The following is an 83,200-nucleotide window of genomic DNA, read 5'->3' on the forward strand; positions in this document are numbered from 1 at the left end:
AGGAATCCGTCCCCCACCCCGTAAATGAGGCGGGTTGGACAGGGTTGTGCTTCATGCACTGGCTTTTAACACACTGTTGAGTTCTCAAGAAACGGGCGCGTACTCCGTTGTCCGTGGGCCCGCGTTCGCGGTGTCCCGGACTTCGGGGCGTTCCATTCCGTGTCACCATCTTATCAGATTTGCCGGGTTTGTGTCAACTTGCCGGTTTTCCGACCATCGACTCGAACCCGCCGAATCCGCTAGGATTGCGACCACCCTGTCTCCAGGGCAACCCCTCTAACTTACTCCAACATCCGGTCGATGTCCAATCGGATCCCGGCGTGACGCATGCGCCCCGACGAGGGAGATGATCAGAAGGGTGGTCCCGAGGCTTTGGCGATCTCCGCCGACCCCCTCGGGCCTGTGAACTCTATGTACGCCGCCGGGTCCCGTCAAATCGAAGCGCGTGCCCCGTGGAGACGTGTTTCCCGCTCGCTGGGTAGAGATCAGACATGACGGACCAGAGAGTGTTGCCCAGGACGCTCGTCATGCTTCTCTGCGCCGCGAGTGCGGTGATCGTCCTGGGGGGGATCAGGGCGGTCGGCTCGATCGTTGGGCCGGCGCTGCTGGCATTGATCCTGATCCTGGCGGTCTCCCCGGTCAGAACCTGGCTCCACCGGCACGGCGCTCCCGGGTGGGTACTGGTGGCCATCCCCCTGGCGATCGTGCTGCTGGTGCTCCTGGGCATGGTGGCGACCCTGACGCTCGCCATCGCACAACTGGCCGCTCTCATCCCCACCTATGACAAGCAGTTCCAGCAGCTCGTTCTGCAGGCACAGGAACTGGCGGCGAGGATCGGCATCGGCACGCAGCAGATAAACGAGGCGATCAACTCCTTCTATCCCGGCAAGGTCTTCACGATCGCACAGGAATTCCTCGGCGGGCTGGTGGGCGCGTTCTCCGGCATCGTTCTCGTCGTCGTCCTGCTCCTGGCCATGTGCCTGGACGCGCAGGCCTTCTCCCGGATTCTCGCCCTGGGGGCGGCGCGCAGGCCCCTGCTCATCGGCGCGCTCCACGACTTCGCCCACCGGACCCGTCGTTATCTTGTGGTGTCGACAGGGTTCGGGTTGGTCTGCTCCGCGTTGGACGTGGCCGCGCTCTGGTTTCTCGGCGTGCCGCTCCCCCTCCTCTGGGGCGTGCTGGCACTGATCACCAACTACATCCCCAACATCGGCTTCGTCCTGGGCCTGATACCGCCAGCCCTGCTCGGTCTCCTGTCGGGCGGCTTCAAAACCATGGTCTTCGTGATCGTCGCCTACGTGTTGATCAATTTCGTGGTGCAGTCGCTGATCCAGCCCAAGTACCTCGGTGACGCCGTCGGGCTGTCCACGACCCTGACCTTCATCTCGCTCATCCTGTGGACGTTCCTGCTCGGCCCGCTGGGCGCGCTGCTGGCCATCCCGCTCAGCCTGCTGACCCGCACGTTGCTGATCGACAGCGATCCGGACGGCGAGTGGGCCGCCGCCCTCGTCTCGGGGAATGTGCCAGGCGAGGAGCGACCGGCGGCGGAGGGCTCGGAGAAGAACGGAGGAGGAGGCAAGCCGCCCGTAACCTGAGACCATGTATCGCGAGTGGGCTCCGGACTCCCTCGTCGCCGGGCGGGTGGCCTGCGTGTGGAGCAACGAGGCGACCACCGTCACGACCATGGGCACGCCCCAGCTGGTCGTGCCCGACGGCTGTGTGGACCTGGTCTGGGGGCCGGGAGGAGCGCAGGTCGCGGGTCCCGACACCGGCCCGAAAACCGTGTGGATGTCGCCGGGCGACCGCTACGTCGGGATCAGGTTCAGTCCCGGCGCGGCGGGCGGGGTGTTCGGCGTGCCGCTCGACAGCCTGCGCGACCTGCGGGTGCCGCTGTCCGAGCTGGAATCGCTCAGGGAGCTGTCCGAGCTGACCCCTCTCACGGGAGTCACCGACGCCGTACAACGGGTTCTGGCCCTACGAATGCGCACGACGCCCGGGCCCGATCCCGCCGCGTCGGCGATCGCCGAGGCACTGCTGGCGGGGCGGAGCGTCAGGGAGGTGGCCTGGGATCTGGGGCTCGGCGAGCGGCAGCTCCTGCGCCGGTGCCTGCGAGCCTTCGGGTACGGCCCGAAGACGTTGCAGCGGGTGGTCAGGTTCCAGCGGGCGCTGCGGCTGGCCAGGCGCGGCATCGCGGCGGCCGAGGTCGCCGCGGCCAGCGGATACGCCGACCAGGCTCACATGGCGAACGAGGTACGGCGGCTGGCGGGAGTCCCCCTGGGCCGGCTGATCGGACGGTCCGCCGACGGGTACTGACGGGCGCTAGGGAAGCAGCCGGGCACGGCCGAAGTCGACGAACCTGGCACGCAGTGCCGAGCACGCCTCCTCGGTCAGCGGAACGTAGGCGAGGTCGCGTCCCGGCCGCCACCACACCGGGTCGGCGCACTCCCACAGTTGGCGCCGCAGAGCGCTCTTGTCCACCTTGTTGGTGGCGGTGAGCGGCATCTCCGGTGTCAGCCGTACGAAGCGGGGGGCCCATTTGGTGCCGAGGTCGGGCTGGGCGTTGAGGAACGCGGCGAATCCGGCGGGTTCGAAGTCGTCGTCGAGTTCCAGCGCGGCCATGACCTGGTCGCCGGTGCGCGGGTCGGGCACCGCGTAGACGGCGCACATGACCGTGCCCGGGTAGCGGGCGAGGATGCGTTCGACGGGGGCGGCGGCGAAGTTCTCGCTGTCCACCCGGAGCCGGTCGGCGTCCCTGCCCGCGAAGTAGAAGTATCCGGCGCTGTCGCGGTAGGCGAGGTCGCCGCTCCAGTACCAGCCGTCGCGGAGCCGCTGGGCGTCCGCCTCGGCGTTGTTGTAGTAGCCCTCGAAGGAGGCGTCGCGCCGGACGATCTCGCCGATCGCCTCGTGTCCGTTGACCAGCCCGCCGCTGTCGTCGAAGCGGGCCCGCGGACACTCACGGCCGGTGGCGGGGTCGTGGACGGCGACATCCATCCCCCGCTGCGGCAGGCCGAGCGCGTCGGCCGGGGTTCCGGCAACCTTGCTGATCGCGATCGCCCCCTCGGAGGAGCCGTACCCCTCGATGATCCGGGCGCCGAACCGCCGGGCGAACTCGGTCAGGTCGCGGGAGGATGCCTCGGTCCCGAAGGCGGCCCGCAGCGGGTTGCGGGAGTCGTCGTCGCGTTCGGGAGTGGCCAGGATGTACGCGAGGGCGCGGCCGACGTAGTTGAAGTAGGTGACGCCGTACCTGCGGATGTCGGTGAGGAACTCCGAGGCGCTGAAGCGGCGGCGCATCGCCACCGTCGCGCCCACGCCGGTGGCCATCGCCAGGTTGGCCATGACCGCGTTGCCGTGGAAGAGCGGCATCGCGAGGTAGGTCACCGACTCCCGGTCGATCCCGAACTGGCCTCCCCTGTCCACTATGGCCGCCAGTCGCCCCTGGCCGCAGATCACCGCCTTCGGTGAGCCGGTCGATCCCGAGGTGAAGAGCAGCAGCAACGCCTCCTCGGGCCGCGGCGGCTTCTCGGCGTCGAGTGCCGCCCTCGCCTCGGTGCCGGTGCGGCGGGCCAGCAGCGCGCGGTAGCCGTCGGTGTCGGCGAGCAGGACCCGGCCGGGTGGCAGCCCGAGGTCGAGACCGTCGAGCAGGGCGGAGCGCGGGGTGTCGGTGACGACGAGGCGGCAGTCGGTGTGCCGGATGTCCGCGGCGAGTTCCGCACCGCGCCGGGTGGGGTTGATGCCGACCAGGGTCGCGCCCGAGAGGGCCGCGGCGAAGATCCAGAAGACGTACTCGGGAACGTTCTCCAGCAGGACGCCGAGGTGGAACGGGCGGCCCGGCTCCCGCATGTCCAGGGCCAGTGCCGCCCGCAGCTCCGCCTCGCGGACGATCCGCGCCCAGCTGTAGCTCTCGTCCTCGAAGCGCAGGCCGGGATGTTCGTCACCGGCCCGCGCCCGGACCAGGTCCGCGAATGTCACCACACCCGGATCTTGAGCAAGTGCTTGGTCAAAGTCAAGTCGCGCCGGGGACTCGGACGATCTCCGGCGCCACCGCTCCGCCGCCCACCCGGCTCCGGCCGCCGGCCGAGGCGATCGGGAGCACCAGGACCTCCTCCGTGATGGGCCGAAAGCAGGTGGCGACGCCCGTCACGGCGGTGACAGGTCAGGTGGAGGCCGGGACGGACCGCAGGGGCGGCGGTTCCTCGGGAGCGTCAGACGCTTTGAAGACGCGGCGCGCCCATGGCATCGCGAGCACCAGGATCGGCAGGAGCACGATGGAGCCCTGGGACCAGAAGACATGGAGACTCCGCCAGGTGGCGGAGTCGAACTGGGTCATGTAGAGGTAGCCGTACGCGGCCCAGAAGGACACGCCGATGATGGCCGGCCAGGCGAAACGGGCCGGACGGGCGACCAGGAACGGCATGAACCACAGGAGGTACTGCGCGCCGAGCCGGGGAGTGGCGACCATGAAGGCGATCAGCAGCGCCGTGGTGAGATCGATCGGGTCTGCGCGGCGCCACAGGAAGGCGGTCACCAGCAGGGTGACGTAGACCAGACGGGTGCCGAAGGTGGCGATCGCCTGGTTCAGATCGTTGACGCCGTTCATGAGGATGGCGCTGTAACCCCACTGGCCGACGATCGGGCGGACGTCCTGGATCACTCGGATGACCTCGGGGATCTGGCTCAGCGAGGTACCGGCGAAGATCGGCAGGGTGACCAGGAAGAAGACCGGCGCGATGCCGGTGGCCACGAACGCCACGACGCGGGCGCGGACGGTGGGCAGCAGCAGGAGCATGCCGGGGATGAGCCAGATCGGCCAGCTCTTGGCGCAGAGCGCCAGGCCCATCAGCAGCCCCGCGAACAGGGCGCGGCGCAGGGACTGCCGGTCACCGGGGCGAGGGGTGAGCGCTGTGCGCAGAACCGTGCCCGAGGAGCCCGCGGCGTGCCGCACGGCACCGAAGAAGCCTCGGGAGGCGATGTTGTCCCGAACCAGCGCGACCACGTCGGTCGTCATACCTGGCCGGTCGGGGTCGCCGGGCCCCCGGGCGACGACGAAGGCGGCGACGCCGAAGACCAGGGCGACCGGCTCGACCTGGCCGTGCACGGAGGCGACCAGGATGGCCAGCGGGTTGCACGCGTACTGGAAGGCGCGCAACGACGCCTTGGAGCCCCCGGCGAGCTTGCCGACCAGCGGGATCAGCGCGATGTCGGCGACCACGGTGACCAGACGCCCGCCGATCTCCCAGGGGATGCCCAGCCAGAGCAGGAAGCCGTAGACATAGGGGATGGTCGGCAGGAAGTGCCAGCCGCCGTTGCTCCCCAGGACGGGATCCTCACGGTTCAGGACCGCCTCGCCCGCGGGTTTGAAGCTGTTGACGAAGTCGACCGGCTGCCAGGTGTCCATCGCCGAGGTGGTCATGATGAGCACCCTGAAGACGATTCCGACCGCCAGCACGGCCGCCAGTGAGGGCCGCCAGCCCTTCCACTGTGCGACCACGGCGAGCACGACACCTGTGACGAGGACGAACCCCGTGAGAATTGCGTAGTCCATGACGGCCCCTAGCCTGCCGGACCCCGCCGCCGACCGGCCACCCGGTCTCTAAAACGAGACCACTCTGCCAGTCTTCGCCACCCGTGGAATGCGCACGGTCACGATGAGCGACGGCGGCGAACCGCGACGAGGGAACCTCGCCGCCGGAAGTCCGTCTCTCCCGGCGGCGAGGAGTTCTCAGCCCAGCGCGTCGAGATAGGCCCGGTGGCTCCGGGAGAACTCGAAGGCGTTGTACTTGTCCCAGTTGATGGACCAGGTCATCAGGCCGCGGAGGTTCGGGTAGACCCCCCTGGGCCGGTACGGACCGCAGTTGGTCCCCTTCGCCAGGCAGTCAAAGGCCTTCTGGACCTCCGCCACCGTGGTGAAGCCGTTGCCCGCGTACGCGGCGGCGGGCAGGCCGATGGCGACCTGCTCCTGGCGTAGCGCGGGGAAGACGTTGGCCGGGTTGCCGGCGATCGGGAAGCCCGCGAGCAGCATGTCGGTCATGGCGACGTGGAAGTCGTGGGTGCCCATGGTGTGGTACTGGTTGTCCAGCCCGGTGATCGGCCCGGAGTTGTAGTCCTGGACGTGCAGCAGGGTCAGGTCGTCGCGCATCGCGTGGATGACCGGGAGGTAGGAGGCGGCCCGCCGGTCGGCGGAGCCGTTCGGTCCCGGGCCGTAGAACTGGTAGCCCAGCTGGACGAAGAACGTCTCGGGGGCCATGGTCAGTACGAACCGGGCTCCGTACCTGGCCTTGAGGGTCTTCAGCGCGGAGATCAGGTTGACGATGACCGGGGTGGTGGGTGCGGACAGGTTGGTGTCGCCGCTGTCGAGGTAGAGGGAGTGGCCTTCGAAGTCGATGTCCAGCCCGTCCAGGCCGTACTTGTCGATGATGGCGCTCACCGACTGGACGAACTTGTCCCGCGCGGCCGTGGTGCTCAGCTGGACCTGGCCGTTCTGGCCGCCGATCGAGATCAGCACCTTCTTGCCGAGTGCCTGCTTGGCCCGGATTCCGGCGATGAACTCCGCCTCGGACTCGACGTTGGGGCACTCGGCGACCGGGCACTGGGTGAAGCGGATGTCCCCCGAGGTCACCGAGGTGGGCTCGCCGAAGGACAGGTTGATGACGTTCCACTCATTGGGGACGTCGGCCATCCGGATGTAGCCGGAGCCGTTGGCGAAGGAGGCGTGCAGGTAACCGACCAGCACCCGCTTGGGCAGGCCGCCGGGGGGTGGCGTGTTGGTGACGGTCACGGAGACCGCGCCGGACTTCGCCGACTCCCCCGAGGCGTTGGTCGCGCTCACCTGGTAGCCGTGGGTACCCGCCCCGGGAGCCTCGGAGAAGGCGGTCCCGGTGGCGGTGCCGACCTTGGTGCCGTTGCGGTAGACGTTGTAACCGGTCGCCCCCGAAGAGGCACTCCAGCTCAGCGAGACGCTGGCGCCGCTGACGGTGGCGGCCAGCCCCGACGGTACGGGCGGGGGCGGCGGCTGGTCGTTGCCGACCGTCACGGAGACCGCGCCGGACTTCGCCGACTCCCCCGAGGCGTTGGTCGCGCTCACCTGGTAGCCGTGGGTACCCGCCCCGGGAGCCTCGGAGAAGGCGGTCCCGGTGGCGGTGCCGACCTTGGTGCCGTTGCGGTAGACGTTGTAACCGGTCGCCCCCGAAGAGGCACTCCAGCTCAGCGACGCGGTGGTGACGTTGCCGGTGCCGGTGAGCCCGGTGGGCGTGGCGGGGGGCTGCCCCTGGCCCGGCTGACCGTCCAGGACGAAGTCGTCGGCCTGGTAGGTGCCCTGGCCGTACCAGCCGTTGACGTAGATCGTCACCGAGGTGGTGGCGGCGCCGGTGGTGAACGAGGTGGACAGCTGGGCGTAGGACGACGGCGAGGACACCCAGGTGCTGGGGTCGGTCCCGCCGGTGCCGGTCGCGCCGAGGAAGACGTAGCCGCCCCTGACCCAGGCCGACAGGGTGTAGGCCGAGGACGGCCTGACGCTGACCGTCTGCTGGCAGCGGGCGGTGTCGTTGCCGGCCGGCGTGGCCTGCAGCGCCTTCGTGCCGCCGTGCACCGGCGAGGACACCGCCGCGGCCCCCGAGGAGGCCGTGCAGGTCCAGCCGGTCAGCCCGTTCTCGAATCCGGGGTTGGCCGCGATGTTCGCGGCGTGGGCAGGCGGCGCGGCGAGCGTCGTCCCGCCCAGTGCCAGTACGGCGATCGCCGCGAGTTTCCTGAACCTCATCCGGTGAACCCCTTGAAGATGTTGGTGAACTCCCAGGCCGACTGGGAGATGCCGCTGCAGGTCGGCGAGACCTGGCCGCTCGGGCAGCCGCCGTTGTCGCGGGCGCTGGACCAGAAGCCGATGAAGCCGACGTGGTTGGCGTTGGCCCAGGTGAGCAGCTTGCGGGCGTCGGCCTGGGTGGTGGTCGTCCCGGTGTCGTTCTTACCGATCATCGGGGTGAGGCCCAGCAGCTTCTTGAGCTGGGCGTCGGTCTTGGCGGGCCAGACGGTTCTCATCTGGGCGAGGGTCGCCTGCGCGGCGGTGACCATCGCGTCGCCCCAGTTGCCGGTATAGCCGAAGTTCATCAGCATGGGGTTCACGATCACGTTGAGGCCCTTGGCCGCGGCGTCTTGAAGGATCGACAGTGAGAACGGGTCGACGCCGTAGTCCTGGCCCTGGATGCGCAGCGTGTAGCTGATCACGGTGCCGCGTTCGGCCTGGAGCTGCTTGAGCGCGGTGTTGACCTTGGCCGCGTCGATCGAGGCCTCGACGTCGACGTCGAGGTGGTTGGTGCCGACCGTGTCGAGCACCTTCTTGTAGGCGGCGACCAGCGCGGCGGAGGTGCCGCAGACATGCTCCAGGTACGGTCCCATCGCGCCGCCGGTCGCCACGATGACCTGGCCGCCCTGGGCCTGGAGCGCCCTGACGTCGTTGACGATCCGGGAGTCGTTGATCGGGATGGTGCCGCCCCAGGCCGGGTTGCATCCGCTGCTGTCGCCGAGGGCGAAGGCGAGGGTGTAGTTCTTCACCCCGGTCGCCGCCGCCGCGTTCACCAGGGAGGGCGTGGGCATGGTGATGTCGATGTAGGGGGCGTAGCGGATCTCGCCGCCGGCCGGTGGGCCGGTGTCGCGGCTGGTCTGGCCGCTTGCCGAGGAGGTGTAGGCCGAGCAGTTGCCCGCGCCGTCGCAGGCCCGCACGCGGAAGCCGTAGGCGGTGTCGGGGCTCAGCCCGGTCGCGGTGTAGCCGGTGCCGGAACCCGCGTCGACGGGTGCGCCGCCGTCGCGGGAGACCTCGTAGCGGGCCACGGTGCCGGAGTCGTCGGTGGAGGCCGACCAGCCCAGGGTCAGTGAGTTCGCGGTCGGGCCGCCCACGGTGAGGTTCCCCGGCACGGTCGGCGGGGTGGTGTCGTTGGGCGTGCCGGTTCCCGGCGGGCCGTCGAGGACGACGTCGTCGGCCTGGTAGACGCCCTGGCCGTACCAGCCGCTGATGTGGATCGTCACCGAGGTGGTCGAGGCGCCCGTGGTGAAGGTGCGCGTGAGCTGGGTGTATGCCGACGGGGAGGAGGCCCAGGTGCTGGTGTCGGTCGTTCCGGTGCCGCTCACCCCCAGGAAGACGTAGCCGCCGCGCACCCAGGCCGACAGCGAGTAGGACGAGGACGGTTTGACGCTGACGGTCTGCTGGCAGCGTGCCTGATCCGAGCCCTGGGGGGTGGCCTGCAGGGCCTTGGTCCCGCCGTGTACGGGAGAGGAGACGGCCGTCGCGCCCGAGGAGGCCGTGCAGGTCCAGCCGGTCAGCCCGTTCTCGAAGCCCGGGTTCGTGGCGATGTTGGCCGCGTGGGCCGGTGTCGTGGCGAGCATCGTCCCGCCGAGCGCCAGCACGGCGGCCGCGGCGAGTTTCCTGAGGTGCATCCGATTTACCCCGCAAGGATTTCTAGGAGGGTGTCGTGGGGGTACGGCCCGCGCCCCGGACGGGGTGCGGGCCGTACGGATCGCTCGGTTCAGAAGCCGGCGGTGACGCGGGTGAAGTCCCAGTCGCTCTGGGCGATGCCGCTGCAGTTGGAGACCACACCGCCGCCGGGGCAGGGACGGTCGCGGTTGACCGCCCAGTAGGCGAAGCGGGTCAGGCCCTTGGACTTGGCCCAGTCGCGGATCTGGGTCCAGGCCGCCACCGTGGTCAGCTCCTGCTGGTCGGACAGGCCGTTCATGCCGGAGATGCCCATCCGGGCGTACGCCTGCGCGTCGGTCCAGCCGTTGGCCGCCTTCAGCGCGTTCTTCAGGCCCTCGGAGGCGTTGACGGTGTCGGTGTAGATGTTGGAGGCGCCGAAGTCGAACGGCATGATCGTGTAGTTGTCGATCGGCACGGCCAGCGCCTTGGCCTGGTTGATCAGGCGGATGCCGTGGGAGTTCGGGCCGGTGACGGTGGTGCCGAAGGTGACGACGACCTTGACGTTGGGGTTGTTCTGCTTGACGATCTTCAGGCCGTTGAGGATGCGGTCCTGGACCGTGTAGTTCTCGAACTCGTCGGTGTTCTCGATGTCGAAGTCGACGACCGCCGGGCCGACGGCGTTGATGACCTGCTGCACCGCTCCGGCGAAGGCGGCCGGGGTGGAGCAGTTCGGGCCGAGCTTGTTGCCCTGCCAGCCGCCGAAGGAGATCTGGACGCTGCCGCCCGCGGCCTTGATCTGGTTGATCGCGGTCTGGTCGGCGCCGCCGGTCAGCGGCCGGTTACCGTCCCAGGCGGGGGTGCAGCCGCCGCTGGACAGGATGAACGCCATGGTGAAGGACTTCACGCCGGTGGCGCTCATGACCGTCGCGGGGTTCGGCGGGTTGCCCCAGCCCATGTAGAGGTACGGGGCTCCGGGCATCTTGCCGACCGGGTCGGGGTTGGTGCAGCCGGTGGTGGTGGCGCTCACCGCGCCGCTGGCGGCCGACTCGCCCTGGGCGTTGTAGGCCTTGACGGTGTAGGTGTGCGAGGTGCAGGTGCCGAGCGAGCCGATGGTGGCGCTGGTCCCGGTGACCTGGGCGCGCTGGGTGCCGCCCTCGTAGACGCGGTAACCGGTGACGGTGCCGCTGGAGGCGCCCCAGGACAGCGAGATCGAGGAGTTGGTGGTACCGGTGACCGACGGCGTGCCGGGCGTGCCCGGGGTTCCGGGGGTGCTGCCGCCGCCGCAGGCCGCGCCGTTGAGCGTGCAGTTGGACGGGGTGATGCCGCCGGGGCTGCCGTTGAAGCCGAAGCTCGCGGTCGCGCCGGGCGCCAGGGTGCCGTTCCAGCCGACGTTGGTGAAGGTGAAACGCTGCCCGCTCCGGCTCAGCGACGCGTCCCAGAAGGCACCGATGTTGGCACCGGAGGGCAGGTCGAAGGCGACCGACCAGCCGTTGATCGTGGTGGTACCGCCGTTGGTGATCGTGTACTTGCCCTCGAAGCCGGTGCCCCAGTCGGAGACCTTGGTGAAGACGGCGGTGGGGGATGCCGCGAAGGCCGGGGTCGCGACCGTTGACAGGCCGAGTGACATGCCGAGCGCGGCCAGAACCGCGGTCAGCGTTCGTCGAATTCTCATGCTTCTTCCTCGATTGGGGGATGTCGGGGGCTTAGGGCAGGGTCGCGAGGTGCGGCTTGACGGTCCTGGAGAAGTTCCAGCCGTTACTGGCGTCCCAGTTGATGGACCAGGTCATCGCGCCACGGATCCCGGGGTAGGCGCGCGGCGGCACGAAGCCGCCGCAGCCGGTCCTGGTGGCCAGGCAGGTCAGGGCCTGGTTGACCAGTGCGGGGGCGACGATCCCGCCGCCCGCCGCGCCCGGTCCCGCGGGCAGGCCGAGCGCCACCTGGTCGGGGCGGAGGCCGTTCTCCAGCTGGATGCAGGCCAGCGCGGTCATGAAGTTGACGGTGCCCTGCGAGTAGGCGGCCATCTGGTCGCAGCCGAGCATGGAGCCGGAGTTGTAGTACTGGGTGTGGACGACGGTGAGGATGTCCTTGATGTTCAGCGCCAGCTTGAAGTACTCGGCGCCGGTGGACTGCATGTCGATGGTCTGCGGCGCCATCGTGATGATCAGGTTCGCGCCGGCCTTGGCCCGCAGCGCACGGAGCGCCTGGCCCATGTAGGTGGCGTTGAGGCCGTTCTCCAGGTCGATGTCGACGCCGTCGAAGCCGTAGTTCTGCATCAGGGCGTGGACGGTGTCGGCGAACTTGGTCGCGGCGGCGGCGCTCGCCACCTGTACCCGACCGGCCTCGCCGCCGACCGAGAGGATGACCTTCTTGCCGCGGGAGTGGAGGGTCTGCACGTCGGTCTTGAACTGGGCGTCGGTGTAGCCGCCGAGGGAGGCCGACAGGCCCGGGTCCACACCGAAGACGACCTCGCCCGGGGTGGCGGTGGCCTCGCCGAAGGAGACCGCGACCAGGTCGTACTCGTTGGGCACCGCCGACAGCCGCAGCTCGACCGCCGCGTTGTCGAAGTTGTGCCAGTACCCGGTGAGGAAGTGCTTGGGCAGCGGGCCCGTGGTGCAACCGGTGGTGGTGGCGGTGGCCGGGTCGCTCTTCGGCCCCTCACCCGCGGAGTTGTACGCCGCCACCGTGTAGGTGTGCGCCTCGCACACCCCCAACCCCGACACCGTCGCACTCGTCCCGGTCACCGTCGCCCTGACCGACGACCCCTCGTACACCCGGTAACCGGTCACCGAACCCGACGACGCACCCCACGACAACGCCACACTGTTCGCCCCGCCCGTCGCCGACACCGCACCCGGCTTACCGGGGACGCCCGTGGTGCAACCGGTGGTGGTGGCGGTGGCCGGGTCGCTCTTCGGCCCCTCACCCGCGGAGTTGTACGCCGCCACCGTGTAGGTGTGCGCCTCGCACACCCCCAACCCCGACACCGTCGCACTCGTCCCGGTCACCGTCGCCCTGACCGACGACCCCTCGTACACCCGGTAACCGGTCACCGAACCCGACGACGCACCCCACGACAACGCCACACTGTTCGCCCCGCCCGTCGCCGACACCGCACCCGGCTTACCGGGGACGGCGGTACCGGTGTCACCGCCGCAGGCCGCGCCGTTGAGCGTGCAGTTGGACGGGGTGATGCCGCCGGGGCTGCCGTTGAAGCCGAAGCTCGCGGTCGCGCCGGGCGCCAGGGTGCCGTTCCAGCCGACGTTGGTGAAGGTGAAACGCTGCCCGCTCCGGCTCAGCGACGCGTCCCAAAAGGCACCGATGTTGGCACCGGAGGGCAGGTCGAAGGCGACCGACCAGCCGTTGATCGTGGTGGTACCGCCGTTGGTGATCGTGTACTTGCCCTCGAAGCCGGTGCCCCAGTCGGAGACCTTGGTGAAGACGGCGGTGGGGGATGCGGCCTGGGCGGGTAGTGCGACCGTCATCGCCAGGACGAGGGCCGCCAGGGCGACGAGAGAACGAGCGATGGCGCGTAATTTCACGTTTACCTCATGCGTTCTGTGGGGGGTGTGACCGTACGGCCCGCGCCACGCGGGGAGGTGCGCGGGCGCGAACGTGGACGCGAGCCGTACGGCGAGGTGGGCGCGGTCCCGCCGTGGCGAGACCGTTCCGTTGATCAGCGCGGGACGCCGGGGACCGCCGGGCTCATCGAGTCGCGGGCGCCGCCACCGTCGCACGCTCCGGGCGTCGCCGATCGGCGGGTGAGAGTGCGGCGACGGCGGCGCCGGAAGCGGCCGGGACGGGGGCGCCGGGCATGGCCGGGGCGAGGGCGCCGGGCGCGGGCAGGGCGCGGCGAGGGTTTGCAACCGCTGTCAGGACGAGGAGGGGAAAGGTGCGCCGCATGATCGCTCCCATGGACGTGGAACCTGGGGGGTGAGGCGTCCGGACGGTCGGACCTTCGGTTGCGGCGGCTCGCGCCGCCGGGTTTTCGCAGCTCATGATCTGGTCACAGGGGGCGCACGAGCCAAGGGCACCCCCATTCGGCACTTCTTTTAGGAAAGTTTCCTAAGAGTTGTCGTGATCGTAGCCTTGACAGAGTCCTGCCACAAGGCCCAAAAACGTCAATCGCCGCACTGCCGGACAGGAACGTTCCAAAGCCCGGTTCCCCGGCACGGCTTCGGCGTCCGGCACGGCGAACCGCACCGGACGCGCGCCTCACCCGACCCTCAGGTGATGTCGAAACCGCTGAAGAGCAGCAGGGCCAGCCCCAGGGCGACGACCACGTTGATCGCGGTCGCGGCGGCGAAGACCCCCACCGGGCGCCAGCCGGCCTCCCTGAGCGAGGCCACCCGGAACTCCAGGCCGATGCTGACGAAGGCCAGGATCAGGAACCAGACCCGCAGGTCGTTGACCACCCCGATGGTCTCCTTGCCCGCCGCCGCGGTCACCGTGGACAGCCACCAGGTGGCGATCACCGAGGCCGCGACGAAGCCGAGCACGAACTTCGGGAAACGCCGCCAGAACTCTCCCGGCCCCGGGCGCTCCGCGTCGGCACGGCGCTCGATCCGGAAGGCGAAGTAGGCGGTCAGCGCGATGGTCACCACACCGATCAGCGCGTTCTGGGTGACCTTCACGATGCTCGCCACCGCGAGCGCGTCATCTCCGACGATCGCGCCGGCGGCGGTCACCGCGGCGGTGGTGTCGATATTGCCGCCGATCCACGCCCCCGCCACCTCCGGGCTGAGCCCGAAGACCCCGGCCAGCCAGGGCAGGATGAAGATGGACGGCAGGGCGAAGGCGATCACCAGGCTGGCGCTGTAGGCGAGCTGCTCGCGCCTCGCCTGGACGGCGCCCGCCGCCGCGATGGCCGCGCTCACCCCGCAGATCGACACCGCGGCCGACAGCAGCGCGCGGAGCCTGTCGTCCAGGCCGAGCCTGCCGCCGAGCCACCAGGTGAACAGGAAAACCGCGGTGATCAGCACGATCGCCTGGATGATCGCGGGACCGGCGGCCGTGACGATCACCTTGAGGTTGATCGAGGCGCCCAGCAGGACGAGACCGGTCTTGATGAAGAACTCGGTGCGGAAACCTCCGGCGAGGCGGTCGCGCAGCCCGGTCGCGGTCAGGACCGCGTTTCCCGCCAGTCCCAGGATGATCGCGTACACCGGATACTCGACGGCGGCGCCGATGTCCCCGAGCGCGGTGCCCTCAAGCAGGTCCGGCACGTTCTTGTCCAGGTAGCGGGTGGCCGCGGCCAGCAGCAGGACGACCAGGACGCCGAGCAGCGCCCACCCCCCGCCACTCGCGGAGACGGCCGCGCCGATCTCCACCTTCTCTCGCCTCCCGGCGCTCATCAGGGCACCAGCCCGACGGGGATGACGCCGAGGAGCACCAGCGCCAGGAGCACGAGCCCGACGACCATCGCCGCCCAGTCCTCGTTGATCGCCGTCCGGCCGTCGTCCGCGGTTGGGGGATCTGTCTCGCTCATCTCACGACCTCACTCGTTGTTTCGCGGTACACCCCCCGAGTCATTTCATGTTAAGTCAGTAGGAATTAAAGGTAAACTGGGTGACCTCACTCGCCGACCATCGGACCCACCGGTCGGCAGGCACATCTCCGGCGGTACGGTAGCGAGGCATCCCGTACCGCCCCCTGGAGCACCACCATGTTCTTTGGCATCACCGACATCTGGACCTACGTGGTCGGCGCCTTCTTCATCATCCTGCTGCCCGGCCCGAACTCGCTGTACGTGCTGAGCACCGCCGCCCAGCGCGGGGTACGCCAGGGGTATCGAGGGGTCATGGGGGTCTTCCTCGGCGACACCGTCCTGATGGTGCTCGCCGCGGCGGGGGTCGCATCACTGCTGAAGTCGACGCCGATCCTGTTCAACGTCGTCAAGTACGCCGGGGCGGCCTACCTGGCCTGGATCGGGTTCCAGATGCTGCGGGGGGCCTGGCGCTCACGGCGCTCCCCCGAGGCCGCGCGGGCGACGGCCCCCGAACCGGAGCGGACCGCGGAGAGCCCCTTCCGCAAGGCCCTGGTCATCAGCCTGATGAACCCGAAGGCGATCCTGTTCTTCATCTCGTTCTTCATCCAGTTCGTGGACCCCGCCTACGGCACCCCCGCGCTGTCGTTCCTGATCCTGGGCGCGATCTGCCAGGTGTTCAGCGTGCTCTACCTGTCGGCGCTGATCTTCGGCGGCACGTTCCTGGTCGGCCGGTTCCGGGCTCGCCGCGGCATGTCGACGGCGCTGCGGACGGGCGTGGGCGCGCTCTTCATCGGCTTCGGCGTGCGACTGGCTACCGCGACCCTTGGTTGACCTTGATCGCGACGCTGACCAGCGAGAGGAACAACTCGGCGTCGGCCCGTCCCTCGATGGTCATGGCCACCCACCCGGCGTCCGCGCCCGGAGTGACCCGCCGGCAGTCGGTGAGCACCCGGGCCCACCGATCGATCACGTCGGTGGTGAGGAGCAGTTCCGCGGTGTGATCGCCGGACATTCTGACGATCTCCCGGCCGCCGGAGCGAAATCCCAGCCCCCGGCGGGTGCGTTTCAGCGCCAGGTCGGGCCAGCCGATGAGCTGGGCCGCCACATTCGCGACGCCCTCGGTGGAACGGCGGGACGCGCGCGTGCTCAGCACTGCCATGTCTCCCATGGTCGCGGACCGGACCCAATCGGGAAAGCTTCCGTTTCTCAACCGTTACCGGGCACGTGATCGTCTTCATTAATCGTAATAATTCACACTTCCCCCGCACCCGATTGAGATGGTAATAGGCGGTTTTCACGAGAAGGTGGACCTCGGTCAGATACGGTGAGTGGCCGGTGAACAGCCGGAGACGGCGATCTCCGCGATCGCCCTCGACATGGCCGGCATGTGTACGCCGTGCCGGGGTAGGCGCGAACGTCCAAGCGCCCACCATCGCACCAGCCCGTGGAGCGTCATGAGCCATCAGCCCATCGTCCTCCCCCGCCTCGCCGCCCTGGCCAGACAGGCGGCGCCGAGACTGCTTGAGGGCGTCGTCGCCCCCCTTGCCGTCTTCTACGCCGCGCTGGCCGTCCTCGGCCTGCGGGGCGCGCTGGTCGCCGCGGTCACCTGGGTGTACGCGGGGGTGGGGTGGCGGCTGGTCCGGCGGATTCCGGTGCCCGGGACGATGATCCTCGCCGTCATCGCGATCACCGTCCGGGCGCTGCTGGGGTTCTGGACCGGGAGCGCGGTGCTCTACTTCCTCCAGCCCGAGCTGGGGACGATCTGCATCAGCATGGTCTTCCTCGCCTCGGTCCGGTTCAACCGCCCGCTGGTGCAGCGGCTGACCCTCGACTACATCCACCTGCCGTCGGCGGTGCTGAGACACGAACGGGTCCGCCGGTTCTTCGCCCGCATCACCCTGCTGTGGGCCTTCGTGCTGCTGGCCAACTCCGCGGTGAGCATCTGGCTGCTGCTGCACGAGTCGATCGGCACCTACCTGCTGGTCCGTACCTCGACCGTGGCCGTGATCAGTGGCCTGGCCGTGGCCTTCTCGCTGTACGCCTTCCGCCGGGTGCTACGCCGCCTGCACTACGACCCCCTCGCCGCCCCGCCCGCCTGACGGGGCGACCTCCGCGCGATGAACGCGCGAAAAGAGGGCAGGGAGGTTCGCATGGTCATGGATCGGATACCAAAACGTTGGGCCGGGCTTCCGGTGTTCGTCGTCGCGCTCGTGCTGGTGGCGGTGGTGGGGTCACTGGCGGCCGTCAACGCCGGCGGCGAGTACCTGTCACTGGATCGCCCGCCGTGGGCGCCGCCGCAGTGGCTGTTCGGCCCGGCCTGGACGGTGCTGTACATCATGATCGCCCTGTCCGGCTGGCTCGCCTGGTCGGCGCGCGGCCTGACCCCGGCGCTCGGTGTCTACGCGGTCCAGCTGATCCTCAACGCGGCCTGGACACCACTGTTCTTCGGCGCCGGGCAGTACGGCCTGGCGTTCGCGGAGATCGTCGTCCTCTGGCTGGCCATCGTGCTCAACATCGTGCTGTTCTGGCGGATCAGCCGCCCCGCCGCCTGGCTCCTGGTCCCCTACCTGCTCTGGGTGACCTACGCGTCCTCGCTGAATCTCGCCATCTGGCAGCTCAACTGAGCGTTCCCGCTCCGTGCGCGGGCCCCCGCCCCTGTCGCTCCCCGACGAAAGTCGGAGGTGGTCGGGGCCGTTCGGAGGATGTGGCGGGCTGTGCCCGGTTCCCAGGATCGGTGGGACGGATCTCATGGTGATCTCAGGGGCATGACCGGAGACCTCGGGGGTTCTCCCGGATGTCCGGAGATCACCGGGGGGTGCCAGCGTTCCGTACGAGACATCCCCACCCCCTGACTGGAGCCCGGTGTGACACAGGCAATCCTTGACACCCTGCACGACGCGATGGCGTCTCCCTGGATCTATCCGGCGCTGTTCGCGCTGGCGTTACTCGACGGGTTCTTCCCCGTGGTGCCGGCCGAGACGTCCGTCATCACCGCCGGGGTGTTCGCCGCAGCCACCGGCGCGCCCGACCTGCCGCTGATCGTCGCGACGGCCGCGCTGGGCGCGTTCGCGGGTGACCACGTCTCGTACGCCGTCGGGCGCGGCGCCAACAACCGGCTGCGTAACGGCAGGCGCAGCCGCAGGACGTTCGCCTGGGCGGAGCGGGCACTGGCGGAACGGGGCGGGCTGATCCTCGTGGTGGCCCGCTACATCCCGGGCGGCCGTACCGCCTGCACCCTCACCATGGGCGCGGTCGCCTACCCCCGACGCTCGTTCGCCCTCTTCGACGCGGTGGCCGCGCTTTCCTGGGCGCTCTACTCGGGACTGATCGGCTACGTGGGCGGCGCGGCCTTCGAGAACGACCCGGTCAAGGGCCTGCTGCTCGGTCTCGGGATCGCCGTGACGATCACCGCCGCGGTCGAGGTCGTCCGCTACCTGCGCCGGCCTCGGGTCCCGGCGGAGCCGCAGGCGAGCCTGGTCACCTCCGGCGACCGACTCCGGCGACGTTCATGATCGCTTCCAGATCAGGGTGTGCCACCGGCCGTCCTCCTCCGCCGCCAGCACCAGACGGTCGCCGTCGGCGTTCAGCTCGCGGATCTGGACGGTGCCGACGAAGGCCGGGTTGAGCGACAGCTCGACGTCGTGGGCGACGTGCCCGTCGCGGATCTCGTAGCGGCCCGCGTAGGCGAAGAACGAGGTGAACGCCTCGGCCAACGCCTCCGGGGGCGCCTTCCGCGGGCTGACACCGGGTAGCGGGGATCGCCCGGCGCGCGCGATGGTCGCACTCATGTGGCCGTCGGGGGTGTAGCAGAGCAGCCCCACCGCGTCGGCGCCGAAGGGGTGCGAAACCCTTCCTCCGGCACTGACGATCCGCCACTCGACCAGGCGCCAGGCGCCCACGAGATCCATGCCCGCGAAACTATGACAAGAGAAGCCAGCTAGTCAACAGCCCCGATGCGAATCTCGGGGAATTCCCCGAGAAGTCAGGGTTAATCCCGATGGCTCCGGCACCTCCGGCCACGGGACGCTTCCACTGTTCATCGCGAGACCCCCACCGGACGCCTTCCCGAGGCGATCCGGTCATCTCGCCATGGCTTCATCTGGTTGGGAGGAGTGCGCATGACCGTGCTGGCGGCAGGCCTGGCGTTGCTGGGCTCCCTGTTCTTCGCACTCGGCGCCGCGCTGCAGCAGTTCGAGGCGTCGAGCACCTCCCGCGCCGTCCTGAGACACCTTGTCCGCCGCCCCAGGTGGCTGCTCGGTGGCCTGGCCATCGCGGCGGGCACGGCCCTGCACGTCGTCGCGCTGAAGTACGGCCCGCTCACCGTGGTACAGCCGATGGGCGTGGCCAGCCTGCTGTTCGCCCTGCCCTGCGCCGCCGCGCTGCGACGTCGCAGGCCGCGGCCGGGCGAACTGGCCGCCGCCGCGGTGATCTCGATCGGGTTGATCGGCCTGGTGCTGGTCGTGCCCGACCAGGGCGGCGACCCGCACCTCGGCACCGGGGAGGCGGTGGCCCTGCTCGCGGGGGCGGCCGCCGCCTCCCTGGCGCTGTGGACCGCCGCCAGGCAGGCCTCCCCCGCCGCGAGAGCCTGCCTGCTCGCCATGGGCGCGGGCGTGCTGTACGGCGCGACCGCCACGCTCACCCGGGTCCTGGTCGACGGGGGCGGGGAGTTCTGGTTCCTGCTCGCCGTCCCGATGCCCGCTCTGATCGCACTGGCCCTGCTCCAGCGCGCCTACGCCGTCGGCCACTTCGGCGTCGCCTTCGCCGCCCTCCAGGTGTCCGACCCCCTCACCGCCGTCGTCTTCGGCGCCCTCCTGCTCGGTGAACCACTGCCGACCGGCGTGGCGGCGGTGCTCACCGCACTGGCGGCGGCGGCGCTCACCGCCGCCGGAACCGTCTCACTGGCCCGCACCACCCCGATGTCCCCATCGCACGACGTGACAGCGCGACGAACAGCACGATGAACGGAGTCCTGATGGCCATGCCGTCCGCCACCACCCTGCCGATCCCCGCGCGGGTCCCCGCCGCCCTTCCCACCCGGCCTCGCCGGGTGCTGATCGCCACCGACACCTACCCGCCGGACGTGAACGGCGCCGCCTACTTCACGCACCGGCTGGCCCGGGGCCTGGCCGAGCGGGACAACGAGGTCCACGTGGTGTGCGCCTCGGCCTTGGGGCCGGCCGGGACCGAGCGGGTGGAGGGGGTGACCGTGCACCGGCTGCGCTCGGCGCCGGTGCTGGTCCACCCGACCATGCGCGTCTCGGTGCCGACCCGGCTGGACCGGCTCATCGACGAGATCTCCCCCGACGTGGTCCACACCCAGGGGCACTTCGTCGTCGGCCGCGCGGCGATCTCCGCCTCCCGGCGTGCCGGCATCCCCGTCGTGGCGACCAACCACTTCATGCCGGACAACCTCTTCCAGTTCGCGCACATCCCCGAACGGCTCCGCACCAGGGCGGGCGCGCTGGCCTGGAAGGACTTCAACCGGGTCTTCTCCCGGGCGGACCGGGTCACCACACCCACCAGAATCGCGGCGGGACTGCTCACCGCGAAGGGCTTCGGCCCGCCGGTGGAGCCCGTCTCCTGCGGCATCGACCTGGCGAGGTTCCAGCCGCGTGCCGAGCCGAAGGCGTGGGCGCGCGGGGCCTTCGGCCTGCCCGACCGGGACACCATCCTGTTCGTCGGCCGACTGGACGAGGAGAAGCGGCTGGACGAGCTCATCCGTGCCCTGCCGCACGTGCTCAACAACGCCGACGCGCAGATCGCGCTGGTCGGCACCGGCGGGCAACGGGCCGCACTGGCCCGGCTGGCCGACCGGATCGGAGTCGGCGACCGGGTGACCTTCCTCGGTTTCGTGCCGGACGAGGCGCTGCCCCAGGCGTACGCCGCCGCCGACGTCTTCGCCATGCCGGGCGTCGCGGAGTTGCAGAGCATCGCCACGCTGGAGGCCATGGCCACCGGCCTGCCGGTCGTCGCCGCCGACGCGATGGCCCTGCCGCACCTGGTACGGCCCGGCGAGAACGGTGGCCTGTTCTCACCGGGCGATGTCCAGGAACTGGCGCGGCACCTGAGTACCCTGCTCGCCTCACCGGGACTGCGTGCCTCGATGGGCACCGCGAGCCGCGCCATCGCGCTGACCCACGACCACCAGGCCTCCCTGGCCAGGTTCGAGGCGATCTACCGGGAGGTGGCGCGGTGATACCCCGGGGCGGGACGCCGGGCTCCGCGGTGATCTACCAGGACATGGCGCGGTGAACTCCGGGGCGAAACACCGGAGGCGATGCAATGAACCCCGAGACGATTCACCGGGAGGCGGGGCGATGGACTCCACAGCGATTCACCGAAAGGCCGCACGATGAACAAGGACCTGCCGTCCCGGCTGCCGGGTGTGGCCGGGCCGCTGCTCGCCCTGGCCGCGATGGGCTACGCGCACCTGGCCTCGGCGGACGCGGTGAGCCCCTGGAGCGGCCTGGTCAGCGAGTACGCGCTGCGCGTTGACAGTGCCTGGGCGATGACCGGCGGCACGATCGCCCTGGCCATGGGCTGCCTCTGGGTCGCGTACCTGCTGGCCAGGGTGGACCCGGTGCGCGGCGCCGCGGCACGCGCGCTGTTCGTCGCCTCGGCGCTGGGACTCCTGCTCACCGCCACGTTCCCCACCGACGCGGCGCCCGGTGTCACCTCGATCGGCGGGGAGATCCACCGCTGGTCGGCGGCCGTCGTCTTCACCGCACTGCCCTGCGCGGGGTGGATGCTCGGCCGCCGGTCCGGGAGCCGGGCACTGGCGGGGGCCGCTGTCGCCTCCGTGGTGCTGCTGGCCTGGTTCCTGGCCGCCCACCCGGGCTCGCTGGTCTCGGATCTGATCGGCGGCCCCGACCACTACGGCCTGGCGCAGCGTCTGCTGCTGCTCTCCGAGATGACGCTGGTCCTCCTCGCCGCCCTGCGGTCAGGCCACCGGGTCGGCGAAGGCGCGACCGGTCGCCTCGGCCACCGGTGGCCCGGGAGCGACCGGGGTGTGACGGTTCCCATCCAGCCCGGCCCGAACGACGCCCGGCGCCCTCACCAGCCGATAGGTCGCCTCTGACGACGAGGCCGCCCCCTCCGCTCGCTTACCGGCGAGCGAATGAGACGTGTCACACGTACCCGGCAAGGCCTTACCTACGCTAACGTAGGTTACGGTTGCGTAGTCTTTGAGGGAGAGGCCTGATGCGAAAGTTCAGTGAGACCGAGCTGCTGCTCGAACTTGAGCCCGTCGTCGCGGGAGAGCTGGACCGGCACCACAAGATGGCCAAGGAGTGGTTCCCGCACGAGTATGTGCCCTGGTCGGAAGGCCGGAACTACGACGGTCTCTTCGAGGGTGACGCCTGGGACGAGTCCGACACCGAGATCCCCGAAGAGGCCCGGATCTCCCTCATCGTCAACCTGCTGACCGAGGACAACCTCCCCAGCTACCACCACGAGATCGCCACGACCCTGGGCCGCGACGCGGCGTGGGGCACCTGGGTGCACCGCTGGACCGCCGAGGAGGGCCGCCACGGCACCGCCATCCGCGACTACCTGACGGTCACCCGCGCGGTCGACCCGGTCGCGCTGGAGCGCGCCCGGATGGTGCACATGGGCGAGGGCTTCACCAACTCCTACGAGGGCGTGCTCGCCTCGGTCGCCTACGTCTCCTTCCAGGAGCTGGCCACCCGCATCTCGCACCGCAACACCGGCAAGGCCTCCCTGGACCCGAACTGCGAGCGCCTGCTCGCCAGGATCGCCGCCGACGAGAACCTGCACATGCTCTTCTACCGGAACCTGCTCAGCGCGGCCTTCCAGCTCGCCCCCGACCAGACCATGCGCGCGGTGACCGACGTCGTCACCACCTTCCAGATGCCCGGCACCGGCATCGAGGGCTTCACCCGCAAGGCCATGACCATCGCCAACGCCGGGATCTACGACCTGCGCCTGCACATGGACGACGTGCTGCAGCCGGTCCTGCGCCAGTGGGACGTGTTCAACCTGAAGGACCTCGGCCCCGAGGGCGAGAAGGCCCGCGAGGAGCTCTCCGAATTCCTCACCCGCCTGGAGACCACCGCCTCCCGCTTCGTCGAGCGCCGCGAGGCCCGCCGCGCCCGCCAGGCCGCGAACGCCTGAAGCCCCCCGCACCCGAAGGACCGCGGAACGCGGTCCCTCTCCCTTGCCGCGCTCCGCCTCGGAGTGAGGTGAACAGCTCGAACGTGCCGCCCACGGCTGATCGAACGATCATCGCGTGTCCGATCAGCCGCATGATCCGTGTCCGACTGGACGTGTTCTTCCTGGCGTCAGGACAGGAGTGATCACCGTCCGTCCCGAGTTCTCGCAGCAGGCGGAGAGCCGGGTATGTCTCAGGCGGCCGGGGCCAGTTCGCGGGGCCGGGAGTGTTGGACGGCGGGCCTCAGGGTCCGGAGGAAGATCAGAACCAGCACGGCCGCCAGGCCGGTGGTGATCGGCGGGACCAGGAAGGCCAGGGTCTCGCCGAAGCGGTCCACGAGCTGACCGGCCACGGCGGCGCCGGTCGCGATGCCCAGGCCGATCGCGCCGGTGAGCCAGGTGAACGCCTCGGTCCTGACCTCGCTGGGCACCAGGGTCTCGACCAGCGTGTAGCCGGTGATCACCGCGGGGGCGATGACGAACCCGGCCAGGCCCGCCCCGCCGTACAGCATGGGGATGGACGTGGCGAACATCAGGACGGCGGTGGCGGCGGAGAGCAGTCCGACGCCCGCCACGAGACGGATCGGGGCACCCGCCCGCCAGCGGACGACGCCGTAGAGGATGCCGCCGACGAAGCTGGCCCCCGAGAAGGTCGCGTAGATCGACCCCGCCGTCCCTGCCTGGCCGAGTGCGGCGGTGTAGGAGGTGATGCCGACCTGGAGGCTGCCGAAGACGGTGCCGATGGCGACGAAGGCACCCGCGAGCACGGCCACCCCCCGCAGCCGGAACACCCCGCGCTGGGCACGGACCCGGACCGGCATCGGCTCGGGAGCGCCCTTGCCGACCAGGGCGAACAGCAGCGTCCCGATTACGATCATGATCAGTGCCAGCAGAAGCGCCCAGACCGGTGAGAACCCGGTCGAGATGGCCACCAGCAGCACCGGGGCGAGGGTGAAGGTCAGCTCGTCGGTGATGGACTCCAGGGCGAAGGCCACATCGAGCCTGCCCGAGCCGCCGAGCAGGTGCGCCCAGCGGGCCCGGACCATCGAGCCGATCTGCGGCACCGTGGCACCGGCCAGTGCCGCGACGACCACCAGCGCCGGGGCCGGGGCGTGGGCGGAGGCCAGCACGAGCAGCGTGCCCAGCGCGGCGGCGTGCAGACCGACCTGCGGGAACAGCACCTTCGCCTGACCGTGCCTGTCGGCCAGCCGCCCGGACCGCGGACCGGCCAGCGCTGCCGCCACCGCGGCGGCGGCAGCGGCGACACCCGCCACACCGTACGAGCCGGTGGACCACTGCACGAGCAGCAGGACGCCGAGCTGGAGCATCGCGTACGGCAGGCGCGCGGCGAACGCGGGCACGAGAAACCGCCAGGCTCCGGGGGTGCCGAGCACGGCGAGGTACGACTTCAACAGATCTCCGTCCAACATCCAGACGGAGACTCCGCCCGGCTCGGGAGCCCACCGGGGGTGGTGGGCTTCGACCGGGGTGATACCGCTGTCGCGGCCGCCGAGCGGTCATCGCACGCGTTCCTGTGGAACGCGACAACCATCTACCTTATGCCACGAACCGCTGTTGGGCCGAAGCCGGCCGCTCTCCAGCCGAGGTCGCGGGTCAATCTGCCGAACGGCCCAGGGGTCGTCGCCGGGTGGCGCCTATGCCGCCGAGCAGGGTGAGCGCCTGGCGCTGGGACTGCCGGGTTCGGCATGGTAGATGATCAGTTGCTGGCCGGGCGCGTCGCGTACGTCGAAGGCCTGATAGGTAAGGACCAGGGGACCGACGTCCGGGTGCATGAGGTGTTTCGCGTCCCGGGTCTTGCCCCGCACGTCGTGGGCGCTCCACAGGGCCGCGAACTCGCCGCTCCGCTCGGTCAGGGTCCGTACGAGCTCGCGGAGCCGGGGTGCCCGGGGTCGAAGCCGGCCGCCTGCCGCAGGTTGGCCACGGTGGCCTGGGCGGCCCAGTTCCAGCGGGTGTGGAAGTGCCGCCCGGCGGGGTCGAGGAAGGTCATCCGGGCCAGGTTGTCGGCGGGCTCGAAGGGCGAGAACAGGGCCTCGGCCAGCGCGTTGGCGGCGAGGATGTCCAGGGTGCGGTTGACGACGAACGCGGGAGTGTTCGGGTAGCCGTCCATCAGCTGGCGCAGTGCGGGACCGACCGCGTCCTGGACCTGGCCTGGAAGTGAACGGCCGGGCTCCGGCGGACGGCCGACCGGATGGGGTCTCATGTCGGCGGATACCCGGTTCAAGGGCTGAACCACAGGCCCGGACCGGAACTCCCGCACGACGTCCGACCGCCCCGAAATCTCGGCAGATTGAAAGGCAACTCTTCGGCAGATCGAAAGGACGGTGTTCGGCAGACTGAAAGGCCAACCCTCGGCAGATCGAAAGTCGATGTTACTGTTTCCCCATGCGGCAGGGGATCGAGTACACACCCAGACGTGCGACGGAGCTGGTCTGCGACGCGCTCCAGGACATGCGTGTCATCGTGCTCAACGGTGCTCGCCAGGTGGGCAAGAGCACCCTGGCCGAGCACGTCCTCGGCCAGATTCCCAACAGCGTCGCGCGTTTTCTCGACGATCCGGCCATCCGCGCGGCGGCGATCGACGACCCCGTCCGCTTCATCCGTCACGACGGCCTGATGCTCATCGACGAAGTGCAACGCGTTCCGGACCTCTGGCTTGCCATCAAGCACCTGGTCGACCGCGACCCGCGACCCGGCCGGTTCCTGCTCACCGGTTCCGCGCGCCTGCTCGCGTTGCGGAGCATCCCGGACGCGTTGCCAGGACGGTCGGAGACGATCGAACTGTGGCCGCTCTCCCAGGGGGAGATCGACAACGAGCCCGACGGGTTCGTCGACGCGGCGTTCGACCTCGGCTCCGACCTCCGGGCCGAACCGCGTGGGTTCCATCGCAAGGACTACCTGTCGCGGGCGATCAGGGGCGGCTATCCGGAAGCCGTCAGGAGAGAGGCCCCCAACCGTCGCCGCAGGTTCTTCGAGGGCTATCTCTCCGACATGATCAGCAGGGACGTCAAGCAGGTGGCCGACATCGAGCGCACCGGCGACATGCGCAGGCTCGTCGCGCTCCTCGCGGCGCAGAGCGGGGGGCTGCTCAACCTCAGCCGACTCGGGTCCGAGCTGGGCATCTCCACGCCTACCGTCCGCAGCTATGTGAAGATCCTGGAAACCATCTACCTGACCCGCCTCATCCCCGCCTGGTCGGCCAACACGACCACACGTGCCGTCGCCACCCCGAAAGTGATCTTCGTCGACACGGGTCTCGCCGGATACCTGACCACCGGAGCCGTCGGCGATTCTCTCGTCGGGGGATTGCTGGAGAATTTCGTCCTCGGTGAGATCTCCCGGCAGTTGACCTGGTCACAGACGTCCGCACGGCTTTATCACTACCGGGACCGGGATCAGTACGAGGTCGACGGCGTCATCGAGAACAATGCGGGCGAGATCATCGGCATCGAGGTCAAGGCCTCGGAAACCGTACGCTCCGACGACTTCCGAGGCCTGCGCCTCCTGCAGCGCAGGCTCGGATCCCGGCTTCGCGCGGGGTTCGTTCTCTACTGCGGCCAGGATTCCCTGAGCTTCGGTGACGGGCTCTCCTGCCTGCCGATCTCCGCATTGTGGACGACGGGCAGTAAATGATCTTCTTCAGCCGGGCGGGGACAACAGACCCGCACCCCCGAAACATGACGTATCCGGCTCGCGGCGCCGCCGCCTTCGGCGGGGGCGGCGTCGTGCTCGCTCGCTCACCACGTAGATCCCGCGCTCGGATGCTCACAAACAGGTTATTACCGGGCTAATGCCAGGATGAGGTGATGGGCGCGGGGAAGCTACACGGGAGAGAGTCCGAAGAGGACGCGATCGCCGAACTGCTGGCGGGAGCCCGGGCGGGCACCAGTTCGTCGCTGGTGCTGCGCGGCGAGCCGGGCATCGGCAAGACGGCGTTGCTCGACCACGCCGCCGCGACAGCCGGGGACATGCGACTGGTCCGCGGTACGGGGGTCGAGTTCGAGGCGGAGCTGCCGTTCTCGGGGCTGCAGTTGTTGCTGCGCCCGGCGCTCGGATCCCTCGCCGCACTGCCCGGCCCGCAGCGCGAGGCTCTGGAGGCGGCGTTCGGGCTCGGGCCCGCGGCCGGCTCCGAGCCGATGCTGGTGGGGCTGGCGGTGCTCTCCCTGCTGGCGGAGCACGCGGGCGAGGCGGGACTGCTGTGCCTGGTCGACGACGCGCAGTGGCTCGACCGGGCGTCGCGGAACGCGCTTCTGTTCGCCGCCCGGCGCCTGCACGCCGAGGGCGTGGTCATGATCTTCGCCGCCCGGGACGGCGAGGGATCCTTCCCTGCCTCCGGCCTTCCGGAGTCGCGCCTCTCCGGGCTGGCCCCGGAGGCGGCCGCTGCCCTGCTCGACCGGCATCCGCTCGCACCCGCCGTGCGCTACCGCCTGCTCGCCGAGGCCGGCGGCAACCCGTTGGCTCTGCTGGAGTTGCCGGTCGCCCTGGCCGCCGAGGGCGGCAGCGCGTTATCACCGGGGGCGCTCCCCCTCACCGGCCGCCTGCGACTGGCCTTCCACGGTCAGGTCAGCCGGATGCCGGAGGCCTGCCAGAGCCTGCTCCTGGTGGCGGCGGCCGACGAGACCGGAGAACTCGCCGTGATCCTGCGTGCCGCCGCCGCCCTGGGGGCGGCCGTCGAGGACCTGTCCCCCGCCGAGCGGGCCGGCCTGGTGCTCCGCGGTGACGCCGACGACACCGCGATCCGCTTCCGCCATCCTCTGATCCGCGCCGCCGTCTACCAGCGGGCGCCGCTCGGGCAACGCCTCGCCGCCCACCGCGCGCTCGCCGCGGCCCTCGGCTCGCCCGAACACGCCGACCGCCGGGCCTGGCATCTGGCGTCCGCCGCCACCGGAGCCGACGAGGAGGCCGCCGCCGCGCTGGAACGCACCGCCGCCCGTGCCCGCGAACGCGGCGGCCACGAGGCGGCCGCGGCGGCGTACGAACGGGCGGCCCGCCTGAGCGCCGAGCCCGCCGCCAGGGCCCATCGCGAGGCCCTGGCGGCGGAGGCGGCGCTGGAGGCGGGGGATCTGGAGCGTGCCAGAGCCCTCGGGGGCCGCGCGGCCCGGCGGCTGGACGAGGCCCCGACGGTGAATGCGCGGATCGCCCAGGTGCGGGCGCTCGCCGACTTCTGGCAGGGCTCCTACCCCGCCGCCCACCGGTTGCTGCTCGACGGCGCCGGGCTCGTCCGCGACACCGATCCGGGCCAGGCCGCCGGGTTGCTGATCCAGGCCGTGCACACCTCCTGGTACCTGGGGGAGCGGCAGCTCGCGGCGACGCTGGACCGGCTGGCCGCGCTGCCGTTGGACGACGCGGATCCACTCGCGCCGGCGGGGTCCTACCTCGCCCATCTTGACCGGGGCCGTTCCGAGCGGCCGCCACCGCTGGGCGACACCCTCGCGGCGATGCGGCGGCGGGGCCGGGCCCCCGACCAGGCGTTGACGATCCTCTGCGGAGCGGCACTCGCCTTGGGCCAGGACGCCGACGCCTACGAGCTGGCGGTCGCGCTCGCCGCCGAACACCGCGCCCGGGGCGGCGCCGGGCGGCTGCCGACGGTGCTGTTCTTCATGGTCGAGGGCGAGGTCTTCACCGGACGGCATCTGGACGCGCTCGCCACGGCGACCGAGGCGCTGGGGCTCGCCCGCGACACCGGTCAGCGGCAGTGGGTCAGCCAGTTCAGCAGCGTGCTCGCCTACCTTGACGCGGCCAGAGGGGAGGAGGCGGCCTGCCGGCGCAACGTCGAGGAGGGGCTGGCGGGGGTCACCGCCGGAGGCATCTCCCCCGGCGCGCCGTGGGCGCACTGGTCGCTCGGGCTGCTGGACCTCGGCCTCGGCCGCGCCGAGGCCGCGCTCGCCCGCTTCGAGCGCCTGACCCACGAGCCGATGCGCCATCACATCTGCGCCACCCGTTCCACGCCCGACCTGGTGGAGTCGGCCGTACGGGTGGGGGCGCCGGAACGCGCCGCCGAGCCTCTGGCGCGCTTCGAACGGTGGGCCGAGTCGGTCCGGCAGCCGTGGGCCGACGCGCTCGTGCTGCGCTGCCGTGGACTGCTCGCCGCCGACGACCAGGCCGAGGCCTGCTACACGGCGGCCCTCGAACTGCACGACCAGGACGGCCGCGCGCTGGAGTACGCCAGAACCGCGCTGCTCTACGGCGAGTGGCTGCGCAGGGCCCGGCGGAAGGCCGAGGCGCGCGGATCGCTGAACGATGCCCTGGAGGTCTTCGATCGGCTCGGCATGCGGCCGTGGGCCGAGCGCACCCGCGGCGAGCTCGCCGCGACCGGCGCCCAGGACCGGGGCGCCAGGCCCGCCGAAGGCGTGGCCGCCGACCTCACCCCACAGGAACTTCAGATCGCCCGGCTCGCCGCTCAGGGCCTGTCCAACCGCGACATCGCCGCGCGGCTCTTCCTCAGCCACCGGACGGTCGGCTACCACCTCTACAAGGCCTATCCCAAGCTCGGCGTCGCCTCCCGGAGCGAGCTCAAGGATTTCGCCGATCGGCCGGGGCTGTGAGATCCTGCCTCGATGAGTACTCCGGAACAGGTGCTACCTGGGCAGATGCTCACCGTGGACGTCGACGAGGTCCCGCCGATCGAGCTGGGTCCCGGTGTCCACGTACGGGCGCTCCCGGGCCTGCCGGGGATCAGGACATGGGTGATCGACATCGCTCCGGGTATGGGATGGCCGGGTCCGGATGTCCACGAGACCTACGGCGAGGTGTACTTCGTCGTGAGCGGCGAGGTCATCGAGGGAGACCACATCCACGGCCCGGGCACCTACGTCGCCTTCGGCCCGGAGACGAGCCACCGTCCCCGTACGGAGACCGGCGTGCGTGCCTTCGGCTTCAACTACGACGTCACCGCCTGAGTCCCCTCCTGAGCTCGGCGGCCTTCGCGGACGCGTCATGGCCGGGCCCGACGCCTTCGACGATGATCACCTCGCCCTCCAGATGGTCTGCTCGCAGCGGCAGGATCGCCTGGTAGGCGGCCGACTCGTACCAGTCCCGGGCGTTCTGCCCCGACGGGAACTCAAGCATGATGACGCTCCCGGGCCACCGGCCCTCACGGACGTCCACCGCTCCTCCGTGGACGACGAAGCGGCCGGAGAACGGTTCCATCGTCGGCTGGATCCTTTCCATGTACTCCAGCACCTCCGGATGGAGCTCCTCCGGGTCACGAAGATGCGCGATCACATAGGCGGTCATGGTTTCCCCTCTGTTCCGTGGACGACCGGGGCGGACCGGCCCGGCGGCCCGCCCCGAGGTGTTCAGGCTCCGGCCGGCACCTTGTCGAGAAAGCCGAGCACCTGGCTGATCCGCCCGTCGTCACCGATCACCGCGACGTCGAAGCCGATGACGATCGGCTCGGCGCCCTCGTGTCCCAGGTGCCAGGTGAAGCGCGCGATGTCGTGGTGGGCGTCCACGGCGCCGCCGAGGCCGAAGACCAGCCCGCCGAACTGACCCTGGACCGCCGCGATGGTGGCGTCGAGCCCGTCCCGGCCCCGAACGGAGACCAGCGGGTCGGTGTACACCGCGTCCTCGGCGAAGACCTCCGCCAGAACGGCCTGCCGCGCGGCGGCGTCGGTCTCGTTCCACGCGGCGAGGTAGCGCTGGACCAGCTCGTTCATGTCGCTCATGTCTCTCTCCTCAGTGGTCGTGCTCTCTTGTGACCACCAAGTTAGGAGGACGGGAACGACGGGGAATCTGACACGCTTAAGTACTTTCGCGCACGCCTTCAGTAGTCCGTCCCGTGAACGCCGGGAAGCGAACGATCTCCTTCGACCAGGCGAGATGACCGGCACTGCGAGCCATCCGGGAAGGTCGGCCTGATGGCCGGGCTGTCATGGGGTGCGGCCGGAGGCCTGCTTCGCAGGGGAGAGGTCTCCGGGGTCCCACCAGGAGCCGGTGCGGGCGGCCGATCGCAGGGCGGGCCAGGACAGGGCCGCGAGGGCGGCGGCCAGGGCGGCGACGGCCGCCATCGCACCTGACAGGCCGGTGGCCTCGGCCCAGCGCCCGACGTAGCCGGGACCGGCGAGGAAGCCGAGGTAGGCCACGGTGGACACCACGGATGTCGCCCTCCCCCTGGCGGCCTCGCCGACCTGGGCGGCGACGACGCCCATCAGCATGGGGAAGAGCACCGCCGTACCGGCGGCGGCCAGGGCCAGCCCGAGCAGGACCACCGGGACGGACCTCGCGCCGGACACCAGCAGGGTCCCGGCCGCGGCCGTCGCGGCGCCGGAGACGAGCACGGTCGTGGCGTGCCGGGAACCGAGCGCGCCGGCGGCGAAGCGGGTGAGGGCGACGACGGCGGCGAAGACCGCCGGACCGGCCGAGGCGAGCGCGGGACCGGCGTCGGCCACATCCGCCAGGTAGACCGCGCCCCAGCTCTGGTGGGCGTTCTCCACCGCGAAGGCCAGCGCGCCCAGCCCGCCGACCACGAGCAGCGGGAACAGCCGCGTCCCTCTCCCGCCTGATCGGCCTGCCTCGTCCCGGTACCGCTCGCCGCCCCGGACGGCCCCCGCCGCGACCGGGGCGCCCCGCGCATCGGCGACGACACCGAGCGCCGCGCCGGTCGCGGCGACCGCGACCAGCAGGAACGGTACGACGACCGGCGCTCCCAGGGCACCGAGCAGCCCGGCGGAGAGGCTGCCGACCACCACCAGGGCGGAGAAGGTGCCGTGCGCGCGGGTGATGACCGGCCTGCCGGAGGCCCGTTCCGCCGAGCCCGCCGCCGCGTTGATCGCGACGTCCGCCGCACCCGAGGAGGCACCGAGCAGGGCCAGCCCCGCCGACAGGCTCCAGAGGTCGCGTCCGGCCACGGCCACCAGCGTCCCCGCCGCGCCGAGCGTCACCAGCAGCAGCGCGGCGACCCGGAGCCCCCAGCGGTCGACCGCCCTGCCGGTGACGAGCATCGCGGGCAACGCCCCCGCCCCGATGAACAGCAGCGCCGTACCGAGTTGCCCGTCGCCGAGCTCCGCCTGGGCGCGGATCGCGGGCACCGAGGCACCCCACACTCCCCAGAAAGCACCGAACGCGGCAAAGCCCGCATAGGCCGTACGCGGCCGGGCGCCGCCACTCTCCACCGACACGTGTGTAACGATACACAAACCTCTTGTGTATCGATACACAGATATCCTCGGCCCATGAGCGGACGGACGGCACGACGCCGGGTGACCATGGCGGAGGTCGCCCGCGCGGCAGGAGTGTCCGTGATGACCGTCTCGTACGCCTACGGCCAGCCAGGACGGGTCTCCGACGAGGCGCGGGCCAGGGTCCGCGAGGCCGCCGAACGCCTCGGTTATCCGGGCCCGCACCCCGGCGCGCGGTCACTGCGCCGAGGCCGCACCGGCAACCTGGGCGTCGTCCTCGGCGAGCACCTCACCTACGCCTTCGACGACCCGCAGGCGACCCGCTTCCTGTCCGGCGTCGCCCAGGTCTGCGCCGACCACGGCATGGCCCTGACGCTCGTCCCGGTCACCGGAGCCCCCTCCGACGTCGACCGGGTCACCGAGGCGGCCGTCGACGCCTTCGTGGTCTGGACGACCGCCGACGACGACCCCGTCATCGACGCCATCGCCGCCACCGGCCTGCCCGCCGTGATCCACGGCGGCCCGCTCCGCGAGGGCCTGTCCTTCGTGGCCGCCGACGACCGCGCCGCCGCCACGGCGGTGGGCCGCGAGGTCTTCGCGGGGGCACGACGTCCTGGAGTGCTGAGCTTCCCCCTCGACCGCGGCCGGATCTCCCAGGTCGCCTTCGGCACCCGGGGCTCCCCCGAAACCGCCTCGGACGGCGCGTCCCCTGGAGTCGACCCCGACGCCTCGACCTTCCGGGTCACCCGGCAGCGGCTGCGCGGCTACCGCGACGCCTGGGCCTCCACCGGCGGCGACTGGTCACAGGTCCTGGTCGCCGTCTGCTCCACCAACAGCGCGCACGAGGCCGAAGCCCTCGCGGCCGAGCTGCTCACCGGCCCGTACGCCTGCGACGCGATCGCCGCGATGAGCGACGAGCTGGCCCTCGGCGCGCTGCGCACCGCCGCCCGGCTGGGCCTGAGCGTCCCCGGCGACCTCACCCTCAGCGGCTGGGACGACTCCGACACGGCCACCCCCGCCGGGCTCACCACGATCGCCCAGTCCCTCCGCGACCAGGGCGCCCACTGCGCCCGCACCGCCCTTGGCCACCCCGCCCCCGCCGGCCGGAGCGCCGACGTCTCCTGGCACCTGATCAGCCGCGCCTCCACCCGGCGGCCCTGAAAGGCGGCGTTACCGAGCCGCCGGGGTGAGGAGCCGTTTCATCAGGGGGGCCAGCGGGCGTTCGACCAGGATGTGGATGGCGTAGGCCACCAGGCACATCAGCGTCACCATGCCGGTCAGCAGCACGTAACGCTGCACGACGTCGCCGAGCCGGTCGAAGATGACAAAGCCGACGTGCGCGTGGATCAGGTACAGCGGGTAGGTCAGGGCTCCGGCGACGGCGAACCAGGGGCGGCCGAGCCGCCGGGTGACGCGGAGCGAGACGAGGAACAGCACGATGAAGATCGCGACGATGACGGCGACGACGACGGAGCTCTCGATCTCGGTGCGGTAGCGGGTGCCCACCTTGCCGGCGAACTCGATACCCCGGTAGACGGCGTTGCCGAAAGAGATCAGCACGATCGCGGCGAGCTGCGCCGACAGGCCGAACCGGTAGAGCAGGCACAGGGCCATGCCCGCGATGAAGTAGTGCGAGAACTGCGACTGCACCACCAGGTCGGCCACCGAATGGACCGGGGCGGGAAGCACCCCGCTCTGCAGCAGGAAGGTCAGCGCCAACCAGCCCCACAGCACCCCGACGACCCGGCTTCGGGTGATGCCGATCCAGGCGAGCACGAAGACGAGCGCGTAGAACCTGATCTCGGCCCACAGCGTCCAGTAGACGACGTCGATGTTGGGAATGTCGGGCAACGAATTGAACATCGTCAGATTGGCCAGATACTGCACGAGCGTGACGGGGTACCTGCCCATGCTCAGCGTGGCGGAGACCAGCGCGGTAATCGTCACCGCGACCCAGAAGGCCGGATAGAGACGGACGATCCGGGACACCAGAAAGGCTCCCGGACGACGGTTCCAGGCACTGAGCAGCACGACGAAACCGCTGATCAAGAAGAACATGTCAACGCCCAGGTAACCGAACCTGGCGATCTCACTCCCCGCCGGAAAACCGATCCGGATCGCACCGCCCGCGTACCCGGAGAAGACGTAGTGGTATATCGCCACGGAGACGGCCGCGGCGATCCGGAGCGCATCGATTTCGTAGAGCCGGTCGCGATTCGGGGCACGGTTCCACCCGACCCCTGAAACCAGGCCGGGAGACCTGTCGCTCTCCGCGACCATACTCCGAGAGGGGGAAGGGTTCACTTGACCTCGGCCATCAAACGCTAGCTCTTCGTACGGACAGGCGAAGGGCAGCCTCAGCGCCGATATCCCTCGGACGGCCCACCCCTACTTATCGATATCGGTTGGACACTTTGCCATATCCGTCAGGGGTGCGCCGATAAACAGCGGATTCCGATGATGTCGCCGCCATTCAGGGTAGCCATCGAATCGGCATCCGGTCTCGAACATCGACGAACCGTTCGAGATCCTTGATAGTCCATTCGGACCTATCAGACAAATCATGGCATAAAAATTATCGAACCTGAATATCCCTCAAAATCCCAGGCGGCCGCATTTTCCGTAATCAAAAGTGAAAGATCTTGCATAATTACCCGCCGACGCAATGACGCCACCTTTCAGCGCCGTGCATCGAAGAAGGAGACCGGGCGCCGCAACCGCCCGAGGCGTCCACCTCGACGTCGACGAGCCGGAGTGGCGGATGGAGGGAGCGGCCGATGTCGCGTCTCCGCTCCTTGGTTCAGGTGGTGCGGGTGTCGTACGTCGCGCGGTTGGCGAGCACATCGTCCATGTGCGTCTCGGCCCAGCCCTTGAGGCCGCGCATCATCTGGTGCAGCGAGAGACCGAGGTCGGTCAGCTCGTAGGAGACCGTGACGGGCACGGTCGGCGTCGCGGTGCGGGTGATCAGACCGTCACGCTCCAAGGAGCGCAGCGTCTGAGTGAGCATCTTCTGACTGACGCCGGCCAGCAGGCGGGCCAGCTCCGAGTAGCGCATCGACCGGGGCTCGCCGGCGCAGTCGGCACCGAACCGATGCGAGCCGTCGCTGCCCAGCGCGGCCAGGACCAGCGTGACCCATTTGTCGGAGATCCGGTCGAGCAGCTGGCGGCTAGGACACGCCGCCAGGAAAGCGTCATATTCCGCCTTGGCCTGTGCCCTCTTCTGGGCCGCCGTCGTCGTCGCCATCGACCGCTCCTCTAACCCGTGGGTGCTTTACGCACTCCGAAGTGCCTACTTCCTGTCAGGAAGTTACCTACCCATACTGATGCAACGAGCCGTTATGCACCACCACCCGGCCCAACACGAAAGACAGAGGCATGAGCACGCTCTCCACTTCGCTTCCCGGCGGCACCTGGGCCCTGGGCGACCTGACCGTCACCCGGTTCGGCTACGGCGCCATGCAGCTCGCCGGCCCCGGGGTCATGGGCCCGCCCGCCGACCACGACAGCGCACTCGCGGTCCTCCGCGAGGTCGTCGACCTCGGAATCACCCATATCGACACCGCCGACGCCTACGGACCGCGCGTCACCAACCAGCTGATCCGTGAAGCGCTGCACCCTTACCCCGAATCGCTGCACATCGTGACCAAGGTCGGCGCGACCCGCGACGAACACGGCGGCTGGCCCCCGGCCCGACGGCCCGAAGACCTGCGCCGCGCCGTCCACGAGAACCTTGAGATCCTCGGCCTCGAGGTGCTCGACCTGGTCAACCTCCGACTCGGCAACGCCCAGGGACCCCAACCCGGCTCACTCGCCGAGCCCTTCGAGACGCTCGTCGAACTCCAGCGGCAGGGCCTGATCCGCCACCTCGGAGTCAGCAACGCGACGGCGGAACAGGTCGCCGAGGCACAGGCGATCGCACCGATCGTGTGCGTGCAGAACATGTACAACCTCGCCTACCGCCAAGACGACGAGCTGGTCGACGAGCTCGCCGAAGAGGGCATCTCCTACGTGCCCTTCTTCCCGCTCGGCGGCTTCAGCCCGCTGCAGTCCTCGGCGCTGTCGGCCGTGGCCGCCCGGTTGGATGCGACGCCGATGTCCGTCGCCCTGGCCTGGTTGCTGCGCCGGTCGCCGAACATCCTGCTGATTCCCGGCACCTCGTCGGTGGCGCACCTGCGCGAGAACGTCGCCGGCGCCGGCCTCTCGCTCTCCGACGAGGAGCTCGCCGAGCTGGACAAGATCGGCCGCTAGCGGGGTATCCGCTCCTCGTGACAGGCGTACGGCCTCGTCTTCGCGGTCCGCACCGGCGTCGCTTCGAGCGTCGGTGGCCGTGCCGGGGGTCTCGCCGTTGACGGGTTTGGCTAATTAGATTAGCTTTCAGCTAACAGAGTTAGCCAAACCTGGGAGATGTCGTGACCGAGTACCTTGCCGTCGACGGCGGCACGATCGCTTACGAGGTGGCGGGGTCCGGCCCGCTCATCGTCCTCGCCCATGGCATGGGCGACAGCCGCGCCGCGTACCGTGCGGTGATCCCGCCGCTGGTGGCGGCGGGTTATCGGGTCGCCGCGGTCGACCTGCGCGGCTGCGGTGAGTCCAGCGTCGGCTGGCCGTCCTGGAGCCGCACCGACGTCGCCGGCGACCTGCTCGCCGTGATCCGCCACCTGGGCGGCCCGGCCGTGCTCGTCGGCCACTCGTTCTCCGGCGGCGCCGCCACCATCGCCGCGGCGCGGGAGCCCTCGCTGGTCACCGCGGTCGTCGAGCTGGCGCCGTTCACCCGCAAGCAGTCGATCAGCCTCGGCGACCTGCGGGTGCGGCGCTTCCGGCAGGGCATGCTGCGGCTGCTCGGCACGGCCGTGTTCGGCAGCGTGCCGCTCTGGCGCTCGTACCTCGACGTGGCCTACCCCGGTGTGAAACCGGCCGGCTGGGCCGAGCGGCTCGGCCGCGTCGACTCCCTGATGCGCGAGCCGGGCCGGATGAAGGCCATGCAGGGCATGGGCCGCAGCGCCCCGGCCGACGCCGGCGCGCGGCTCGGCGACGTCCGCTGCCCCGTCCTGGTCGTGATGGGCACGCTCGACCCCGACTGGGCCGACCCGCACGCCGAGGGTTCGGCGATCGTCGACGCCCTGCCGTCCGGCCTCGGTCGCCTTGAGATGATCGAGGGCGCCGGGCACTACCCGCACGACCAGTTCCCCGACCAGGTGGTCTCGCTCGTGCTCTCCTTCCTCCGATCGGACGCCGCTCGTGCCTAGGGCCGGCCTGGACCCGGCGGCCGTGGTCGCGGCCGGTGCCGCCCTCGCCGACGAGGTGGGCCTCGCCAACCTGACGATGGGTCTGCTGGCCGAGCGGGTGGGCGTGCGTACCCCGTCCCTGTACAAGCACGTGGGCGGCCAGGAGGACCTCAACCGGCGCATCGCGGCCTTGGCGCTGAACGAGGCCGCCGACGCCGTCGGCGGCGCGATCCAGGGGTACGCGGGCCGCGACGCCCTGGCGGCCGCGGCGCGCGCCTTCCGCGCCTTCGTCCTGGAGCACCCCGGCCGGTACGCCGCGACGATCGGCATCGAACCGTCCGGCCCGGACGATCCGCTGGCCGTCGCGGGCCGGCGGCTGCTCGGCGCGTTCACGGCGGTCCTGCGCGGCTACCAGATCGCCGAGTCCGACATGGACCACGCTCTGCGCATGCTCCGCAGCCTCTGGCACGGCTTCGCCACGTTACAGGCGTCCAACGGCTTCCAGTGGAGCGCCGACATCGACGAGAGCTTCGAGTGGCTGATCGCCTTCGCCGACCGGGGCCTGCGCGCTGGTTGAGAACGCCGCCGACGATCGGACTTCAGCGTCGCGCCAGCGCCAGCACGCTCAGTCCGAACATCAGGACGCCCAGAGGGAGATGGACCGACGGTACGTGCGCGATGCCGAGCACGACCTGGACCGAGGCGAGGACAAGGAAGCCGGACGCGTGCCAGACGGGCCGGGGGGAGCCGCCGCCCGGCTTCCACGCCAGCACCGCCGCGAGCACGTACAGCATCGACGCCCCGTACATCACGCGGGCTCCGACACTGTGCAGCGTCTCTCCGTAGGACGAGGTCAGCAGCAGTCCGGCGGAGACCGCTTGAAGGAAGATGGTCAGGGTCTGCAGGGTGATCGCGATCTGCAGAAACGAGAAGCGGCGCTGTGCCGTCGCCTGGGTCGCCATGCCACGGTCCCCTTTTCCGCCCGGGGGCAGTAGGTCGATAAGGTCTCACCGGTCCGACGACGCGGGCCCGCGAAAGGTAAGGCGAGGAGGCGGCCGGGAGCATGGGGACGGCTGGGACGAGCGCCGACGAGATGGCCGGTGAGCGACGCCAACTGATCAATGTCGCCTACCGGTTGCTCGGTTCGCTGGCCGAGTCCGAGGACGCCGTACAGGAGGCCTACGCGCGCTGGTACGCGCTGCCACGAAGTCGGCAGGACGAGATCGTCTCCCCCGGCGCCTGGCTGACGACGGTGACCGGCCGCATCTGCCTGGACGTGCTCGGCTCGGCGCGAGCCCGGCGTGAACGCTATGTCGGCGCGTGGTTGCCCGATCCGCTGCCCGACCAGGCCGAGTGGGACCACGGCCATGGCAGCGACCCCGCCGACCAGATGGTCCTGGACGAATCGGTGAACATGGCCTTCCTCGTCGTCCTGGAGTCGATGACACCCGCCGAGCGGGTGGCGTTCGTCCTGCACGACGTCTTCCGGTACCCCTTCGCCGAGATCGCCGGCATCCTCGGCCGGACCCCTGCGGCCTGTAAGCAGCTCGCGGCCTCCGCCCGGCGGCGGGTGCGCGTCGCGCGAGCTCCGGTGGCGGCGGCCGGGCAGGCCGACGCGGTGCGGCATGTCAAAAAGGCATGGGAGACCAGGGACATCGCGGCCCTTGTCGACCTCCTCGCCCCGGCCGCCGTGATGACCGCCGACGGCGGCGGCATGGTCGATACCGTCCTGCGTCCGATCGAAGGCGGTGCGCGTATCGCCCGGTACATGGTCGCCATCGCCGACAGGGCTCCGGGGTTCGAACTCCTGGAGCGGTCGGTCAACGGTGTGCCGGGCCTGGTGGCCCAGCGTGCCGGCGTCGTCATGACCGTGGCCTCGTTCGATGTCGCAGACGGCCGCGTCACCCGGATCTGGGCGGTCCGCAATCCGGAAAAACTGCGCCCGTGGGTGCGGGACGGCGGACTTGTCCAGCCGGTCGTGTGACTAGCCGGCGTCCTCGATGGGTGTGCACGGCCTCACGGGTGTGCCCGCCTGGGCCAGCCAAGCGCCGAGTCGCCAGGACACCTCCGCGCCCTCGTCCTCCTCGCGGAACTCCAGCACGAGCGTCTCGTCGGGATCGATGTACTCCGGGAAGATCTGGATCTCACGTACGGAGATCGGCCGGGTGACCTTGGGCGAGCGCCACTCGTTCATGAGCGAACGCAACTCGTCCGGATCGGTGACGGGCTGCCCGTTGTAGGCCGCGTCCACGCTGCTGAACCGGCCGTCCGCGCACCGCGTGTTCGGGGCCAGAAACGCCACGTCGGCCTTGATCCCGGCCTCGCCCAGCTTGGCCTGCAGTCCCGTGGGGTCGCGCAGTTCGTTGACGGTCATCGTGATCGTGCCGTCGGGGCTCCTGGTCACCGCGTACGCGGGGGTTCCGGTCCCGGCGATCAGCGGTGTGACGGCGGTCACCGCCGCGACACCGGCCGCCACCAGCAGCCGGGGAGCGGTGACGACGCGCCGCCGGGTGTGCATCCCGTTCAGTAGCCGCCGCCTCGCTCCGGCGAGATCCTCCGGGGTGGCCGGTGGAACGGTCTCCCACATGGTCTTCAGTTCGTCCATCGTCATTCTCCTTGTTCCAGGGCTTGGCGGATCTGGGTACGGGCCCGGTTGAGCCGCGAGGCGACGGTGCCCAGGGGGATGGCCAGTGCGTCGGCGACCTCCTGGTAGCTCAGTTCGGCCCAGGCGACGAGCAGCAGCACGTCGCGATCGGCCCGTTTGAGCCCCAGCAGGGCCCGCGCCAGCGGCCGGTTGACGGCCAGGGTGTTGACCCCGTCCTCGACCTGCGAGCCCGGTATCTCCGCCGGATGCACGCCGCTGCGGATGTACGCCCGGTAGAGGCTCCTCTCGGTGCGCCGCCGTTTGCCGATCACGTTGGAGGCGATGCCGTACAGCCACGGGCGGGCGTCGGGGCGGCCCCGGTCATAATCGCCCCGGCGCTGGAAGGCGGCCAGAAAGGTGTCGGCCACGACGTCCTCCGCCTCGCCGGGTCCCAGTCGCCTGGTCACGTAGCGGTGCAGCAGCGGCGCATGCCGGTCGAACAGGACGGCGAAGCTCTCCGGCTCGTTCAGCGACCTCTCGATGAGGGTCGCGTCATCGCTCTCGACGACTTCGCGGGTGATTGTCATGCATATTGGCCTTTCCTGGCGTATGCGGTCACCTGTACTTACCGCGCCAGGCCGGAAAGCTTCACGCGCCATTCGGCAGTCCGGCTGGTGACCCCGCACGACCACGTCCTACGCCCGGTCCGCGCACGCTCATCGACGGCATGCCGACCCGGCTGGACCTCCCCGAGCGCTGCTGGAGGTGTTCGGCGGACGCGATGTGGGTCGCGCTGCCGTACGGACTCGTGCGACAGCGACGGGGGTGGCCTGCACGCCATCTCACCTGCGAATGCCTGGCCGGTTCTCCGCCCGGCCCCACCGGGTAGAGTCAGCGTGCGTGGAGAACGGCCCCGTAGCGCCGTCTGCTCACCGATACGGGTGTGAACCCGGCCGTGCCCGCGGACGGTCACATTCCAGATGACGTCCCAGGCGAAGACCACCGATACCCAGTGGGAGAGAGCGTGCGCACAGCCATGATGCCGGGCCGCGCCGCCTGCCCGCCGTGACACTTCGCCCGTGATCCTTCGCCCAGGCTGAGCCGGCCCTCGGCTCCGTGACGACTTCCGCCCGCCGCTGTCGTGGGCGATCCGCAGGTGGCCACCCCGGTCTCCCGCGCGTTTTTCCCCCGCGCGTTCCCGTATCGACGGGGACGCGCCCGAGCACGACAGGTTCATCTCCCCTTGCAGACTTCCCCGCTGTCCCCGGTCGCGCGACTGCGCGGTTTCCGGCCGTCCTGGCTGTCTCCGAAGGTCGCGCGCACCGAGGTGCTGGCCGGCCTGGTGGTGGCCCTGGCGCTGATCCCCGAGGCGATCTCGTTCTCCGTCATCGCCGGGGTCGACCCCTCGGTCGGGCTGTTCGCCTGCTTCACCATGGCCGTCACGATCGCCGTCGTCGGCGGTCGCCCGGCGATGATCTCCGCGGCGACCGGTGCCGTCGCCCTGGTCATCGCTCCGCTCAACCGGGAACACGGCCTGGGTCACCTGGTCGCCGCGGTCATCCTCGCCGGCGTCATCCAGGTGGTCCTGGGCTCCCTGGGGGTGGCCAAGCTGATGCGGTTCGTGCCGCGCTCGGTGATGGTCGGGTTCGTCAACGCGCTGGCCATCCTCATCTTCGCCGCGCAGATCCCGGAGATGCGGGACGTCCCCTGGGCCGTCTACCCCCTGGTCGCCGGTGGCCTGGCCCTGATGGTGTTCTTCCCGAGAATCACCAAGGCGGTTCCGGCGCCGTTGGTGTCGATCGTCATCCTGACCGTCATCACGGTGGCCGCCGGGATCGCGGTGCCGACCGTGGGCGACCGGGGCGTGCTGCCCTCCTCGCTGCCGGTCCCGGGCCTGCCCGACGTGCCGTTCACCCTGGACACCCTGAAGCTGATCGCCCCGTACGCGCTGGCGATGGCGCTGGTCGGGCTGATGGAGTCGTTGATGACCGCCAAGCTCGTCGACGACCTCACCGACACCCGCTCAAGCAAGACCCGCGAATCGATCGGGCAGGGCGTCGCCAACATCGTCACCGGCCTGTTCGGCGGCATGGGCGGCTGCGCCATGATCGGCCAGACCATGATCAATGTGAAGAACGGGGCCCGCACTCGGCTGTCGACGTTCCTGGCCGGGGTTTTCCTGATGGTGCTGTGCATCGCCTTCGGGCCGCTCGTCTCCCGGATCCCGATGGCCGCACTGGTCGCGGTGATGGTCCTGGTCGCCTTCGGCACCTTCGCCTGGCGCTCCATCGCCCCCGCCACCCTCAGGCGGATGCCAGCCGGTGAGATCACCGTCATGGTCGTCACCGTCGCGGCCGTGATCGCCACCCACAACCTGGCCATCGGCGTGGTCCTCGGCTCCCTCACCGCTATGGTCATCTTCGCCAGGCGCGTCGCCCACCTGGTCAATGTCACCGCCGTCACCGACCCAGCGGGCCACCAGGTCGTCTACTCCGTCACCGGAGAGTTGTTCTTCGCCTCCACCAACGACTTGATCCATCAGTTCGACTACTCGGGCGACCCCGACAGGGTGGTCATCGACCTGACCGGCGCGCACATCTGGGACGCCTCCTCCGTCGCGGCCCTGGACGCCGTCACCACCAAGTACGAGGCCCGCGGCAAGACGGTCGAGATCATCGGCCTCAACCCGCACAGCGCCAGGATGCACGACACCCTCAGCGGAGAACTCACCGGCGGCCACTGAACCGGCGTCGAACCAGGCCTTGTCGCGAGAACCGCCCGGCTCGCGGAACCTCGAAGCCGGACCTTGCATACAGCGGCGCCCCGACTCCACCGTTTCCCGGCTCGTCATAAGTGACCGGGTGTGGGGGTGACGGGGCGGGCGTTCGGAAGCGCCGCCGAGTTCATGGCCGTCCCTCCCCGATGCCTTCCTTCGCTGACCGGATCCGGGCAGCCAAGGAAGGACAAGGTTCCCAACATTTCAGACCTTCCCGCTCCGGGATCTTGTTCGCTGAAACGTGCCTTGTGAGGGTCGTTTCATGGCGAGATCCGCCACTGGTACGACCGTGGAAAGGGAAGGTCCATGAAGGCGACGCTCATCAGGCGGGTAACCGCCGTGACCGCACTCGTCGCGGTGGGACTGCTGTCGACGGGGACCACCACCAACGCCGCGATACTGGACGACGCTCCACTCCGCACCGACGTCATCCAGGTCGCAGCGGGCACTGACGGCACGCCGACTGTTACGCCGCAGGCATCGAACGAGAGCACAGAGGCCGAAGCGGCCGGCGCCCTGGTGACCGTGAGTCCCAGCGCCGAGTACACGGAGGACCCGCTCGGCATCGGGCGCGTCGCCTGGACACAGCGCTGCCCGGCCTCCAGATTCTGCACCACTCAGGTGGGGAGCGGTAATCAGAACATTGGATTTCAATTCTACAGGTGCACCGAGTACGCCCTGACCAATTGGGGCGTCAACGGCGACCGAAACAGTTTGGTGTACAACAATCAGAACGTCACCGTGAAGTACCTCAACCAGCGACACGCTGAGATTCAGTCGACCCCTCCAGGCTATTTCGAAATAATAGATTTCAAGCCGGTGTGGTATATCAGTCTCTGCAACTGACCTCGATCTTCCTGTCCTCGGCAGGGACGGCCGTCTCGGGGTTATGGCAGATCACGAACCGTTCGTGCTCGCCGACCTTGACCTCGAGGTCTGGTCTCCGCGAAGCGCGAGACCCCGCCCTGTACGGAGAGCGGGGTCTCGTGGCGAGTCCGGCCGATCGGAGGGGCCGGGGGCGCCGTCAGGTCAGCGGACGGCCCTGAGGGCGTCCACGACGCCGTAGCCGTAGAAGCCGTTGCGGAGCTTGTTTCCCTCGCACAGGTGGGTCGTGACGACCGTGTTGCCGTTCGACAGGTGTCGCGTGTAGGTGTACGCGGGCGGGGTGGGGCAGCCCGGCCTGGTGGCCGACGCCTTGAGGATCGTCTCCACGACGGTGGGGTTGAGCGTCTTGCCACCGTGCACCCGGTCGCGCACACCGTACTTGCTTACGATCAGCGCGGCCACGCCCGCGGCGCGCGGGGCCGCCATCGAGGTGCCCTGGAGGTACTCGTAGTAGGCGCAGACGCCGCCCTGGCAGTCGCGGACCAGGTACTTGACGTTGGGCGTGCCGTCGGGGTTGAGCTCGCCCCGCGCCTCGGCGAGCGCCTGGGGGTAGGCCGCCAGCGTCGCCTTGGTGATGTCACTCCTGTTGTCGGGGGTGTCGAAGCTGTCGCCACCGGGGGCGGCCAGGTCGATGAAGCCGTCGCCGTAGTTGGAGCCGTACGCCTTGCGGCCGCTGACGCCGGTCCCGGAGACCGTGATCACGTGGTTGCCCTGGGCAGGCATGATGGAGCAGTTCGACGAGATCGTGCGCGGGTGGGGCCGCTCGCCGGGCACCCGGACGTAGTTGGGGCTGGAGGTGTCGACGTAGTCCTTGGTGATGTCGGCGCCCTCGTTTCCGGCGCCGGCCAGCAGGGTCACACCCCTCGCGTGGGCGTAGTCGAGCGCCCGCTGCATGGCCTTCTTGACCGTGGCCTGCTCCAGGCGCTCGGCCGGGGAGTCGGCCGGGTTGTCGGCGCAGTTGGACAGCCACGGGTCGATGTAGAAGCTCATGTTGGCCACGTCGATGCCGACGTCACCCGCGTAGGTCAGCGCGTCGACGGTCGGCTGCAAGAAGAAGTAGCCGATGTCCGAGCCGACCCTCAGGTTGACGATCGAGACCTTGGGCGCCACGCCCGCGATGCCGAGCCCGTTGATCGGGGAGGCCAGCGCCGAGGCCACGTGGGTGCCGTGGCCGTCCTCGTCGACGTCCGCGGGGTCCTCGCAGGAACCGTCGGGGTCCTCCTCGCACGGCCCGTCGACCTCGTTGCCGTCGGCGTCGTAGGGGATGTCCACGGTGAAGTTGCGGCTCAGCTCGTGGTTGAAGTTCGGCGCGATGTCGGGGTGGGACCCGTCGACGCCGGTGTCGAGGATGGCGACCAGCACGCCGGGGTCGCCCTGCTCGCGACTGTAGGAGCCGTCGACGGTGGCGTGGATCTGCTTCATGTCCCACTGCAGCTCCGACAGCGGCTCGGCGGCGGGGGCCGCCTTGCCCGGCTTGACGGCCTTGGTGCCGCCGGGCGCGTCGCGCCCCTCCTTCTCCACCGCCCTGGCCTCGACGGCCCCGCGCGCCGCGCCGGTCGCGGGGACGGCTTTGGGGACGCTGCCGACGGACCGGTTGCGGGCGACGCCCTCGATCGGGTCGCTGCCCTGGAGCGCGGCCGTGAAGCCGGGGTTGGTCGAGGTGACGGTGGCGACGCCGACGGCGCCGTTCTCCTTGAGAAGGCTTCCCCCCGCGGCCTGGATGGCCCGCCGGGCGTCGACGGCGCTCACGCCCTGCCGGTAGAGGACCACGTACTCGGTGTTCGGGCCGGTTTCAGCGCTTGGCTGCCGTGCCTGCGCCGGAGTCGTCACTGTGGCCGCGGCCAGAGCGGCCACAGTAGCGATAAAGACGACGCGTTTCACTCATACCTCCGCTTGTCAAAAATTCCTTCGCCAATATGGCGATATAGCCGGAAATAATCCAACGGAAAAGGAAATCGCTACCGAAGCGTGACAAGATCCAGAGCAAGCGTTCTCTGGGATGTGCGGCCCGGTGTCTCGCGGGGATCCGTCCGGCCTTCCCCTGGGCCGGCACGGCGGTGTGCCGGCCCCGTCGCCGAACACGGCGTGTCGACCGCTCCGGGATCACCCACGCGTCACGCGGAGGCGGGGGTACGCGTATCAGGTGGGGAGCGGTAAGCGGCCGGTCGTCGCGCTTCCCGCAGTCTCGACACCGGATCGCCGACGGTCGAATCCGGCGGTGTCACGAAAGCCGTTCGGCTCTCTTTCGCAGGCATGGGCCGGCACCCGTCACGGCCCTTGCCTGTCGACACCGGCTCGGTTGATTCACCGCCTACCGAGCAGACCTTGGTAAAACGAGCCGGCAGAACAGGCTGGGAGCAACGGCGTCCAGCCGGCTGCCGGGGAAGCGGGGCGACACCTCGCCGCGAAGTCCCGGCTCGTCGCGGAGCGGGGGATCACGTACGTGCCGTACGGATCCGGGAGTACGCGGACGGCTGCCGGGGCACCACGTCCAGGCCGTGCCGGGCGAACGGCAGAGCCCAGCGGCCGAAGACGACCTTCCCGCTGGCCGGTGACCGGTAGTGGCCCCACTCGTCGGTGCAGACGCCGACGAGCTGCAGGCCCCGGCCGCTCTCGTCGTCCTCCCCCGCCTCGGTGATCTGAGGCTCGCCGTCGCTGCTGTCCCAGACCTCCGCGAACAGGCCCACGGTGGTGAGGCGCAGCCGCAGCACGATCGGGTACGGGCCGGCGGCCTGCGAGCAGGCGCAGGGGGCCGAGGGGTGCGGGCAGGCGTAGCCGTCGGGGGTGTGCGGGACGGCGGTGGCCTTGATGGCGTTGGTGGTCATCTCCGAGACGACCAGCACGCAGACATCGGAAAGCTCCCGCAGACCCCACCTGCGCAGCTGCGTACGGGTGAAGTCGCGGGCCTGGGACGCGGCGGCCGGTTGCGCCGCCAGCCGCAGCTCGGCCGCCTCCAGGGACAGCTCGTCGGGGACGCCCAGATCAGGGTGAAACGGTGAGTGCATCGGTCCCGGCCGTTCGACGGGGAGCACGGTCATGTGATGGCTCCAGGGAGGTTCAACGGAGATTCGGTCACACGTCCCCGGCGCAGATAGGGACGCCCCGCCCGAGCCATGAGATCACGCGAATCCGACGGCTCCGGCGTTGTCTCCACCCTCCTGTGCGGAGCGTGCCGGAAACAGGCGACGAGACCACGTCTGTTCGTCGCTGTCGGATGTCGATTCGCCTCGCACGACGGTGCCGTGGCAGGGATCGGCGATCTGGTCGCTGATTTCTGCACTCTGCCGTCACCGAACGTGATCGGCCAGTAACGTTCGGCCCGAAGAATCACCACCGGAGGAACCGCCGGGAGAGGCCGAGCCGATGCCACGTGCACCGCGCAGCGTCAAGCAGCAGATGGACATCTTCAGCGCTGAACTCCGCGAGCGTGGTTGCACGTGGGCGGAGGTCGCAGCGGAGTTCCAGCGACGTTGGCACCTGAACTCCCGTCAGGGCTTCCGGGAGGCGCATCGACTCACACAAGCCAAGGTCTGCCATCTATGGAACGAGTACTGGCCGAACGAGCCACTGACGACCCGCAAGCTCGGGTCGTGGGAGGCTTGGCCCGGCCCCACCGGCAACGAGCCGCCGATCGCCGGTCTGAACCGGCTGGCCCGTATCTATCAGTGCCGCACCGCCGATCTGGTCGACGGTGAAGACCACCGCGATGCCGACGAGCACAACGCCCCGGCCGTCCGACTCCGGGGACGGGAACTGGTGGCCGCGGGAGCCGCGGGCAGCCTCTGCCGCGAGGACATCCAGGGGGTGCTGGCGACCCTGCCGGCCCTGCCCGCCGGGCCCGCGCCGGTCGGGGCCACCCGCGAGGAGGAGTACGACGCCCTCGTACGGGCTCTCGCCCAGTGGGCGGCGTCCATGAACCGGCGTGACGTACTGGCCCTGGTCAGGGCCGCGGCGGCCGCGGCGGCGGCCTCTCCGCTGCTGGACCGGCTGAACGACGACGAGCTCGACCGGCTCGCGCTGATCGCCGCCGAGCCGTCCCGGGTGGACCAGGCGACGGTCGACCACATCGACGCGGTGCTGCACCACTGCATGCGGCAGGAGGACAGTCTCGGCCCCCAGTCGGTGCTGGGGACCGTGCTGGCCCAGCAGCACCTGGTGCGGTCGCTGATCCCGGCCGCGTCGACGGACGAGGTGCGCGAGAGGTTGCTGTACCTGCTGGCCAACATCTGCAGGTTCACCGCCTGGGTGCTGTTCAACCTCAACGACTTCAACGGGGCGAACTACTACTACGAGCAGGCCAAGTCGGCCGCGCACCGGGCCGACAACGACGCGATGAACAGCTTCGTCCTGGCCAACTGGTCGCAGCTGGCGACCTGGCAGGGTGATCCCCGCCAGGGTGTCGAGCACGCGCTGGGGGCGCTGGCCTGGGGGCAGCGGGCCGGTAGCAAGCTGCTGGTGTCGTACGCCTGCGACGTCGGCGCCCGCGCCTACTCGGCGGTGTTGCGCCGCTCGGCCAAGACCGATCGCCACAAGGACCACGCCCGGTGCATGAGGAGCCTGGACCGGGCCCTCCGCGAGCTCGGCCACGCGGGTACCGAGGACGTGGGCGGTAAGCTGCTCTACTTCTACGGCGACGGGCAGTATCTGTCGACCAAGACCAAGTGTCTGCTGGACATGGGCGACGCCCAGGCCGCCGTCGAGATGGCCGCCCGCTCCCTGGCCCGGATCGACCCGACGTTCGTCCGCAACCTGGCGTTCAGCCGCCTGGATCTGGCGCGCGGGCATCTGCGGCTGCGTGCCATCGACGAGGCGTGCGAGCACATCGGCGAGGCCGCCCGCCTCACCTGCCGGAACACCTCGCCGCGGCTGGCCCGCTCGGTGGTGGAGGTCCGCGAGGCGCTGAACCCGTGGGCGAGGACCCGCCAGGTGGCCGCCCTGGACGAGAAGCTGCACGCCCTCCAGCTCATCGCCTGACGAATCGCCTGGCGAGTCGGTTCACCGGCGGCGTGCCGTGGGCATTTTCTCCAGCACCAGGATGTCGAAGACCGGGGCGGGGATCGGCGGGTCCACCAGCTTGTGGGACACCTTCCGCCATCCCCACCGCCGGTAGATCGCCTGGGTCCGCGCGGCCCTGGGCTGCACCGACAGTGTCGCCCGCTCGGCACCGGATCCGGCGATCAACTCGTCATGGATCCGGTGCCCGACCCCGAGGCCACGCCAGCCGGGCAGCACCCCGTAGTCGATGATGGCGAACGTCCTGGTCCCGGTCTCGGTCGCGAACTCCTCATCGACCGGTTCGGCCAGCCCGGTCCACCAGCGGGCGTCGGCGGGCAGCAGGTACCCGTACCCGAATCCGACGAACTCGGGGCCGGAGCGCGCGGTGGTCAACCGGAATCCGGGCCGGTCGGCCAGGTTGGGAAAGTAGGAGCGCTGGTTGGCGAACTCCGCGCGGTTCCCGTTGAAGGGAGGCAGTGAGAACACCGCCTGGTAGAGGTCGCAGATCGTCCCGGCCAGCGCGAGCGACTCCTGCCGGCCGTGTGTCTCTACGGTCACGTTTTCGGTGGGGGTCATACTCGCCTCCTGCGGATCCTCTTCCCATGGGGCGGTTCCTTATCCGTGGACGGGCGGGCGGGCGCTCCGGTTCCCGTGCCGGGGGCGAGGCCGTGCGTCAGCCCTTCGTGACGTCGCTCAGCGGCACGGAGAGGTCGGCGAGCCGCTCCGGGCGGACGGTCACACCGCTGCGGATCAGGTCCTGGGCCGGTGCGATGCCCTCGTCCCACTGGTTGACGTGCATCCCCGCCACGACGCGCCCGCCGGCGAGCCAGAAGGCGTGGAAGGCGCCCGACTGCAGATCTCCGCGGATGACCACGGAGTCGTACCCGCCGGGCGCGAACCAGCCGGAGAACTCCATGCCGACCTCGTACTGGTCGGTGAAGAAGTAGGGCGGCCGGTCATGGACGACCGGCCGGCCGAGCATGGCCCTGCCCGCGGCCAGTCCCCCGTTCAGCGCGTTGGCCCAGTGCTCGACCCGGATGCGGGTGCCGTACAGCGGGTTGAACGCGTTCGCCGCGTCACCGGCGGCGTAGACGTCGGGGTCCTCGGTGCGGAGCGACTCGTCGACGACGATCCCGTTCTCCACCGCCAGGCCGGCCCGCTCGGCGAGTTCGGTCTCGGGGTTCACGCCGACACCGACGATCACCACGTCGGCCGCGACCTCCCGCCCGTCGTCGGTGGCGACCGCGTGGACGCGTCCGGAGCCCAGCAGTCCGGTCACCTCGCGGCCGAGCCGCAGGTCGACGCCGTGCCGCCGGTGCAGGTCGGCGAAGAAGGCGCCCAGTTCGGGACCGAGCGCGGCGTGCAGCGGCACCGCCCTCGGTTCGATGACCGTCACCTCGCAGCCGTACTCCCTGGCGGCCGCGGCGGTCTCCAGCCCGATCCAGCCCGCGCCCACGACGACCACCCTGCCCCCGCTGCGGATCGCCTCGCGCAACCGCTCCGAGTCGTCGAGGCCGCGGAGGTAGTGCACGCCGTCCAGGTCGGCGCCGGGCACGTCGAGGCGGCGCGGTGAGGCGCCGGGAGCGAGGAGCAGCCTGTCGTAGCGGATGCGCCGCCCGTCGTGCAGTTCCACCTGGTGCGCGGCCCGGTCGAGGTCCGTCACCTGGCGCCCGAGCAGCGGTTCCACGGAGTTGTCCGCGTACCAGCCCTCGTCGTGGACGTAGACCTTGGCCTTCTCCTCCTTGCCGAGCAGGTAGCCCTTCGAGAGCGGGGGCCGCTCGTACGGGAGCTCGGTCTCGGCGCCGATCAGCGTGATCCGGCCCGAGAAGCCCTCCTCGCGCAGGGCCTCCGCCGCCTTGGCCCCGGCCAGGCCCGCTCCGACGATGACGAACGTCTGCTCGGTAGTCATGCTCTCCTTCCTATCCGATTCCCACGCCGGTTCCAACGATCACGAGAGGCCCGGATCCGGTGCGCCGGAGTGACGGGCCTCCCGGGAGGCGAACGACCGGTTTCCGCGCCCGGCCCCGGTACCGGACCGAGCACGTTTGTCGGGACACGTCCCCCGAACAGGCGGTAAATCCGCGAAAGAAGTCTGGACGGGGCAGGATCCGCCTACTCTCGAGAATTCCCCGGAAAGGCACCCGGGCCGCCTTCCAGAAAAACACGACGGTCCTTCGTAATTCCTTTCTTACACGTCGCGCCGGGTTCCCCGTGTTCTGGCCATGCCCGCGAAACCACAGACGGCGAGGGCACGCAAGGCCGTCCGCCGATTACCCTGGGAAATTTTCGTTTACCCGGCCGGAAACCAGATTCCGCACTCCAGGAAAGGCGGGCTTATATATTTCCTACGCCATCAAGCTCGCCCCGTGGACGGGAATTCCTACACCCCTGCCCGCGGCGCGCCGTTTTGATAAGGAGCATGCCGCATGCCATTGAATCGACGATTCGCCCGAGTCACGGTCAGCTGCGCGTTCGCGGCGATCGCCGTCCTGAGCCTCGGAGCCTTCTCGCCCGCCCCGCCGGCCTCCCCGGGCGGCTCGCCGGCCTCCCCGGTCCAGCGGGTCGACCCGCCCCCCAGGCCCACGGCGCGCGCCCTGACCGCCGACGAGATCCGCAGGAGGGGGCTGGACAAGTACATCGACATGTCCCGCCAGCAGGAGACCCCTCCCAGGATCATCGACACCAACCAGGGCAAGTTCGCCAGCGGCATCCTGTCGCCCGCCAGGCAGTTCTCCAACACCTCCGGTAACTTCGCGTCGGGCTGCTGGTATCTGACGACCACGTACGGGGCTCCCGGCCTCAACGGGGTCGGCTACCACACCTGGTGCGGCAACGGCTCCCAGATCACGTACACCTCGGCGAGCTGCACGGGAAGCACCAACCTGCCCACCTACATGTACGAGGGCTGCCAGAACATCCAGGCGTACGGCGTCGGCTGGAACGTCTGGGACGTCACGGACGGATGGCGTTTCTGCACCTCCTACAACCCCTACACGGGCGTGTGCTCCTCCCGGGCCTACCCGTGGCAGAAGAACCGCTACGGGGCAGGAGGCCAGGTCTGGCTCCTCGGCTGGGGCAACTAGGCACCGACTCGCGACTCACGGCGGCGCCGGCCCCACCAGGCCGGCGTCGCCGCCGTTTCGTTGCCCGGCCCCCGGGCGGCGGCCGGACCGGCAGGACGCGCCCCGGCCGGACACGGCAGACAATTCATCACTTGTTGATTTATTGCCCCTCCCGGCCTAACGTTGCAGCACGCATCAGACGCGGCGACACAGGGAGCGGCCCGATGGACGACGACATCCCGGCCACGACGCTGCCGGCGGGGGCTCGACAGGACGCGCCACCGCCTCTCGTCCTGAGGTTCGAGGACATCGGGGCGGAGATGCTGCCCCTGGTCGGCGGCAAGGCGGCCAATCTCGGCGTGCTCACCACCGCCGGGTTCCCCGTTCCCCCGGGCCGGTGCGTCACCACCGAGGCCTACCGCAGGGTCACCGAGCGGACCGCGCTGAAGGACCTGCTCACCGCGCTCGCCACCACGCCCGCCGAGGACGTCGTCACCCTGAGCGCGCTGGCCGCCAAGGCCCGCGAGGCCGTGCTCGCCGCGCCGGTCCCCGACGACATCGCGGACGCCGCGAGAAGCGGTGCGAACGGCCCGGTCGCGGTCCGCTCCTCCGCGACCGCCGAGGACCTGCCGCACGCCAGCTTCGCCGGGCAGCAGGACACCTACCTCAACGTGATCGGCGCCGACGCCGTGCTGGACGCGGTCCGGCGGTGCTGGGCCTCGCTCTGGACCGACCGGGCCGTCGCCTACCGGGCCGCGAACGGCATCGACCACGGCGCGGTGCGCCTGGCGGTCGTCATCCAGGAGATGGTCTCCTCCGAGGTGGCCGGGGTGATGTTCACCGCCAACCCGGTCACCGGGCGGCGGCACGAGGCGGTGATCGACGCCGCTCCCGGTCTCGGCGAGGCCGTGGTCTCCGGCGCGGTCAACCCCGACCACTTCGTGCTCGACACCGCCACCGGCCGGATCACCGAGCGCCGCCTGGGAGACAAGCGGGTGGCCGTACGGTCGCTGGCGGGCGGCGGCGTCGAGCACGTCGAGACCCCCGCGGACCCCGTGGGGAGGGCCTGCGTCACCGACGCGCAGCTGGGGGCGCTGGCCGAGCTCGGCGACCGGGTCGAGCGGCACTACGGGACACCTCAGGACATCGAGTGGGCCATCGACGCCGCCGGTGCGCTCTGGCTGACCCAGGCGCGCCCGATCACCACCCTCTATCCGATCCCCCACCACGCGGAGCCGGCCGCGAGCCCGGCGGGCGACGCTCCCGCGTCCGGAGGTCCCCGGACCGGCGACACCCGGATCTACTTCTGCTTCAGCCTGGCCCAGGGTCTCCACCGGCCGATCACCCCGATGGGCATCTCGGCCTTCAGGCTGCTCTCGTCATCGGTGTTCGAGACGCTGGGAATGCCGGTGGCCGACAGAGCGGCCGGGGCCCCGCCCGTCGCCGAGGCGGGCGGACGGCTGTTCTTCGACGTCACCGGCCTCATCCGCAGCCGGGTGGGCCGGGTGGCCTTCCCGAAGGTGCTCGACGTGATGGAGGCCAGGTCCGCGAAGGTGCTGCGCGGCCTGCTCGACGACCCCCGGTTCGGCGTCACCCAGCCCTCGCTCCGGCCGACGCTGCGCCGGGCGGCGCGGATCGCGGCCCGCTTCCACATCCCGCGCCGCTTCGTACGGGCCCTGCGCGACCCCGCCTCGGCGCACCGGGACGTGGCGCTGCTCCGGGAGCGGATGCGGGGGCGGCTCCCGGCACCCCGGGGCGCCACCCCGGCCGAGCGTCTCGACCATGTCGAGCGGATGCTGGGCGGCCAGATCTTCCCGCTGCTGCCGGCCATCGCCCCGGCCGCGGCCGCCGGGTTCGCGATGCTCGGCCTGGCCGCCCTGGTACTGGGCGACCGGGCCCGGCCCGGTGAGCTGGAGACGGTGCTGCGCGGGCTTCCGCACAACGTGACCACCGAGATGGACCTGGCGCTGTGGCGGCTGGCCGCCCGCGTCCGCGAGGACGGCGAGACCGTCTCCCTGCTGCTCGGCACCCCCGCCACCGAACTGGCCGAACGCTTCCACGCCGGGACGCTGCCCGGTGTGCTGGGAGACGGCCTGGCGGACTTCCTCTCCGGCTACGGCGTCAGGGCGGTCGCCGAGATCGACCTCGGGCTGCCGCGCTGGTCGGAGGAGCCGGCCCACATCCTCGGCGTCCTCGCCAACTACCTGCGGCTGGAGGACCCGGCCCTGGCCCCCGACGCGCAGTTCGCCAGGGGCGCCGCCGAGGCCACCGTCATGATCGAGACCTTGGGCGGGCGGGCCGGAGGGCTGCGCGGGCGTCTCGTCCGCTTCGCGCTCGGCCGGACCCGCGCGCTGGCGGGCCTGCGTGAGATGCCCAAGTACGTCGTGGTGACCGCCCTGGCCGCGATGCGGGCCGAACTGCTGGCCGTCGGTGCCGAGCTGGTCTCCCGGGGCCTGCTCTCCCGCGCCGACGACGTCTTCTTCCTGACCTTCCGCGAGGCGCGGGAGGCCGCCGCGCCCACGGCCGGCGGTGACGGGCCGGTATCCTCCCTCGCCCCGCCGGAGGCCGCCGCGCACCCGTCCGAGGTGGCCGTACGACCCGCGCCGGCAGAGCTCGTGACGTGGCGGCGCGAGGAGGCCGCCCGCGAGTCGCGCCGCAGGCACGTCCCCCGCGTCCTGCTGTCCGACGGCACCGAACCGGAGGCCACCGCGGTACGGTCACCGGTGGACGGCGCGCTGACCGGCACCCCGGCCTCGGCGGGCACCGTCACCGGTGTCGCCAGGGTCGTCCTCGACCCGGTCGGCGCGCGCCTGGAACCCGGGGAGATCCTGGTCTGCCCCTCCACCGACCCCGGCTGGACCCCGCTGTTCCTGACGGCGGGCGGCCTGGTGATGGAGATGGGCGGCGCCAACTCGCACGGCGCCGTGGTGGCCCGCGAGTACGGCATCCCGGCCGTGGTGGGCGTGAGCGGGGCGACCGAGCACATCGTCACCGGCCAGGAGATCACCGTCGACGGCGCCTCCGGCGTCGTCACCACCTGACCGGAGACACGGACGCCGGTCAGGGGCTCACGGGGTGACGGCGAGGGAGAGGGAGGTGGCCGCCGGACGCAGGGTCTGGACGGAGGGGCGCGTCACGGTCGCCGACCACGGGTCCTCGTCGGTGCCGGGATGCGGGGCGAACAGCGGGTAGTCGCTGCAGGAGAGAACGAGCCGCAGCCGGTGGCCCGGCCGCAGCCGATAGCCGGTGTGGCCGAGGTCGACCCGGACGCCCGACGTTCCGGTGATCAGCGCCTGCCCGCGGCAGATCATGTGGGCGGAGCCGTCCGGGGCCACGTCGTGCAGTTTGACGAACAGGTGCATGCTCGGCGCGTCGGTCTCGACCGCGACCACGGCGTTGACCGGTCCCGTCAGGTCCAGCGGGCGCCCGGTGGGCTCACCGGTGAAGACCACCACGTCGGGCCGGTCGTGCAGCGGGCTCTCGTCCGGGTACTCGTGCAGGAAGACCCACGGATCCTTCACGATCGACGGCACCGGGTCGGCCGGGTCGTGCGTCCACCTGACGACGCGGGCGCCCGTCTCCGGGGTGGGGGTCAGAGCGCTCCCGGACGGGTGCAGGAGCAGTTCCACCGTCTCCCGCGGCGGCCACTCGCCCGCCGTGCGCTCACCGTCGTGTCCCTGGAACCACGTCGCCCGCGACAGCGAGGTGACCGGCCGCGTCCCGCGTACGAACACGTCGAAGAAGTCCAGCGTCCGGCCGAGGTAGCGGGGCAGGACCCGTTCCAGCAGGGTGACGTCGAGCGCGTGGTCGTCCGCGGGGGCGACGGGCGCCTGGGCGAGATGGTAGGTGTGGTGGTCGCAGGCGTCGGCGTCGAGGTAGGCGAGGTCCCGCCAGGCCGGTGTGGCGAGCTGCGCCGAGTGGTCGCGCATGGACAGGTCGATGAGGTTGTCGAACCAGCCGACCCGGTGCAGCACCGGGACGGGACTCGCGGTGAACGGGTGCCGGGAGGCGAACGGGTTGACGAGCGGCCGGCCGGCCAGCATCGCGTCCACGGCCGCGGAGCGGGCCCCGATCGCGGAGAAGGCGGGCTCGAAGACCTCCCTCAGCGGCCGGACCGACCAGTCGGTCTCGTAGTAGTGGATGTCCCTGTCCACCCACATGTGCGCGAAGTAGCTCGCCTGGTACAGGCAGCTCACCCGGCCCGCGAGGAGCATGTCCGAGATGCCGGTGCCGGTCACCCTGGGCGCGATGGCCCGGAGCGCCGGGTGGCCGCCCGCGGCTCCCGCCCACTGCGTGTAGCCGTGGTAGGAGTCGCCGGTCATCGCGACCGCCCCGTCCGACCAGGGCTGTCCCACCACCCAGTCGAGCGTGTCGTAGGTGTCCTCGATCTCGTGGACGAACGGCACGGTCTCGCCTTCCGAGCGGAACTTGCCGCGCACGTCCTGGGCGACGAAGACGTAGCCGCGCTCCAGATAGCGCGGCGCGATCCTGTCGATGGCCATCCACGCGCTCGCCTTGTCGTAGGGCATGCGCGAGACGACGACCGGGTGCCTGCCGGGTGAGGGCGGCAGGTAGACGTCGGTGGCCAGTCGGGTGCCGTCGCGCATGGGCACCATGAACTGTTCGGCTCCCAGGTGGAGAGGGGCCGGGCCGATCCTGAGGGTTTCCATCAGGGTTCCTCTCTTGAGGTTGATCCGGTGGTCTTCGGCGAGGCCGGTGCCGGTCATCGACAGGTCCGCTCGTGGACCAGGACGCCTTCGACGAAGGTGAGGTCCACCCGCGCGTCCGCGATCTCGTGGGCCGGTTCCTCGAACAGGTCGCGGTCCAGCACGGTCAGGTCGGCGTACTTTCCGACGGCGATCGTGCCGGTGAGGTGGTCGAGGTGGTTGATCCATGCTCCCCCCGCGGTGTAGGCGCTCAGCGCGTCGGCCAGCGCCAGCCGCTGCTCGGGCAGGAAGGGCTCACTCTCGTGGTCGCCGGGGATGAGCCGGTTGACCGCGCCGTGTATCCCCCACAGGGGGTTGGCGCTGGAGACAGGCCAGTCGCTGCCCGCCACCATGGTGACCCCGGCCTCCCGCAGCGCGCCGAAGGCGTACTGCCGCCGGGACCGCTCCTCGCCCAGGAACGGGATCGTCAGTTCGGCCATCTGCTCGTCGCGAACCGCCCAGAGCGCCTGCATGTTGGCCGCGACCCGCAGCCGCCGCAGACGTGGCACGTCATCGGGGTGGACCAGTTGCAGGTGGGCCAGGTGGTGACGGTTGTCCCCCCGGTGGCCGCGCCCCCGTGACGGCTCGGGATCGGCGGTGCCGCCCCGTGCGCCCTCGATCGCGTCGAGGGCCTCGCGCACCGCGCGGTCGCCGATCGTGTGGAAGTGGATCTGGAAGCCCTCGGTGTCCAGCAAGCGCACCGCCTCGCCCAGCGCCCCCGGGTCGAGGTAGCTGTGCCCTCGCCGCTCCCCTTCCCCGCCCGGCCACCGGTACGGCTCCAGCAAGGCGGCGGTGAAGTTCTCGCACACGCCGTCCTGCATGATCTTCACCGAGGTGGCGGCGAACCGGCCGACCGTGCTCATCGCCCGGCGCCTGACCAGGTCGTCGAGCTGTTCCACGCCCGCGTCCCTGTCCCACCACAGCGCACCCACCACCCGGGCCGTCAGCCGCCCGTCGGCCGCGGCCGCGAGGTAGGTCTCCAGCGCGTCGGGGTAGCTCAGGTAGTCGCCGACCAGGGCGTCCTGCCAGCCGGTGACACCGAGGGAGTGCAGGTGGCGCTGGCCTTCCATGAGCGCCTGCGCGTACTCCTCCGGTGAGACGGCGGGCAGCAGCCGGGAGACCAACTCGGCCGCGTTCTCGTGCAGCGTCCCGGTCGGGGTGCCGTCGGGGTCGCGCTCGATCCGGCCGTCCGGCGGGTCGGGGGTGTGCCGGTCGACACCGGCCAGTTCCAGTGCCCTGCTGTTGACCCACGCGCCGTGCCCGTCGCGGTTGAGCAGGAACACCGGCCGGTCGGGCACGACGCGGTCCAGGTCCTCCCTGCGCGGCGTGCCGCCGGGGAAGTGGTCCATCGCCCAGCCGCCGCCGACGATCCAGGGGCGGCCGGGGTGCACGGCGGCGTAGGCGGCGATCCTGGCCAGCGTTCTGGCCGCGCCCGCCGCGGCCGAGGCGGCCTGCTCCCCCTCCCCCGCGATCAGGTCGCACCTGGCACGTCCCAGGCCACCGAAGACCGGGTGCGCGTGGGCGTCCACGAATCCGGGGATCGTCAGGGTGCCCGCCAGGTCGACCACCTCGGTGGTGCGGCCGATCAGTTCCCTGACGGCCGGCGCTCCCAGCGCCACGATCCGTCCCTGGCGTACGGCGACCGCGTCGGTCCACGACCTGGCGGCGTCGGCGGTGAAAACCGGACCGCCGATGAGCACCAGGTCCGCCGGCTTCTCGTTCATGGCCCCTGAGCAAACACCCGGGACGCACCGATGTCAATGCCTTGGACTATACTTTGGTCAATACCTTTTAAATTCAGCCGGACACGGAGACGAACCTGAGATGATGACCCGGTGAGCGATCCCCAGAGACGTCCCCGCCTGCCCCGCGGGGCACTCACCCCCGACCTCATCGTGAGCACGGCGCTGCGCCTGCTCGACGAGGACGGGGCGGCCGCCTTCAGCATGCCCCGGCTGGGTAGGGCGCTCGGTGCCGACCAGACCGCCGTCTACCGGCACTTCACCGGCCGGGACGACCTCCTGCTCGCCGTCGCCGACCGGCTGCTACAGGAGGCGTTCGAGGGTTTCACCGCGGCCCCGTACTGGGCGGACACCCTCGCCGAGCTCTGCCGCAGGGTCCGCGCGACCTACCTCGCCCACCCCGCGGCCGCAGCCCTGTCCGGGCCGCGCACGACCAGGGGCAGCGCGGAGATGCGCGCGGCGGACACCATGATCGGCGCACTGATCGACGCCGGTTTCGACGGTGCGCGGGCCGCGACCCTCTACCGGGTCGTCGCCGACTTCGCGCTCCTGTGGTCGGGCGGGGAGGCCGCCTTCCACAGCCTCGCCCCCGAGACCAAGGCGGCCGAGACCGCCGGGGCGAACCTCGCCTACCGAGCGGCCGACCCCGACTCCCACCCCAACGTCCACGCGATCCGCGACCATCTCCCCAAGGTCGATCCGGACGAGCTGTTCGAGACCGCGCTCAGGCTGTTGCTCGACTCCATCGTCCGGGAGTCCGGTGATGACGGGAAACGGTCGTGGAGCTGATCGCCAGGGGCAGGACCGCGGACGTATACGCGCTCGACGACGACCGGGTGCTGCGCCGGTACCGCCAGGACGGGCCGACCCACCGGGAGGCGCGCCTGATGGCCTACCTGTCGGCGCGGGGATACCCGGTTCCGCGGGTGCACGACGTCACCGACACCGACCTGGTGCTCCAGCGGCTGCACGGGCCGACGATGCTGCAGGCCCTGCGGCAGCGGCCCTGGCGGACGGCGGCGTACGGCCGGCTGCTCGGCGAGCTGCACGACACGTTGCACGCGGTCACCGCGCCCGACTGGCTCCCGCGCCGGTTCGCCGGCGAGTCGGACCATCGGGTGCTGCACCTGGATCTCCACCCGGCCAACGTCGTCCTCACCGACCGCGGGCCGAGTGTCGTCGACTGGTGCAACGCCGCCGCCGGGGACCCCGCGGCGGACGTGGCCCAGACCCTCGTGCTGGTGGGGAGCGGTGACGTCTCGGGGTTCGCCGCCCGGCTGCGCAGGCGTGCCCTGCTGCGGGCGTTCCAGCGGGCATGCCGGGCCGACCCGGCGTCGCGCACCGCCGAGGTCGTCACGGCGCGCCTGGCGGACCCGAACGTCACCGCGACCGAGGCGGCGCGCCTGCGCGCCCTGCGACCGCCGGCCCCATAGTCCGCGGGTCGTGGGTTCAAGTCCCACCCGCCCTACTCGGTTTGATCAGTGAATATGCCCTGCCGCCTGCGGTTTCTCACCTGATCATGGGCCTCGCCGGTGGGGTCCAGGCTCATGATCGCCGGGTGGACGCACTTGAGCGCGGCCCGCTCATCCGGAAAGTGCCCGCGGGAACCGATCCAGGATCGTGCGGCTGGAGCCGGACCCTTCGTGCAGTAACGCGGCTCCCATCGGCGTCAGGGAATGCAGGACGGCAGCGCCGATCCGGGTGGTCGAAACGAGTCCGGCGTTGCGCAGCACGGTGGTGTGCTGGCTGATGGAGGCCGGGGAGACACCGACCCGTTCCGCCAGCGCCGTGGTGGTGGCCGGATCACGCAACGCGGCCAGGACAGCCGCGCGAGTGTGTCCGAGAAGAGGTCCCAGGACGTCCGCCGCCGAATCGGCCGGCCTGTCCTCGCGGACCACCGGGTAGACCAGCACCGTCGACCGGCCCGGCCGGTATGTCAGCAGGGGCCCGAGCGTGAGGTACGACGGGACCAGCAGCAGCCCGCGCCCGCACAGCCCGACGTCGTAGGCGACCGGCGACGGTATGTGCAGGGTGGGAGCCTCCCAGCGCCATCCGGGATGGAGCGTGGCGAGCAGAGCGTCGACCCCGCCCCGCAGCAGCGTCTCGGCGCGGAACGAGCGATCGGCGGTCACGCTTCTCTGGATCCTTCCCCACACGGGGGCGAGCGACGAGGTGAAGCAGGCGTCCAGTTCTCCTGCCAGGGTCCGCCGCGCCTTCACGGAACCGGCGGCGAGTTGCTCGACCCAGGGATCCGCCCGCTGAAAGGCGCTCAGCGGCCGGAGGCCGGCCTCGAACTGTTCCGCGGCCGTCTGTGTGACCGACTCGATGCCGTCGACGAGATCGCTGATGGACGGCTGCAGCAGGAAGTCGGGAAAGTAACCTTCCTCGGCGACCAGCCCGTTGAGTACGCCGGTGGCGGACGCGGTGCCGGAGAGTCCGTCTGGAGATCGCCCGCGGCCCCCGCTTCGCGAACGCCGTACGGCGGTGGGGCCGATATGACGCCGGCGTGCGGTGAGAACGGTTTCCAGCAACGCGTTCGCGGTAGGGGCCAGCGTGATCTGAGCCAGGTCGGCCGCGGTGAAATGCAGGCGCATCATGACTGCCGGCCCTCGTGCGCGCGGCGTCCGTCGTCGCCGTGCCCGGACACGCCGTCGGCGCGACCGCGTCCACCCATGTCGCTCCTCATCCAGTTCGTCGTCGTACCACCGGATCCGTGACCGGTGCTCAGCGCGCCCGGACACGCCGGCAGGCGGTCACGTCCGGGCGGGCAGAACAATAGAGAAGGACGTGTCGGCGACGTGGTGGTCATCGCGTGGATCCCCGCGTCGTGGCGGCATGGCACGAGCGGCCGGGGATCCCCCCACCGAACTGGGACGAGACCGAAAACCAGCGCCGGCAGGTGCCGTCGCCAACCCCGGACCGGCAGAAACCGGCGGAATCAGCGGCAGATTATGGCGCGGCGACACCGTGATCATGATAATTCTGGACCCATGGAGCCGGGCCGGGGCACGGCGGGGGCCTTGATCCGTGACCGCCGCCTGAGCGCGGGCCTCGGTCAACGTGAACTGGCGGCCACCGCCGAGGTGAGTGAGCGTTCGCTGCGCGACATCGAGGCGGGCCGGGTGGAACGACCACGCGCGGCCACGCTGCAGCGGTTGGCGAGGGCCCTGTCGCTCTCGGACGACGACCTCGGCGCGCTGCTCGCGACCGTTCGGTCGAGCCCCAGGACAGGAGACCTCCTTCACATCGGCGTGCTCGGACCCCTGTCCGTCAGCCGGAACGACGCTCGCGTCGACATCACGTCGGCCATGCGGCGGACCTTGCTCGGCCTGCTGGCGATACAGCCCGGACAGTGCGTGTCGCGGGAGGAGAGCATCGACGTGCTGTGGGGGGATCGGCCGCCGAAGACCTGGCGGCGTCTGCTCCAAGGGTATGTCGGCTCTCTGTGCGGGCTGCTCGCCTCCGAGGGGCAGGGGGTACCCGTCCCCATCACATCGGTCTCCGGCGGCTACACCCTGGATCCGGAGGCCACCCATCTCGACCTCGTACGATTCGACGAGTTGCTGGGACAGGCGCAGACCGCGCGGACCGGGGGGCGGCCGCTGCCCGCGTGGGAGTTGTTCGACGGTGCTCTGCGGTGCTGGCGAGGCAGTGTGCTGGCCGATGCCGATTCCCGGCTGCGTCACCATCCTGCCGCCGTCGCGCTCAACCGGCGCCGGACAGCCGCAGGCCTGGCGTTCGCCGATCTGGGACTCGCCTTCGGCCGGTACGAGGAGACCTGTGTCCGGCTGCGCGAGCTCGTCACCGCCGAACCACTGCACGAGGGGTTGCACGCTCGCCTCATCACGGCGATGGCCGGCTGCGGGGAACAGGCGGCCGCACTGCGGCTGTACGCCACGATCCGTGCCGGGCTCGTCGAGGACCTGGGCGTCGAACCCGGGCCCGAGCTGGCCGCCGCGCACCTGAGAGTGCTCCGCCAGGAGACCGCTGATCGCCACGTCGTGGCAGCAAGCGCGGTCCCGGCACAGCTCCCCCTCAGCGCGCGGGGATTCTCAGGCCGTACCGGCGAGATCGAACAGCTCGACGCCCTCCTGGCCACCGCCGGCGCGCAACCCGCCGCTCTGCCGATCCTGGTTGTGTCGGGCACCCCCGGAGTGGGCAAGACCACCCTGGCGGTGCACTGGGCGCACCGGGTTCGCGACCGGTTTCCCGACGGGCAGCTCTACCTGAACCTCCGGGGGTTCGACGCGGCCGCCGGACCTGTCGAACCCGCGGAGGCGATCCGCGCGTTTCTGGACGCGCTGCATGTGCCCGTGCAGCGCATCCCCCAGGACTTCGACGCCCAGGTCGGGCTCTACCGCAGCCTGCTGGCCGGTCGCCGAATGCTGGTGCTCCTGGACAACGCCAGAGACGTCGAGCAGGTCCGCCCTCTGCTGCCCGGTACGGCAGGCTGCCTCGTCGTGGTGACGAGCCGCGACCAGCTGTCCGGCCTGGTCGCCGCCGAGGGCGCCCATCCACTGTCGCTCGGCCTGTTGCCGATCGCCGAGGGGCGTGAATTCCTGGCGCGCCGGATCGGCACCGAACGTGTCGCCGCCGAACCGGAGGCGGTGGACGCCATCATCGCCGACTGCGCCCGCCTGCCCCTGGCGCTCGCCATCGTCGCCACCCGCGCCGTGACCAACCCGCGCTTCGCGCTGACCACCCTCGCCGGGGAGTTACGCCACAGCCGCGGCGGCCTGGACATCTTCCACAGTGGCGATTCCGCCACCCAGGTGCGGGCGGTCTTCTCCTGGTCCTACCGCACCCTCGGCGACGAGGCGGCGCGGCTGTTCCGGCTGCTGTCGCTCCACCCAGGATCTGACATCGGCGCCCCGACCGCGGCGCGTCTGGCCGACGTGCCCGAGGAGCTGGTACGACAGCTTCTGGCGGAACTGGTCCGCTCTCACCTGGTCGGCGAGCACGAGCCCGGCAGGTACTCCTTTCACGACCTGCTGCGCGTGTACGCCGCGGAACGCGGCCGGGACGAGGACTGCGACGAGGAGCGGACCGCCGCCGTCCAGCGGCTGTACGACCACTACCTGCACAGCACGGACGCGGCGGTGCGGATGCTGTACCCGCAGCTGATACTGCTGCCGGCGAGCGCGCCCCCGCCGGGCACGCCGGCCGCCTTCGACGGGCCGGAGCGGGCGCTGGCGTGGTTGCGGGCCGAGCATGTCAACCTCGTCGCGGCCATCACCTATGCCGCGGAGCACGGACCCCGGCCGGCCGCGTGGTTGCTCGCCGGCCTCCTGCGCGGCTACCTTGCCCGCAGCCGGCACTCCGTCCAGTGGCTGGCCGTCACCGGCGCCGGGCTGAATGCCGCACGCGCGATGGGTGACCTGTACGGACAGGCGTCGCTTCACCTCGGCACCGCGCACGCCCACTACTCCATGAGCCGGCCCCGGCAGGCGATCGCGCACCTTGAACACACGCTCGACCTGAGCCGGCGGGTGGGCTGGGCGAGGGGCCAGATCGTGGCGCTCATCAATCTCGGATCCGTGTACGGGGAGCTCGGACGGCTGGACGACGCCGACAGCAGACTCCTCGACGCACTCGACCTTCTGCGGCGGACCGGCTCACAACAGCACTCCGAGATCATCATCCTCAACAACCTGGGGAACATCGAGCGGAACCGCGGGCGGCTGCGGGAGGCCGTCGACTACCTGACCCTCGCGTACGACATCTGGCGGGAATCGGAACTCCCGGTGGGGTCGTGTGCGACTCTGTGCACGATAGGCCAGGTCCACCATGACCTCGGAATGCTCTCCCGCAGTGCCGAACACCTGCGTGAGGCGATCGGCCTGGCCCGCCGGATCGGGGACCACGTCAACGAGGCCGACTCGCTGGCCGCCCTCAGCGGGGTCCGTCATGACACCGGCCACTTCGCCGAGGCCCTCGAACTCGCGCGGACCGCCCTGCGGCTGAGCGAGGGCGCCTCCGGCGAGTCCGTCGCACGGAACGCCCTCGCCGCCGCCTGCCACAGCCTCGGACATCACGATGAGGCCGTGGAGCACTACCTGCGAGGTCTCCGGCTGGCGCGGAAGTCCGGCATCGGCTACCTCGAAAGCGAGGCCCTCATCGGGTTGTCCCGCGTGTACGTGCTCCTCGGTGACGACGGCGCAGCCGATGCCTCCGCCCGCGCGGCCCTTCATATCGCGAAGAGGGCGACTTTCCGCATCAGGGAAGGGCAGGCCCGCGCGGCACTGGCGGAGATCCACCTCAACCGGGACGAGATCGAGGAGGCGGCGGCCCAGGCCGGGCAGGCGATCGATCTTCATCGCCGGAGTGGTCATCGGCTGGGACTGGCCAACGCCCTGGCCCACCTCGGCTCCGCGACGTGGCGAAGCCGGGGGGCGCGGGCGGCTCTTCCCATCTGGGAGGAGGCGCTCGCGCTCTTCGCCGGCATCGGCTCGCCCGGCGCCGGCCGGGTGCGGGCCCTCATAGAGGCCGCGGCCATGTAGTCCGAGACGGCCCGGCGGCAGTTGGCGATGTACGAGTCGGAACAGGACCGCTGAACCGGCCGAGCCTGGATCCGCCTACCCGCGTGGGGACCGGAGAGGGGCCTCGACCGGGCGCCCCCCGGAAGAGCATGATGGCCTGATGTCGTACGCTGACGCGTTTGCCCGCAGTATCACCGACCCGGAGGACTTCTGGGCCGAGGCCGCCGAGGCGGTCACCTGGAGCAGGCCCCCGCGCGAGGTGCTGGACTCCGGGGCGCCGCCCTTCTACCGGTGGTTTCCCGACGGGGAGCTGAACACCTGCCACAACGCGCTGGACCGGCACGTCGAGGCGGGTCACGGCGACCGGGTCGCGCTGATCTACGACAGCCCGGTGACCGGCACCGGCAGGCGCCACACCTACGCCGAACTGCGCGACGAGGTCGCCAGGTTCGCCGGGGTGCTGCGCCACCTCGGGGTGGAGCAGGGCGACCGGGTGGTGATCTACATGCCGATGGTGCCCGAGGCGGTGATCGCCATGCTGGCGTGCGCGCGGCTGGGAGCCGTGCACTCGGTGGTGTTCGGCGGGTTCGCACCCAAGGAACTGGCGGCCAGGATCGACGACGCGCGCCCCAAGGTGGTCGTCTCGGCCTCCTGCGGGATCGAGCCCACCCGCGTGGTGCCGTACAAGCCGATGCTCGACGCCGCGCTCGACCTGGCCGGGCACCGGCCCGCGCACTGCGTGATCCTCCAGCGCGAGCAGGCCCCGGCGGAGCTGGTGCCCGGGCGGGACGTCGACTGGGCGAGCACGGAGGCCGAACCCGCCGGGTGCGTGCCGGTGAAGGCGACCGACCCGCTCTACATCCTCTACACCAGCGGCACCACCGGGCGGCCGAAGGGCGTGGTGCGCGACAACGGCGGGCACGCGGCGGCACTGCTGTGGAGCATGGCCAACGTCTACGACATCGCGCCCGGCGAGGTGTTCTGGGCGGCATCCGACATCGGCTGGGTGGTCGGGCACTCCTACATCGTGTACGGGCCGCTGCTGCGGGGCGCCACGACGGTGCTGTACGAGGGCAAGCCGGTCGGCACCCCCGACGCGGGCGCGTTCTGGCGGGTGATCGCCGAGCACCGGGTGAACGCGCTGTTCACCGCGCCGACCGCGTTCCGCGCGATCAGGAAGACCGACCCGGAGGCGGCCCTGCTGCGCGACCATGACATCTCGTCGCTGCGGACGCTCTTCCTCGCCGGGGAGCGTCTGGACCCCGACACCTACCACTGGGCGGCGGAGAAGCTCGGCGTCCCGGTCGTCGACAACTGGTGGCAGACCGAGACCGGCTGGCCCGTCGCGGCCAACCTGCGCGGCCTGGAACCCATGCCGGTCAAGCCGGGCTCCCCCACCGTGCCCGTCCCCGGCTACGACGTGCGCGTGCTGCGCTCCTCGGGCACCGAGTGCGCCCCCGGCGAGGAGGGCGCGATCTGCATCCGGCTCCCGCTCCCGCCCGGCACCCTCCCCACGCTCTGGCAGGACGACGAGCGCTATGTGAAGTCCTACCTGTCGGCCTTCCCCGGCTACTACCTGACCGGCGACGGCGGCTACCTCGACGAGGACGGCTACCTCTTCGTGATGGGCCGCACCGACGACGTGATCAACGTGGCCGGGCACCGGCTGTCGACGGGATCCATGGAGGCGGTGCTGGCCGCGCACCCGGCGGTGGCCGAGTGCGCGGTGATCGGGGTCTCCGACGAGCTGAAGGGGCAGGTCCCCCGTGGCTTCGTGGTGCTGAAGAGCGGGGCGGCGGTCGACGTCGAGACCCTGCGGGCCGAGCTGATCCTGGCCGTCCGCGAGCAGGTGGGCGCGGTGGCGGCGCTGAAACAGGTGGACGTGGTCCCGGCGCTGCCGAAGACCAGGTCGGGGAAGATCCTGCGCAAGACCATGCGCGGCATCGCCGAGGGCGCCGACGAGCCCGTCCCCTCGACCATCGAGGACCCGACGGTGCTGGACGTGCTGCGCCCCATCGTCGGGCGCGGCGGCACCACCCCGGACGACCGGGACGCCGACCCGCTCCGCTCGGGTTCCGGCGACGGCTGACAGGCCGGCCCCGGTTCTCGGTCCGGTACGGCCCGTTCCGGAAACGAGCCGGTCTCCCCTCCGGCGGCGAGGGGCGACCCGGCCGAGAGCGCGTCCGCTCCCGGCCGGCCGCCGGGATCAGTCGCCGGAGACGATGCGGGCGTGCAGCCGCGCGGCGGTCGCCGGGTCCCAGCCGAACGCCTCCCGCCCGGCCAGCCACGCCGCCGCGCCCGCGCCGTCGCCCGCGATGACCGTCGCGGCCCCGAGCCTCTCCCGTACCGCGGGGCCGACAGGGCCCTCGCCGGTCAGCACGCTGCCGGCCAGCACGATCGGGCTCGTCTCGCCCGCCGGACGGACCTCGGCCACCGTCTCGCAGAGCAGCCGGGCGGCGGTGGAGGCGATCTCCAGTGCGGCCGGGTCGCCCTCGGCCGCCGCCCGGCTGACCAGCGGGGCGAGCCTGGCCAGCTCCAGCGTGGGCCGCGACTGGGCGCGGACCACCAGTCTGATCGCCAGCTCCCGCATCTCCTCCGCCGTCCCCCCGGCCCTCTCTCGCGGGAGCGGCTCGCCCTCCAGCAGGGCGTCGACGACGAGGCGGGTCAACGTCCCGCCCGCCTCCCCCTTGCTGAGGGCGTGGGCGGCGGCGCGGGCCGCCTGCCTGCCCAGCCAGAAGCCGGAGCCCTGGTCGCCCAGGAGCCAGCCGAGCCCGTCGGCGATCATCACGGGCTCGCCGTCCTCGATCCTGGCGGCAATCGCCCCGGTCCCGGCAATGAGCACGGTGCCGCGCGGCTCGGCCGTGCCGGCGGCGAAGGCGATGCCCAGATCGCCGGTGAGCCGGGGCCGGACGCGCAGGCCGGCCGAGGCCCACATGGGGTCGAACACCAGGCGGTCCAGCGCTCCGGCGCCCGCCATCCCGATGACCGCCCCCGCCACCGGGACCGGGTCGACCCCGTGCAGGGCCTGCCGCAGGGCCAGGCCGATGTTGGCGACGGCGACGGCGTTGCCGTGGGCCGCCGGGTTGCCGCCCCCGGCCACGCCGTATCCGGCCCGCCGGCCGTCGGCGTCGATCAGGAGCGCCCGTGAGGACGTGCCGCCGACGTCCAGTCCGAGGACGTACATCGCGTTCAGAGGTGCTCTCCGAAGAACGTGGCGACCGTCTCGACCGCCCGGGTGACGTGTGGCTCGGTGTCGTAGAGGTCGATATGGAGCCGGGTGTCCAGCCAGACGAGCCTCTTGGGGTCGTCCATCCGCCGGTAGGCCTCCTCGGCTCCCTCGGGCGAACAGAGGCGATCGACCACGCCGTGCACGATGAGGCCCGGCTTGGGGGACAGGAAGTCGGCGCCCGTCATGTTGTCCAGGGTGATCAGCTCTCGGACCGAGGCCCGGGTCACCGTGTTGCCCCAGTACGCCGAGGCGCCTCGGGAGGTGCCGTAGTAGGCGAACGGCTCGTCGCCCGGCATGGCCGCCTCGCCCTCCTCGGCCACCGCGGGCAGGTACTCCACCTCACCGCCCCTGTCCTGCCGCTCCAGCACCTCCGTGCAGGAGGCCAGCGCCCGCTGGTACCCGTCGGGCGACATCCCCGCGCGCATGCCGTAGGGGTTGCTGTACGCCCCCGCGACGCCCGCGAACGCCTTCACCCGGGGGTCGAACGCGGTGAACCTGAGCGCGTAGCCCGCGCCGAGGCAGATCCCGACCGCGCCGATCCTGCCGCCGTCCACCTCGGGCCGCGAGCGCAGCAGCGAGACCGCGGCCCTCAGGTCCTCCAGCTTGCCCTGCGCGTCCTCGTGGTTGCGCGGCTCGCCGCCCGACTCGCCCCAGTTACGGTGGTCGAACGCCAGCGTCACATATCCCGCTCCGGCCAGCCGGGACGCGTACAGGCCGGTGACCTGGTCCCGGGTCCCGGTGAACGGGCCGGTGAGGACCAGGCCGGGGTGCGGGCCCGGTGCCACCGGGATCCGCAGGTCGCCGGCGAGGGTGACCCCGCCGGCGGTGAACTTCACCTTTTCCGACATGGTGCAAGTCTGTACGGCCCGCGTGCCGGAAGCCAACGACTGTCCCCGGCCCCGGCCGGGGCCGGGGACAGTCCCTAGGAGTCGAACCCGAGGCCCATCCGGTCCAGGGTGCGCAGCCAGAGGTTGCGGCGGCCCTGGTGCAGGTCGGCCTGGGCGATCGACCAGCGGGTCATCTGGATCCCGACCGAGCGGACCGGCTCGGGCGGGAACGGGACGGGCTTCTCCTTGACCATCCGCAGCTCGGTCCGCTCGGTCCGCTCACCGGCGAGCAGATCGAGCATGACGTTCGCGCCGAACCGGGTCGCGCCGACGCCCATACCGGTGTACCCGGCGGCGTAGGCCAGGCGCCCGCCGTGCGACCGGCCGTAGAAGGCGCTGAACCGGCTGCAGGTGTCGATGACCCCGCCCCACCTGTGGGTGAAGCGCAGCCCGGACAGCTGGGGGAAGGTGGTGGAGAAGTGTTCGGCCAGCTTGACGAAGGTCTCGTCGCGCTGCTCGTACTCGGGCTTGATCATGCCGCCGTTGTAGTAGACCGCGTCGTAGCCGCCCCAGAGGATCCGGTTGTCCTCGGTCAGCCGGTAGTAGTGGAACTGGTTGGCCGCGTCCCCGACTCCCTGCCGGTTCTGCCAGCCCACCGAGGCCAGCTGGTCGGCGGAGAGCGGCTCGGTCATCAGCGCGTAGTCGTAGACCGGCACGAGGAGGTGCCTCAGCCGCCGCAGCAGCGGCTGGAACACCCCCGTGCCGAGCGCGACGTTGCGCGCCCTGACCATGCCGTGCGGGGTGCGCAGGTCCAGGCTCGCCGGGGTGTCCTTCATGGTGCGTACCGGCGTGCGCTCGTAGATGCGCACGCCCATCGAGAGGCAGGCCTCCCGAAGCCCCCAGGCCAGCCGGGCGGGGTCGAGCATGGCACAGCCGTCGCGCTCCCAGTGGCCACCGATGTAGGTGGGCGAGTTCACCTCCGCCCGGATCTCCTCCGCGTCGAGGACGTCGAAGCGGGCGCCCAGCTCACGGGCGATGTCGAGGCTCTGGTTCATCTCCTCCAGCTGCCACGGCTCGGTGGCCACGTGCAGTTCGCCGGTGCGCTCGTAACCGCAGTCGATGCCGTACCTGGCCACGGCCTCGCCGAGCTCGTCGAGGTTGTCGACGCCGAGGCGTTCGAGCGTGGAGATCTCCTCGGGCCAGCGCTCCAGCCCGTTGGCGATGCCGTGGGTGAGGGTGGCCATCGCGAAGCCGCCGTTGCGGCCGGACGCCGCCCAGCCGACCCTCCGTCCCTCAAGCAGGACGACGTCGAGCGACGGGTCGCGTTCCTTGGCCATCAGGGCGGTCCAGAGCCCTGAGAATCCTCCGCCGACCACTGCCAGGTCGGCGCTCGTCTCACCGAAGAGCCGCGTCAGCGGCTCGGGTTTCGCCGGACTGTCGAGCCAGTACGGCTTGCGCTCCGCATCAGCAAGAGCCTTCAGCGGATCCACAAATCTCACTTCCCTACGTGAGTCAGGTTTTCTCTGTGTGTATCGCGTGGTCGTGAAGATCACGCGCGGGTTCCCCCCGCCTGAATCCGATCTCGCCTCCCTGTTCTGTGCCGTGGACCGTCCGGGGTCTGGGTACACCGAAGCCCCGCGCCACCCGGTGAGGGCACGGGGCTTGACGGCGGCTAGGTGCGGCGGCGCGAGTTGACCGTGTTGAACACGGCGATGGCGACGCCTACCGCGAATATAAGCGTCCCGAGGATGTTGACCTGAGGCGGCACCCCGATACGGGTGGCACCCCAGATCCACAGCGGGAACGTCTGGGTGGCACCACTGGTGAACTGGGTGATCACGAAGTCGTCGATGGAGAGCGCGAAGGCCAGCAGCGCGCCGGAGACGACACCGGGCAGGATCATCGGGAAGGTGATCCGCCAGAACGTCGTCCAGGTGGACGCGCCCAGGTCGCGCGCCGCCTCCTCGATCGACCGGTCGAGCCCGATCACCCGGGCGCGCACGGTGATCGCCACGAAGGAGAGCGAGAAGAGCACGTGCGCGATGACCACGGTCGCGAAGCCGGTCTGCACGCCGGCGCTGATGAACAGCGAGAGCAGCGAGGCGCCCATGACGAGTTCGGGCGAGGCGATCGCGGCGAACATCACCAGGTTGGTCGCGCCCTGCCCGCGGAAGCGGTAGCGGCCCAGGGCCAGGCCCATGAGCGTGCCGATCAGCGTCGTGATCACCGTGGCGAGCACGGCGATCTTGAGCGAGTTGAGCACCGCCGTGACCAGTTCGGGATACTCGTCCAGACGGCCCCACCACCTGAGGGTGAAGCCCTGCCAGGTCACGTTCGACTTGCTCTGGGTGTCGTTGAAGCCGAAAACGATCATGACGGCGATCGGCAGGAACAGCCAGGCGATGATCAGCCAGACGTAGCCCCGGAGCAGCCGGTCACCCAGCCGCCTCGTGCTCCGCGGGGACCTCCGCCCGGGGGGCGCCTCGCCGGGGACCTCGGTTTCGCGGGCGCTCACCCCGCTGAGGGTGTCAGGGCTCATCGGGCCGCCGCCTCCAGGACGTTCTCGGTACCGAGCGCCTTGGCGTAGGCGAAGATGCCGATCAGCATCGCCGCCATCAGCGTGAACGACAGCGCGGCGGCGGTCGGGTAGTCGTTGTTGACCAGGTACTCGGTCTGGATGATGTTGCCGATCATCGTGTTCTCCGGGCCGCCGAGGATGCCGGCGTTGACGTAGTCCGCGGTCATCGGGACGAACGTCATCAGCACCCCGGCGAACACGCCGGGCAGCGAGAGCGGCAGCACGATCTTGGTGAACGCCTCGCGCTTGGCCGCGTACAGGTCCTGGGCGGCCTCGACCACCTTGGGGTCCACCCGCTCCAGTGCGACGTAGATCGGCAGGATCATGAACGGCAGGTAGTTGTAGACCAGACCGCCGATCACCGCGAACGTCGTCTGCAGCACGTGGAAGTCCTCGGGCAGCAGGCCTGCCGACTTGAGCGGCGAGAGCAGCATGCCGTCGTCGGCGAGCAGGAACCGCCAGGACACCGTGCGCAGCACGAAGGAGACGAAGAACGGCAGCAGCACCAGCAGCAGGTAGGTGGACTTGCGGTTGCCGCCCTTGAACGCGATCCAGTAGGCCATCGGGTAGGCCAGCGCGATGGAGACGGCGGTCGCGACCAGACCGTACCCGGCCGAGCGCAGGAACTGGGTCCTGTACTGCACCAGGGCGTCGCCGTACACCGAGAAGTTGAACGTCTGGACGAACCCGTTGACCACGTCGCCCTCCTGGGTGGAGACCGAGGCCATGAAGACCATCGGCACCACCAGGAAGATCGCCAGCCAGAGTCCGCCGGGCAGGATGAGCAGGTAGGGGGCAAGGCGTTTCACCGGCCGCTTGCCCCTTCCCGTCTGGTTCGCTCTCTCATCGGCCTAACCCTGCGTGATCGGCTGGAAGATGTCCTCGAAGACCTTCTCCTCACCCGGGTTCAGCTTCTTGTACGACCGCAGCTTGGCCATGTCCGCCTCCGAGGGGAAGATCATCGGGCTCTCGGCGATCTGCTCCAGCGCCGCCTTCTCCTTGCCGGTGGCCTTGGCGGCGTCGGCGAGGACCAGGTCCTTGGCGGAGGAGACCGGCGTGATGTAGTTGATGGCCTCGACCAGCATCGTGGCGATCTTCGGCTGGTAGACGTAGTCCATGAAGGTCAGCGCGTCGACCGGGTTCTGCGAGGTCTTCGGGATGCACAGGTTGTCCGTCCAGATCGTGCCGCCCTCCTCGGGCACCACGAACCTCAGGTCCTTGCCCTCGGCGACCTGCTGGAAGATGTCACCCGACCAGGCCATGGTGATCCAGATGTCTCCCCTGGCCAGGGCGTCGACGTAGTCGTTCTCGTAGTACTTGCGCACCAGGCCCGCGTCGCGCTGCTGCTTGAGCTTCTCCCCCGCCTTCCTCCAGTCGGCCTCGGTCGACTTGTCGGGGTCGATGCCCAGGGCGAACATGCCGAAGTTGGCGACCTCCTGGGTGTCGAGCATCATGCCGACCTTGCCCTTGTACTTGGGGTTCCACAGGTCGGCGACGCTCTTGACATCGTCCACGTACTTGGGGTTGTAGGCGATGCCGGTCAGGCCGCCCGCCCACGGGACCGTGTGGGCGTTGTTCGGGTCCCAGGTGGGGTTCTTGACCACGGAGGTGGCGTTGGCGGCGAAGTTCGGCAGCTTGGCGTGGTCGAGCGGAACGAGGTAGCCCAGCGCGATGGCCTTGGACAGCTGCAGGCCGTTGGTCAGGACCATCAGGTCGTAGCCGATGTCGTTGTTGGCGGCGAGCAGCGGCTGGATCTTGCCGAAGAACGTGGGGATGTCCTGGATGGCCTCCGTGTAGGTCACCTTGATGCCCGTGTCGGCCTCGAACATCTCCAGGGACGGGTACCGCTTGCCGTCCTTGTCGATGTAGAGCGGCCAGTTGGCGAAGCGCAGCGTGCCGTTCTTCTTCTTGGAGCCCCAGTACTCGGCGACGGCGTCCTGCTGGGGCGCCTCCACCTTCTTGCCCTGCACGCCGCAGGCGGCGAGGGCCAGACCGGCGGCCGACATTCCCCCCAGGCGGAGGGCGTCACGGCGGGTGACGGAGCGGCTCTGCGTCATGCCACGCAGGAAGGCGGGGTTCATGCGGGAGTACATAGCGGACTCAACTTCCGATCGCGTACGAGTGCTGCGGCCGCCACGACAGCCAAACGGCGTCGCCACGCTCCGCCGTACTCGTGCTGTCGAGCGCGTTCTGCTGGAAGACGGTCATCTCTGCCCCCTGGGCCAGGCTGACCGTGTAGGAGTTGTAGAGCCCCAGGTAGACCACCTCGGAGACGACGCCTCGTACGACGCTGAGGTCTCCGGTGGGCTCCTCGGTGGAAATACCGATCTTCTCCGGGCGCACCGTGATCGCGATCGGTTCCCCGGCCGCGAACGATCCGCCCTCGGTGAGCACCTGGTCCTCATCGCCCAGCCTAAGCACCGCGAAACCGGACCGGAGACCGTCGACGGTGCCGCTGAGCAGGTTGGACGTGCCGATGAAGCCGGCCACGAAGGTGGTCGCCGGCCGCTCGTAGATCTCTCTCGGGGTGCCCAGCTGCTCGACCATGCCGTCGTTCATGACCGCGATGCGGTCACTCATGGTGAGCGCCTCGCTCTGGTCGTGGGTGACGTACACGAAGGTGATGCCGACCTCACGCTGGATGCGCTTGAGCTCGATCTGCATGGCCTGGCGGAGCTTGAGGTCGAGGGCGCCGAGCGGCTCGTCCAGCAGGAGCGCCCGGGGCTTGTTGACCAAAGCCCGCGCCAGGGCGACCCGCTGCTGCTGGCCCCCGGACATCTCACGGGGGCGGCGCTTCTCGCGCCCGGTGAGGTCGACGATCTCCAGGATCTCGCCGACGCGGCGCTTGATCTCGGCCTCGGCCACCTTCTTGCGCCTGAGGCCGAAGGCGACGTTCTCCCAGACGTTCATGTGCGGGAAAAGGGCGTACGACTGGAAGACCATGTTGACGTCGCGCTTGTTGGGGGGGACGTTGGTGACGTCCTGGCCGTGCAGCCGCACGTTGCCCCGCGACGGATCCTCGAACCCGGCGATCATGCGCATGGTGGTGGTCTTGCCACAGCCCGAGGGGCCGAGGAGCGAGAAGAACTCCCCCTCGGCGATCGTCAGGGTGACCCCCTTGACCGCCTGGACGACCTCGCCGTGGGAGACATACTCCTTGACGACCCCATCGAGTTCGATCGCGGGCGTTTGGGGCGAGCGGGAGGCGGCGTCGGCCGCCTCCGCGCCCACCTGGATTTCGGTCATGCCAGGCTTATCCCTCTGTTCGCGGCTATTCGCCGATGTAGTGCATGACGTGCTTGACGCGAAGGTAGTCGTGCAGGCCAAAAACGGACAAATCCTTGCCGTAACCGGAGTGCTTGAAGCCTCCGTGCGGCATTTCTGAGACGAATGGGATGTGAGTGTTGACCCAGACGACACCGAATTCGAGACGGTTCGACACCCGCATCGCCCGGCCGTGGTCGGAGGTCCACACCGAGCCCGACAGGCCGTACCTGACGTCGTTGGCCTTGGCCACCGCGTCCGCCTCGTCGGAGAAGGTCTGGACCGTGATGACCGGCCCGAACACCTCGTTCTGCACCATCTCGTCGTCCTGCCTCAGGCCGTCGACGAGCGTGGGAGCGAAGAAGTAGCCCCGCTCGCCGACCCGGTTCCCGCCGGTCAGGACCTTGGCGTGGCCGGGGACCCGGTCGAGGAAGCCAGTGACGCGGGCCAGCTGCTCGGCGTTGTTGAGCGGGCCGTACAGGGCCTCCGTGTCGGAGAGGTCGCCCGTCACGGTGCTCGCCACCGCCTCGGTGAGCGCGGTGACGAACTCGTCGTGGGCGTCCTCGTGGACCAGCACGCGGCAGGCCGCGGTGCAGTCCTGGCCGGCGTTGTACAGGCCCGCGGTGGCGATGGACTCGGCGGCGGCCTTGAGGTCCTTGACGTCGTCGAAAACGATGACGGGCGCCTTGCCGCCCAGCTCAAGGTGGACCCGCTTGAGGTCCTCGGCGGCGCTCCTGGCCACGGCCATGCCGGCGCCGACGGAACCGGTGATCGCGACCATCGACGCGGTCGGGTGGCCGACGACCAGCGCGCCGGTCTCCCGGTCGCCGACGACGACGTTGAAGACGCCCTTCGGCAGGACCTCGCCGAGGATCTCGGCCAGCTTGACCGTGGAGACGGGGGTGGTGTCGGAGGGCTTGAGCACGACGGTGTTACCCGCGGCGAGCGCCGGGGCGATCTTCCATACCGCCATCATCATCGGGTAGTTCCACGGCGTCACCTGGCCCACCACGCCGATCGGCTCGTGCCTGATGACCGAGGTGTGCTCGGCCAGGAACTCACCGGAGGTCGGCCCCTCCAGGGTGCGGGCGGCGCCGGCGAAGAAGCGGAAGTGGTCGGCGGCGACCGGGGTCTCGTCCTCGGCCATCCGGGCGCGCGGCTTGCCGGTGTTGAGGCACTCGGCCTCGTTCAGCTCCTCGGCCCGCGCCTCGATCGCGTCGGCCACCTTCAGGAGCAGGTTGGCGCGCTCGCCCGGAGTGGTCCGACCCCACGACTCGAACGCGGCGGCAGCGGCGGCGTAGGCGGCGTCGACGTCCTCGGCGCCGGAGATGGGAGCACTAAGGTAGGTCTCTCCGGTGCAGGGGTCGATGACGTCGGAGAACCGGCCGCTCCGGGCCTCCACGAGCTCACCGTTGACGTAGTTCTTCAGGCGGGGGAGCTCACTGGTCTCAACCGGGGTGGTCACCGTCGGCCTCCTATGGATCGGGGCTGAGTTGTCGCGACTCTTACAGAGCAAGAACCGTACGACAAGGGATTTCGTTGTTAAGATACCAAATTGCTACGAAATCGCTTGACAGACGGCCCGAAACTGACAGCATGTCGCATCGGAGCCGCAACACGCCGGAAACAGCCCCGCAATATGACGCCAGGGAGCGCGGATGACGACGCCACCCAAGGTACGCCGCGACAACGACGCCAGGTCAGGCCCCGTCGTCCTCGACGAGATCTCCAAGCAGATCATCGAACAGCTGCAGGCGGACGGGCGCAAGCCCTACGCCGCCATCGGCAAGGCCGTGGGGTTGTCCGAGGCGGCGGTACGCCAGCGGGTCCAGCGCCTGATCGAAGCGGGAGTCATGCAGATCGTCGCGGTGACCGACCCGTTGACCCTGGGCTTCTCCCGCCAGGCCATGATCGGCATCAAGTGCGAGGGCGACCTGGAGATCGTGGCCAACGAGCTGTCGGCCATAAAGGAGATCGACTACGTGGTGCTGACCGCCGGGTCGCTCGACATCATGGTCGAGGCCGTCTGCGAGAGCGACCAGCACCTCCTGGAGATCCTCGGCAAGATCCGGGCCATCCCCACGGTCCGCGCCACCGAGACCTTCGTCTACCTCAGGCTGCACAAGCAGACCTACTCCTGGGGCACCCGCTGACACCTCAACGGCCGAGGCGGGCCTCAAGGACACCCGCCAGGTCGGCGAGGAACTCGTCGACCTCGCCGACCGCGTAGCCCGGCCTCAGCAGCACCGTGGCGAACCTCGCTCCGCGCACCTCATCGGGGGTGAGGGGCTGGTCGGTGGTGCCGCGCAGGGTGGCCACGATCCGGTCGAGGAAGATGTCGACCTGGTCCTCGTTGTAGCCCATGCCGAGCCGTCCGGGCCTGAAGGCGGCCCGCTCGACCCGGACGGCGTGCTCCTCGATCTCGTCGGCGCCGAGCGGTTCCGGCGGCCCGTCAGCCACCGGCTCCCACTCGGCCGCTCCAGGATGCCGGGCGACGGCCACCGGTTCCCGCCCGCCGCCCCTCGGGTCCCACTCGGTGGCTCCGGGATGCCGGGCGACCGCGGCCGCCCCCGGATCCCGGAGCGGCGGTTCGGCGCGCTGTGCCCGCTCCTGTTCCTGGGGCGCGGTCGGCCAGGGCACGGACTGCCGGCGCGCGGGAACGATCGGACGTCCGTCCGCCCCGGTGGGCCGGGTCTCGATCGCCACGATGAAGGCCTCCAGCGCGAAGTCGACGGCGATCTCGTGGTAGCCGCCGAGCTTCGTGCGGAAACGGGCGTCGCGGATCTCGTCCGCGGTGATCGGCTCCCCCTCCGGGGCGCCCCTGCCGAGGGTGCCCTCGATCCGGCGGACCAGCAGATCCACCTGATCGGGGTCATATCCCGTACGCACCCCGAGAACCCGTGGAAAGCGGTTCAACCCCGCGTCCTTTCGCCTCTCGCCTATTGGCCTTTCAGCCGAAGACCTCCATTCTGAGGGGAATTGCCGGGTAAAAGCGAGTAATCGGAACAGTGTCGCGAACGGGGTCGAGGGTCGTGGCGGGCGTCGAAACCGTGCGGGAGCGGAGCGTTCCGGCGCGGCCGACGTGACGCCGGAGATTCCCTCGATAAGTGAATGATCCCGGTATGGTGACCGGTTATGCGGCTCTCCCAGGTGTCCTTCCGATACTCCCGCCGAGGCCCCTGGATCCTGAAGGACGTCGAGCTCTCGCTCCACCCGGGTTCCGTCACCGAGGTCACCGGCCACAACGGCGCCGGGAAGTCGACGCTGCTGCGGCTGCTCGCGGGATTCCTCCCCCCTTCCCACGGCTCGGTCTCCGACCGGCCCGGCACCGTGGGCTACGCCCCCGACGTGTTCCCCACCGACCAGCCGTTCGCCGTCGCCGCCTACCTGGCCCACATGTCCAGGATCCGGGGCGGCTCCCCCGCCTCCGCCGTGGAACTGGCCGGGCGCCTGAACGCCTCCCACCTCCTGGAGCAACCGCTGGGCGACCTGTCCAAGGGCAGCGCGCAGAAGATCGGGCTCATCCAGGCGCTACTGACCCCGCCGGACCTGCTGATCCTGGACGAACCCTTCGCCGGACTGGACGAGCAGACCCGCGCCGAACTCCCCCTGATCATCGACGAGATCTCCTCGGCCGGCGGCATGGTCGTGGTCAGCGACCACCAGAACCAGCTCCGGACCTTCCCCGGCGCCGTCCACTGGCTCGTCGCGGACGCCACGGTCACCCCGCACACGCCCGATCCTCAGGCGCGCCCGGCCGACGCCCGGCTCGATCACCCACGGGACGCCGAGCGCCTGCCGGCACGCCAGGCGGTCATCGAGGTGATCGTGGACGCCGACGACGCCGACGAGGTGGAACAGAAGCTCCGCGCCGACGGCTATCTCACCAGGCGGTCATCATGATCCACCTCGCGCGCTTCAAGCTCTCCGCCTACGCCCGGTCACACCGGCTGTTCCAGCCGCTGATCGGGCTCCTGATGATGCTGGCCATCTTCTACTCCACGCTGACCCCGCCCGGCAAGGAGCTGTCCGCGTACGCCGACTCGGCCGGACTGCTGATCCTCATCTTCGCCTGGGCCGCCCGCGGGCTGCTCGACACCGAGCCCCCGACCCAGCGGCTGATCTCCATGACGGCGGCCGGGCGGCCGGGCCGTGAGATCGGGGCGGGACTGCTCGCCGCGCTGACGGTCAACCTCGGCCTGGCGACGATCGCGGTCGGGCTCCCGCTGATCCACGGCTTCGCCGCCACGCCCGCCCCCGCCGACCTGGCAAGCGGCATCGCGCTGCACCTGCTCGGCGTGAGCGCCGGGACCGCGCTGGGCGCGCTGACCAGCCGGTCGATCCTGGCCTCCCCCGCGGTCTCGATGCTCGTCCTGTTCGGCGGCTACCTCGCCCTGCTGCTGGTCAGCCTGACTCCCGTGGGCCGCCTCTCGGTGCCGATCATGCCCTGGATGCGCGCCGCCAACGACGGCCTGCTCGACGAGGTGCTGCTCCCCGTCTCCGCCGCCACCCTCTTCTGGACCGCCGCAGGCCTAACCCTGTACGCACGCCTCCGCCGCCTGAGTCCCTGAAGGACCCGGCTCACGAAGCGCGACCTTCCGGCGAGCACCGCCCGAGGTCCGGGGACAGGACGGCCGTCGACGGGACGGTGAGGTGATCGCCGCTTTGCGGGATGCCGGTCGAGGGGAACGGCTGGGAATCCGGACGGGCCGTCCCGGGCCGGTTGGCGATGCGGCGGGAGTGTGAGGCGGCCGGGGAGCGCCGCCTGGCCAAGAGGAGCCTGGCGGCGGTCGGCGCCTCAGCGGGCGCAGCCGTACGGTGAGGCGGGAGGTTACTCGGCGGCGGCGAGCTGGCCGCAGGCGCCGTCGATCTCGCGGCCGCGGGTGTCGCGGACCGTCACCGGCACACCGTGGAACTCCAGGCGCCTGACGAAGGCCCGCTCGTCCTGGGGCCGGGAGGCGGTCCACTTGGAACCCGGGGTCGGGTTGAGCGGGATCAGGTTGACGTGCACGAGCTTGTTCTTGATCAGCTTGCCGAGCAGGTCGGCCCGCCACTCCTGGTCGTTGATGTCCTTGATCAGCGCGTACTCGATGGAGACCCGGCGCTTGGTCCTGGCCGCGTAGTCCCAGGCCGCGTCGAGGACCTCGGCGACCTTCCACCGGGTGTTGATCGGCACCAGGGTGTCGCGGAGCTCGTCGTCGGGGGCGTGCAGCGAGAGCGCCAGCGTCACCGGCAGCCCCTCCCCGGCGAGCTTGCCGATCGCCGGGACCAGACCGACCGTGGAGACGGTGATCCCCCGGGCGGAGATGCCCAGGCCGTCGGGCGCGGGCTCGACCATGCGGCGGACGGCGCCGACCACGGCCTTGTAGTTGGCCAGCGGCTCGCCCATGCCCATGAAGACCACGTTGCTGACCCGCCCGGGACCGCCGGGAACCTCACCGGCGGCCAGCGCCCGCGCTCCGGCCACGACCTGTTCGACGATCTCGGCGGTGGTCATGTTACGGGTCAGGCCCGCCTGGCCGGTGGCGCAGAACGGGCAGTTCATGCCGCAGCCCGCCTGCGAGGACACGCACATGGTCGTACGGTCGGTGTAGCGCATCAGCACCGACTCGACCAGCGCGCCGTCGAAGAGCCGCCACAGCGTCTTACGGGTGGTGCCGGCGTCGGTGGTCATCTCCCGGACGGAGGTCAGCAGGCTGGGGAAGAACGCGGCGGCGAACTTCTCCCTGGCGGCGGCCGGAAGATCCGTCATCAGCGCGGGGTCGCCGTTGAGCTTCTCGAAGTAGTGCCGGGAGAGCTGGTCGGCACGGAACGGCTTCTCGCCCAGCTCGGTGACCGCCGCCCGGCGCTCGGCCATGGTCAGGTCGGCCAGGTGGCGGGCGGGCTTGGCCCGGCGCGGCGCCACGAAGGTGAGCTGGCCGGGTACGGGGGTCCCGGACGGACTGGCAGTCGACACGTCCAATGCCTTCTCTCGACGGTTACGCGAATACTCGAAGCGGTGCCCGACCGTAATCTAGAGTCCGGAGGTATGGCGACAAACCGCCCCACGGGAGAGCGGGGAGACGGCGTCGAGGTCGTGCTCACCGACGTCAATCCCTACCGGAGCCGCACCCTGGTGGTCGAACGCGACGAGACTTCCTCGGTAGCTTACCTGTGCGGTTCGCAGGGGGAGGTGCACGGAGCCGTCTGGCTGGCCAATCACGGCCCCGCTCCCGAAGGGCTCGACCGGGACCGGCTGGACTCCGCACTCCCACCGACCGCCCCCCGGGCGAGCACCCGGCACCCTGACGGCAGAGGCCCCCTGGGCGCGCTGCGGGCGCTGTGGTTCGAGGAGGGCGACGGCGTCGCCCTGTACGAGAACGAGGAGCTGCTCGCGGTCATTCCCGGCTGGGCGGACATGAGCCGGGGAATGCCCGGCTACTGCCGCGACGCGCTGGGCGAGTCCCCGCTCGCCTGGTCGCTGGAGGAGGCCCACGACGGCCTGGCCTCCCGGATCGCCAAGGCCCGCGCCTACTGGGAGTGGCGGGGCGGCGACGGCGCCTGGGCGTCGTTCCAGCAGTTCGTGATGGGCCATCTGGACCGCAGGGTCGGCACCGCGGGCCGGTTCTGGGACGCCGGGGGCGAGCGGATGCCCACGGTGGGCATCACCGAGCGACCGCCGGAGCGGGACCGGGAGTACACGATCCTGTCCACCGTCGGGATGAGCTGCCAGCGGATGCCCACCGTCGAGCAGTACATCGACCGGCCCGACGCCTACGCCCGGGTCGAACTCGCCGTCGCCACCCCCGGCGACGCCCGTGACGCGGCCCGGCTCTTCCTGTGGCTGGCACAGTACCCCTGGCACTCGGTCACCTGGCTGGGCCACGGCCACACCGCCAGGTGGTACCACCGGCCGGAGACCTTCCCGCTCGGCTCCGCCTACGGCGGGGTCATGATGCTGACCGGGCTGCCAGGACTGCCCGACCTGTCGGGCTTCTCCTTCGGCGGGGACTCCGTCCACTGGCTCTGGCTCATCCCGATCACGCCGGACGAGCTGAACCTGGTCTCGGCCGAGGGCTACCGGGCGGTGCTTCCGCGCCTGTCGGCGACCCGGCTCACCGGGACCGGATGAAGCCCTCTCACAGCAGCAGGGTGAACAGCACCCAGACCGGAATCAGCGCCACGACGAGGGAGTCGAGGCGGTCCATCATGCCGCCGTGGCCGGGAAGCACACTGCTCATGTCCTTGACGCCGAGGTCACGCTTGATCACCGACTCGACCAGGTCACCGAGAGTGGCGAAGACCACCACGACCGCGCCGATGAGGACACCCTTCCAGATGTCGTCCTTCAGCAGCCACGCCACCAGCCAGCCGCCCACGACCATGCAGGCCAGTGCCGAGCCGGCGAAGCCCTCCCAGGTCTTCTTCGGACTGATCGTCGGGGACATCTTGTGCCTGCCAAGGGATATCCCGGCGAAATATCCACCGATGTCGCTCGCGACCGTGGTGGCGATGAAGACGAGCACCAGGTCCGCGCCCTTGGTCGGGTGGGTGAGAAGCAACGCCGCGAACCCCGCGAGCAGGGAGGGATAGACGACGACCAGGACGGTCGCGGTGATGTCGCGGACGTAGTTCTCGGTGCCCAGGAACATCCGCCAGATCATCAACACGAGCACGGTCATCGCGAAGACGCCGACCAGCCAGGCGGGCCCGCCCCAGTAGGCGCCGGTCAGCATGGCGGCCATGCCGACCAGAACCGGGATCAGCGGGATCCTGATGTCCCTTTCCTCGAACGACCTGACCAGCTCCGTCACTCCGACGCCCACCGCCGCGATCACCACGACGAGGAAGAGCACCTTTACGAAGTAGAGGGAGGCTATGGTGACCGCTGCCAGGGCGAGACCTACCGCCACCGCAGCGGGGAGATTCCGGCCGGTACGGCTACTGCCCGCCACGGGTTCCACAGGGGGTCCTACTTTCATACATACACAAAATCCTTGTCCCGCACGGAGCGCCCGCGCGGGACAAGGATCATGGATCAAACCTCAAGCAGCTCGGATTCCTTGTGCTTGAGCAGCTCGTCAATCTTGGCGACATGCTTCTGGGTGAGGTCGTCAAGCTCCTTCTCCGCCCGGCGCACCTCATCCTCACCGGCCTCGCCATCCTTGACCAGCTTGTCCAGGATCTCCTTGGCATTACGACGAATGTTACGGATGGAGACCTTGGAGTGCTCCGCCTTGTTCCTGGCGACCTTGATGTACTCCTTGCGGCGCTCCTCCGACAGCTCGGGGAAGGCCACCCGGATCACCGCTCCGTCGTTACCAGGGTTCACACCGAGGTCCGAGTTGCGGATCGCCTTCTCGATCGCGGCCATCGAGCTCTTGTCAAAAGGCTGGATGATGACCATGCGCGCCTCGGGCACGTGGAACGAGGCAAGCTGCTGAATGGGAGTGGGCGTCCCGTAGTACTCAGCGCTGATCTTGTTGAACATCGACGGGGTGACCCGACCGGTGCGGATGCCCGCGAAGTCTTCCTTCGCCACCGACACGGCCTTGTCCATCTTTTCCTCGGCTTCGAGGAGAGTATCGTCGATCACAGCGGCTCCCTGTCTTCTCGGTCACTCACCATCCTCGCTCACTTCGCGGGACGCTCCTACCTCGCGCTCCGCTCCGCTCGCTACG

Annotated in this window: 69 protein-coding genes and 1 pseudogene; 31 read left to right on the plus strand and 39 right to left on the minus strand. The window is 70.4% G+C overall.

The genetic code is table 11. The annotated features are described in order from the left end of the window. Nucleotides 1-491 precede the first annotated feature (491 nt). Nucleotides 492-1,595, plus strand: coding sequence for an AI-2E family transporter (locus AB0J58_RS02990; RefSeq protein WP_364209412.1), 1,104 nt, complete (start codon nt 492-494; stop codon nt 1,593-1,595). Nucleotides 1,596-1,599: 4 nt separating this feature from the next. Then, nucleotides 1,600-2,313, plus strand: coding sequence for an AraC family transcriptional regulator (locus AB0J58_RS02995; RefSeq protein ID WP_364209415.1), 714 nt, complete (start codon nt 1,600-1,602; stop codon nt 2,311-2,313). A gap of 6 nt (nt 2,314-2,319) precedes the next feature. Here AB0J58_RS02995 and AB0J58_RS03000 read toward each other — a convergent pair whose 3' ends face one another. From AB0J58_RS03000 to AB0J58_RS03035, 8 genes are all read right to left on the minus strand, one after another. Then, nucleotides 2,320-3,972 (minus strand): AMP-binding protein, encoded by a 1,653-nt coding sequence (locus AB0J58_RS03000; protein WP_364209419.1) that lies wholly within the window; start codon nt 3,970-3,972, stop codon nt 2,320-2,322. A gap of 181 nt (nt 3,973-4,153) precedes the next feature. Next, the gene (locus AB0J58_RS03005) at nt 4,154-5,542 is read right to left on the minus strand and encodes a hypothetical protein (protein ID WP_364209422.1); all 1,389 of its coding nucleotides are present in this window, start codon (nt 5,540-5,542) and stop codon (nt 4,154-4,156) included. Nucleotides 5,543-5,719: 177 nt separating this feature from the next. After that, nucleotides 5,720-7,753: a glycosyl hydrolase family 18 protein gene (locus AB0J58_RS03010; RefSeq protein ID WP_364209425.1), complete on the minus strand. Its 2,034-nt coding sequence runs from the start codon at nt 7,751-7,753 to the stop codon at nt 5,720-5,722. Next, nucleotides 7,750-9,420, minus strand: coding sequence for a carbohydrate binding domain-containing protein (locus tag AB0J58_RS03015; RefSeq protein ID WP_364209428.1), 1,671 nt, complete (start codon nt 9,418-9,420; stop codon nt 7,750-7,752). The genes AB0J58_RS03010 and AB0J58_RS03015 overlap by 4 nt, the downstream gene beginning before the upstream one ends. Nucleotides 9,421-9,509: 89 nt before the next feature. Next, nucleotides 9,510-11,069 carry a cellulose binding domain-containing protein gene (locus AB0J58_RS03020; RefSeq protein WP_343981431.1) on the minus strand — a complete coding sequence of 520 codons (1,560 nt, stop codon included), beginning with the start codon at nt 11,067-11,069 and terminating at the stop codon, nt 9,510-9,512. Nucleotides 11,070-11,100: 31 nt separating this feature from the next. Continuing rightward, nucleotides 11,101-12,936 carry a cellulose binding domain-containing protein gene (locus AB0J58_RS03025; RefSeq protein ID WP_364209431.1) on the minus strand — a complete coding sequence of 612 codons (1,836 nt, stop codon included), beginning with the start codon at nt 12,934-12,936 and terminating at the stop codon, nt 11,101-11,103. 684 nt (nt 12,937-13,620) lie between these two features. Next, nucleotides 13,621-14,748, minus strand: a complete 1,128-nt coding sequence (locus AB0J58_RS03030) for a putative sulfate exporter family transporter (RefSeq protein WP_364209434.1) — start codon at nt 14,746-14,748, stop codon at nt 13,621-13,623. Continuing rightward, nucleotides 14,748-14,882: a hypothetical protein gene (locus tag AB0J58_RS03035; RefSeq protein WP_364209437.1), complete on the minus strand. Its 135-nt coding sequence runs from the start codon at nt 14,880-14,882 to the stop codon at nt 14,748-14,750. The genes AB0J58_RS03030 and AB0J58_RS03035 overlap by 1 nt, the downstream gene beginning before the upstream one ends. 177 nt (nt 14,883-15,059) lie before the next feature. Between AB0J58_RS03035 and leuE the strand changes: the two genes are divergently transcribed. Further along, complete coding sequence (gene leuE / locus AB0J58_RS03040) at nt 15,060-15,713, plus strand: leucine efflux protein LeuE (RefSeq protein WP_364209440.1); 654 nt, start codon at nt 15,060-15,062, stop codon at nt 15,711-15,713. On the opposite strand, the gene AB0J58_RS03045 is transcribed toward leuE, so the two are convergent. Continuing rightward, nucleotides 15,694-16,041 (minus strand): luciferase family protein, encoded by a 348-nt coding sequence (locus AB0J58_RS03045; protein ID WP_343982436.1) that lies wholly within the window; start codon nt 16,039-16,041, stop codon nt 15,694-15,696. The two genes, leuE and AB0J58_RS03045, sit on opposite strands and share 20 nt — an antisense overlap. 295 nt (nt 16,042-16,336) lie before the next feature. Between AB0J58_RS03045 and AB0J58_RS03050 the strand changes: the two genes are divergently transcribed. From AB0J58_RS03050 to AB0J58_RS03060, 3 genes are all read left to right on the plus strand, one after another. Continuing rightward, nucleotides 16,337-16,981 (plus strand): VC0807 family protein, encoded by a 645-nt coding sequence (locus tag AB0J58_RS03050; RefSeq protein ID WP_364209443.1) that lies wholly within the window; start codon nt 16,337-16,339, stop codon nt 16,979-16,981. An 18-nt stretch (nt 16,982-16,999) separates the two neighbouring features. Then, the gene (locus tag AB0J58_RS03055; RefSeq protein WP_364209446.1) at nt 17,000-17,506 is read left to right on the plus strand and encodes a TspO/MBR family protein; all 507 of its coding nucleotides are present in this window, start codon (nt 17,000-17,002) and stop codon (nt 17,504-17,506) included. A 240-nt stretch (nt 17,507-17,746) separates the two neighbouring features. Beyond that, a complete protein-coding gene (locus AB0J58_RS03060) occupies nt 17,747-18,394 on the plus strand; it encodes a DedA family protein (RefSeq protein ID WP_364209449.1) in 648 nt (215 codons plus the stop codon). Here AB0J58_RS03060 and AB0J58_RS03065 read toward each other — a convergent pair. Then, on the minus strand, nt 18,389-18,790 hold the full coding sequence (locus AB0J58_RS03065) for a lipocalin-like domain-containing protein (RefSeq protein WP_364209452.1): 402 nt from the start codon (nt 18,788-18,790) through the stop codon (nt 18,389-18,391). The genes AB0J58_RS03060 and AB0J58_RS03065 overlap by 6 nt on opposite strands. Nucleotides 18,791-19,000: 210 nt before the next feature. On the opposite strand from AB0J58_RS03065, the gene AB0J58_RS03070 reads away from it, so the two are divergent. The 4 genes from AB0J58_RS03070 to AB0J58_RS03085 all read left to right on the plus strand — a co-directional run bounded on the left by AB0J58_RS03070 (nt 19,001) and on the right by AB0J58_RS03085 (nt 23,015). Next, entirely contained in the window at nt 19,001-19,843 is an 843-nt protein-coding gene (locus AB0J58_RS03070) for a DMT family transporter (RefSeq protein WP_364209455.1), read from the plus strand. Next, nucleotides 19,840-21,078, plus strand: coding sequence for a glycosyltransferase (locus AB0J58_RS03075; protein ID WP_364209458.1), 1,239 nt, complete (start codon nt 19,840-19,842; stop codon nt 21,076-21,078). The genes AB0J58_RS03070 and AB0J58_RS03075 overlap by 4 nt, the downstream gene beginning before the upstream one ends. A 156-nt stretch (nt 21,079-21,234) precedes the next feature. Beyond that, nucleotides 21,235-21,960, plus strand: coding sequence for a DUF998 domain-containing protein (locus AB0J58_RS03080; protein WP_364209461.1), 726 nt, complete (start codon nt 21,235-21,237; stop codon nt 21,958-21,960). A gap of 122 nt (nt 21,961-22,082) precedes the next feature. Continuing rightward, a complete protein-coding gene (locus tag AB0J58_RS03085; protein WP_364209463.1) occupies nt 22,083-23,015 on the plus strand; it encodes an acyl-ACP desaturase in 933 nt (310 codons plus the stop codon). A gap of 230 nt (nt 23,016-23,245) precedes the next feature. Here AB0J58_RS03085 and AB0J58_RS03090 read toward each other — a convergent pair whose 3' ends face one another. After that, a complete protein-coding gene (locus AB0J58_RS03090) occupies nt 23,246-24,463 on the minus strand; it encodes an MFS transporter (protein WP_364209466.1) in 1,218 nt (405 codons plus the stop codon). Between the two features lie 243 nt (nt 24,464-24,706). Next, nucleotides 24,707-25,272, minus strand: a pseudogene (locus tag AB0J58_RS03095) (transcriptional regulator). A gap of 182 nt (nt 25,273-25,454) precedes the next feature. On the opposite strand from AB0J58_RS03095, the gene AB0J58_RS03100 reads away from it, so the two are divergent. From AB0J58_RS03100 to AB0J58_RS03110, 3 genes are all read left to right on the plus strand, one after another. After that, nucleotides 25,455-26,702 carry an ATP-binding protein gene (locus tag AB0J58_RS03100; protein ID WP_364209469.1) on the plus strand — a complete coding sequence of 416 codons (1,248 nt, stop codon included), beginning with the start codon at nt 25,455-25,457 and terminating at the stop codon, nt 26,700-26,702. Between the two features lie 173 nt (nt 26,703-26,875). Next, a complete protein-coding gene (locus AB0J58_RS03105) occupies nt 26,876-29,614 on the plus strand; it encodes a LuxR family transcriptional regulator (RefSeq protein WP_364209472.1) in 2,739 nt (912 codons plus the stop codon). A gap of 12 nt (nt 29,615-29,626) precedes the next feature. Then, nucleotides 29,627-29,968: an anti-sigma factor gene (locus AB0J58_RS03110; protein ID WP_364209475.1), complete on the plus strand. Its 342-nt coding sequence runs from the start codon at nt 29,627-29,629 to the stop codon at nt 29,966-29,968. Here AB0J58_RS03110 and AB0J58_RS03115 read toward each other — a convergent pair. The 3 genes from AB0J58_RS03115 to AB0J58_RS03125 form a co-directional block, all read right to left on the minus strand. Then, on the minus strand, nt 29,958-30,305 hold the full coding sequence (locus AB0J58_RS03115; RefSeq protein ID WP_364209478.1) for a DUF1330 domain-containing protein: 348 nt from the start codon (nt 30,303-30,305) through the stop codon (nt 29,958-29,960). The two genes, AB0J58_RS03110 and AB0J58_RS03115, sit on opposite strands and share 11 nt — an antisense overlap. Nucleotides 30,306-30,367: 62 nt before the next feature. Beyond that, entirely contained in the window at nt 30,368-30,736 is a 369-nt protein-coding gene (locus AB0J58_RS03120) for a nuclear transport factor 2 family protein (protein ID WP_364209481.1), read from the minus strand. A gap of 204 nt (nt 30,737-30,940) precedes the next feature. Continuing rightward, a complete protein-coding gene (locus AB0J58_RS03125; protein ID WP_364209484.1) occupies nt 30,941-32,188 on the minus strand; it encodes an MFS transporter in 1,248 nt (415 codons plus the stop codon). A gap of 54 nt (nt 32,189-32,242) precedes the next feature. On the opposite strand from AB0J58_RS03125, the gene AB0J58_RS03130 reads away from it, so the two are divergent. Then, entirely contained in the window at nt 32,243-33,349 is a 1,107-nt protein-coding gene (locus tag AB0J58_RS03130; RefSeq protein WP_364209487.1) for a LacI family DNA-binding transcriptional regulator, read from the plus strand. A 9-nt stretch (nt 33,350-33,358) separates the two neighbouring features. Here the strand turns inward: AB0J58_RS03130 and AB0J58_RS03135 are convergent, their stop codons facing one another. Then, complete coding sequence (locus AB0J58_RS03135; RefSeq protein WP_364209490.1) at nt 33,359-34,468, minus strand: acyltransferase; 1,110 nt, start codon at nt 34,466-34,468, stop codon at nt 33,359-33,361. A 520-nt stretch (nt 34,469-34,988) separates the two neighbouring features. Next, a complete protein-coding gene (locus tag AB0J58_RS03140) occupies nt 34,989-35,432 on the minus strand; it encodes a helix-turn-helix domain-containing protein (RefSeq protein ID WP_364209493.1) in 444 nt (147 codons plus the stop codon). Between the two features lie 131 nt (nt 35,433-35,563). On the opposite strand from AB0J58_RS03140, the gene AB0J58_RS03145 reads away from it, so the two are divergent. The 3 genes from AB0J58_RS03145 (at nt 35,564) to AB0J58_RS03155 (ending at nt 37,990) form a co-directional block, all read left to right on the plus strand. Continuing rightward, complete coding sequence (locus tag AB0J58_RS03145) at nt 35,564-36,436, plus strand: aldo/keto reductase family oxidoreductase (protein WP_364209496.1); 873 nt, start codon at nt 35,564-35,566, stop codon at nt 36,434-36,436. A gap of 161 nt (nt 36,437-36,597) precedes the next feature. After that, nucleotides 36,598-37,434 (plus strand): alpha/beta hydrolase, encoded by an 837-nt coding sequence (locus tag AB0J58_RS03150; RefSeq protein WP_364209499.1) that lies wholly within the window; start codon nt 36,598-36,600, stop codon nt 37,432-37,434. Continuing rightward, nucleotides 37,427-37,990, plus strand: a complete 564-nt coding sequence (locus AB0J58_RS03155) for a TetR-like C-terminal domain-containing protein (RefSeq protein WP_364209502.1) — start codon at nt 37,427-37,429, stop codon at nt 37,988-37,990. The genes AB0J58_RS03150 and AB0J58_RS03155 overlap by 8 nt, the downstream gene beginning before the upstream one ends. Nucleotides 37,991-38,012: 22 nt before the next feature. Here AB0J58_RS03155 and AB0J58_RS03160 read toward each other — a convergent pair whose 3' ends face one another. Continuing rightward, nucleotides 38,013-38,375, minus strand: a complete 363-nt coding sequence (locus AB0J58_RS03160) for a hypothetical protein (RefSeq protein ID WP_364209505.1) — start codon at nt 38,373-38,375, stop codon at nt 38,013-38,015. 101 nt (nt 38,376-38,476) lie between these two features. On the opposite strand from AB0J58_RS03160, the gene sigJ reads away from it, so the two are divergent. Continuing rightward, the gene (gene sigJ / locus AB0J58_RS03165; RefSeq protein WP_364209508.1) at nt 38,477-39,397 is read left to right on the plus strand and encodes an RNA polymerase sigma factor SigJ; all 921 of its coding nucleotides are present in this window, start codon (nt 38,477-38,479) and stop codon (nt 39,395-39,397) included. On the opposite strand, the gene AB0J58_RS03170 is transcribed toward sigJ, so the two are convergent. Together AB0J58_RS03170 and AB0J58_RS03175 are read right to left on the minus strand one after the other, a co-directional pair. Beyond that, nucleotides 39,398-40,018, minus strand: coding sequence for a hypothetical protein (locus tag AB0J58_RS03170; protein WP_364209511.1), 621 nt, complete (start codon nt 40,016-40,018; stop codon nt 39,398-39,400). It lies immediately after the preceding gene. Between the two features lie 2 nt (nt 40,019-40,020). Continuing rightward, nucleotides 40,021-40,584 (minus strand): RNA polymerase sigma factor, encoded by a 564-nt coding sequence (locus AB0J58_RS03175; RefSeq protein ID WP_364209513.1) that lies wholly within the window; start codon nt 40,582-40,584, stop codon nt 40,021-40,023. A 689-nt stretch (nt 40,585-41,273) separates the two neighbouring features. Between AB0J58_RS03175 and AB0J58_RS03180 the strand changes: the two genes are divergently transcribed. Together AB0J58_RS03180 and AB0J58_RS03185 are read left to right on the plus strand one after the other, a co-directional pair. Next, nucleotides 41,274-42,740, plus strand: a complete 1,467-nt coding sequence (locus tag AB0J58_RS03180) for a SulP family inorganic anion transporter (RefSeq protein WP_364209825.1) — start codon at nt 41,274-41,276, stop codon at nt 42,738-42,740. Nucleotides 42,741-43,079: 339 nt separating this feature from the next. Further along, nucleotides 43,080-43,619 (plus strand): hypothetical protein, encoded by a 540-nt coding sequence (locus AB0J58_RS03185; protein WP_364209516.1) that lies wholly within the window; start codon nt 43,080-43,082, stop codon nt 43,617-43,619. A gap of 183 nt (nt 43,620-43,802) precedes the next feature. On the opposite strand, the gene AB0J58_RS03190 is transcribed toward AB0J58_RS03185, so the two are convergent. Further along, nucleotides 43,803-45,512 (minus strand): S8 family serine peptidase, encoded by a 1,710-nt coding sequence (locus AB0J58_RS03190; RefSeq protein ID WP_364209519.1) that lies wholly within the window; start codon nt 45,510-45,512, stop codon nt 43,803-43,805. Nucleotides 45,513-46,093: 581 nt separating this feature from the next. Then, nucleotides 46,094-46,696, minus strand: coding sequence for an ATP-binding protein (locus AB0J58_RS03195; protein ID WP_364209522.1), 603 nt, complete (start codon nt 46,694-46,696; stop codon nt 46,094-46,096). Between the two features lie 325 nt (nt 46,697-47,021). Between AB0J58_RS03195 and AB0J58_RS03200 the strand changes: the two genes are divergently transcribed. Then, complete coding sequence (locus AB0J58_RS03200; RefSeq protein ID WP_343965482.1) at nt 47,022-48,632, plus strand: hypothetical protein; 1,611 nt, start codon at nt 47,022-47,024, stop codon at nt 48,630-48,632. Nucleotides 48,633-48,653: 21 nt separating this feature from the next. On the opposite strand, the gene AB0J58_RS03205 is transcribed toward AB0J58_RS03200, so the two are convergent. Both AB0J58_RS03205 and AB0J58_RS03210 read right to left on the minus strand, forming a co-directional pair. After that, nucleotides 48,654-49,229, minus strand: a complete 576-nt coding sequence (locus AB0J58_RS03205; RefSeq protein WP_364209525.1) for a GNAT family N-acetyltransferase — start codon at nt 49,227-49,229, stop codon at nt 48,654-48,656. A 97-nt stretch (nt 49,230-49,326) separates the two neighbouring features. Further along, nucleotides 49,327-50,562, minus strand: coding sequence for an FAD-dependent oxidoreductase (locus AB0J58_RS03210; RefSeq protein WP_364209527.1), 1,236 nt, complete (start codon nt 50,560-50,562; stop codon nt 49,327-49,329). A gap of 517 nt (nt 50,563-51,079) precedes the next feature. Here AB0J58_RS03210 and AB0J58_RS03215 point away from each other — a divergent pair. Together AB0J58_RS03215 and AB0J58_RS03220 are read left to right on the plus strand one after the other, a co-directional pair. Continuing rightward, nucleotides 51,080-51,736: a hypothetical protein gene (locus AB0J58_RS03215; RefSeq protein ID WP_364209530.1), complete on the plus strand. Its 657-nt coding sequence runs from the start codon at nt 51,080-51,082 to the stop codon at nt 51,734-51,736. Between the two features lie 203 nt (nt 51,737-51,939). Continuing rightward, on the plus strand, nt 51,940-54,756 hold the full coding sequence (locus tag AB0J58_RS03220; RefSeq protein ID WP_364209533.1) for a PEP/pyruvate-binding domain-containing protein: 2,817 nt from the start codon (nt 51,940-51,942) through the stop codon (nt 54,754-54,756). A 27-nt stretch (nt 54,757-54,783) separates the two neighbouring features. On the opposite strand, the gene AB0J58_RS03225 is transcribed toward AB0J58_RS03220, so the two are convergent. Continuing rightward, complete coding sequence (locus AB0J58_RS03225; protein WP_364209536.1) at nt 54,784-56,442, minus strand: CocE/NonD family hydrolase; 1,659 nt, start codon at nt 56,440-56,442, stop codon at nt 54,784-54,786. Then, on the minus strand, nt 56,439-58,145 hold the full coding sequence (locus AB0J58_RS03230; RefSeq protein ID WP_364209539.1) for an amidohydrolase: 1,707 nt from the start codon (nt 58,143-58,145) through the stop codon (nt 56,439-56,441). Before AB0J58_RS03230 ends, AB0J58_RS03225 begins: the two co-directional genes overlap by 4 nt. A gap of 111 nt (nt 58,146-58,256) precedes the next feature. Here AB0J58_RS03230 and AB0J58_RS03235 point away from each other — a divergent pair, with 111 nt between their 5' ends. Beyond that, the gene (locus tag AB0J58_RS03235; protein WP_364209541.1) at nt 58,257-58,952 is read left to right on the plus strand and encodes a TetR/AcrR family transcriptional regulator; all 696 of its coding nucleotides are present in this window, start codon (nt 58,257-58,259) and stop codon (nt 58,950-58,952) included. After that, nucleotides 58,943-59,596: a phosphotransferase gene (locus tag AB0J58_RS03240; RefSeq protein ID WP_364209544.1), complete on the plus strand. Its 654-nt coding sequence runs from the start codon at nt 58,943-58,945 to the stop codon at nt 59,594-59,596. The genes AB0J58_RS03235 and AB0J58_RS03240 overlap by 10 nt, the downstream gene beginning before the upstream one ends. Before the next feature lie 150 nt (nt 59,597-59,746). Here AB0J58_RS03240 and AB0J58_RS03245 read toward each other — a convergent pair whose 3' ends face one another. Then, nucleotides 59,747-60,760, minus strand: coding sequence for a winged helix-turn-helix domain-containing protein (locus AB0J58_RS03245; protein ID WP_364209547.1), 1,014 nt, complete (start codon nt 60,758-60,760; stop codon nt 59,747-59,749). 393 nt (nt 60,761-61,153) lie between these two features. Here AB0J58_RS03245 and AB0J58_RS03250 point away from each other — a divergent pair, with 393 nt between their 5' ends. After that, nucleotides 61,154-64,663, plus strand: a complete 3,510-nt coding sequence (locus tag AB0J58_RS03250) for a tetratricopeptide repeat protein (protein WP_364209550.1) — start codon at nt 61,154-61,156, stop codon at nt 64,661-64,663. Nucleotides 64,664-64,802: 139 nt separating this feature from the next. Further along, the gene (locus AB0J58_RS03255; protein WP_364209553.1) at nt 64,803-66,731 is read left to right on the plus strand and encodes a propionyl-CoA synthetase; all 1,929 of its coding nucleotides are present in this window, start codon (nt 64,803-64,805) and stop codon (nt 66,729-66,731) included. A 117-nt stretch (nt 66,732-66,848) separates the two neighbouring features. On the opposite strand, the gene AB0J58_RS03260 is transcribed toward AB0J58_RS03255, so the two are convergent. The 8 genes from AB0J58_RS03260 to AB0J58_RS03295 form a co-directional block, all read right to left on the minus strand. Beyond that, nucleotides 66,849-67,826 carry a BadF/BadG/BcrA/BcrD ATPase family protein gene (locus AB0J58_RS03260; RefSeq protein WP_364209556.1) on the minus strand — a complete coding sequence of 326 codons (978 nt, stop codon included), beginning with the start codon at nt 67,824-67,826 and terminating at the stop codon, nt 66,849-66,851. Nucleotides 67,827-67,831: 5 nt separating this feature from the next. Next, nucleotides 67,832-68,719: an alpha/beta hydrolase gene (locus AB0J58_RS03265; RefSeq protein ID WP_364209559.1), complete on the minus strand. Its 888-nt coding sequence runs from the start codon at nt 68,717-68,719 to the stop codon at nt 67,832-67,834. Between the two features lie 74 nt (nt 68,720-68,793). After that, a complete protein-coding gene (locus AB0J58_RS03270) occupies nt 68,794-70,188 on the minus strand; it encodes an FAD-dependent oxidoreductase (RefSeq protein WP_343972067.1) in 1,395 nt (464 codons plus the stop codon). A gap of 182 nt (nt 70,189-70,370) precedes the next feature. After that, nucleotides 70,371-71,237, minus strand: a complete 867-nt coding sequence (locus AB0J58_RS03275) for an ABC transporter permease (protein ID WP_364209562.1) — start codon at nt 71,235-71,237, stop codon at nt 70,371-70,373. Beyond that, nucleotides 71,234-72,085 (minus strand): ABC transporter permease, encoded by an 852-nt coding sequence (locus AB0J58_RS03280; protein ID WP_364209565.1) that lies wholly within the window; start codon nt 72,083-72,085, stop codon nt 71,234-71,236. The genes AB0J58_RS03275 and AB0J58_RS03280 overlap by 4 nt, the downstream gene beginning before the upstream one ends. Nucleotides 72,086-72,127: 42 nt before the next feature. Then, on the minus strand, nt 72,128-73,369 hold the full coding sequence (locus tag AB0J58_RS03285; protein WP_364209568.1) for a spermidine/putrescine ABC transporter substrate-binding protein: 1,242 nt from the start codon (nt 73,367-73,369) through the stop codon (nt 72,128-72,130). Nucleotides 73,370-73,376: 7 nt separating this feature from the next. After that, nucleotides 73,377-74,522: an ABC transporter ATP-binding protein gene (locus AB0J58_RS03290; RefSeq protein WP_364209571.1), complete on the minus strand. Its 1,146-nt coding sequence runs from the start codon at nt 74,520-74,522 to the stop codon at nt 73,377-73,379. 25 nt (nt 74,523-74,547) lie between these two features. Beyond that, the gene (locus tag AB0J58_RS03295) at nt 74,548-76,005 is read right to left on the minus strand and encodes a gamma-aminobutyraldehyde dehydrogenase (protein WP_343971741.1); all 1,458 of its coding nucleotides are present in this window, start codon (nt 76,003-76,005) and stop codon (nt 74,548-74,550) included. Between the two features lie 193 nt (nt 76,006-76,198). Here AB0J58_RS03295 and AB0J58_RS03300 point away from each other — a divergent pair, with 193 nt between their 5' ends. Next, on the plus strand, nt 76,199-76,693 hold the full coding sequence (locus tag AB0J58_RS03300) for an Lrp/AsnC family transcriptional regulator (RefSeq protein WP_364209574.1): 495 nt from the start codon (nt 76,199-76,201) through the stop codon (nt 76,691-76,693). Between the two features lie 4 nt (nt 76,694-76,697). Here AB0J58_RS03300 and AB0J58_RS03305 read toward each other — a convergent pair whose 3' ends face one another. Continuing rightward, nucleotides 76,698-77,456 carry a DivIVA domain-containing protein gene (locus AB0J58_RS03305; protein WP_364209577.1) on the minus strand — a complete coding sequence of 253 codons (759 nt, stop codon included), beginning with the start codon at nt 77,454-77,456 and terminating at the stop codon, nt 76,698-76,700. A gap of 219 nt (nt 77,457-77,675) precedes the next feature. On the opposite strand from AB0J58_RS03305, the gene AB0J58_RS03310 reads away from it, so the two are divergent. Next, nucleotides 77,676-78,443 (plus strand): ATP-binding cassette domain-containing protein, encoded by a 768-nt coding sequence (locus AB0J58_RS03310; protein ID WP_364209580.1) that lies wholly within the window; start codon nt 77,676-77,678, stop codon nt 78,441-78,443. Then, on the plus strand, nt 78,440-79,111 hold the full coding sequence (locus tag AB0J58_RS03315; protein WP_364209583.1) for a hypothetical protein: 672 nt from the start codon (nt 78,440-78,442) through the stop codon (nt 79,109-79,111). Before AB0J58_RS03310 ends, AB0J58_RS03315 begins: the two co-directional genes overlap by 4 nt. A 260-nt stretch (nt 79,112-79,371) precedes the next feature. Here AB0J58_RS03315 and rlmN read toward each other — a convergent pair whose 3' ends face one another. Then, entirely contained in the window at nt 79,372-80,496 is a 1,125-nt protein-coding gene (gene rlmN, locus AB0J58_RS03320) for a 23S rRNA (adenine(2503)-C(2))-methyltransferase RlmN (protein WP_343971762.1), read from the minus strand. 72 nt (nt 80,497-80,568) lie between these two features. On the opposite strand from rlmN, the gene AB0J58_RS03325 reads away from it, so the two are divergent. Further along, nucleotides 80,569-81,651, plus strand: a complete 1,083-nt coding sequence (locus AB0J58_RS03325; protein WP_364209586.1) for a suppressor of fused domain protein — start codon at nt 80,569-80,571, stop codon at nt 81,649-81,651. A 7-nt stretch (nt 81,652-81,658) separates the two neighbouring features. On the opposite strand, the gene AB0J58_RS03330 is transcribed toward AB0J58_RS03325, so the two are convergent. Continuing rightward, on the minus strand, nt 81,659-82,483 hold the full coding sequence (locus AB0J58_RS03330; protein ID WP_364209589.1) for a phosphatidate cytidylyltransferase: 825 nt from the start codon (nt 82,481-82,483) through the stop codon (nt 81,659-81,661). Between the two features lie 74 nt (nt 82,484-82,557). After that, the gene (gene frr, locus AB0J58_RS03335) at nt 82,558-83,115 is read right to left on the minus strand and encodes a ribosome recycling factor (RefSeq protein WP_343971771.1); all 558 of its coding nucleotides are present in this window, start codon (nt 83,113-83,115) and stop codon (nt 82,558-82,560) included. Nucleotides 83,116-83,200: the final 85 nt, after the last annotated feature.

It is taken from the genome of Streptosporangium sp. NPDC049644 (assembly GCF_040675205.1).
Lineage (GTDB): Bacteria > Actinomycetota > Actinomycetes > Streptosporangiales > Streptosporangiaceae > Streptosporangium > Streptosporangium fukuiense.

Excerpts from the sequence above, each read along its gene's own strand:
- AB0J58_RS03255 (WP_364209553.1), top strand. The coding sequence starts at position 64,803 with ATGTCGTACGCTGACGCGTTTGCCCGCAGTATCACCGACCCGGAGGAC.
- AB0J58_RS03210 (WP_364209527.1), bottom strand. The coding sequence starts at position 50,562 with ATGACTACCGAGCAGACGTTCGTCATCGTCGGAGCGGGCCTGGCCGGG.
- AB0J58_RS03195 (WP_364209522.1), bottom strand. The coding sequence starts at position 46,696 with ATGACCGTGCTCCCCGTCGAACGGCCGGGACCGATGCACTCACCGTTT.
- AB0J58_RS03185 (WP_364209516.1), top strand. The coding sequence starts at position 43,080 with ATGAAGGCGACGCTCATCAGGCGGGTAACCGCCGTGACCGCACTCGTC.
- AB0J58_RS03050 (WP_364209443.1), top strand. The coding sequence starts at position 16,337 with ATGAGCCATCAGCCCATCGTCCTCCCCCGCCTCGCCGCCCTGGCCAGA.
- AB0J58_RS03140 (WP_364209493.1), bottom strand. The coding sequence starts at position 35,432 with ATGGCGACGACGACGGCGGCCCAGAAGAGGGCACAGGCCAAGGCGGAA.
- AB0J58_RS03010 (WP_364209425.1), bottom strand. The coding sequence starts at position 7,753 with ATGAGGTTCAGGAAACTCGCGGCGATCGCCGTACTGGCACTGGGCGGG.
- AB0J58_RS03265 (WP_364209559.1), bottom strand. The coding sequence starts at position 68,719 with ATGTCGGAAAAGGTGAAGTTCACCGCCGGCGGGGTCACCCTCGCCGGC.
- AB0J58_RS03290 (WP_364209571.1), bottom strand. The coding sequence starts at position 74,522 with ATGACCGAAATCCAGGTGGGCGCGGAGGCGGCCGACGCCGCCTCCCGC.
- AB0J58_RS03170 (WP_364209511.1), bottom strand. The coding sequence starts at position 40,018 with ATGGACGAACTGAAGACCATGTGGGAGACCGTTCCACCGGCCACCCCG.
- AB0J58_RS03250 (WP_364209550.1), top strand. The coding sequence starts at position 61,154 with ATGGAGCCGGGCCGGGGCACGGCGGGGGCCTTGATCCGTGACCGCCGC.
- AB0J58_RS03075 (WP_364209458.1), top strand. The coding sequence starts at position 19,840 with ATGAACGGAGTCCTGATGGCCATGCCGTCCGCCACCACCCTGCCGATC.
- AB0J58_RS03045 (WP_343982436.1), bottom strand. The coding sequence starts at position 16,041 with ATGGCAGTGCTGAGCACGCGCGCGTCCCGCCGTTCCACCGAGGGCGTC.
- AB0J58_RS03200 (WP_343965482.1), top strand. The coding sequence starts at position 47,022 with ATGCCACGTGCACCGCGCAGCGTCAAGCAGCAGATGGACATCTTCAGC.
- AB0J58_RS03020 (WP_343981431.1), bottom strand. The coding sequence starts at position 11,069 with ATGAGAATTCGACGAACGCTGACCGCGGTTCTGGCCGCGCTCGGCATG.
- AB0J58_RS03015 (WP_364209428.1), bottom strand. The coding sequence starts at position 9,420 with ATGCACCTCAGGAAACTCGCCGCGGCCGCCGTGCTGGCGCTCGGCGGG.
- AB0J58_RS03310 (WP_364209580.1), top strand. The coding sequence starts at position 77,676 with ATGCGGCTCTCCCAGGTGTCCTTCCGATACTCCCGCCGAGGCCCCTGG.
- AB0J58_RS03030 (WP_364209434.1), bottom strand. The coding sequence starts at position 14,748 with ATGAGCGCCGGGAGGCGAGAGAAGGTGGAGATCGGCGCGGCCGTCTCC.
- AB0J58_RS03300 (WP_364209574.1), top strand. The coding sequence starts at position 76,199 with ATGACGACGCCACCCAAGGTACGCCGCGACAACGACGCCAGGTCAGGC.
- AB0J58_RS03110 (WP_364209475.1), top strand. The coding sequence starts at position 29,627 with ATGAGTACTCCGGAACAGGTGCTACCTGGGCAGATGCTCACCGTGGAC.
- AB0J58_RS03135 (WP_364209490.1), bottom strand. The coding sequence starts at position 34,468 with ATGGTCGCGGAGAGCGACAGGTCTCCCGGCCTGGTTTCAGGGGTCGGG.
- AB0J58_RS03160 (WP_364209505.1), bottom strand. The coding sequence starts at position 38,375 with ATGGCGACCCAGGCGACGGCACAGCGCCGCTTCTCGTTTCTGCAGATC.
- AB0J58_RS03230 (WP_364209539.1), bottom strand. The coding sequence starts at position 58,145 with ATGAACGAGAAGCCGGCGGACCTGGTGCTCATCGGCGGTCCGGTTTTC.
- AB0J58_RS03005 (WP_364209422.1), bottom strand. The coding sequence starts at position 5,542 with ATGGACTACGCAATTCTCACGGGGTTCGTCCTCGTCACAGGTGTCGTG.
- AB0J58_RS02995 (WP_364209415.1), top strand. The coding sequence starts at position 1,600 with ATGTATCGCGAGTGGGCTCCGGACTCCCTCGTCGCCGGGCGGGTGGCC.
- AB0J58_RS03145 (WP_364209496.1), top strand. The coding sequence starts at position 35,564 with ATGAGCACGCTCTCCACTTCGCTTCCCGGCGGCACCTGGGCCCTGGGC.
- sigJ (WP_364209508.1), top strand. The coding sequence starts at position 38,477 with ATGGGGACGGCTGGGACGAGCGCCGACGAGATGGCCGGTGAGCGACGC.
- AB0J58_RS03285 (WP_364209568.1), bottom strand. The coding sequence starts at position 73,369 with ATGTACTCCCGCATGAACCCCGCCTTCCTGCGTGGCATGACGCAGAGC.
- AB0J58_RS03070 (WP_364209455.1), top strand. The coding sequence starts at position 19,001 with ATGACCGTGCTGGCGGCAGGCCTGGCGTTGCTGGGCTCCCTGTTCTTC.
- AB0J58_RS03315 (WP_364209583.1), top strand. The coding sequence starts at position 78,440 with ATGATCCACCTCGCGCGCTTCAAGCTCTCCGCCTACGCCCGGTCACAC.
- AB0J58_RS03205 (WP_364209525.1), bottom strand. The coding sequence starts at position 49,229 with ATGACCCCCACCGAAAACGTGACCGTAGAGACACACGGCCGGCAGGAG.
- AB0J58_RS03085 (WP_364209463.1), top strand. The coding sequence starts at position 22,083 with ATGCGAAAGTTCAGTGAGACCGAGCTGCTGCTCGAACTTGAGCCCGTC.
- leuE (WP_364209440.1), top strand. The coding sequence starts at position 15,060 with ATGTTCTTTGGCATCACCGACATCTGGACCTACGTGGTCGGCGCCTTC.
- AB0J58_RS03035 (WP_364209437.1), bottom strand. The coding sequence starts at position 14,882 with ATGAGCGAGACAGATCCCCCAACCGCGGACGACGGCCGGACGGCGATC.
- AB0J58_RS03100 (WP_364209469.1), top strand. The coding sequence starts at position 25,455 with ATGCGGCAGGGGATCGAGTACACACCCAGACGTGCGACGGAGCTGGTC.
- AB0J58_RS03120 (WP_364209481.1), bottom strand. The coding sequence starts at position 30,736 with ATGAGCGACATGAACGAGCTGGTCCAGCGCTACCTCGCCGCGTGGAAC.
- AB0J58_RS03115 (WP_364209478.1), bottom strand. The coding sequence starts at position 30,305 with ATGACCGCCTATGTGATCGCGCATCTTCGTGACCCGGAGGAGCTCCAT.
- AB0J58_RS03175 (WP_364209513.1), bottom strand. The coding sequence starts at position 40,584 with ATGACAATCACCCGCGAAGTCGTCGAGAGCGATGACGCGACCCTCATC.
- AB0J58_RS03245 (WP_364209547.1), bottom strand. The coding sequence starts at position 60,760 with ATGATGCGCCTGCATTTCACCGCGGCCGACCTGGCTCAGATCACGCTG.
- AB0J58_RS03325 (WP_364209586.1), top strand. The coding sequence starts at position 80,569 with ATGGCGACAAACCGCCCCACGGGAGAGCGGGGAGACGGCGTCGAGGTC.
- AB0J58_RS03220 (WP_364209533.1), top strand. The coding sequence starts at position 51,940 with ATGGACGACGACATCCCGGCCACGACGCTGCCGGCGGGGGCTCGACAG.
- AB0J58_RS03275 (WP_364209562.1), bottom strand. The coding sequence starts at position 71,237 with ATGAGCCCTGACACCCTCAGCGGGGTGAGCGCCCGCGAAACCGAGGTC.
- AB0J58_RS03260 (WP_364209556.1), bottom strand. The coding sequence starts at position 67,826 with ATGTACGTCCTCGGACTGGACGTCGGCGGCACGTCCTCACGGGCGCTC.
- AB0J58_RS03065 (WP_364209452.1), bottom strand. The coding sequence starts at position 18,790 with ATGGATCTCGTGGGCGCCTGGCGCCTGGTCGAGTGGCGGATCGTCAGT.
- AB0J58_RS03130 (WP_364209487.1), top strand. The coding sequence starts at position 32,243 with ATGAGCGGACGGACGGCACGACGCCGGGTGACCATGGCGGAGGTCGCC.
- AB0J58_RS03225 (WP_364209536.1), bottom strand. The coding sequence starts at position 56,442 with ATGACCGGCACCGGCCTCGCCGAAGACCACCGGATCAACCTCAAGAGA.
- AB0J58_RS03105 (WP_364209472.1), top strand. The coding sequence starts at position 26,876 with ATGGGCGCGGGGAAGCTACACGGGAGAGAGTCCGAAGAGGACGCGATC.
- AB0J58_RS03080 (WP_364209461.1), top strand. The coding sequence starts at position 21,235 with ATGAACAAGGACCTGCCGTCCCGGCTGCCGGGTGTGGCCGGGCCGCTG.
- AB0J58_RS03215 (WP_364209530.1), top strand. The coding sequence starts at position 51,080 with ATGCCATTGAATCGACGATTCGCCCGAGTCACGGTCAGCTGCGCGTTC.
- AB0J58_RS03055 (WP_364209446.1), top strand. The coding sequence starts at position 17,000 with ATGAACGCGCGAAAAGAGGGCAGGGAGGTTCGCATGGTCATGGATCGG.
- AB0J58_RS02990 (WP_364209412.1), top strand. The coding sequence starts at position 492 with ATGACGGACCAGAGAGTGTTGCCCAGGACGCTCGTCATGCTTCTCTGC.